The following is a 115,343-nucleotide window of genomic DNA, read 5'->3' on the forward strand; positions in this document are numbered from 1 at the left end:
GAGCTGGACCAGGACTTTCAAGATACGGAGGAGGGAGAAGAAGGGCCTTCCGGGATACCCTCGGGAATACCTAATGTCTCGCCGCCGGTTCCGGTGTTGCCCAATGGAATATCTCCTAACGTACCGGGAGGAATTCCCTATCCTGTGCCGACACCTATTGTCATTCCTCCAAGATATCATCAATAAAAGAACCCATGACCTGTTGTTCATGGCCCATCAGGTATGAAGAGATACACTGGGGACAAAGGACAACGGGAGATGGAGAAGGACGAAATGCGATGGATCCTGGTGTGGTGTCTGTTGTTGGAGATGCTCTCCGGGTGTAATTCAGAAACAACTTCTTCAGATCCTATAGGACCTACTCGAATTTTAAATGTTCCTTCAGAGTTTGCCACCATTCAGCAGGCTATTAATGAAAGCCGGAGTGGAGATACGATTCGGGTTGCCCCTGGATTCTATCCAGAAAATCTCACCATCGATTCCAAAGCTATAACCCTCCTGGGAGCCGGACGTGGCTCGAGTATCATTCAAGGATTCGTTATCTTTAAAACCAGTCAGGGATCTATCAAAGGATTTACCGTTACGGGAGGAACCTCTTCAGGGATTTATTTGGTGAACTCCAACATGACCATTACAGGTAATGAAATAGACCAGAATACCCTCTCAGGAATTAAAGTAGAGAACTCTACCGGGTTAATCAGTGACAATCAGATTACGAATAATGGAGAAGAGGGGGTTCTGGTCGAGGATACTTCGGGATTGGTGATAGGAGGAAATAACATTTTAAACAATAAAACGGATGGAATTACCCTTGACAACTCCTCCCCGACGATATTAGACAATATCATACAAAACAACGGAGCAGACGGGATTTCTATTCGGGGGTTTGATCGTTTTTCAGCCCCTTTGCTCACAGGAAATAAAATTCAGGCCAATGGAAGTGTGGGCAATTTTGATATTGTTTGTTTAGGGCCTCATACCAATCCGACAGGAAATGGGAATCAGTTCGGAAGTTGTTTTAATTGCTCGGAATGTGCACAACTGGCGGCTCCAGGTGGAGGGCTTTAACTGCCTCGTTAACCCCCTTCATAAGGGAGGACTGACCGTATCCTTGTGATCCATTATGGAGGTCTCAAACCGTTGGAAACGAATATAAATCGGAATCGTTTTATTTTCAGAACCACGATTTGGTTTCTGTTGGTCCTGGCCGTACTGGCGAAGGGATGTGGGGAAAAAGAATTAAATCCCACTCAGCCGGGTGGGGCTGCTGCCGGAAGTGCAAGTTTAGGAGGGGAGGGGGCTGCGTCTATTCAACTTTTTGCAAGCCCCCCCAGTATCACGGCCACCGAGGGAAGTTCTCCCAGCTTTTCGATTACGGCACTGGTTCTCAATCAATTAGGTAATCCCGTTATCGATGGAACCGTAGTTATCTTTACAACAACCTTTGGCACTCTCAGTAGCAATGTGGTAACCACTCAAGGGGGGACGGCTACGGTTACTCTCTCCGGTTTTACAGAAAGTGGGACGGCTACGGTCACCGCTCAATCGGGTAAGGCTACAGCTTCTATTAAATTACGGATCCAATTTGTTGAACCAACCCCCGGTGAGCCTACACCAGTGCCTACCGAAACTCCCACACCCACCAGAACTCCTACAGCCATTCCTACCTCAACACCCATTATTACACCAACTCCCATACCAACCAGAACCCCTACGCCTACGCCCACTCCTACGCCTACACCTACGCCCACCCCTACACGAACTCCTTAGCCTTCTTTTCAGAGGGAGCTTTCCTAAACCTGGAGAACTGTTCAAACCTTCAAACTCCGGAGATAAAACTTTTTTCGCTCCTCAATTTCTACTCTCCCGGTTATAAGCCTTTGCTTCGTCGTTTTTCTTAAATTTTAGTCCTTCCAGCTTACAATATCCTGGTTATAGCCCTCTCCACCCGGTTGTTTATCCGCACCATAGGACAGAATATCAAAATCTCCATGTTCGCCGGGATATCTATAAATATAATCCTGTCCCCAGGGGTCCTTCCCCAACTCTTTTTCCAGGTAGGGCCCTCTCCAATTATCGGCGTCGGAAGGTTTCTCCCTGAGGGCTTTTAACCCCTCTTCGGTCGTGGGATAACGGCCTGTATCCAGTTTAAATAGCTTGACTGCCGTAACCAACTGGTTGATATCATTTTTAGCTCGCAGTTGCCTGGCCTGATCGGTTCTACCGAGAATTCTGGGAAGTACCGTGGCCGCAATAATCCCCATAATGGTGATGACCACAATGATCTCCACCAAACTGAACCCCTTTTGAGATTTGAGGTTTAAGGTTTGGAACTTGAAATTTTTTAATCTATAAAAAATCTGTAGAGTAAACACTTTTATCGGCCATGTCATCATATATCCTCCTGGGTAACACGTAGAACTTCCTCAATACTGGTCACGCCTTGTTTTACCTTCTCCCAGCCATCCTCTCGAAGGGGAACCAGGCCTAAAGCCCGTGCCTTTTCTTTAATAACCGTACTGGGAGCTTTTTCCACGATGAGTTCACGGATAGGTTCTTCGATGACCATGAGTTCAAAGATTCCAATACGCCCTTTATAACCCGTAAACCCACACTCTTCACAACCTTTACCTCGATAAGTGGCGTAACCGGTGGTTTTACCTCGGGTTAATTGGGTTAATTCCATTTTTTTTAAAACCTCCTCGGTCGGCAGATAGGCCTGTTTACAATTCTCGCAATTTACCCGAACCAGTCTTTGAGCCAGCACCCCGATGACCGAAGAGGCTATTAAGAAGCCTTCAATATTCATGTCCAAAAGTCGGGTAATCGCTCCAGGAGCATCATTGGTGTGAAGGGTACTGAAGACCAGATGTCCGGTTAAAGCAGCATGTATAGCAATCTCTGCCGTTTCCCGGTCTCGGATTTCGCCAACCATGATCACATCGGGATCCTGCCTTACAATAGAACGTAATCCGTTGGCAAAAGTTAAATCAATTTTAGGATTGACCTGCATTTGGTTAACCCCTTCCAACTGATATTCAATGGGATCTTCAATGGTAATAATTTTACGATCCCGGCTGTTAATCTGGCTTAGAGCTGCATACAAGGTGGTTGTCTTCCCACTTCCGGTAGGTCCTGTTACCAGAATCATTCCATAAGGTTTTTCAATGAGACTTTTAAAGGCAAGTAAGGACTTCGGCGAGAAACCTAACTGTTCCAAATCTAATCGGATGCTCTCCCGGTCCAGGATTCGAATGACCACGCTTTCTCCATGCAGAGTAGGAAGAGTCGAAACCCGAAGATCTATGGGTCTCCCCATATAATTGTATTTGATACGTCCATCTTGTGGAAGCCTCTTCTCGTCGATTTTCATGTTAGCCAGAATCTTAATCCGTGAGATCACAGCCGCTTTATGTCGTTTCGGGATATTTTCCCGATCATAGAGTAACCCATCGATACGATATCTGACCCGAAGCGCCCGCTCAAAGGATTCGATATGAATGTCACTGGCCCTGCTCTCGATGGCCTGATCAATTAAGAGATTAACCAGTCTTACGATAGGAGCTTCCCGAGCCAGATCTTTTAAATGATCGACATCGGTATCATCCTCACTCCCCGGTGCCGTACCCTCTTCAGTCTCTCCAATCCCTTCTATAAATTTTCCAACCCTGGAAGCATTGTCTCCATAGCACCGTTCCAGGGCGGATAAAATTGCCTCTTCCTCACAGATGTAAACCTCTGGATCATATTTCGAAGAAAACCGGATAGCCTCTAAGGTCGAATAATCAAAAGGATCCGCCATCACAACCTTTAGACTGTCTCCCACGACCTCGAGTGGAAAGAATTTATACTGCTTCATAAACTTAGGACTCAGCGGAAGTTTAACAGGAGAAAGTATTTTATACTGATTAAGATCCAGGTAAGGAATTCCGAGTTGTGAGCTTTTAGCTCGGATTAAAGCCGCAGGAGAGAGAAAATCCATACTTACCAGGATTTCCTCTAAAGGCTTTCCGCTTCTATCGCGTTCTGCTAAGGCCTCTCGAAGTTCCCTTTCTTCAAGAAAGCCTTCCGATAATAAAACCTGTTCTAAGGATTTCCTAGAAGATCCAGCTATCATAAAAAATTTTTGCCTTTGATCGGAGATACGGTCTACCGTTCAAAAACGCCCTGACAAAAAATGATCCTTGAGAAAACATCCTCACCCTGATCCCTTTCTGTAGCAGGTTTAAGGTCATGGCCCTCACCGAATTACCTCTGCTTTAATTTTTCCTCACTTCCCAGGGAAGGAGATTTTAGAGTAAGATTTCTCCTCCCCTGGGATATCCCAGAGAAACAGGAGGGAGAATCTCTCCCAATTACTAAAAAACCTTACCCTCTAAAGCACCCAGACTTTCCCCTTTATTAAGTTTGAGGGTAGAGCCACAACAGCTATGCCCTCTACGGTTTGTGCGGAGTCTTAATGTGGAAAGGGTATCAGACCGATTAATACCAACTATTATATGAACAGTTCTATAGATTTCAAGTATTTTTTTGATTCGATGATATTCCCTTCAAAACATTTGCCATTTACCTCTAATCGGTAACTTCTACATTTTCTTCCTTGACAACTCTATAAAATCCGTCTAACATAAGGTTTTTATAAAGTAAGAACTGAATCATCCCGAAAAGGACTTAGAGTATAGATTCTTATGCCAACATTGGAAATGAACGTGAAAAAACTAATCCTTTTAACACTGCTCCTTTCCTTAAGTACTTCTTGTACTACAAAATCTCAAAAAGTACCCCAAACTTCCTTACCTGCCAGGGAAAAAACTTCTGCCTCTTCTCCGCAAGTTTCTTCATCAACTCCTTCAAAATCAAATCCCGAAACTCCCCATGGAATTCCGGCGGCTCTTTCTCAATTGGATCCGGAACAACTTTCAGCAACTCTAAAGAACCCTACAGAAAATAAAGAACCCTCCCTCCTATTGTCTGAAGCTTCCCAATCTCCCCGACCTTCTCCGGCAGATCGGATGAAACCTAAAATAAAACAGTTAGAGACCCCTGAAGTTCCTCCTCCAGTTGAACCCTTTCCTTCTCCCCAACCGGCTCAACCCCAACCGGCTCAACTCCAACCGGCCCAACCCCAACCGGCTTCCCCATCCGAAGCAGCTAAAAAAGAAGCAGGTACTGTAGAGGATCGGGGGGTAGCTTTTAATTTTGACAATGTAGACATTAAAGACTTTATCGATACGGTCAGTGAACTTACTGGTCAGAATTTTATCTTATCTCCTGGTGTGAGTGGAAAAGTCAGTATTATAACTACGGGACGTATTCCCAGGGAAGATGTTTTTAATGTTTTGGAGTCTGTGTTGGAGGTAAATAATCTTACGGTAGTTAAATCGGGACAGTTTTATAAAGTTGTACCTATTGCCATAGCCCGGCAGAAAACAATCCCGGTAGAGACAGGGAAAGAGGTCAAGGACGGAGATCGGGTCGTTACCCATATCGTTCGTTTAAAGTACATCTCACCTGCCGAAGCTATGAACGTCTTGGGACCTTTTATCTCCCAGACCTCTGGTAATCTTCATCCCTATCCCAAAGCTAACATCCTTATCATTACAGACTTAGCCTCTAATGTTCGGAGATTACTGGATATTCTGGAACAGATCGATGTAAATATTTACGAGAGACTTCAAATTGAGATTTTCTATATCCGGAATGTGACGCTAGAAGATTTGGTTAAAGAGTTGGAACAAATTTTATCGGCTATTCCAGATGGAGCCGCTGCAGCCGGACAGGGGGGAATGGTCACCAAATTTGTTCCTATAGCTCGATATAATGCGCTCATGCTTATTACTTCTTCTCCAAAAGTAACCCAGTTGGTGAGGGAATGGATTAAAATTCTGGATCAACCGGCTAAAGAAGTGGCTCGTCGTAATTATATCTATTACGTAAAACATTCGAAGGCTGCTGATCTGGCCAAAGTTCTGGAAGAGCTTTATCGAGGGAAAGCCGGAGAGCGGGCCACCGTTACGACAGCGCCCACGACCACCCAGAGAAGGGAGGAACGGCCTACCCCGCGATCGGCGGTACAACCTCCGGGTACCCAACCCGGTCAGCCCGGGCAACCTCCCCGTACACCCCAACCGGGGCAACCTTCGGTTCCTACCGAGGGCCAGCCTTCCGCTGTACGAGAGGGAGAGGTCTTGATTGTAGCAGATGAGCTAACGAATTCTTTAATCATTCGTACCTCTCCGGCCCAATACCAGGCGATTAAAGAACTTCTCGATGAACTGGACCTCAGGCCGCCTCAGGTTTTAATAGAAACCCTCATTGTCGAAGTTAGCCTGGATAAAAGTACCCTCTTCGGCATTCAAGGAACTCTTCTGGGCCAGAACCAACTGACCATAGGGGGAGAAACCAATTCTTTTCAATCCCAGAGTCGAACGGTATTCCCGGATGTAACTTCCTCCAATACAGGTTTTACCTATGTTCTCGAAGCCGCCGGAAGGCTTGCAGCCCAATTACGGACCCTGGCTACAGAGAACAGGGTTAAAGTTTTATCGAATCCCCATATCCTGGTACGGAATAATGAGAAGGCCACGATTCAGGTGGGTGAGGAAATACCTATTTTGTCGGGAGTTTCTACCGTTCCTACCACGGGGGCTGAAGGGACTGTGACCAATCAATTCATTAATTCGGTTCAGTATCGAGACATAGGGATTATTTTACGGGTAACTCCCCGTATCAATAAAGAAGGTGCCGTGGTATTGGATATCGAGCAGGAGGTCAGTAATGTGCAATCTGCTTCTTTTGGAGATACACGATCCCCTTCCTTCGGAAAACGTAATTCATCGACTTCTGTAGTGGCTCAGAATGGACAAACTCTTATTATCGGAGGGCTCATCCGGGAGAATCGAAATCGTAACGAGCAGGGGGTTCCCGGAGTGTCCCGAATCCCTCTATTGGGAAGATTATTCAAAAGTGAAAATGCTTCTTTTAGTAAAACCGAATTGCTTATTTTGGTTACTCCTCAAGTACTCGACACCGTCCGGGATGGAGATAAAATGACCTATGAATTTTCACAAAAGATCCAGGCCCTTCAGAAGTTTTTTGATAAAAGCAACGAGAATGATTTAGCTAAAATCCTTAATTTCTTAAAATTGAAAAACGAAACTTCACAGACTCCTGTACAATGATATTTTATATCCAACGGTATTTCATAACATAACCTGTCATTGTAAGGTATCCGTATCAATTTAGTAGGTTAAACGTCTCGTTTGACTTTAGGTAGAAAAAGAAACACCCCCCTGACCCCCCTCCAGGGGGGACTGACATAGGGTTGCTGCTGATGAAGTCCTCCCTGGAGGGGGGTCAGGGGGGTAGTCAGACAGAAAAAGTAACCCCTACTAAATTGTTACAGTTACCATTGGCGTTCCCTTGAGGGATCCAGGAGCCTGCATATTTTATACGTTTAATTACAAATCTGTGTTAGAAGATGTTTAGAAAATTACTCCTTTACCTTTGTTTATTGGTTCTTGCTTCCAAACTCCTGATGGGTTGTGGAAAACCGGGTGGGAAAAATAACTTTACCTCTTCCCAGGTAACCGTGGTTTCCATTACCGATACATCCGGCAAGGTTCCTCTTCAATCCGATGTAGTGACCAATGGCTTTCTAACCGATGACGTAGCCACCGTCACCGTCCGAAGTCAGTCCGTGGATCAGAATGGTCCCACAACGCCCTTTGAACCGGGTCCTTTGGACAATATCGTTCTCAACCAGTATCGGGTTGATTATTTTCGTACCGATGGGGGTGCGGTTCCGGCTTCGTTTAATGGAACCATGAATCTCTTTCTGGCTCCCAACACCGAAGCCTCCACCAATATCGTTATTGTAAGGGCTTTTGATAAGAACCGCTCTCCACTGGTAGAATTGAGAGAGGGAGGGGAAATTTTTGCGACGGTAACCATTACTTTATTTGGAGAAGACGGATTTGGCAATGATATATCTACCAGCGGTTCAATTAATGTTTCCTTTGGTAATTTCCCAGATCAAGGAGGGGTAGGACCTGCACCGGTTCCCACTCCAAATCCCCTTCCAACAGCCTCACCGACGGCGACTCCGACCCCTTAAAAATTTATGAAAGATAAAGGAGTAAAGTCCCGCAGGGATGGCCTGTTTATAGCTCACAACACAAACCATAGGACCCCATGCCAGAGAAACATCCAAGCTCCATAGGAGCGCTCGGTAAAGATTCCATACGCCATCGTCCTATTGGAGCTTGATGGGATGGTTATTTACACTTCCTCTGGTTGCTGTCAGGGCTTACAAACAGGTTACCTGCCTGGGCTTCTGAAGGTTAGCCGGGTACTGAATGCTTCTCCGGGATTTTTGAGAGGGCCAGGCCCTTTAGACGGTCAAGACCTGAACTGAATTCCCTGACTTTATTGTCTTTCCTCTTTAAGAGTTTGCCAGGACTTCCTCAATGGCCTGTTTAATACGTTTTTTGGGATGTGCTCCGATAAGCTGTTCAGCCACCTCGCCATTTTTAAAGATCATCAGAGTCGGGATACTGACAATTCCATAACTTTGGGCCGTGATGGGATTATCATCCACGTTTAACTTCCCAAATTTAACCCGGCCACTGTATTCCTCACCCAATTCTTCTACAATGGGGGCCACCATTCTACAAGGTCCACACCAGGGTGCCCAGAAATCTACAAATACAGGAAGTTTCGATTCGAGAACTTCTTCCTTAAATCGGGCATCGGTCAAGGTTACAATTTTATCACTCATATCCTCCTCCTTTTAAATTAACAACGAATAACTCCCTATGGACAATTGCCGGTTACTTTCTTTTATATTCTGCAGTGACAATAGATTTAATTCCACCTCGAACATTAAAGTCCCCCACAACTGTCATACGAATAGGTTGACAGGCTTCGACGAGATCATCTAAAATTTTATTGATAACATGCTCATAGAAAATCCCTTGATTTCGATAAGAAAAAAGATAAAGCTTCAGGGATTTGAGTTCAATGCATTTCTGGTCAGGGACATATTCAATTTTGATGGTCCCAAAGTCCGGTTGTCCGGTTTTTGGACATACCGAAGTAAATTCAGGACAGATCATGGAGACCGTATATTCTCGTCCTTTGTATTGATTTTCAAAGGTTTCTAGCATGGATCAATCTCCTTATTTTTTTTACCACGTATTGAACTCCTCCGGTACGATAATAATATAACAACTTTTTGGCATAATAGCCAAGGGGTCTGGAAAGGGTGGGATAAGCCGGAAGTTGACCCCTGAGAATTTTATCCGGCGCTTTTTCCGGCCTTTCACAAAAATGTTCCAGGGGGGCTATAATTTTTTCCCATCTGAGTTGAGGAGCTATCTGGGACAATTGGGCTTTACAGTGCTCCCGCAGCGAGGGTTCGTCTACCATTCGAAGAATGGCCTGTTTCAACTCCTCAATATCTCCAGGACTTACCAGAAGACCCAACCGGTTATTTTCTATCCAACTGCCTAACAGATCTCCTCGGGTGGCAATAATGGGTAAACCTGCCCAAATGTAATCTAAAATTCGGGTTCTAAAAGAGAACTCGGTTTCAATAGTATGGGTATGGATACTGATCCCGATATCTGCTTCTAAAAGGTAATTCTCCCTTTCCTGGTAGGGAACCCAATCATTAAAGAAAACAAACCGGTCATATAAATTTAAACTTTTGGCCAGTTCTATAGCCTCTCGAGCCTTTTTCATCTCGGAAACTTCCAGGGAGGGATATTTAACCCCCATAAAGAAAAGTTTAATATTCTTTCGTTGTTCACAAATGCGTTTCATGGCGTAAATCAAGGTAATCGGATCAAACCAATTCCAGAGACCGCCACCCCAGAGAACTACAAAGTCGTCTTTTCCAATGGTTTTATAAACTCCCTTAAGCACCCTCCTGGAGAGTCGTGGAGGAGATGAAGGAATACCGAAAGGAACCACATCAATCAGCCGACGAAACGTTTTATCCTGCTGATAAGTTACCGGATTTAGTCGATTAAAAGCCCCTAACATCCCGAGCCAGAAATCCCTTTGTTTTTCACTGGCACAAAGGAAAAAATCCCCATGCTGCAATTGCTGAATTTGGGTTGCTAAGCTGAAATTGTGGAGAGCCAAAGTCTCTCCTTCCTTCAGATTCGTATAAATTTCCAGGTTTTCCAGGAATACCGGATCATACAAATCGATAATGAGCGGAGCTTTTTGTTTAAGGAGGAAAGGATAGTGATAGCTCACCAGGCCTTGAAGGAGGATGGCATCTGCTTCTCTTGCAAGAAATTCCAGGGTTTTTTTTTCAGATGGGTATAATTGGACGGTAAGAGGTAATTGAGGGAGAAGGGAGGATATTTCCAGAGTTGGGGCAGCCAGGAAGATGGAATGTTTCAAGGCAAGCTGTTTGGTAAATTCCCAATAGCGAATGGCCGGCCCGGTCATATTCGCACCGATAGAAATAGGAGAAATAATGAGGATTTTGGCCATTTCAGGTTTTTTAAACAAAAAAGCCTGAAGGGTTATAAACAATCCTTCAGGCATCCCTTAAAAAGGGTTAGTACCTCGGCGGGGGATCTTTACCCTCCTCTTATCTCACGCGTAAAGTCTCTGGAGTGAAAATCGTAGGGCCAGACCTCTGACCGGTAATGGTAATATCATCGGTACGTTCAATTTTAAGCTTCTCCAATTCGGCTGCCATAAGGGGAGAGTCTTGCAGGAGGATAATTTTGCCTTCTGTGGTCCTGACAACATGGAAACGGTTCTTGGCCTCTTTTTGACAGACCCCCGGCTCGAGTTTTAACTCGGTTCCTTCCAAATGTGCGCAATAGAGTTTCCCTCTGATGGTTTCTTTTTCTTCTGCTGCCATAGTTTTTCCCGCCGCAATGACTAACATGACAACTACCAGCATCGATATAATCTGCTTAGACCTGAACACCATACGTCACCTCCTGTATTTCCTTAAATAAAGTTAAATGAACCCTTTCACCTTATACCTTAACTCTTCTTAAACACCTACAAATAGAAAAGCCCAAAAGCACCCCTCTTCTCGGCTACTTTCAGGCTTCCTCAGGCTTTAAAAGAAAACTCCTTATCTTACCCGAAGAGTCTCCGGGGTAAAAACCGTAGGACCTTCTCTTTTACCCGTAATGGTTACATTTTTCTTCTGTTCTGCAGTAAGTTTCGGTAAATCTTTCAGAGCCTCGGTTTCTTGCAAGAGGATAAGCTGACCATCCGGGGTTTTGACCACATGGGCTCCATGGTCCTTACCTCCCGGGCAGACACCTGGTTCGAGTTTTACCCCATCCGCCGTCGGTAATACACAATAAACATGTCCTTGAACCACTTCTTCTTTCTTCTCCTCCGCAGCTCCGACAAGACCTGCTGTCAGCACGAGCAAAATGACTGCAAAAGCAATAATGTAGGAATTACGATAAAACATAATTAACCCTCCCTAATTCTGTAGCAGATCCTAAAATCTTCTTATCTTCAGGATCTGTTAGGTCTTTATAAGATGATAAACCAAAAAGCCTATCAGAAATTCTCTTCCATCCTCTCCAGGCTTTTAAGTTTATCCATTTCAAACTACCTGTTGAGCCATGGCCATTTAACGGCCTCTGGGGTAAAAGTGGTATTACCGGTCATTTTACCCTCAATGGTTACATTTTTCTTTTCTTCCGCTGTAAGCTTGGGGATATCTTTCAGGAGAGAAGACTCTTGCAAAAGAACCAACTTACCATCCTTTGTTTTAAGAACATGGGGATGGTCCCCTCCAGGGCAAACCCCCGGTTCGAGTTTTACTCCTTCAGCCGTCGGCAGGACACAATAGATATGCCCCGTAATGGACTGTTTCTCCTCCGCTGCTCGGGCGACCGTAGCTGTAAGTATCAGAAGAACCACAACTCCTACCGCTAAAGTCTGTTTAAAACCAAACATCATGATTTATACCTCCGATTTAGACCCAGATAAGTCATGATAGGGTGAAGGATTTACCTTCTATAACATCTTTATTTACTTACTTTACAAGTACTAGACTACGCTGAAGATTTCTACCTGTCAAGTCAAAATTTTTTACGGTAACTATACCAATTTAGTAGGTGTCACTTTTTCTGTCTGAACACCCTCCCATCCTCCCCCTCCAGGGGGGGGGGGACTAACAGAGGGTTGCTGCTACTGAATCCCCCTCCCAAGTTGGGAGAGAAGGATGGGGCGTGAGGGAGGTGTTTCTTCTTCTACCTACTAAACGGTCATGACCTGTTAGGTCGCCACAAAGCGTGAAAATCGTATGGGTACAGATTTTTTTATCACCGGGATGAGCCTTTGTAACCCAAGGATATGGGCAGTACCTGGGGGACAAAACCAGGCATCTGCCCATTTTACGCTTTAGAGATAATTTTTAGAAGGTATAGTAAATGGATAGACCACCCTTAATAGCCGTGTCATCACCGGCAGCACTGTTATCGACAAATTGACCGGTCAGAGGATCTAAGAACACACCGCTTTTTCCGGTTACATACTCACCCGGGACCATGAAATCAAATTCACCATTGAGTACGGTGTTGTCGTTAATGCGATAGGTGAAGTAGAAATCGACTTCATTGCCAATGGATTTATCTTCAGTTCCATCAAAGAATCGAGGACCTCCAAAGATACTCTGGGTCCCAAAGAAGTGATCTTCTACCGCTCGAATGTTCAGATATTCTACTCCAAGTCGAAGGGGCGTTCCTGCAAAGGGTTCCGCCGAGGCAAAGAGCTTAAATACAATGGAGTTAGCCGGGTTGCCGTGGCCGGTGAAGCCGTTTACGCTGTTATCAAAGAAGAGTCGAGAATAAATATAATCGGAGTTGATGACCTGGTGCTCTTCATTCTTATCCCGGGTCTTGGGATCATCTCCACTGGCATAGGTAAACTTTGCACCTATATTAGCTTTGGCAGCAGTGAGATTATAGGAAACAGTACCATCCAGGGCGAATCCCCTCAGATCCACATCCCCGCGGAATTGATCTTTTATCTTACCGGTAGAGACTACACCTTCTGCAATATAATTCAGACCACCCGACTTACCTACGACATTGAGGTCAAACCAAGTGGTGGTAACCTTATCCCCTCCGTAGAAACCGAAGAAATTAGGATCTTGAACCGTACCGGGGAGACCGTTGGGGAAGGTCGTAAATCTGGGATCCCCTGTAGGACTGGGGCCAAAACCACCATCGGCTGCTGGCGGACCACCCACATGGGTATCACCACTTTTCCCGAGTGCCGTAGCGAAACCATCAAAGGTTGCACTCCCATTGATCCCGCTCTTGTTAAGCTCGTAGATCACATACCCTCCAATGGTCAGGTTGGGATTAACCGGAATGCTGGCGTTAAAACCATAAGCATCGGCATCAAAATCGGTCCCGAGACCTCCTTCCTGAAGTTTCATGGTAAAGAAATAGCCATCAAATTTATCCGGTACGTCAATTCGGATCTTGGTACCCGGAGCATCCACAAAACCTACAACCAGGTGATTGGGTCCCAGATCAAACCCGGGAACTCCGGCAATAACGGACAGGTGTGGAGAAATCTGTGGGATTCTTACATCCACATAAGCTTCCTGGGTGATAATATTGACACTATCCCCACCAAAACCACGACCTTTCCAGTTACCACCGATTACAGGATGCCCGTTTGAATCGATAATGTTTCCACCGGCACCAACTTCCTGGGCCCCCAGGTTTCCAAAACCGGGGAATTCGCCAAAGTCTCCACTGCTACCTGCAACACCGTTATCATTGGTTCGTAAGAATAATACCGCCTTTACATTGTCACTGGCCTTGGCGGTCATAATGGATTGAAACCTCAAGTCAAAAACGGTTAAGGTATTATCATTATTCCTGTTGAAATCCAGATCGAGAAACCACCATCTGGTTCTAAAATCTCCACTAAACGTCACTTCCACACCAAAGGATTTAGAAGGAAAGAATATGGCTATATTTATGACTATCAGGGCTAAAGCTAGATACAGTTTTAAAGCTTTCATAATGACCTCTCCTTTTTTCCTTAGAAATTTAAGTTAACTATTATTACGAACTACCCAGAGTTGGTCAAACAACTACTATGAAACTTCAACAACCTAAAAACTGATAAATCTAACTGGCTCTAAGCTTATCCTTACGTTACTTATCCCGTTTTTTAATCACCTCCTCTTTCTAAGAAACTTTGAGTTTAAAAAACATAATCAAAGACTGCTGATTGGGAAGGAAAAAGCCTTCATCTTGATTAAGTCCTACGACCAGCAGATCAGATCCGGCTATTTCTCCGGGTACTAACTGATAATCTGAAATATAACTATCCAGGACCGGGGTTGCATATTGTTCTTGAAAAGAGATACCATTCCATTTTAAAACCGCCATCTGTCCTTTTTGATAGGACACAGCCCCTCGGAGTGGGCGAAACGGAGCGATGTTTTTCCGTAGAATTACCTCAGGAATCCCATCCCGATCCAGATCTTCGGTCAAAATTTTTTCTTTAACCGTCAGACGCCAAACTCCCTGAAAACCTTCCCTTGTTTCATTAACCTGCAAGATGGTATCTGCCGTTTCCTGGTCCCGGGTCTGGAGGAATTCGAGCCGAGATCCTCCATAGAATTCCTTACTTCTCCAGATAAGCTTTCCTCCCGTTCCATAGAACTTTAGATGATCCTCCTCATCTAAAAAGAGAACTTCAGGGTCCTTCCCATCCTTCAGGTTAAACCATATAGATCCATAAATATCTGCCTTGCCCGGCAGAGAGAGATCACGGGTCATCTGGTAACGATTATCCCGCCATTCATAGATCATCAGGTTTCCAAAAAAAGGTCGGTCGGTTCCCAGATGTTGGGCCAAAAGCTGAGGAGGTTCCTTTGGGTTTTTCAAAACTCGGAAATAGAGATTTTGGTCCTGGGCAATCCGTTTAAATTCTCCCTGTTGATATTCTAAAACAAAAGAAGTTAATCGCCCTTTCCTCAAATCGGTTACGAAGATTTCATCCTTTCCATTTTTATTAATGTCGCCAACCCCCACAGAGATATAATTGGCTTCCCCAGGTCCCCGGTCTATATAAAGTTCTTCCAATTCAATCTGATTTCCATTAAAGGACTCGGGCAATCGATAAATCTGGACCGAATTACGTCCGATAATAACGATTTCCTTACGACCATCTCCGTACAAATCTCCCACATCCAATCCACGGATTCCAAAGGGGAAGGCCTGACTGCGACCAACTTCCTCTATCTCCCCTCCTTTGCGGGAATCTTGTTTAGAGGGTCCAGGCGTTTGAGGCTTTACCGAAGAACCAGACAGCTCAGATTTTCTCTCAGGGGCTTTCTGAGTCTGGGAAGGCCCAGAAGCAGGAGAAAGGTCCTCGCCTTTCTGGGTTTCTGCTTCTCCGTGTCCTTCTGTAGCAATCTGTTCAGTAAGAACCAAGGGTACAGAAGCCTCCAGTATCGTAGTCCCATCCTGAGCAGAAAGAAGCCGGCTCATTAAAATCCACTTTTCCCCTTCCTGCTGAATTACCCCATCCAACAGATAAGCCGATTTTAGCTGTTCAGCCAGTTCCTTAATACCCTTTTGATCCAGAATCTGGTCAGGACGAATCCCTTTTTCCTTCAAAGCCTTTTCAACCTCTGCTCCCTGGATGACCTCAACCACTCCGGCCATCTGCAATTTCGCGGCTATCTCTCTTTGCAGAGGTGTAAAATCAACCGAAGATAACCTGATGGAATGAGAAAAGAAGGGAAGAAGGGCCAGGGTCATTTTACCCGCAAGGAGTTCAACCCGGTCTTTAGGCTCGATTGTCTGACCTTTTTCGATGGATAAAATGGCAGCTACCGAATAGTTCTGTTCTATCTGGGTTACCTGAAGAGTCCCAATGTTCCGTTTGGGCGTCCCTAGAGTTTGCCCTGTAACGGGATGTTTCAACTCCTCTTCTTCGCGATATACCTTTAATTTCGAACCTATCTGAACTCCATCTTTAGCGGTTAAATCTATGTAAACTTCCTGATTCCTAACAGAAACAACAAACCCTGTTGCCGTAGATTCCCGACTCGGAAGTCTTGAGCGAATTTGAGACACCAGGGTATCTGTAATTTCCTGGAGGTTTCCTAGGGAAGGAGTTATAGAGGTACTTTGGACGGGTTGTTCCTCTGGAGAGGAAGTCCGTTTTTGGGAAGAAGAGAGAGGTGATGGATATTGTGCCTTGCTGGATTCTTTACCTTCCAGTGTACTCCTTGAGCAAGAGGCAACTCCCAAGATACCTGTTAAGAGAAATAAAATAAACTTCTTGTTCATAAAAGCCAACTCAATTTATTAATTATTCACCCTAGAGACACAGGGATACCGGCCTCTGGAACCCCAGTTCTTGTTGAGTAAATTTACTTATAATAAATTGATTCCAACAATCCTGAGCCAGACCGATAACCCGTTTTCCTACAAGAACCCATCATTTTCTTCCTTTACCTGTTGTCTATTCAAATCCTTATCTGTATTTTTGTGTATGCCTCTAAGGTTCAATAATTGTCGCCCGAGTAAGGGGTATCCTGTTTTTCTTTTTAAGTCAAGTACAAAATTAAAAATTTACACAAAAATTTATCTTTGAATACTGCTACTCCCTCCTGCCAGAACCTGTTCTAATTCTTCCCTGGTGATAAACGCCATATCGCCTGGAATGGAGTATTTTAAGGCAGCCAAAGCATTCCCATACCTCAAAGCTTCTGGGACCCCACCCCGGGAATATCCATACAAGAACCCGGCATTGAAAGCATCTCCACCTCCCAACCGTTCGATGGGTTTTGCTTTGAAAGGTTCTCCCCGAAAGAATTTTCCTTCCTGGAGGGCTACTGCTCCTTCTGCCCCTACGGTCATGGCAATGACCTCGCATTTAAATCGCTCCATAAGACGTTCCAGGATTTCTTCATAGGAGCCTGCAAGCTTGAAAACGGTTCGGACATCGTTATAAGTTATAAAGAGGATTTGGGCCCTGGCACAAAAGCCGGATAAGACCCTTTCGGCTGCTTCGGGTGACCATAATCGGGAACGGTAGTTAAGATCAAAGGAAGTTTTGATCCCGGCGTCTCTGGCAAAGTCCATCATTCGAGACGTAATGATATAACAATTCTCACTGAGGGCCGGGGTAATACCCGAGAGGTGAAGGAGCTCACCCTGGGTCAGAAGGTTATAATCGATTTCATCGGGACTCATCAGGGCAATGGCCGAATGATTTCGATCATAGATAATTTGGGAAGGTCTGGGTTCTTCACTGACTTCCAAATAAAAGACCCCTACTCTTCCCTGGGAAGTCCAGCGGACCTGAGACACATCCACTCCATGAAACCGAAGCTCATGGGCAATCCTTCGTCCCCAAGGATTATCGACCAGCTTAGAAAGCCAGAGCACCTTCCACCCCAGGCGGGCCAGGGCTACTGCTACATTGGATTCAGAACCCCCCACATACACATTTAGCGAGGTGCACTGCTCTAATCTCTGCCCTGGATGGGTAGAGAGTCGGATCATGGTTTCGCCAAAAGAAATAAAGTTGTATAATTTCATAGCCAATAGTATATCTATCCTATTTTGAGCTTTGTCAAGTATTAAGAAAAAAATCTTGACGGTCTTGGAGAGTAATGTTAGAAACAATAAAAAAGGGAGATAAAACTTAACAAGAAATTTACTTCTCCAGAAGAAGAAGGAAGAAGGAGGATAACTCAATGAGCTATGAAGCTGCAAATATCCGAAATGTCGGATTGGTCGGTCATGGGCATTCTGGGAAGACCTCTCTGACAGAAGCAATGCTATTTGATGCCAAGGCGATTGACCGATTAGGGAAAGTAGAAGAGGGGACGACAACGACCGATTATGACGAGGACGAGAAAAAGCGTCAGGTCAGTATTAGTTCGGCCCTTGCCTATTGTGAATGGAATAAACATAAGATCAATATTTTAGATACCCCAGGATTTGGAACTTTTATTGCAGACACCCGGGCCTCTTTAAGAGCCGTGGATAGTGCTGTTGTCGTGGTCAATGCAGTAGCCGGGGTAGAGGTCATGACCGAAAAAGTCTGGGGGTTTATCAACGAATATGACCTTCCCAGGTTAGCGTTTATAAACAGGCTGGATCGGGAACGGGCCAGTTTCGAAAGAACTTTAACCAGCATGAGGGATCTGCTTTCAAAGGATATCCTGCCGGTACAAGTTCCTTTAGGTGAAGAAGAAGCTTTTAGAGGGGTCATAGATCTCATCCGGAACAAAGCCCTGGTTTATCAGAAGGATTTATCTGGAAGTTATAAAGTAGAGGAGATTCCGCCCGATTTAAAGAATCAGGTTGAAAAATACCGGGGTGAGCTCATGGAGAAAGTTGCCGAACTGGATGACGGGCTCCTGGAGAAGTACCTGGAGAGTGGAGAACTCTCAGAAGAGGAACTTACAACCGGGTTACGTAAAGCTATCTTGGCCAGACAAATCGTCCCGGTCTTTTGTGGTTCTGCAACCAACAATATAGGAGTTCAACCTCTCTTAGAGGCTATTATTAAGTGGTTACCTTCGCCTTCAGAGAGACCTCCCATGGTAGGGGTTAAACCGGGAACCGAAGAAAAAATTGTTCGACAGGTAGATCCCAACGAGCCATTTTCGGCTCTGGTTTTTAAAACAATTGTAGATCCTTTTGCAGGACGTATTTCCCTGCTTAAAATGTGTTCCGGTAAACTCCAGGTAGACTCTCAGGTATATAATTCTTCTAAACGAGAACGGGAGCGGGTTGGGGCCATTGTTTGGTTGCAAGGAAAGAAGCAAAAACCTGTAGAATCGGCAATCGCTGGAGACCTGGTGGCGGTTCTCAAACTGGTTCATACGCTGACCGGAGATACGTTATGTGATGAAAAGAACCCTATTGTATATCCGCCCATTGAGTTTCCACAACCGGTTATTTCCTTTGCCATTGAACCTAAGTCCAGAGGAGATGAGGAAAAAATCAGTGCAGCCCTTGCCCGAATTAATCAGGAAGATCCGGCCCTGAGATACCATCGGGATCCCCAAACCAAGGAACTTCTCGTATCCGGGATGGGACAACTCCATGTGGAGGTTGCCATCGATAAGCTCAAAAACCGTTATGGTGTGGAAGTAGATCTTAAAACCCCCAAGGTCCCTTATAAGGAAACCATCAAATCGAAAACCGAAGTCCAGGGTAAATATAAAAAGCAATCGGGAGGTCGGGGACAATACGGAGATACCTGGTTAAGATTGGAACCGCTACCCCGTGGAAAAGGGTTCGAATTTGCCGAAGAAATCGTCGGCGGTGTTGTTCCCAAGCAATATATTCCGGCTGTTGAAAAGGGGCTTCTGGAAGCTATCCAATCCGGGGTCTTGGCAGGTTATCCGGTCACGGACATCAAAATTACCCTTTTTGACGGTTCCTATCATGAAGTGGACTCTTCGGAAATGGCCTTTAAAATCGCAGCTTCCATTGGATTTAAGGAAGGCATGAAAAAATGCAATCCAACCCTCCTGGAGCCTATCATGCTGGTGGAAGTAACCGCTCCAGAAGAATACATGGGGGATATCATCGGAGACCTCAACAGCCGAAGAGGTCGCGTTCTGGGCATGGATTCTCAAGGTGGAATCCAACGAATCCGGGCTCATGTACCCTTGGCTGAGATGTTAAAATACTCTCCCGCCTTACGCTCCATCACTGGTGGACGTGGAGACTACACCATGGAGTTCTCCCATTACGAGGAAGTCCCCAGTCACCTCCAGGCGAAAATCATCGAAGAAGCGAAACGAGAGAAGGGTGAGGAATAGCGTGTAGGACTGGGGAGTATGGGAGTATGGGGGTGTGGGGGTGTGGAAGTGTGGGAGTGTGGAAGTATGAAGATATATACTTCCACACCCCCACACCCCCATACTCCCATACTCCCATACTTCTTTTTTAATGCGATACGGTTTTGTCATAGATCATCGTAAATGTATCGGTTGTCATGCCTGTACAGTTGCCTGCAAAGAAGAAAATCGGGTTCCTTTAGGAGTGAATCGGACCTGGGTAAAGTATATCGAAAAAGGAGAATTTCCGAACACCCGCAGACATTTTGCGGTTCTTCGCTGTAATCACTGTGATAATCCTCCTTGCGTTTTTATCTGCCCTACCGCCGCCCTTTTCAAAAGATCGGATGGGATCGTCGATTTTAATCAGGAGCGTTGTATTGGCTGCAAATCCTGCATGCAAGCCTGCCCCTATGACGCGCTTTATCTGGATCCGGAAACCCAAACAGCGGCAAAATGTCATTTCTGTGCCCATCGTGTAGAAGTTAACCTTAAACCGGCCTGTGAAATCGTTTGCCCGGAAGAAGCCATAATTTCAGGAGATTTAGATGACCCCACCAGCAAAGTCTCTCAAATTATAGCCCGAGAAGTCGTGCAGGTAAGGAAGCCGGAACAGGGAACCTATCCTAAACTTTACTACCTCAATGCCGATAGTACCCTCCTTACTCCAGGTACAGCTCCGATCTCCAATACTTACCTGTGGGCAGAGATACCTGATAAAAAGGACCTGGAGAATTCAAGACCTTCTGGGATCCGGAAACCCGAAGATAAGGAACTGCAGGGACTTTCTGAGGGACAAGGGCAAAGGGCACCTGCCGTGGAAGAATCGGATCTGGCCCGAAAAAAGTTTCTGGCTAAGTTATTAGGAGAAGATGGGGTGAGTTCAGAATTAAGTTGGAAATCCGACGGGTTGGATTATAAGACCCCGTTAACGGCCCGGACCGTTTACGATGTGAACCATCCTAAACCCTGGGGTGGAAAAATTTCCCTTTACATCTGGACTAAATCCATTGCGTCAGGTACCTTCCTTTTATCGGCGTTCCTTCCCTACCTGTACGGGCGGATGGAAGGATCGGCTTTATCCGAAAGTACTCTGTTTAAATGGGGAGGACCCTTGCTGGCCCTTATTTTTTTGGCCTTCACTACAGTCCTTCTCATTGCAGACTTAAAACGACCTGAGCGATTCTTCTTCGTTCTTACGAAACCCCAATGGCGGTCCTGGCTGACCCGAGGTGCCTATATCCTGGTTATTTACGGACTCATTCTGTCCCTCTGGTTTTTGGCAACTCTGATGGGGGGAGAAGAAACCCGACAATTCCCCTGGACGGGACTTAGAGCGACGCTTTTCTGGCCCGGGATCATCTTCGCGGCTTTCAGTGCTATTTATACCGGATTTTTATTCGGTCAGGCAGAAGGGAGAGATTTCTGGCAAAGTCCTTTGATGCCGGTCCACCTCCTGATCCAGGCCATGTTAGCAGGAGCTGCAACGCTCCTGTTACTGTCCGTGATCCTTTCAACCTTTTCTATGGACTCTCCGAGGGTTTTGGGATTGACCGTTCAAACTTTGAACACCCTTCTGATAGGAAGTCTGCTGCTAAACGCTTTTATAATCCTGGCAGGTGAATTGTTGATGCCCCACCCCAACCGGGATATCCAGAGGGTGGTTCGCCTCATTATAAAAGGCCCTTATAAATTTCTTTTCTGGGGAGGGGTCCTCTTTATGGGACATATGTTGCCTCTATCCCTCCTTTTAGCACCTACAGAAGCCTGGACCTTGCTTGGCTTGCTTCTCTCTATCTTTGGAATCTTGGGTGCCTTATCAGAATGGACGAGAACCCCCCGTCAACTTTCTTTAAAACCTTATAAAGGGATATATTGGATAGTTTTGACTCTCCTGGGTTTTATACCCCTTGTTTTACTCCTTTCAGGAAACATCTCTATATTTACCTCCCCGGCCAACTTTCTTGCACCCCTGTTGAGTTTAGGGGGACTTCTGGCCTTTGAGCACGTTCGCGTTATGGCAGGTCAATCGATACCTTTGAGTTAGTATAGGAGTATGGGCGTATGGGGGTGTGGGGGTATGGGAGTATGGGAGTATGGGGATATGGAAGTATGGGCGTATGGGAGTATGGGAGTAAATTCCCCCTCACACTTCCATACATCCATACCATACTTCCCTGCGCCCACACCCCCATACGCCCATACTTCCATATCCCCATACCTGTTTTATGAATCAATTATGGAATGCACCACCGCCGGAGAAGTGGGATAATTGGATAGAGTATGATGCTACCCGGTGGCCAAAGAAAGTTCAAAAGAATTACATGCTTATTCCAACGGCTTGTTTTAATTGTGAAGCGGCGTGTGGTCTTTTAGCTTATGTCGATAAAGAAACCCTGCAGATCACCAAATTGGAAGGGAATCCTCTCCATCCTGCCAGCCGGGGTCGAACCTGTGCCAAGGGACCGGCTACCATCGATCAAATCCGTGATCCTGAAAGAATTCTCTATCCCCTTAAACGGGTGGGTAAGCGTGGAGAAGGAAAGTGGGAGCGGACAACCTGGCATGAGGTTTTAGAGGTTTTTGCCACGCGAATTCGAAGGGCTCTTCAGGAAGGTCGTCGCCATGAAATCATGTACCATGTGGGGCGTCCAGGCCATGATGGGTATATGGATCGTATTTTGCAAGCCTGGGGAATAGATGGGCATAACAGCCATACCAATGTTTGTTCGGCCAGTGCCCGGACCGGCTATGCCCTCTGGCATGGCATGGATCGACCGTCTCCCGACCACGCCCATGCCAAATTTATCCTGCTCCTCAGTTCCCATCTGGAAACAGGCCACTATTTCAACCCCCATGCCCAACGGATCATCGAGGGAAAAATGCGAGGAGCCAAACTGGCCGTCATCGATACCCGCCTTTCCAATACGGCTTCCATGGCCGACTATTGGCTGGCTCCCTGGCCCGGAACGGAAGCAGTCATCCTGCTGGCCATGGCTAACATCCTTTTACAAGAAGAACTTTATGACCGGGAATTTTTACGTCGTTGGACAAATTGGCAGGAATATATGCTGGACCTGGAGAATGACAGTATGGAAGTACAGGAGTATGGGAGTCGGAGAGCATCTCCTACCTCTTCACCCTCCCATCCTCCCACCTCTCGGACTACAAACAAAGAGGTAACCTTCGAGAATTTCTTGAATAAGCTCAAAGAAATTTATGCTGTTTACACCCCTGAGTTTGCCGAACAAGAAAGCAAGGTTTCTGCTCAATTGATCGTCCAGGTCGCCCGAGAGATAGGAAAAGCCGGATCGGCTTTCTCTACCCATATATGGCGCAATGCGGCAGCAGGCAATCTGGGTGGCTGGCAGGTTGCCAGGGCTTTAGAATTCCTCAACGTTTTAACCGGAAGCGTGGGAACCCCAGGAGGAACCTCCCCTAACACGTGGGATAAATTTGTCCCAACACCCTTTATCAAACCTCCACCCCAGAAAATCTGGAACGAGCTTCTCTGGCCCAAAGAATATCCCCTGGCCCATCATGAGTTGAGCTTCCTGCTTCCCCACTTTTTAAAGGAAGGGCGTGGGAAGTTAAGTGTTTACTTTACCCGGGTCTACAATCCAGTCTGGACCAATCCCGATGGATTTAGCTGGATAGAGGTTCTGTGCGATGAGAGTAAGATCGAACTCCATGCTGCTTTAACTCCCGTTTGGAATGAAACGGCTTGGTTTGCAGACTATATACTTCCCATGGGAGTTGGGGCAGAGCGACACGATATCCAAAGCCAGGAGACCCATGCAGCTAAATGGATCAGTTTTCGGCAGCCTGTTCTTCGAGTCGCCCGGGAAAAACTGGGCCAAAGAATAGAATATACCTATCAGGCCAACCCAGGTGAGGTATGGGAAGAAGACGAGTTCTGGATCGAGCTTTCCTGGCGTATAGACCCGGACGGAAGTCTGGGAATCCGGCCCTACTTTGAATCTCCCTATCGACCCGGGCAAAAAGTAACCGTGGAAGAATACTACCGCTGGATTTTTGAAAATAGCGTACCCGGTTTACCGGAAAAAGCCCGAACCGAAGGACTTACGCCCCTGGAATATATGCGGAAGTACGGCACGTTCCTCGTTGAAGATAAGGTCTATAAAGCCCATGAAAAGGAATTGAAACCCCGGGAATTAGGGGTGGTTTCCATAGATACTAAAACCGGAGTTATCACCCGAGCCGGACAACCTATCGGAGTTGAAATTGATGGGAAAGCCTACGTAGGCTTTCCCACACCTTCCCGAAAATTGGAGTTTTATTCCAAAACCCTAAAACAGTGGAAATGGCCGGAATATGCGATCCCCGGTTATATTAGAAGCCATGTACACTGGAGCCACATAGACCCCAGTAAAGGGGAATACGTTCTAATCCCTACCTTTCGATTACCGACTTTGATCCATACCCGATCGGGCAATGCCAAATCCCTTTACGAAATCTCCCATACCAACCCTGTTTGGATTCATCCTGAAGATGCACAACGGTTAGGGGTAAAAACAGGTGACCTGATTAAAGTGATTACCGAGATTGGATATTTCGTTAATAAAGTCTGGATCACCGAAGGCATTCGCCCCGGAGTGATTGCCTGTTCCCATCACCTGGGACGATGGCGATTGAAGCCCGATCTGGGAGGCGAGCGCTGGTCTACAGCCCTGGTTAGCTTGGAAAGCGAACCCGGTGGAAAGTGGCGTATGCGGCAATTGGAGGGAATTCGCCCCTTTAAAAGTGATGATCCAGACTCTGAACGGATCTGGTGGAACGATGCCGGAGTCCATCAAAACCTGACCTTTCCCGTTCATCCTGATCCTGTCAGTGGACAACACTGCTGGCATCAGAAGGTTAAAGTAGAAAAAGCCGGACCTGACGACCGCTACGGAGATATCTTTGTAGATACTCAAAAAGCCTTCCAGGTTTACCAGGAATGGCTCAAGCAGACACGTCCGGCTCCAGGACCCAATGGCCTGCGAAGACCTCTCTGGCTGACCCGAGCAGTTAAGCCAGATCCCGAAGCGTATAAGTTTTAGATAGGAATGACAGAATTAGCAGGATTTAGAAAACAAAAAACCTTACCAATCCTGTTAGATGTTGAAGAAAAAGTCTTTCAATGGCTCAGCTCCGGAATTCAGATGGTTATTGTAATCAATCCACGCAAACGTACCGTAGTTGTTTATTACTCCGATAGCCGTGTCATATATTTGACTGAACAAAATATACTGGAGGGTGGAAAGGTAGTGCCGGGATGGAGGATCCCGGTTAGGGATTTATTCGTATGAAGGTTTATGAAACTTCTCTTTGATAAAGGTACCCTGATTTTAAAGGAGGTACCGGCTTCTCTGCCTATTCCTCCAGAGTTTATCTTCGATAACCGCGTTGACAAATACCGCACCCAGGGTTATCGGTACCGTTGGGTTGTAGAATATTTTAAGAAAAACCGAATATCTTTTGAAGACTGGGTCCCGGCCTATCAAAAACTTCAACTCACCCGTCGACTCCAGTTTGATCCCCATCCTTTTCAGCGAGAAGCTATCGAGGCCTGGAAGGCAAACAAATTTTTAGGTATTATTGAACTTCCTACGGGAGCCGGGAAGAGTTATGTGGCACAAATGGCTATCGAACTGACGCAACGAAGTACCTTAGTCGTAGTACCGACCCTGGATTTAATGAACCAATGGTACGATCTCCTGGGTGCTGCTTTTGGAGGTAATCAGGTTGGTCTTCTGGGAGGAGGATACTACGAACTGAATTCTTTAACAGTTACCACCTATGACAGTGCCACCAATCATATGGAACGCATGGGTCACCGCTGGGGGCTTATCATCTTCGACGAGTGCCATCACCTTCCTGGACCCATGTATGCCCATGCAGCAGAGATGTGTATAGCCCCCTACCGATTGGCCCTGACGGCAACCCTGGAACGGGCAGACGGCCGGCATGTCCTCCTGGAGGATCTGGTAGGACCGGTCGTTTACAGAAAGGGAATTAAAGATCTGGCCGGAGCATATCTGTCCGATTACGAGGTAAAAAAGATCACGGTACACCTTTCCTCAGAAGAACAGGTCGAGTACACTACGGCCCGAAAGGAAATTGACAGTTTCGTTCGGGAACACGGTTTGTCCTTATCCAGTATCGAAGGATGGAAACAATTTATCATTCACAGCTCTCGGACTCCGGAGGGCCGTCGCGCCATGCTGGCCTATCAAACCTCCAGGAAAATTTCCATGGGGACCTCTTCCAAGCTCAGGGCTCTGGAATCTCTTTTAAAACAACACGCCAGGGATCGGGTGATTATTTTCACGGCAGATAACGAAACGGTTTATACCATCAGTCAGACTTTTCTTATCCCGGCCATTACCCATCAAACGGATACGAAGGAGCGAAAAGCCATCCTGGAAGCTTTCAACCGGGGAGATTACTCCGTTCTGGTTACTTCTAAAGTACTCAACGAGGGAGTTAATGTGCCAGAAGCTAATGTAGCCATCATCCTTTCTGGATCTGGAAGTGTTCGGGAACACGTACAGCGGCTGGGTCGGATTTTAAGGCGCCGAGAAGGAAAACATGCAACCCTTTACGAAGTGGTCACGAAGGGAACCGTGGAAGAACGTATCAGTCAACGCCGGAGTAAACATGATGCCTATCAATAAAGTATAGGGGTGTGGAAGTGTGGGGGTGTGGAGGTATAGGGGTGTGGGGGTATGGGAGTATGGGAGTATGGGGGTAGGGAAGTATATCCTCCCGCACTTCTACACCCCTATACTTTATACACTCTTCGTGAATAAACCAAATCAATAACTTACGAAAAATGCAAGGGGGAAATTCCACATCTTACATCGGGTCTTCACCCTCTCGGCCCATACATCATTACCAATACCCCCACGAGGGCTATGCAACCTCCCATAATATCGAACTTGTCTGGAACTATCCGATCCACCCGCCATCCCCAAAGAATAGAAAGAACAATAAAAACACCTCCATAAGCCGCATACACGCGACCAAAGTTTGCAGGTTGCAAGGTTGGGATGATACCGTAAAGAAATAAAACCAAGGCCCCTATACCCGCAAACCAGGGACTCTTACCCTCTCGCAACCAAAGCCAGACCAGATAGCCCCCTCCTATTTCACACAAGCCCGCAATTACAAAGTATAGCAGAGATTTAATGATGTGCATGGGTCATTTTGAAAGAACTCCCTTTCTCCCCAAGCTGACTTATACCCAACAGTGGGACGCGGGGACACGGGAGACACGAGGACGCGGAGACAAGATTCCCCGTGTCCCCACGTCCCACTGTCTGGATCGAATGGGTATTCCAACGCTACCTTCTGTTCTAAGATGAGATCTCCCGCCTGTTTTCTTCTATCTCGGAATCCAATGAAAAGACAGGTGGAAACTGAAGGGGGAAGAAATTTTCATCTATAAATGAAGTGGCCCAGTGATGAATTCGAAGGGCTCCCAGTTCCCATCCATAATCCTTGTATTGAGTTTGAAGAAGGAGATCTCTTTCAGCCTTTTCTAAGTAGAAGATCGAGGGTGGAATGGCTTTATAATCCGTCCATATTTTAGACGGTAGAAATTCGTAGGTTTTCTCTTGTTTATTGATAAGAAGTCGTCCAATTTGTTCCCATTCTCCCAGGGGATTAAAGTCGAAGGATTGGACAATATATTCTACCAGGATATCCTCATTTCTCACTTGAGTCAGCTTAACATGACTAATACCCATCCACTTGGCTCCTACAAGGTTATAAAGATTTAAAGGTTTTTACCACTACGTACTATCTAAGATAGCTGCAATTTTCATACTCATCCTCCTATTTTTTATTTTTCATAGCGAAGGGTTTGATCGGTGGGAACCGTACCTATTTCTCTCCGACTATCAGGACTGACTGCCTGGGGATCGGTTTTTACGTTGATACAAGAGGGAAGTCCGGAGGAAAAGGCTTTTTCTAAGGCAGGTCTTAGCTCTTCCGGTTTTTCCACATAAATTCCGAAACCTCCCAGCGCTTTGACCATTTCTTCGTAGCGAGAATATCGTAAATCAGTTGCAATGGTCCTTTTAAACTCTACCTGCTGATTATACTTTTCGATGGCCCAGGAGGCATTGTTGCTGATTACCACAACAATGGGAAGATTATGTCGTATTGCCGTATCCATCTCCATGGCATGAAATCCAAAGGAACCATCTCCAACCAAAAGGAGGACTTGTTGATGGGGTCGGGCCAGCTTAGCAGCCAGGGCAAAGGGTAGCCCTTGACCCAAACAACCAAATGTTCCAGCATCCAGCCAGTGTCTGGGTTCATAACTTTCCAAACTGATGCGGGCAAAGGAAAGGATATCTCCCCCATCTACCACAAGGGTAGCGTCTCGACTCACAAAATCTCGGATCTCTTTACATAATCGAAGGGGATGAATAGGAACTGCAGAACTATTCAGTGTGGCTTCTAGACTTTGTCGAGCGACCCGATCTTTTTCCCGAAGAGCTTCAATCCAGGTGGTAAAGGCCTCTCGGGAAGTTAACGACTTTCCCTCCAGGGCTTGAAGGAGTTGTTTAAGTACTGCCCGAGCGTCTCCCACGATCCCTACGTCTATATCCCGGTTATAGCCTATTTGTTGAGGATCAATATCTACCTGGATAACTTTGGCTTTTTCATTAAAACGGGGCGGACGCCCGTAAGCCAGAACATAGTTAAATCGGGCTCCGATTACCAAAATAACGTCAGCATTTTTCAGTGCGAAGGATCGTGCTGCCGGAAAGTACAGCGGATGACCTGCTGGTATGAGACCCCGCCCATTATGGGTGAGCCACACGGGAATTCGGAGTGCTTCCACAAAATCCCGGAGTTCCTGGGTGGCCTGGGACCTCCAGACTCCCTGGCCTGCCACCAGAAGCGGTTGTTGAGCTTCGAATAAAAGTTTTACGGCTTTTTCTATGGCTGAGGGGTCTCCTTGAACCCTCGCTTCCGGCCTGTAGTGGGCAGGAAACCAGACGTTTCCCGGTTTGACCCGATTTCGTAAGATGTCTGCCGGGATATCTAGAAAAACCGGACCAGGTCTTCCGGTAACGGCAATGCGAATCGCCCGGGTTATAAATTCAGGAATACGTTCTGTCTCCAGGATCGATTCAGACCACTTGGTAATGGGCCTCATGAAAGCTACTTGATCCATTTCATGGAACCCTCCCATCCCGAATTGCTTCAGGGGCGGGCGCCCTGCCAAGAGAACAACCGGATTACCCGAAGACCAGGCATTGGCTATCCCGGTCGCTGCATTGGTAACCCCCGGACCCGCCGTAACCGTTGCAAAACCTATTTCACCTGTAGCCCAGGACCAGCCATGGGCCATATGGATGGCGGCCTCTTCGTGCCGGGTATCGATCACTCTGACCCCTTCGTCGATACAGGCATCCAGAATAGGACCAATGTGCCCACCATTTAAGGTAAAAAGATATCGAACCCCTTCTTTCTTGAGGGTTTTGGCCACTAAAACACCACCATGGATCTCACTCATCTTGAAAAAGGATCATCTAGCCACTCAGGCATTCTAATACACACAGGGCCTAATGAAAAAATTACCCTTTCCTACTCCCCTGTTTCTTAGAATGCCCGGGTAGCTAAACTGTTAAAAAGCGTTTTGAATATGGTCTATGCGAGGCTTCTTGCTTTTTGAATCGGGCAGGTAAATCCCGATCACATCGAATCGAAACTGGGTATTTACCAGGTTATTCTGACTGATATAGTATAAAGCTACCTTTTTAACTTGCTGCTGTTTAGGATAGGTCACCGAATTGTAAGCTGGACCCAAAGCTTCGGATTTTCGTGTTCTTACCTCTATAAAGACAATGACCTTTCGGTCCTCTGCAATGATATCGATCTCTCCGAGTTTACATCGGAAATTGATGGCTCGAATCTGATACCCCAACCCTTCAAGATATTGGAGGGCCATCCCTTCTCCTATTTTTCCCAAACTTTTTGGGTTATCCATGTTTTATTCCTGCTCCCTTCACCCTCTAGCGCCAGGATAAGAAGGTTAGCCCCGGTGGGGCGACCGGTTGATAGCTTTTAGAAATTCTTGATGTTCATTACGATAATCTTTTCATCTTGTAGTATACCTTCGGGGTTTTTGTCAAATAGAATCGTAAGGGTTCTTCTTGACATGTTGTTTAAGTATTCTTAGTATTTTATAGATATGGAAAACAGGATTCAAAAACCGGAACAAGCGGAGATTCCCTTTTTCGGAGGGAAGAAAAGATATCGGGCTTTCAGTGATCATCTGAAGGAACTGTTTGGGGAGAAGGTTTATCGGGTGACCCTGGATGCCGGATTTACCTGTCCGAACCGGGATGGATTATTGACCTATGGCGGTTGTACTTTTTGCGATGAACGTGGTTCTGGGCCTCGAGCTTATGATGCAGCCGTAGCTATCCGTGAACAACTTCGACAGGGAATGGAAGCCATGCGGCGCAGGTACAAAGCTCAAAAATTCATTGCTTATTTCCAGGCCTTTACCAATACTTACGCACCGCCCGAGGTTCTAGATAAGATTTACAGCCAGGTCATCGATCATGAAGATGTGGTAGGGCTTTCCGTGGGTACCCGACCGGATTGTGTTCCAGAGCCGGTTCTGGATGTCCTGGAGAAATATGCTGAACGACTGTACTTCTGGGTAGAGTATGGGATTCAATCGGCCCATTTTAAAACCTTAAAACTCATTAACCGGGCCCACGGTCTTTCGCACTTTATCGATGCTGTATTGAGAACCAAGAAACGTAAAGGCATTCGGATCTGTACCCATGTTATTTTGGGACTTCCCGGAGAGAACCGGGAGGAGATGATGGAAACGGCCAAAATTATTGCAGCCCTGGGTCTCGATGGCATCAAGATTCACCTCCTTCACATCCTCAAAGGAACGGCCATGGCCAAACAATACGCACGAGGTGAGCTACGGGTCCTGGAGTTAGAGGAGTATGTGGATCTTGTTTGTGAGTTTTTAGAGTATCTTCCGCCGCAAATGCTTATTCATCGCCTAACCGGCGAAGGCCCCCGGGATATTCATATAGCCCCCGATTGGGCCCTTGACAAAGCCAAGGTCCTTGCCCATATCAATCAGGAACTGGAACGTCGTCAGACGTACCAGGGAGCAAAATACGGCTTTTCGATTGATCTGCAACGGGTCCCTCCACCCTCCCCTTATCCTGCTACTTCCCCTGATAAATTCATTGACAGGGAACCGGGTTTATGATTAGGGTTTAGGGAGATAGAGAAGCAAAATCCAGAAGGTGAATTTTTAATCATTATCCAGAGGAACTTCAGACAGGATTAACAAGATCGGCAAGATACAAAGAACAGAAAAATCTTGTAAATTTTCGTTACTCCTGTTTCTATTTCAAGAAATGCCTATCTTTAAACCTGAAGAACTCAAACAGGCGAGCTCCGATGTTTTTCAAGCCGCCGGAGCTCCTAAAGCAGAAGCTGATTTAGTAGCCGATTTTCTGGTTAGAGCCAATCTGGCCGGTCATGACTCCCATGGGGTAATTCGGGTTCCCCAGTATGTTGGGGAGATCAAAGCCGGTCATCTGGTTCCCGGAGCACCCATTAAAATAGTTCAGGAAACCCCTTCTACCGCTCTTATTGACGGAAACTGGGGATTTGGTCAGGTCATAGCTAAAAGAGCTACGGAGATTGCCATTGAGAAGGCCCGCACTCAGAAAATTAGTATTGTAAATGTTTACAACTCCAACCATATTGGAAGACTTGGGGATTATCCCCATATGGCCGCCCAGCAAAACATGATTGGGATCATTATGGTAAATGCAGGAGGCGCGGGTCAAAGCGTAGCTCCTTTTGGAGGAACGGCCAAAAGATTGGCCACCAACCCTATTTCTATCGCCGTTCCAACGGCCGGAGAGGCTCCCCTTATTTTGGATATGGCAACCAGTGTGGTTGCAGAAGGAAAGGTACGCGTTAAAAGAAATCGTAAACAGAAGACACCGGATGGCTGGCTTATTGGGATTGATGGAAATCCTATCAATGATCCGGAGGCTCTCTACGCAAATCCCCCTCGTGCCGCCATTTTACCCCTGGGAGGACTTACGGCAGGACATAAAGGTTATGGATTAGCCTTTATGATAGAAATTCTTACCGGAATTCTGGCCAGGAACGGTTATAGTAATGAAAAAGCATCCCGGATCAGTAACGGAACCGTCATCATTGCCATCGATGTGGCCGCCTTTATCCCGGTTGAAGAATTTAAACGTCAAGTCCTGGACCTGATCCGATACATCAAAACTTCTCCGTGTATGCCGGGAGTTGATGAAATTCTGGTACCCGGAGAACCGGAATATAAGGAAGAAAAAAAACGACTCAAAGAAGGAATTTTTGTAGAAGATGAAACCTGGAACCAGATTAAAAGGTTAGCCAAGGAATTGGGCCTCAAATCTTTTATTTCTAAGTAATTTACACAGGTCAATTGTAACGACTTTAGTCGTTACCTGTACAGACCTCCCGGAACGACTAAAGTCGTTATTATTTTCAGTAAACGAGAATACGTCCACAGTATTCGCAGAAAGTGAGTTCTCCTCGATTTTTAAGCGCATTGAGAGAAAGACTGGATATTCCTATGTTACAGGAAGAACATGAATTATCGACGACCTTAGAGAGAACACTTCCTTTATAGCGGGTTTGAAGCCTTTCAAAAGCTCTTCGGAACTTCTCATCGATTTGGCCTACAATATCTTCCCGATTTCTCATGAGTTCAGATAAAAGCTTAGGCGTTTCCCCATTCCTCGAAGGATTCTCCTGCAAAGATCCAATTTGCTCGTCGATTCGATTCAATTCAGATAATAAAGCTAATTGATGCATGGCTTGTTTCTCCTTATGATTATTTAAAATCTAATAAATCTTGGATTTCACTTTCTCAAATTTTATCGCGCAGCCGGCTTTTATCTGCTTTCTAGCTTTTCCCACCCTCGCCGCCTTTCACCCTTCCCCGGCATATTGCGTTTGAAAATAATCCGAATAAAAATTCCTCCTCCTCAATAGATCCTCTTTCTAATCTGAAGGGAGGTAATGATTCTTTTTAGATCTCCTTTCCTTCAATCTCCTCAGGCTACTTAGGACCTCTCCGTAGCACTTTTTATATCTCACGTCTGGCTGCAATTCTTAAGTATAGCAAGGTTAATACCAGGATTTTTGTTTCAGATTGGTATAAGATTCAAAGCCTGAAAAGCAAATCTGACAGGGTAGGACTGCAATTAGCGATTCCAGAGTGGATATTTTTTTCTTTTCGGAAGGGATATGTCATACTGACATATCCCTTGGGGGATTTCCAGAAGATCGTGTCATTTTGACAAAGTTTGGGAAAGAAATTTCAGGGTAAACGGGGAGTTATGTCTTTTTGACATAGTTTTAAGCCGGCAAAGGTCTTAGAAAAAACTATTGACTTTTGAGCAAATTTATTATGGAATAAATACAAAAGTTATTAAAAAATTCAAATAAGGAAATCACTAAAAGCAGCTTAATAACTTTCCGTTGCGTCGATAGCGGTTGAGTCGATGGAGGGATGGGGGAGAGCAAGTTATGTTAGACCTTATTTTGGAGAAAGGAACTATTATAGATGGCTCCGGGCGTAGTCGATATGCGGCCGATGTAGGGATTGACAGCAATGAAATTGTCGAAATTGGAGATCTGTTTGAAGTAGAAGCGTATCAACGCATTAATTGTACGGGATTGGTTATTTGTCCAGGATTCCTGGATATGCACAGCCATTCGGAGCTCATGCTCCTTAAAAAGCCTTCTGCCTCACCAAAAATTAGACAAGGAATCACCACAGAACTTCTTGGGCAGGATGGAATCTCGGTAGCCCCTGTGAGCGAGAAGACCATTCCCCAATGGAAAACTCAGCTTGCGGGGATTCTCGGCGATGGGGAGGTGGAATGGACATGGCGAAGTATTGACGATTATTTGAACCGATTAAACCGGAGAACCGCCGTAAATGTGGCGATGCTGGTACCCCATGGTAATTTAAGGGCCGAAGTGATGGGCATGGAAAATCGAGAACCGACCGATCAGGAACTGACCACCATGACCCGACTGCTGGAGGAGTCTCTCCAGCAGGGAGCTTTTGGTATGTCTACGGGGCTCATTTATCCCCCTTGCTGTTATGCCAAGACTCCGGAATTAATCAAGCTCTGTGAAGTAGTAGCCCGACACGAAGGGATATTCGTTGTTCACCTCCGAAGTGAATTCGATTTTATTGTGGAGGCCGTTAAAGAAATCCTGGAAGTTGGGATAGCCACCCAGGTTCCCATTCACTTCTCCCATATGAAGGTAGCCGGTTCAGCCAACCGACCCAAGCTTGGGGAGGTCCTTCAGTTGATCAACGCCCATATCGATAAGGGAATGGATATTACCTGCGATCAATACCCTTATACAGCCGGAAGTACAACTCTGGGAGCTGTTTTACCCCCCTGGGTTTATGAGGGAGGAGTTCAGAAAGCCATTGAACGACTTAAAGATCCAAAGTCCCGGGCAGAGATTCGGGCGAGTATCGATCAGAAAGGTCCTTTTCCTTGGGATAATTTTATCCAGGCAGTAGGATTTGAAAACATCTTTATCACCGACGTCCCGTCTGAAAAAAATAAAAATCTGATAGGAAAAAATCTTATCACCGCAGCCCGTATGCTTGAGAAAGATCCCTATGATTTTATTTTTGACCTCCTGGTCGAAGAGAATCTGGGAGTTTCGATGGTTGTCTTTAGTATCCATGAAGAAGACATTACAACGATCATGAAACTTCCTTATCAAATGGTCGGAACAGATGGACTGTTAGGGGGAAGACCCCACCCAAGAGCTTATGGTACCTATCCTCGAATCCTGGGGAGATACTGCCGGGAGAAGGAAGTTTTAACCTTGGAGGAAGCGATTCGTAAAATGACTTACCTGCCCGCTAAACGCCTGGGGTTAAAACATGAAGGGTTGATAGAGGAAGGAATGCGGGCTAATATTACTGTTTTTAATCCGGAAACGGTTATAGATCGGGCAACTTATGAAGATCCTACTCAATATCCACGGGGTATTGAATATGTGATTGTGAATGGAACTTTGGTGGTAGATGAAGGGGAGCAGCGAGAGGTTCTACCGGGTCGTGCCTTTCGAAAAGGCTCCGTATAGTGGAACTTGCATCCAGGAGTCCCTTGCGGACGATTTGTGAAGTTCTGGAGTATGAAGGGCGGCTCCCGGAAATAAGATCCCATTTGAGATAGACCTAAGGGATTAAGCCTTGGTCCTTCTTCAGATACCGGATGGATAAATGCCCAGGTTCTAGGAGCCTGCCCAGAGCTAATCGAAGGTAGGGAAGGGAAAAGAGGCCATTTTAAATGGAAGATTTTGAAAACTCTAAATTTACTGATTCATCCCAACTACCGGAAAGTCTTCCCATGTTTCCTCTTCCCAATGTGGTTTTATTTCCCAACATGCTTTTGCCCCTCTATATCTTTGAACCCAGATACAAGAAAATGATTCATGATTGTCTAAGGGGTAACAGGCTTCTCGGGATTATTCTACTCAGAAAGGATTGGGAAAAAGAGGAGGGAGATCCTACCCCTTATGAAGTAGGGGGAATGGGGCAAATTATTAAATCCACGAAACTCCCCAATGGAAACATGAATATCCTGGTTCGAGGGGTGAGTAAAATTAGAATTTTGGAGTATTTGGAGGCAGATGAGCCGTATCGGGTAGCCAGAATTGAAGGCATAAGGGATCGGTTTGAGCCCTCAGAAGACTTGACGAATCTTACCCAACAACTGGTTAAAATGTTTAAACAAGTCATTTCTTTCCGGTATAAGCAGGCCGATCGTATCCTTTCCTCTTTAGATCTCCTGGTAGACCCACAAGATATTGCTTATTTCGTTGTATCCATCCTGGCTTTGGATGTTCATGAAAAACAAATCCTTCTGGAAACCTTTTCCGGAGAAGAGCAAATTCGCAAGTTGATTCGATTTTTGATGCGGGATCTGGCAATTTGGAACTGAAAGACAGGGGAGTCGCAGGTGGAAGACAGGGAAACAGCAAGAAAAACTGTTTCCTTTCCCCTACCTGCTATTCCCTGTCCTCTGGTATTGACCATGCAATTCAAAAACGACACAGAGATGTTCAATAAAATGACGGAAAAACTTTACTCCTCGGTTATTTCTGATATTTTAGATGGACTGGGAATTCGGCAACACACATTGAGCCGTCAAATTCGTCCCCTTTATGACGGAATCGTTCTCACCGGAAGAGCCATGCCGATTTTGATGGCAGATGTTTTTGAAATCTATCCAGAACCCTATAAACTGATGATTGAAGCCATGGATAGCTTAAAAGAAGGACAAATTGCTCTGGTCTGCGCCAACGGATCTACCCGGGCTGCCCTCTGGGGGGAATTATTTTCAACAGCTACCCGAGCCCGAGGTGCACGGGGTGTGATTATCGATGGTCTTTGCCGGGACGTTCGCGTAATTCGGGAAATGCGTTTCCCGGTCTTTGCCATCGGGGTAAGTCCCTTAGATTCTATGGGCCGAAGCGTCGCCATCGCTTACAATTGCCCTGTGGAGTCCGGAGATGCCACCATTCACCCAGGGGATATTCTCTTTGCCGATCCAGATGGAATCGTTGTAATTCCAAGGGCCGTTGAAAAGGAAGTGATCACCCGGGCTTTTGAGAAGGTGGAAAAAGAAAACCTCGTACGGGAAGAACTCCAACGAGGCATGTTACTGGGAGAAGCCTGGAGAAAATATAAGGTTTTATAAAAGCCTCCTACGGCTTGCTTAAGAGGGGCCGAAGTTTTTAAGCGCCTAAAATACCTGGAGGGTCTTTTCACTTTAGTTTACTTTAACTACACAAAAATAATCTGATCCCCTAATCCGAACTCCTGTTCCAGATTATAAAGTTTTCCATGGACCTCCCCTTCTCCCCTTGCAATGGTCAACTTGCGAGATCGAACATCCTCAACCCACCTGGGATTTGCAGCTTCGGCTCGTTTATGGGCAATGATTTCCAGGAACTCCCGTTCGATGAGTTCTCTTTGTAGGGAAGCCTCTTTTTTTTTACGGGCTTCCAGAATCTGAAATTTGGTTTCTTCAGCGATACTTCCATTCTGAACCACAATATCAAACATTAAAGATAATCCCCGCTCGGTTTTAAGGTTGTATTCCTTAAAAAAACTTTTGGCTTTGTTGAGGAGGGTTTTGGCGAACTCGATCTGGACATCTTGAAATTCGGGTTCTTTTCCCAGGGCCTTAAAGCGGCTGCGCCACGGTTCCAGGATTCGACTTTTGGAGTCATTCAGGGACCTGGCAAACTGGACTTGGGCACTCAGGTTGTTGGAGTTGAGAACGGCTAAAAGGAGATCGGTTCCATCCTTAAAAATCCCTCTAAATTTCCCGGGGTTTTTGGTAAACATGCTCTTCAAGAGAGGTTGTAGACTTCTTTTACCGAAATTCCACTGGAGAAAACCAAAAGAGAGGCCCTGACCGTCAAAATTTCCGGCTAAATTAGAAAATCCATCCCCTCCCTCAAAGGCTCCGGTGATATTAAAGATCTTTCTTGTCATAACAGCCATGGCGTCTGTATCCGGTAGAAGTATGGGGGGGTCCGGTGATAAACCGAATCCCAGGATCCATCCCTTACGGTCATCATCAAGTTGTACCTGATACCAAGGCCCTTTAACCGTGGTAAATCTAACATGGGTCCCGTAAGGTAAGACGGAAATGAGGGACCTATCGACAAGATCCGACCAGAGCTCCACGCTTTCTTTGGTTACGTAAAGGTCGGCGGGAACCTCCGTTTGGGATAATACCAGCCCAGAGATCCAACCTTCCTGATGATCGGTAAGCCTTGTTTTATACCAGATTCCTTCCCGTTCACCTAAAGAGGTAACCTGGGTTCCGTAGAATAAGATTCCTAAGATATTATCCGGGCCGGTCCTTGGCGTCGAACGGAAATTCACGACCCTGGCTTTTACATAGAGAGATTGAATCTGGGTATCCGGCATATCTTCTAAGGTAAGGGTGAGGGTATAGTCTCCGACTTCAAATCGAATCGGTTGTTTTGCAAGGATTTCCAAAATGGTTTGTAAAACAGAGCCGGTATATCCCAGAGTCGGAAGGATTTTTTCGGGTCCTGGAATTTCTACATCGATGGAACTCAACATAGAACCATCGGAGGCCAAAATGGGGATTGTATAATGTCCTGGAGTGAGTTTTTTTAGATCTCCGTATTTCTGTTCGGCCGATAGAAGAAGCTTTTTTACGGCGCCAGCTCCATAACCCTCCTGTTTTAAGACTTCTTCCAGGGAAGGAATTCTAAACCGGATAAAGACTTTATTTTCAGAGGGCATAGGCTTTATCCTTTCTGCTCTGCCATCAAACCTTCAATGGGATTTTTACTGACGGTTACGACCTCCTTAACCTGGTAGATACTTCGGATAACCCGATCTAAATGCTGACGATTTTTAATGCTAAGAACAAATTGAAAGTTGGCCTGTTTGATATCCTCGATGGTTTCACTTTTCACGCTTATAATATTAGTATTTGTTTTAGCAATGGCAGTGGTGATCTCGGCCAGTAAACCGGGTTTATCTCGAGAGGTGATATAGATTTGAGTTGGATAGGTGATTTCTGTTTCCTCCAGATCCCACTCCACATCGATTTTTCGCTCCAAATCAAGTTGAATAGCCTGAGCATTGGGACACTCCATGGTATGAATGGTAATTCCTCGTCCTCGGGTAATATAGCCGATGATCTGGTCTCCTGGAAGGGGATTACAACACTGAGCAAATCGGGTTAAAATATTTCCAACCCCTTTGACTTTGATGGCCCGGTCTTCCTTTGCAGCCTCAATCTTGGGTTTATCGGAAGAAGGGGTTTTCAGAGGTTTTTCAACTTTGCTGACTGCTTTATCTTCTTCTTGCTTTTTCTTGAGTTCTTCTTCCGGGAAAAGCTTTTGGACTACCTGATGCGCCGTGGTTTTACCAAACCCGATGCTAGCAATAAGATCCTCCTCGGTATGAAACCCTAATTCTATTGCGACATCCTTCAGCTTTTCCAGCTTATCAACCCGAGAGATTTTATATCCGGCCTTCTGAAGTTCTTTAACCAGCAGTTCCCGACCTATGACGATGCTTTCTTCTTTTTGTTTTAAACGCAACCATTGCTTGATCCGATTTTTTGCCCTGGAGGTTTTAACAAAGGATAACCAGTCTGCACTGGGGAAGTGATTCTTTTGGGTTAAGATCTCCACTGTATCTCCGGTTTGAAGTTCATATCTTAAAGGGACGATCCGACCGTTGACCTTTGCACCCACACACTGGTGGCCCACCTCGGAGTGAATCGCATAGGCAAAGTCTACCGGCGTAGACCCCTTGGGAAGTTCTTTAACTTCTCCCTTGGGAGTAAAAACATAAACCTCATCTGGAAAGAGGTCTATTTTAAGGGTTTCTATGAATTCCCTGGAATCGCTGGACTCGGTTAGAGATTCTTGAAGCTGCTGGGTTAAGCGCTGCCGTAATTCAGCAACTTTCTTATCGTACTCTTCGTCGGGTTTTTTTCCTTCTTTATAACGCCAGTGAGCGGCGATTCCCTCTTCAGCCGTTCGGTTCATCTCCCAGGTCCGAATCTGAAACTCAACCGGTTTACCTTGAGGTCCTATAACGGCCGTATGTAGGGATTGATAACCGTTGGGTTTAGGAAGAGCAATGTAATCGTCAAAACTACCCGGAATGGGCCGCCAGATGGAGTGAACGATACCTAAAATACTATAACAATCACTCACCGTTTCAGTGATGATCCTCAAACCAACAATATCCAGGATCTCATCGAAACCGACCTTTAATCGGGTCATCTTTTTGTAGATACTGTACAGATGTTTAGGCCGTCCCGTTATTTGGGCTTTAATTCCCACCCTGGCCAGTTTTCCTTCGATGATTTGTTTACACTTTTCGATGGTATCATAACGATACTGTCGTTTTTCTTGAATCTGCCGTTCCAGATTATTATAAACTTCCGGTTGAAGATATTTGAGGCAAAGATCCTCTAATTCCATCTTGATCCGGCCTAACCCCAGTCGATTCGCCAGGGGAGCATAGATATCCAAAGTTTCCTGGGCAATCCGAATTTGACTGGCTTCCGGGGCATATCCCAGAGTCCTCATGTTATGAAGTCGATCCGCCAGCTTGATGATGATGACCCGGATATCCTTGGTCATGGCCAGCATCATTTTGCGAAGGTTCTCGGCCTGATATTCCTCCCGACTGGTAAACTGAATCTTACTAAATTTAGTTACCCCATCGACCAGCAAGGCTATTTCCGGACCGAAGATATCTTCGATCTGCTGAATGGTGGTATCGGTATCCTCGACGACATCATGAAGCAGTCCGGCCACTACCGAGGGGATATCCATTTTCATTTCGGCTAAGATGTAGGCCACTTCTAAGGGATGCGAGAGATAAGGTTCACCGGATAAACGAACCTGTCCTTTATGGACCTTTGCAGCAAAGACATAGGCCGTATCCAGCATGCGGGTATCTGCCTGGGGATAGTAAGATTGGACAAGCTCGATAATATCCGTAATACGACGCATAGGAAATGATAAATGATCGGTAAGGGAATGTATAATGGTTTTTGTTACAAGACTTTTGCAGTTTTGTATAGTACTTCTTTATCTTACTTTAAGGTTCCATTTTGCAAAAATCCAGTTGTTAGTCCTCATTATAAATTACCAGCTTGGTGGATTAATAGTTACTTATGAAAAGTTTTAAATTTCTCTTGCAGCTTCTTCTCCACAATCTCCGGTACAAGTCCCTTGACACTCCCCCCAAGGCTGATAACCTCTTTGACAATCCGGGAACTTAGAAAAGAGTATTCATCATTGGGCATCATAAAAACCGTTTCTACCGATGGATTGAGCCTTCGATTCATAAGAGCCATTTGGAATTCATATTCAAAGTCGGATACGGCCCGGATGCCTCGAATAATTGTTGTAGCCTTACGTTGGATGGCGTAATTAACCAGGAGTCCCTGAAAAGAATCGACTTCAAAGCGTTCCCAGTTTCCGATTGCCTCCTTGATCATTTCAATGCGTTCTTCAAGGGTAAAGAGTGGCTTTTTCTCCGGGTTATTAGATACTGCCATGATGACTTTATCAAAGATATTTAAACTTCTCTGTACCACATCGATATGACCATTGGTAATAGGGTCAAAGGTTCCTGGGTAAATGGCTATGCGCTCCATGCTTCGGCCTCCTCCTGTAGTTTTTCTCTATAAAAAGAAATTACCGTATCTCCGAAATACTTTTGACGAAACAAAGCCATCCTCGATAAAACTTCAGGTAAAGCCACCCTTTTAGAGTGCTCTATAATGACCAGACCATCCTTGGCCAGCAAATCCAAGGAATCTAATCTCCTGAGGGTATCTTGTGCTAACCCAGGATTTCCATACGGGGGATCCGCAAAAATAAAATCGAAACTTTTTATCCGGGCCTCCGAACGGGTAGAATCCTCACCCGGGTAGAGACGACCGACTCTACGAAGGAATTTTAAGACATCTTCACAATAAACATCAGCATTTTGGGAGAACTTACAACGTTCCAGGTTTTTGCGAAGAATCTCCACATGGTATGGGTTTTTTTCTACAAACACCCCATGTCGGGCCCCACGACTCAGGGCTTCTAATCCTATACTCCCTACCCCGGCAAATAAATCCAGAAACTCGGCCCCTACTATATGTTCTCCGATTATATTAAAAAGAGACTCCTTAACCCTATCCTGAGTAGGGCGTATGGCCAGGCCCTTAGCAGTCAACAAACGCCGACCTTTAGCGGTCCCACCGATAATACGCATAGCCATCCGCGGATACCAGGTAAAGGATAGTAAATTTTTTGATTACTATCTCCTTCCTGAGGCCTGATCCTTACTATTTGTATCGAACCACCCGGAAAGTTACAGTGGCTTCTGCTTTGCGGTCCCGGGGAACAACCGCTAAATTTTTTGTTACCACTTTATTGAACTCTGAACGGGTACCTTTAATCCTTGGAAAGTCTCCGCCTCGATCAATCAAATTATCGGGTAAAAGACTCACATTATCTATGGTACAAATAGCCCAAATCTTTTCAGTACCCGGAGGTCCCGTAACCAGGAGATCAAAAGTATCCTTGGGATCTGGAATTTGATAGGTCAAATTAGCCTGAATTAAATTATCTGAAGCAAACCGATTCGGAAAAATCTGCGTAATACTATCGACGGGATTAATATCGTAAAGGCTGAGATAGCAATCCTTTGTACTCTGGACATACACTTTTGCCTTTTCATTAATCGCATAAACAGGTTGATCTACCTGGAGACTCAAGAAAAAATTATTGTACGGAGGTGGCGGAATCGGTGAAGGCGAGGTCGTTGCACAGGCTGTTAACAAGCCAGCCCACAGAAAGGGCAGAATCTTATAAAGTTTCCTCTGAAGTTTCATCGGGACACCCCCCTTAGGTCAAATCAGGTCAAGTCTTAAAGGCATTCCTGTGTTAATATCTATCTAACAAGAAATAAGAGTTCTGTCAAGGCATTTATCTGAATTCCATCTTGAATTAAGAAGTCTCCACAAAAAATGCTTGCACCGGAAGAAAGGTTGTGATACATAATAACCTATAAAAAATAGGAGAACCCTATGAAATTAGCTCTTACCCTTCTCATACTACTAAGTTTGACCTTTATCACCATCGCGGGGTTTCAGGTTTATCAGTTTTTACATACTCGCCCGGATCCGTCTGGAAGTGCACGTACGGTCCATATTCCCCATGGAGCTTCCTTATCCAAAATAGCCCAGATCCTGGAATCTGAAGGCATTATCACCGACAGGCATAAATTTCTCATTGTAGCGAAATTCTCTACCCCCGGTCGTTCCATCAAAGCGGGGGAATATAGTCTGAACACTTCCTTATTACCGTTGGAGGTATTAAATATCCTTAAGGAAGGTAAGACGTTATTTTATACGGTGACAATTCCGGAGGGTTATACGATTAAACAAATAGCCGAATTACTGGCTCAGTTACACCTGGTTAATGAAGATAGATTTCTAAAACTCACTTCCGATGCAGAGCTGATCAAAGCGGTGGGCGTTGAGGCAAAAAGTTTAGAGGGTTATCTGTTCCCGGATACTTATTATCTCGATAAAACCATGTCAGAAGAAGCGATTATAAAAAAAATGGTTTCGAGATTCTGGGAAATCTTTAATGCAGACCTGCAAAATCGGGCTAAAGAAATGGGTTTTTCTTATCATCAAATCGTAACCCTGGCTTCCATCATTGAAAAAGAAACAGGGGTAGAAGAAGAGAGAAAGCTGATATCTGCCGTTTGCCATAATCGTTTAAAAAGAAAGGAACTCCTCCAGAGTGATCCTACGGTAATCTATGCCATTAAGGATTTTAACGGCAATCTAACTCGAGAAGATCTTAAAATAGACTCACCTTATAATACCTATCGTTATCCCGGATTACCACCTGGTCCCATTGCCAATCCTGGTAAAGCTTCTCTTCTGGCTGCCTTATATCCGGCCGATGTGGATTATCTTTATTTTGTTTCTAAAAATGATGGCACTCATCAGTTTTCTTCAGATTTAAAACAACACAATGCAGCAGTTAAAAAATATCAATTGAATGGAAGAATTAAAAATGATAAGCCGTCCGATGTCAGCAATTAAAGCTTATCCAAAAATCTGGGTATCCCTTCGGGAGAGATCTTCGTGGGGTTGACTCTGCAGGGGGTATGGGGGCTATCTACTCTGGAGTTTAATTCTTCCTTCAGAGATTTTTGTTTGTATCCTTGATAGAAGGGGGTTGTATGATAAAGAAAGTATCTAATTTTAGACTCATGGGTCTTGGAATGATGTTAGCCTATCTTGCCCTGTCGGGAGGGACACTTTCAGCACAGGAGGAATCTTCATTTTTAGAAGTGAAGGTTCGGGGGGTTGCTGCGCCGGAGTCTTCCGAAAGTCCGGTGGTAGTTTTAGAAACAAGGGAGCACGATAAAGCTCTCTTTATCTGGGTCGGAGTTCCAGAAGCCACTGCCATCGAATTGGAGCTTAACCATATCACCCCACCTCGACCCATGACCCATGATTTGTTGAAAAACATTTTGGAGAAGCTCGAGGCCAAGGTGAAAAAAGTCCGGATTACGGAGCTAAGGGGAAATACCTATTATGCCAGTATTGATCTGGTAGTCAGAGGGGTAGAGGTTGTTATGGACTCCCGACCCAGTGATGCAATTGCTCTGGCTTTACGAACCAATTCCCCTATCTATGTGGCTAAAAAGATTATGGAGGAGAGAAGCATAGATCTTTCCGAAGAAACAGAAGCCGATACAGAAAGTTTTTCTAAGTACGGAATAACGGTTCAAACCCTTACTCCAGCTCTGGCCAAATTGCTTCAGGTTCCTGAAGGGGAAGGGGTTTTGATTGCTCAGGTCCAATCCGATACCGTGGCTGCTAAGGCCGGGTTGCTCCGAGGGGATGTAATTACCCAACTGGCTGGAACTTCGATTAAAACGCTCCAGGAGTTCAAGCAGAAAATGGAAAATTTAACCGAAAAGGAGGTTCCTATTAAAATCCTGCGAGATGGAAAGCCTTTGGATCTGATTTTAAAAATAGAGTAAAACCGGATATGTCTGAATCGGATCAGGTAGATAAAAAAAGTTGACAAAAAAAGTTTTCATGGTAACGTTAAAATAGTAGGAGTTTAGGCCGTTATTTTAACAGATTAAGGTTAAAAAAGGAGGTAGAGAGGATATGTTCGGTTTGGGCATGCCAGAACTTATTGTTATTCTATTTCTTGTATTAATTGTTTTTGGGGCCGGGAAACTACCGGAAATAGGAGGTGGTTTGGGAAAAGCCATCCAAAATTTTAAAAAAGCCACCCGTGAGGCTGAATTGGAAGAACGGATAGAGGAAAAAAAGATTGAGGAAAAAGCTTCCTAAAATTAAGGGTTTAAGTTTTTAAATTTAAAGCAGATCATAAAGTCCCTGAAAGAGGATGGAGATCTGCTTTTTTAGTTGTAGTAGTTAAATGGATTCTCTTTTAAAATTTCTTGGCCTACAAACCCAAGATTATAATGCTTACGAAATTCAATTTTTGCAACCGATCCCCGGATGGATTCTGGCTGCTTTAGCCGTTGTCATTGGGGTTTTAATCTTCTTCTCCGCCAGAAATGTGAAGGGTAAAATCTCTGGTGGATTACGGACCTTCCTGTTTGCCCTTCGTGTGCTGGTTTTCCTTCTTCTTTTTACGGCTCTCCTTCAACCCAATTTGGGTTTAATGAAAAGGCGGTTCATCAAACCTATTATCGCCGTGCTGGTAGATACTTCGTCCAGTATGAATATTAAAGATATGGCCAACGATCAATCCAGGATCGAAGCGGTCAAACATCTATTTAAATCCCTGAAAGAAGAAGGAAAACTGGAAGAACTGGCTAAAGACCAGGAAGTACATTTTTTTCAATTCTCAGAGACACTTTCTCCCATAGAGTTAGCCCAACTGGAGAATCTCGAAGCCCGGGGTTCTAAAACACAACTGGTCCATGCCCTGAATCAGCTCGGTAAGGATTTTTCTAATCAGCCACTGGAAGCTATTTTTGTTTTTTCCGATGGAATGGATAACGTGGTCACTTCACCCCAGACTTTAGAAACCCGTAAGATTCCCATTTATACTTTTGGAGTGGGGGATCCCCAGAGGTTGATCGATGTTCAAATTGCCGATTTAGTCGCAGATGAGTTTGCTTTTTTAGATAAGGAAGTAGAAGTCGATGTAACGGTTCGTGGAACCGGATTAAAGGGCAAAGTTATTCCGGTTACGCTGACTCAAGATGGGGCTCCTGTGGCAATGCAAAGGGTTGAATTTCCCAAAGATAGCTATGAGACCACGCTTAAACTCAATTTTACCCCTCGGGAAACAGGAACCTTTGATTACCTGGTATCGGTTCCAGTCCAGGCCGGAGAAATCGTAACCGATAATAATCGGAAGCATTTCACCATGCAGGTGGTACGGAATAAACTGCGGGTTTTGCTTATTTCTGGAAACCCCCGGTGGGAATATCGGTTTTTAAGAAGAGCCCTTAAGAAAGACCCCAATATTGAGTTGGTTTCATTCATGATCCTCCGAAGTGCTTACGATATCGTAGATGTACCCAATGATCAACTCAGTTTGATTCCTTTTCCTGTGCATCGGCTGTTTACAGAGGATCTCCCCAAATTTGACCTGCTCATCTTTGACAATTTTGATTATCGACCTTATTTTTCTCCCATTTATCTGGAAAATATCCGTCAATTTGTAGAACAGCAGGGCAAGGCCTTCATTATGATCGGAGGAGAACACTCCTTCAATGCAGCCAGTTATCACTTTACTCCCATCGAGAGGATCATACCTGTGGATATCAATAACACCCCCCTGCAGCAGTCTACTGGAACAGTCTATAAAGAACCTTTCCGAATGAAATTAACCGAGGAAGGATATACCCACCCTATTACCCGATTGCTGGAAGATATAGAACAGAATAAAAAACTCTGGTCTGAAATGCCCAAATTATGGGGTTATAACTATGTAACCCGACCCAAACCCGGAGCCATTACCCTGGGGGTTCATAGTAATCGAAAAACCGAGTACGGAAACATGCCGGTTCTTGTGGTCCAGCAGGTTGGGGAGGGTAGAGTCATGGCCATAACCTCCGGTTCAACCTGGCGATGGAGTTTTGAAAGCGTAGCTAAAGGGGGATCAGATCAATACTACCTTCAATTTTGGAGACAAGTCATCCGTTGGCTGACAAAAGCTCCAGAGCTTCGACTGGTCAAACTTAAAACGAACAAAAAAAATTATGACCGTGGGGAGGAAGTCAATATCGAAGTAACCGTACTGAATGAGAGCTATCAGCCTCTGAACGAGGTAGAGCTTAAATTGACTTTACAAAAAGCCGATGGCAACTCCCAAGAACTCAATCTTTTTAAATCCGAAAATACTGATGGTCTTTTTCAAACGGTAACCCGAATCGAAGAGCCGGGAATTTATAAACTTAAAGTATCTGCAAAGTATAATGGGAAACTGTTGGGAGAGGATCAACAAACCATCGAAGTCTCTCTATCCGATCTGGAGCTGGAAAACCCCGAGTTAAACAGCAACTTCTTGAAGGAACTTTCCAGCCTGACCGGCGGTGCTTATACCCATATCTCGGCAGAAAATGAAGTTAAATCCAGGTTCAGTATGAAGTTGCCCATGAAGGTAGAAACCACCGAGGTTAACAATGTGGACCTTTGGGACAATCCTTTAAGTTTTGCTTTGATCTTTACTCTGCTCTGTGTAGAATGGGTAGTAAGAAAACGAGCCGGAATGAAATAACTCTCCCTCTAAGAAGGACCCTGTTTGAAACACAGGGACTAAGGGGACACGGGGACATAGCGACTGAGAAACACGGGGCTTAGGGGACGCGAAGACCTGTCTCCGCGTCCCAGATATGGCCCTTTTTTACTCTGGCCATTGACTTCCGACCTCGGATTCCGATTTTTAAATACTCCTTCGGATCTGTTCAATTTCCTCTCTGAGCTGTCGGACCTTGAATTGATATTCTTCCAGTTTACCGTTTAAAGAACTTTCCGCAAGAAGCCGATGTTTATACGTTCGGTAGGCATCGAAGAGATTTAATAATTCATCGATTCTTTTGGCAACTTTGGCGGCCGTTTCTGTCCAGGTTCGAGGGTTAAAAAAGGTTTCTTCATAGGGTTTACCGGCTTCGATACTTTTTATGATATCTTGAAATTCAAAATAAATCTCGCCGGTATCGTAATCCAGTTGTAAATCGATATTCTCCGGATCCTCTGCAGTTATTTCTCGTAGGGCCTGCAGAGCTTCTTGAGAGCTATAACCTAATCCTGTTACCAAATCCAGGGGTCTTACCTTTCCCCGATTTTGAAAGGCTATCTTTCGGATCGCATTTCTTAAAAGTTTTCTTTTGAAAGCCGTTTTCCGTGTATGACCTCTCTTGAGTAAACCTATTCCGATTCCTAAGGGAGTAAGGCCAAATAGAAGATAACCTGCTACGAAGGGGGCCTGGAGACCAAAGATACCCCAGACTAGTAAAAAGAAGAAGGTAACCAAAAGACCTATGAGAACCGATACCCCCCCGGCTGCGAAGTCAAAGGTGATACTTACCCCTTCTGAAATTTTATCAATACTTTTCATTTTTAAAAGTTTAAAAAATCTTGTTGCTTATACTCTGCTGGATACCTACAGTATCTAAGATATGAGCTTTCCCAGGTCCTGTCAATGTTAATCCCAATTCTGGTATCCATATCAATTTCTTACGAAAATCGTCTTACGATTTTCATGCTTCGTGGCGACCCAATGGGTCATGACCGTTCAGTAAGTAGAAAAAGAAACACCCCCCCTGGGAGGGGGAGCCAGGGGGGTGTTCAGATATCCCTTGACAAAAAGAAATCTCGTTCCTTACTTATTAAAGGGGTATGGGTGTTCTGGATCGTTTAAGAAGCCTTTTTTCAAAGAAGGAAGGTAAATCAAAGGAATCCAGACTATCCTCTATTTCCTGGTCTAAACCTAAACATTCCTGTTACTATTGTAAAAACTTTCTACTCAACACGCGGCAATGCCACCTCAAGAAATTTATAGGCTCCATTGAGTTATCTGAAGCCCAAAAGATTAACCAGTGTGATGCCTGGGTCGAGGTCAGTAAATAAACGATCCCCTTTACCGGGGCGTTCTCTGCGGACCACGCTTCTGAAAACCTTTTGGAACTTCAAATAAGGCGGGATCCAGTTTGTTGGTCAAGATTTTTTTTACCTCGGTAACTTCCACACTATAGGGAGATTTACTGATTACCTTTATAGGGAGCCCCTCGATAATCTGTAACTTTTCAAGCTCACGTTGTATTTCAGGATTTTCTCGCACTATGAGTTCACTGTATTTTTTCATAAGGGCACTGTATTCTTTGAACTCTACATCCTTAGTAACCCAGACTTCTTCACTACCCAACTGATCCGTAATGATATACTGTTCACAGTTAAGACCATTCACAATCTGCTTATTTCCCGTACGGGTAACCTTAATATTCCTGGGTAGTAAGTCTTTTTGCTTGTCAGCAGGCAATCTGGCTGCAGCTTCATCGGCACGCTTTTGCAATCTTTCCCACTCTTCAAAGGAAAGTTCATAATAGATCTTACCCTGGGGAACCAGATTTAACAGTCTTCTCTTGTCCATATCCACAATGGATACGATCCCACCTGACTCAAACCTGAGCTTGTTACCCGAAATATAAAGAGTAATCTCTTCTTTTGCCTGTGCAACTTCCCCTTCCTGGGATTTAGATCTTTCTATCGCTTGTTTACGCTCCGTGATAAGTTGTTCAAGTTCTTGGATATCCCGTTTCATACGACTTTTTTGGGCTTCGTTTTTAGCCGTAGCCAGCTTTTGTTTTAAATCTTTAAGCTCTTCTTCCAGGTCTTGAAGGGTTCCAGTTCCTTCATCTACCTGTTCCTCCAGTTCCGGTTTTTTAAAGTTTTCTCCCGGAGAAGAGGTAAGTTCTTGAACCACCGTAATGTCGGCGAAGATCCAAGAGGGAGATAAAAATACCAGGCTTAAGGTTAAAGAAATAAAGAGAATTTTAATTTTCATCATTTTTTCCCTTTAGCCACAAAGGCGCTCAGATATCAGGAAGGAAATGTAAAACTTAAGGAGCAAAACAAAGATTAAAGGCAACCCAGGGGAAATTCTTTATGCTACCCTTCGCCTTCCCAAGTACGGGCACGGCGCACCGTGCCCGTACTGTGCCTTTGCAACTCCAGGTTATTCAGATTTTAACAGGAGACCAGGTTAAAAAAATCCACGAATGGCATTAAAACCCATGACGACAATAACTCCAAAAATAAAGATGCTCAGGATCTCAGATACGCGCTGGGATTTAGGCCCAAGGGTTATCCCCCAGGTAATCCCGGCACTCCAGATACCATTTGCTAAATGAAAGGCCACAGCTAAAATTCCCAGAATATAAACCGTCAGGGTAATAGACTCATGCATTCCCTTCGACATGTGGTGATAGTCCATCTGGAAACCGTAAAGGGCCGGAGCAATTTTAGTTTTATAAACATGGGCCGGGATAAAGAGAATCAAACCGAGGCCGCTTAAGCGTTGAAGTACATATTTCAAGTTACGAAACCAGGCATACTGGGGATAATTGATCTTCCCACGACGGGTTAGAATAAGCCCGTATATCCCATGGAAGATAAGGGGAAGATAGATAAATATAAGGACCAGGAGGAAGTAATAAGGGACCTGTCGACCGCTTTGGAGATAAAGGTTGTAGGCCTCAGGTCCCTGGATAGAATAAGCATTGTTATACAGATGAAGGATCACATAGATCCCCAGGGGGACGATACCCAAAAGAGAGAACAATCTTTTTAAAAGAAAAGCACGTAGGGAATGTGACATAGAATTATTTAAAAAGAATTTTCATCTATCAGTTCTTTAAATTTGTTAATCCGAATAATGACACTTTGAAAATCTTCCTGGATATGTCCATCTACCGCTTCATGGCGCTTAATATAGAATCCTTCTGTTAATCCGATAATATACGGAGTCAATATGGATCGAGAAATAACGAAACCGAGACTTCCAGAAAAGCCTGGCATAACCGGAATATCGGTCAGGAAGGTATTTTGTGGGGTTCCCAGCTCCAGATCCTGGATAGGATCTTCTCCATGAAGGGCTGTAACAGCACCGATTCGAACATCACGAGGGGCTATAACAACGATCATATCTCCCAATTCCAGCTTATCGGCATCCCCGAACTCATAGGCAAGGGGTTTAATAGGTAAGGACTCGGGAATTTTAAAAATAGCAATCTCTTCGGTCTGATCCAGAATCCGTTGGTCTAACACCACGCTGTTGTTTCCAACATAAATTTCTGTTCTTACCTCGTCGTTAAGTTGGATTTTCTCTTTATTAAGATCTCTGGCCGTTGGCATAACCAGATGGGAAACCGACAAGGCGTAAAGCTTTTCCTTATATTTTACAGCCGTCACCTGACCAACCCGGCTTCCATGGATCCAAACCGGAACATCTTCCCTATCTGCCTTTGGATAAGGCCGCCAGGTATAAGTGGTTTTGATGGGATAGATACTTTTTCGAACGGTATATTTCAGGTCTGCAATGAGCTTATGGAACTCGGCCGGGGCGTTGGATAAAAAACGTTCATCATAGGGGGTGTAGACCTGACCTGCAAAAGCCACCTGAGAGTTTGAAGAGAACGATCGAACAGGATTTTTCAATACTTGGGATCCCAGAAGAACTAAGCCACTTGCAATAAATTGTCTCCGAGTTAACTTCACGGTTGTAGAGTTAAGTTAATTCTAGGGAGTTCTCTGCCCTCACCCTCTGCACCCCTCTCCCCCTCCCTCACCCTCTCCGTGGACGGGGAGGGAAGGGGTGGGGCGGAGAGGGGTACCGGCGGATCTCCAGGCCAACTTCCCATGTACCCTTCTCCCGAAGGGGTTAGGGGGGAGGGATTATTTAAATTTAACTTTACAAGGTAGCAGACCTACCTCAGGAGAACTTCTACTCTGAATAGAAATTAATTTCCATCCTTTATAAGTAAAACGTAAAGGGTCAGGTGACTCCATCCAATACCCCTTCACCAAGGTTTCTCACTCCGGAAACAGAATCCTTTTACCTGAACTATGGGCAATATATAGCATATCTTAGAATTTACGTCAACAGGAATTCACCGCCAGATCAGGAAAAAATTCTTTTTACAAAAAGCCGGTGAAGCCGGCATGGTTAACTTCTGTAAATTATTAACAAGGAGGGGAAGATTTATGGGGAAGTGAAAGAGCATGGCGATTAGATGGAATCGTTCAGGCTATGTGGAGTCCGGTACTTGACAACGCATTGTTGGATTGCTATTAGTAATATCATAGTTAGCTAGTATAACTTATGTGTTCTTTATGGCTCGAGGTAAATTTCGGGAAATCACAGGGATGAAGGCCTTTTATCCGACCGGTATCCTTATGATGAGCAGAGCAGAGCTAGAACTGTAGCAGGTAGGGAACCGGAAGTCAAACCCGAACTATCCAAGAGCAATACCTATGAGAATTTTAGCTATTAATGAATTACTTGAAGAGTTTCGTTTTGTCGATCGCCTCCTGGAGGTCGTCAAGGAAACTCCTATCGATGCCGTCGTTTTCACCGGGAACATCTTACGAGCTGAAGCACGGAATGCCGAGTGGCAGCGGGCGTTAGCCGAGCATCGGACGCCCTCTTTGAATCAACCTGAAGTAGTGCGGGAGCGCGAGAACGATGCGCAGTCTTTGAATCGATTTTTTAAATTGCTGAGTTCCCTAGGAGTTCCGGCTTATCTGGTACCAGGACGTAACGATGCGCCGGAGTGGTTCTTCCTCCAGGCTGCATTTAACAGTGAGATTGTGGCCGCCAAAGTGTACAACGTCCATCGCAGTTTTGCACCACTAAGCGGGAGTTGGATTGTGGCCGGTTACGGCGGTGAAATCACAAAGGGTGAGCGGGATCACGAATTCTTCTTGCGCTACCCGGGTTGGGAAGCAGAATTTTCGTTGGATTTCCTACGTCACCTGGATCAAAATAAGGTCTTGTTGTTCTATACACCGCCTGTTGAACCCTATGAAGGGCAGGTACAATCTGGTGGTCATGAAATGGTCAGCCATATTATCAAGACGTATACACCACATTTTGTGTTCTGCACACCACCTGGCGGACATCGAGGTAAGCTGGTACTGGCCAACACCCTGATTGTCTTTCCCGGCCGCCTTAGCGAGGGGGAATACGCTGTGCTGGACACAAAAGAACGCGATGTGGCCTTTGGGAATCTCAGATAAGTACTACGCTCCGGATCTCGGCACCAGAACCACGTAGAACGCAGGAGATAAAACATATGACGTAGTACGTAAAGCGTACTATGGTATATGTTTTACTTTGAAGAAGTGATTATTAAAGAGCTGCCGTCCTGGCTGATTATTCAAACGTTAAAAACTCATATGGGAAGTATTAAGAAGGAGATTCCCTGGCTGGCTTTTAAAGCGGCTCTAAGTCGATTGGCCTATGACGTGGATCAGATAAACAATCAGGCCGAGTTTGACAGGATTGCCTATAGAGTCGGGGTCATCGGACTTCGTTATGAGTATACCACCAACCTGTTTAAAGAAGCCCTCAAGCAATACCAAGAAACAGGCGCTAAACCGGAAAATGGAGAGGATTTCAGAAAGTGGCTTCAAGATTTACAAGATCTTATTAAAGAACCCGAGAAAGTTGCTGCCTATTCTATGCAATAAGTTGCTTGGGTAAAGGAAGCCGGAGATCGAATTCTTTGAAACTTCGCTCCTGCTGAACCAAAAGCGCTTTCTACTTTTCCTTTGGAGGTGTTTTCTTAGAAGCTTCTATGATCTTTTGAGGAATGGTGGTCGATTTTTGTTCAAGCTTATTTTTTTCCAATGTTTCCAGGTTGAGGAGAGCTGGTCGATTGGAGGGATCTCGCTTAAGAATTTCCATCCAGGTTTCCTGGGCTTTATCAGATTGGCCGGTAAGGGCATAAACAACTCCCAGCATATTATAGGCTTCTAGATTGGATGGGTTAAGCTCAATGGCTTTCAAAAGAGCCTCTTTCGCTTTAGAATAATTACCAAGATTCAGATAACTTAACCCTAAATTAAAATAAGCCTCGGCATGTCGAGGGTTTCGTTGAAGGACTTTATTAAAAGCTTTAACGGCCTCCGCGTAATTAGTTTCCGAGTCTATATAAGCCAGGCCCAGACGATAAAACACTTCTTCCTCTTTATATCCCATCTTAATGGCCTTTTTATATTCGGCTATTTCCTCATCATATAAATTTTTTAATCCATAGGCATACCCTAAACGGTAGTGAATACGGCCTGATGAAGGATTTTTCAAAAGAAGTTTTCTATACAGAGTAATGGCCTCATCGAGCTTACCTTCCTCTACATATTGATCCGCAATCAGTTCGTCTACTCTGAAATCCGAATTCCTGGCAGAACTATCCGGCTTTGATTGAGCAATGGCATACTCATCAGAGAAGGAATAAAGATACAGGACCACTACATACACTATATAGAAAATCATCATAAAATCAGGAATGAATCTAAATGAAGGAACCTTTACTACTAATATAAGTAAGTTATTGCAGGTAAGGTAGTTTTTTTAATAAAAATTTCAGCAATCTTTATACCAGGTTGATAAAAAAGCCCTCTCGGGAGGAGAGGGCTTTTTCATAAATTCATAAAGCTTTCAAGGGTCGGGCTTTGAAGCCCCATCTGTTATAAAAATTCCGAAGAATCCACTCCTACAAGCCCGGCTTACTGTTCCACAGAGACTTCCTGTCCGGCTTCAACAACCATATTTTCTACAAAGTGATTACCGAACTTGAGTTTATAAGTACCCGGCGGTACTTCCAGGGTTTTCTCCTTGGGAGAGATATTTCCTACCCAGCTATTAGACTGCTGCTCATAGACCTCAACGGTACGTCCACTCAGGTTGGGCATACTAATGGATCCCAATTGAATTTCTGTGGATTTACCGTCCCCCACTTCAATACCCTCCACATAGTAACTGGCAAATTTAAGTTTATAAGTCCCGGCCGGGATCCACAGAGTTTTTTCCTTAGGAGTAATATTTCCGGCCCAATTGTTAGATTGTTGGTCGTAGACTTCAACAATCCGTTTACTTAAACCGGGCAAGCCGACGGCACCCAGCAGGATTTCTGCAGGTTTATTGGCTTCTACCTTAATCCCTTCCAGAAAGTGATTGGAGAATTTAACTTTATAGGTCCCGGCCGGTACTTGCAGGGTTTTTTTCTCAGGCGAAATATTCCCCAGCCAATCGTTGGACTGTTGTTCGTGTACCTCGATGATACGATCGCTTAAATTAGGTATCTGGATGGAACCTAACCATATCTCGATGGGTTCTGTTTTAACTTCGATCCCTTCCAGATAATAATTACCAAATTTGAGTTTGTAGGTACCCGGAGGGACTTCGAGCATCTTTTCCTTCGATGAGATATTTCCCAGCCATTTATTTGATTCCTGACTGTAAACTTCCACCGTTTGGCTTTCTAAATTGGGTAGTTTGATAACCCCAACAGAAAGCTTGATGACCTTTTTTTCTTTAGGTTTCTCTTTAGGCTCGGTTTTGATCTCTGCTTTTTCTATAACCTGGTTTTTAACCTCGGTCAAAGCTCCCTTCAACTGGTTCGCATTCTGTGCGGTAAAATATTTTCCACCTCCGGCTTCTGCAATACATGTCAACTGCTGCTTTTCCTGCTCGGTTACACCAAAGCCAACCACGTGGATTTGAACCTTAATTCCCTTTTCCTTCAAAGCCTTGACCAGGGCACAGGGATCTCCTTTACAGGTTTCCTGACCATCACTCACCAGAACTACGGTTGTTTCTCCTTCGGTACTTTTAAGCAGCTCTCCGGCCATTTCCAGGGATCTGGTAATAGGGGTCTCCCCTTTAGGTTGAATGGATTGAATCTGCTTAATTAAAGCGTTTTTGTCTCCTTTTCCTACAGGGACCAGTATTTCAATATCGTTACAATCCCCTCTCTTCCGGTGTCCATACACTTCCAGCCCCACGTTCACGCCCTCCGGAAGTTCCCGAATCAAATTGGTCATAACTTCCTTGGCAATGGTTATTTTCTCCTTATTCTCGACCTTGGCCCACATACTCCCTGAAGCATCCAGAATAAACAAAACATTAGCCCCCGAGGATTCCGCGGCCAAAGCTTGAGTGGGACTCTGGAAAAGTAGAAATCCTGCCAGGAACGTAAAAAATAAAGGAAAAGAAAGGACCTTGGGGGAACCTTTAACTGGGAGTTTCATAGAAGACCTCCTTTTGTTGGGTTTTAAAAAGGGTTTAGGGTTTATGAGAGGCAAATATAAAATAAAAGTCAACGATTCCTTCTTCGTTCCTGTTCCGTGAGATATTTCTTTCGTAATCGGATACTCTTAGGAGTCACTTCCACCAGTTCATCCTGCTCGATGAATTCCAAAGCCTGTTCCAGGGTTAAAGTTCGGTGTGGGATAAGTCGAATGGCCTCATCGGCGGTAGAAGATCGCATATTGGTCAGGCGTTTTTCTTTGCAGGGATTGACGGTCATATCCTGTTCCCTGGAGTTCTGCCCGATGATCATTCCTTCGTACACCGGTACCCCGGGTCCCAGGAACAGGACGCCGCGTTCCTGGAGGTTCCAGAGAGCATAGGCAACCGTTATACCGGTCTCACCCGAGATAAGGACGCCGTTGGGTCGTCTGACCAGTTTTCCTTTAAACGGTTCATAGTGAGAGAAAGAGTGATCCAGCAATCCTTCTCCTTTGGTATCCATCATGAACTCGGTGTAATATCCCAGGAGACCTCGGGTTGGAATCAAATATTCCAGGACTGTTACCCCATGCTCCGAGCGCATCCCTTGCATCTCCCCTTTACGGAGTCCCAACTTTTCGATAACGGTTCCGGCATAAGGATCAGGAACGGTAATCACAAGCTGTTCAATGGGTTCCATAACGACCCCACCGACTTCTTTAGTAATTACTTCCGGCCGGGAGACCTGAACTTCATATCCTTCTCGTCGCATTGTCTCCAACAAGATAGAAAGATGGAGTTCCCCGCGTCCGGAGACCTTGTATCCTTCCACACCTCCTAAGGATTCGACCCTAAGACCCACATTGGTCTGTATCTCCCGTTCCAGCCGTTCCTTAAGCTGACGGTTGGTTACGAATCTCCCCTCTTTTCCGGCAAAAGGTGAGTCATTGACCAGGAAGTTCATAGTCAGGGTAGGTTCCCCGATCTTTAAAGGGGGCATGGGCCGTGGAGCTTCTGGCAGGCAGATGGTATCTCCGATGGTAATTCCTTCGATTCCTGCAATGGCTACAATATCTCCGCAGGGAGCTTCTTCCACTTCTTTTCGCTTGAGCCCTTCAAAGACAAAAAGCCTGTTTATCTTCGCAGGTTCTATCCTTCCATCCCGTTTACAAACCACCACAGGGGTCTGTCTTTTGATTTTTCCCTGATAGACGCGTCCGATTCCAATCCGTCCTATATAATCATCGTAATCCAGGCTGGTAACTTGAATCTGTAAAGGAAGATCTGCCTTGTCAGCAGAAGAGGGAACATGGGCCAAAATCGTTTCAAAGAGGGGACCTAAATCTTTACCTTCTTCTTCCAGACTTCGTTTTGCAATGCCCTGTCGGGCAATGGTGTAGAGGATTGGAAAATCCAGTTGTTCATCGGTGGCCCCCAGTTCCATAAAAAGTTCAAACACCAGATCCACCACATGATGGGCCCGCTGATCTTTCCGATCAATTTTATTGATCACGACGATGGGCCTTAATCCCAACTCCAAAGATTTTTTCAAAACGAACTTCGTTTGAGGCATGGGACCCTCTGCGGCATCCACAAGGAGTAAAACCGAATCGACTGTTTTCAGAATCCGCTCCACTTCCGAACCAAAATCTGCATGACCCGGGGTATCTACAATATTAATCTTGACCCCCTTGTAGGAAATCGCAGCATTTTTAGAGAAAATCGTAATACCCCGCTCCCGTTCCAGTTCGTTGGAATCCATGATACATTCAACAACCGGTTCATTGGCCCGGAAAGCTCCACTCTGTCTCAAAAGATGATCTACCAGGGTCGTCTTACCATGATCTACGTGGGCAATAATTCCAATATTGATAATCCGTTGCATAATAGTTTTAAAATGCCTCCTACTTTTCTACCGATCTGTATATCCGTTATCCGAATAAATGTAAGGGTTTATTAATATACGGTCAAGGAAATTAAATTTCAACGGCTGGAATTCAAAACGAATGATGAACGGCGAAGGGTTAACGGGAAGGATAAAAATTTATTTTCCTATGATAAGGTCCGGGGAAAAATATAGACACCTTCCTATTTACAGAAAAGGATGGAAAGTGATACTTTACTTTCAGTACCTGATTCGGCAAGGTTAAATTAGGTTTTAACCTTAAAAGCTCGGTAGGAGCAATCTGTTGGTAGCAATCAAGAGTCCTGGAGTGGGACCCTATGGTCTACCAACAGATCGCCTCGTTGAGGCTTTTTAGGTAATTTAACAGAGTCGAGCTCAGGAACCAGAAATCTATTTGAATATTCTGTAATCAGGAGGACAGAGGTATGAGTCTTTCTACTTCCAGTATTTTTGAACCCATTACCGAACCAGAGATCCTTGAAAGTATTAAAGCCCTCCCCACCGAAGATGATTTGCCATATGACGATGGAGAGCCTATGGAAAGTGAACGTCATTTAATGCAGATGATCGTTTTGATTCAATCCCTTAGAGAAGGCTGGTCCACGCCCCGGAGCTATTATGTAGGTGGAAATATGTTTTTGTATTATGAATTGAATAGCGAAAAGAAATTTCGAGGGCCGGACTTTTTCCTGGTATTGGATGTAAATAATCGGGAGCGGAAGAGTTGGGTAGTCTGGCAGGAAGGAATGCGATTCCCGGATTTAATTATAGAAATTTTATCTGATAAAACGCGGGAAATCGATAAAGGGGAAAAAAAAGAATTGTACGAGCGGATTTTTCGGACTCCGGAATATTACCTGTTTGATCCATTTACCCAGGAATTTATAGGCTTAAAGTTACGAGATGGTTCTTATGAGGAGGAAATGCCCGATGAAGAGAGAAAAATCTATTCAAAAGTGACAGGACTCTATTTAGTTATAAAAGACGGGTGGTTGCGTTGGATGACTCCAGAGGGAATTATTTTGCCTACCCCCTCTGAACGGGCAGATCAGGAAAAACAACGGGCAGACCAGGAAAAACAACGGGCAGATCAGGCGGAACAACGACTAAAACAGGTAGAACAACTGCTTGAAGAATATAAACGTCGTTTTGGGAGTTTGGAGGAATAACCCGGAGAGGAGAATATCCCTTTTCGAGGAGATAAGATAAAAGCACTAGAGAAGATAGAGGGTAACGTTTAAAGATCTGAAAAAGCATTCATAGAAAGAGGGATCAGAAACGAATGATGCCGTGTGTTTTCTGTCGAATTGTTGCAAAAGAGACCCCGGCCCATATCGTTTATGAGGATGATAAGACGCTGGGGTTTTTAGATCATCTCCCGATTCATCGGGGTCATACGTTGGTGATTCTTAAGGATCATCATGAAAGCTTGTTAGATATCCCGGCGGAGGGTTTAAAAGATTTAATTTTGGCCACTCAGAAGGTCGGAGCAGGAGTTATAAAGGCTATGGGAGCAGAGGGATTTAATCTGGTTATGAATAACGGTCGTAGTGCCGGACAAGAAGTTCCCCATGCTCATTTTCACATCCTTCCCAGGTTTCGAGGAGATGGACTCCGGATAGGATTTCCAAGGAATCGCTATCCAGAGGAGGAGATGAGAAGGATTCAGGAAGCTATTAAAAAAGAGCTATCTTAGCGAATCAGATCCGGGAAGTGCTTCATCATCCATTCGTCGAGGTACTGTTGAATTTCGTTGGAGGTGGTAAAGGATAGAACCTCCTTAGCGACCTTTTCGGCCTGGGAAAGGGTAACGGAGCGGATGACCCTTTTAACCTTTAAAAGGGAGTCTGCATTCATACTGAAGCTATCCAATCCCAATCCCAATAAGATGACAGTATATTTAGGATCTCCGGCCATTTCTCCACACATACCTACCGGGATATTTTCTTCGTGACCTGCCTTAATAATATGAGCCAGGAGCCTTAAAATGGAAGGATGATAAGGTTCATAGAGGTAGGCTACTTTCTCATTTTCTCGATCTATGGCCAGGCAATACTGAATGAGGTCATTGGTTCCAATACTAAAGAAATCTACTTCTTTGGCCAGGAAGTCTGCAATAATGGCGGCCGAGGGAACTTCTACCATGATTCCTACCGGGATATTCTTATCGTAAGGAATCCCTTCTTGATCCAACTCTTCTTTAACTTCGTCAAGAATCGCATTGGCTTTTTTGAGTTCATCTACACCAGAAATCATGGGATACATAATCTGAAGTTTACCGTATTGACTGGCCCTCAGAATAGCACGGAGTTGAGTTTTAAAAAGATCCTTATGGGTCAGACAGAGTCGAATAGCCCGTAGCCCGAGTACGGGATTCTTTTCTCCGGCAATATCTAGCGGAGATAAAACTTTTTCCCCACCCAGATCAATGGTACGGATAATAGCCGAATTAGGAGCTATACGTTCTGCCAGGGTTTTATAAACCTGGAAGTGCTCTTCTTCCGAGGGGAGGTCGTGGCGGTTCAGGTAGAGAAACTCCGTGCGATATAATCCTATTCCCTCGGCACCATATTTAAGGGCCAGATCAACTTCTTTTAACAATTCTACATTGGCCAGAAGAGAAACCTTTTGAAAATCCAGGGTTAAAGCCGGGAGGTCTTTTAATCTTAAAAGTTCGTTAATTTCATAATCATACTGTCGCTGTTTTTCCAGGTAAACTTCGAGAACATCCGAAGAAGGATTGACAATCACGATCCCCTCCGTCCCATCCACAATGAGCAGATCTCCGGTATCCACGGAAGCATACAAACCAGCTACCCCTACTACAGCCGGAATTCCCAAAGAATGGGCCATGATTGCACTATGGGAGGTTTTGCTTCCGGCATCGGTTACAAAGCCAATAACCCGTTCTTTAGACATTTGCACGGTATCCGAAGGAGAGAGGTCATAGGCAACTACAATGACATCTTCTTTCAGGTTATCCAGAGGATTTTCTTCATAACCGATAAGGTTTCTTAGAATGCTGTTTCCTGCATGGGTTATATCCATTTGACGTTCTCGCAGATACTCTGTTTCCGCATGAGCAAGATTTGCCTTGAATCGATCAATTACTTGTTTTAATGCCCACTCGGCAGACACCTTATATTTTTTGATATAATTGACAGTCTCCTCCACCAAGGTACTGTCTTCCAGAAGCATCAGGTGGACTTCAATAATTTTAGCCTGTTCATTATCCTGACCTTCCAGTTTCTTTTTAACTTCCTCTAAATCAGCTTTTGCCCGTTCTACTGCCTTTCGAAAACGATCCGTTTCCTCCTCTACTTCAGAGTTTCTAATCCAGGATGGATTAATCTCCAACTCTGGATGATCTAAACGGAAAGCTCTTCCTATAACGATTCCTGGCGCTACGCCGATACCCTTGAACATGGTTTATTTCTCCCCAAATCCATTTTCTATGAGTTGGGTCAGTTCCTCTAACATTTCAGAGGCATCTTCCCCTTCTGCCTCTAAAGTGATCCGCGAACCTTTTGCTGCAGCTAAGGTAAGAACTCCCATAATACTCTTCCCATTCACCTGTTGATCATCTTTCGTCAGAATAAGTTTTGCTTTATATTTATTAGAAGTTTTTACAAGCATTGCTGCAGCCCTCGCATGTAGACCCAGTTCATTTTTAATTTCAGCCGTACGCTTTTGCTTCATAAGCCATATGCAAGGATTATACTGGCCAGACCTACGATAGCTACTTGCCAGTATATGGACCATCCCTGGCGGCTCAATCTACTAAAGAGTAGAATCAAAATAAGGGAACAGAGCTTAAGGATCAGCCGATGATCTTCCAGAAAAACGTCTTTAGTGTTCAATTGTAAGGCAGTTATACCTCCTAAGATGGGCAGGGCTATTTGTTTGAAAATCTTGGCCAGACCTGTTAAATTCAGTTGCTCAATTTTCTTTGCGGCTAAGTCTTCCTGGGAATATCCCCACATAACTCCCATGACGCGAACCTGCAGGTGAAACAGATTATAAACGATAAAAAATACCACAGGGCCCAGGAACGCGATACGACCTCCCAGGACCATACAGGTCAGGCCTAAAGCTGCTACAAAGGGCCTTAAGGCTCCCCAGAAGAAAGCATCTCCAATGGCTGCATAAGGTCCAGAGGTCATTGTTTTAAAGGAGATGATTTCTTCTTCTGTGGGACGCCCGGTTTGAGCACGCTTTTCTTCCATTTGTGCTACGGCCCCCAGGATAAAAGATGCAAAATAAGGATGGGTATTAAAAAACCTTAAATGGCGTAAAAAACTTCGCACCCTTTCTTCCGGGGAGGTATAAAGTTTTTGAAGGATAGGGGCCAATGCAAAAACAAACCCTAAGCTTTGCATACGCTGAAAACTCCAGGACGCCTGGAGAAAAAAAGATCTCAAAATAATTTTAAATAAATCCCATCGGTTTATCCGTTCTTGCATAGGTTTAACCCGGTCAGGAGAAATAAGGAATAAGAATGGTTACTACGGTTTTCCCTTCCAGGTTCTCCGGATTTTAAGTAAAGGAACTCCTATGGCTATCACTAGACCCATCTCTGGAGGTAACTTTAGACCCTCGACCAAGAACAAACAGAGAAAAAATGCGATGAAAAAACTACTTAATCCACCGGGTACCTTTAGTAGGTGAAGGGCTGATCCCACACCTAGGGTAAGAAATAAACTATTAAACACCCCGGCGAATCTGACAAAGCCAGGAGAGGTAAAAAAAGAAATCTGGGTACTCAAGTATAAGAGGCCTTTTTCCAGTAAAAGAATCAAAGTCGTTCCAATCAGGATCAAGGTAAAACCTTTAAGGAAGAAGATGAGAATGCCACTGAGGTGTTTGAGATTAACCGCGCTGAGATGGCCTTGCAGAACACTGATATCAGCAGATAAAGCCAGTTGATTATTCAGTTGTCTGACCCAGATATCCGCCCAGACGGTAGCCGGCGCAAATATTATCACCAGGACCAGGCTAAATAGAACAGCAACGGCCGGGCTCCAGAAATGGAGGCCAAGAATAGCCGTACCTGAACAAATACAGGCTAAAATGGAATTATCGGGGGGTACCACAGCTCCCGCCGGAACATAGGAGGTCCATAGAAGTTGAAGTAAAGCCCCCGTGATAAGGCCAAGCTGGGGATTATCCAATAACAGGCCTATCAAAGTGGCTGCTATAAGGGGTTGAGAAAGCATAACCTGAAGAACGGCAACGTTATCTAAAGATAACAGGCCTCCTACCACACTGATCGCTAAAATGTCCGTAATATTAGGGAGTAACATTTTTTACCTTCGCCAATACTTTTTGAAAACTTGCCGGGTGATCTACTGGCACCATTCTTAAATCGATATCAACGCCACAATCGGTCAATTGCTCAAGAAACTCCAACTCTTCTGGTGTTACAGAGACGGTCTTGGTAAGGGGGACACCTTGAGGTACCTGCTCGGTAATGCCGATGTTGAGGGATTTAATAGCCAGTCCAGCCTGTACGGCACTCTGTAGATCACGGATGCTGCTAAAAAGCAAAAGGATTTTTTCTTGTTTAAACTCTTTTTGGTTAAGTAAGTTAACTATTTCAGAAACCGGAGCAGCACGAAAACAGACCCCTTCCGGTAAGCTTAAACGCATAATAGTCTGGATCGATGGGTTCTGAGATACGGAATCATTGGCGATAATAATCGAAGTTCCCTTCACATAAGGTAGCCAACTACAGATTACCTGTCCGTGAATTAATCGGGCATCGACACGTACCAGCTCCAAAGACATTTTTTAAAGGATAAATAAAAAGCGAAGGACGAAGGATAAAAACCGCCTTTCCTGTATTTCTGTGTTGGCTTCATCCTTCATCCTTTATCCTTCCTCCGGTTGCGTTAGCGGTGGAGAAATTCACTGGCGACATGGATACTATTCTGACCCGTCTTTTTTACAGCACTTGCAAGTTCTTTAAGGGAAATTGTGCCGTTGTTTGTTGTAGCGAGTTTCAACAGCATGGGCAGATTAACTCCGGTAATCACTTCAACATGCAACTCATCGAGGAAGGACAGACTGATATTAGAGGGGGTCCCTCCGAACATATCTGTAAAAACCAAAACGCCAGATCCATCATCGACTTCCTTAATAGCTTTCCGAATTCTCTCCCTTGCCGAATTAACCCCATCATTTACATCAATGGAGACCGATCTAACACGGGTTAATGGACCCACAATCATCTCGGCAGCGTGAACAAGTTCTTGAGCAAATTGGCCGTGTGCTACAACGACAGCACCAATCATTATTGATTACAGTCCGCGGTCCGTTGTTACCCTAAAGGCCCTCTGATAGGCCTGAGTTACTGCAAACAAGCAGGCGAAATTAAGGTCGCTACTCCAAACTTGCAACAGACAACGGACAACGGATAATTCATGAAAGATCATTGATTTTTAAGTTTTTTATTAAGTTTGTCATTAAGATCTTTGGCCGAATCAAAACCCATTTCCTTTAAAAGCTGGTTCCTTGCTGCAACTTCTACAATCATGGCCATATTTCGTCCGGGACCTACCGGCATTTCAATATAAGGTAAATTTACATTTAAAATACTTAATTTTTTTTCTGTAAGACCTAATCGTTCATATTCCAGGGAGGATTTCCACTCAACAAACTTAATAACCAAATTTATCTCCTTTTGGTGTGCTACAGAGGCAATTCCGAAGAGATCCTTAATATTAATAATACCTAATCCTCGGACTTCCATCAAGTCCTGAAGCAATTCCGAGGCCATTCCGATGAGTTTATTGGGGAAGATCCGCTTGATAAAAACCACGTCATCTGCAACCAAACGATGTCCTCTTACAACCAGGTCTAAGGCACACTCACTTTTACCGATCCCACTATCTCCCAACATGAGCACCCCAGCCCCATAAACATCCACCAAGACCCCGTGCATACTGATAGAAGAAGCCAGACGGTATTCTAGAAAAGCATTGATTTCATTAATGCAGGCTGCACTGGTCATAGAGGTACGCAGAGTGGGAATATGGGCTCTATTGGCCTCTTCTAGAAGCTCTTTAGGTACTTCCTGGCCTTTTGTAACGACAATGCAAGAAATGGTCATGTTCATGAAGTCGCGAATCCTTTTCTTTCGTTCCTCACTGGGTAGCTCAAAGAGGTAGGTAATTTCCGTTTCTCCTAAGACTTGAACCCTATTGGGATGTACGTGCTTAAGAAAACCGGCAAATGCAAGCCCGGGTTTTTGGATTCGATAGTGACCGATTCTATTTTCAAGACCCTCCTCCCCGGCCAGAATCTCGAACTGAAGAAGCTTTAATCCTTCTTTTAACTCCCGAACGGTTATACTACTTTCGGTACTCACTTTAGGAAATAAGGAAGTATGGGAGTATGGGAGTATGGGAGTGTGGAAGTGTGGAGGTATAGGGGTGTAGAAGTAGAGACTCCCATACTCCCATACTCCCATACCCCAACACTCCCAACTCCTAGCTCCTTAGTACTTTGCATCTTCTTTAGCAATAATATCATAGATCTCTTTTTTTGTTTTAGCCTGAATAAGAGCCGATCGAACTTCAGAATTTTTAAAAAGGCGGGAAATTCGCGCCAGAATTTTTAAATGAACCCCTGCAGAATTATCCGGAACTAACAATAAAAAGAATAAATAGACGGGTTGTCCATCTAAGGCCTCAAAATCAACCCCTTTTAAACAACGCCCGAAAGCAGCCCGGGTTTCTTTAAGTCCTCTGGATTTTCCATGGGGAATAGCGATACCCTCTCCAATACCTGTACTTCCCAGCTTTTCTCTTTCTATCAAGCTATTTAAAACACTCTGCTTATCTACATGGGGTACTCGCTGTAGAGCTGCTTCTGTTAATACCTCCAAAACCTCAAGCTTATTCGTAGCCTGAACATCCGGTAGAATAGCTTCTTCATCGAGAATATCCGTTAATTTCATTCTACAACGTAAAACGCAAAGCATAAAACGTAAGGAACTATCTTCCCGCGGCTCAACGTTTTACATTTTACGTTTTACGTTTTATGCTTTACTGGAAAGTGGGTTCAATCAGGCCATAATTGCCGTCATTTCTTCTATAAAGGACGTTAATTTGGTTTGTTTCATGGTTAAGAAAGACCAGAAAACCATCCTGAGAAAGTCCCATTTGGAGGGTTGCTTCTTCCAGAGACATGGGTTTCACGGCGAACTTTTCCGTTCGAATGACCCGAGGAGAAAAAGTAGCTCCTTCTTCCGATTCAAATTGAACAGATTCAGAAATAGATTGAGCCACCTTACCCAGGTTTTTAGGAAGCTTTTTTGACTTACGAGAGGTGATTTTCCCTTTCCGTTTCTTGATTTGTTTTTCAATTTTATCTATAACGCTGTCGATGGCCTGATACATATCTCCGGTTTCTTCTTGACCATGGATTTTTGTTCTCTTGGCCTGTAAGGTTACCTCTGCCATATGCCGATATTTTTCTACGGAAAGTATGATGTGGGCTTCAACGATATGGAGATACTTCCCCAGTTTTTCGATCTTGGTTGTTACATACTCTCGAAGTGCATTTGTAATTTCCAGGTGTCGGCCCGTAATGTTAATTTGCATAGATTTCCCTCCTCCGATGGGTAACTGGTCCTTATGTAATGAGTGGCGAGTGAGGAGGAATAAGCGATGAATAAAGTGGCGAGGGGTGAATAGAAAAAGCTTTACCCATCACTCATTACTTAGGAGGTTTTACGTTTTCGTTTAACTGAAGAGGGAATATTTAGATCTTCCCGGTACTTAGCGATGGTTCTTCGGGCTATTTCAATACCATCTTTCTTTAAAAGATCCAGAATTTCCTTATCACTATAAGGATTCGCCGTATCCTCATTTAAAATAATGTTCTTTATTTTTTCTTTCACTGCAATAGAGGAAATATCATTACCGGAAGTACGGCTTAGCCCACTGTGGAAAAAGAATTTAAGTTCAAAGATTCCCCTCGGCGTATGCATGTATTTATTGGTTGTCACCCGACTGACGGTGGATTCGTGCATAGAAATATCTTCGGCCACATCGCGTAATACAAGGGGTTTTAAATGGCTGATTCCGTGATCCAGGAACTCGCTTTGAAATTTAATGATACTTTTACCCACTTTATAGATGGTTCGTTTACGCTGTTCAATGCTTCGAATGAGCCAGATAGCAGACCGCAGCTTTTGTTCCACATATTGTCGGGTGGATTCGGAGACCTCCGCATTGTTGTGTCGAAGGATGCTTTTATAAAGGCTATTGATTCGCAAGCGGGGAATATCTTCTTCATTCAAAACGACTTCGTATTCTGATCCCATTTTATAGACGTACAAATCGGGAATAATGTATCGGGTTTTTTCATCAGAATATTCCAACCCGGGCTTGGGATTTAGCTTTTTAAGAATTTTATGAGCCAGTTTAATATCTTCGACCGTGGTATTAAATTTACTGGCCAGTTCTTGATATTTTCCTCTTACCAGAGGTTCCAGCAAGTTTTCCTGGATAATTTTTTCGATAACGGTATTTTGCAGCTTGAGGTGTTGGATCTGAATCAGAAAACACTCCCGATAGTCCCTGGCTCCGACCCCGGCCGGATCAAAATTCTGAATTTTTCTTAAAACCCTCTCCACATCTTCTACCCGACACAGGGCCTCCTGGGCAATGTCTTCCAAAGGCGTTCGTAAATATCCATCTTCTTCTATATTACCGATAATAAGCGTACCGATTCGCAGTTCTTCTTCACTGGAGGTAGTCAGTTGAAGTTGCCATATCAGATGGTCGATGAGGGAGGAGGATTTGGTCAGGATATTTTCATAAGAAGGTCCTTCGCTATCGGGATCCCACTCGGTAAATTCTCCTAACCCACTGGGATTATCTTCAAAATAATCTTCCCAATTAACCAAATCCGATGATTTTTTTTCCTCGGGTTCTGTTTCCAGGGGCTCTTCCCAGGTGGGAGGGGGACTCTCAATCTGAATAGATGACTCACCGTCTAGTTCTCGCTCGATTTCCTCGATCCCTATCTTTTCTTGATCCGGTTCATCCTCTAAAGAAACTTCCAACAAAGGATTCTCGATAACTTCTTGCTCAATCATCTCCTTCAGTTCCAATGCAGACATTTGCAGCAGTTTAATAGCCTGCTGTAACATGGGCGTCATGACAAGACGCTGAGTCATTTTGAGATTGAGTCTGGTATCCATGATCATAGTACTAAACCACTCCAACTTCCATATTCAAAGCTCAAGGTAAAGAATCTTTTACCTTGGGCCTCAAATGATGAAATCTCAAAACTACAATACAAAATCCTCTCCCAAATAAAGTTCTTTGGCCTTTTTATTAAAAGCCAGTTCTAAAGGAGTTCCTGAAAAACGTATTTCCCCATCAGTGAGAATATAAGCCCGGTCTGTAGTCTTCAAAGTCTCACGGACATTATGGTCGGTAATTAAAACCCCGATTCCCCGATAAGCTAGTTGGGCGATGATATCTTGGATATCTGCTACCGCCTTGGGATCAATGCCGGCAAAAGGCTCATCTAACAGAATAAAAGAGGGAGAGGTAACCAACGCTCTGGTAATCTCAACCCGTCGCCGCTCCCCGCCGGAGAGCGTATACGCTTTGTTATATCGAACCCTTGCAATATCGAGTTCGTTTAACAAAACGTCCAGCCGTTCTTTACGCTCGGTAGCTGTAAGATTGAGGGTTTCCAAAATGGCTAAAATGTTTTCTTCAACGGTTAATTTCCGAAACACAGAAGCTTCCTGGGGTAAATAACCTAATCCCTTGCGTGCCCGCATATACATGGGATACTCGGTAATATCTTCCTCCCCTAAGTACACCCGTCCCTCTTCAGGTCGTATGAGCCCGATGAGCATATAAAAGGTAGTCGTTTTACCCGCCCCATTAGGTCCCAACAGTCCAACGACTTCCCCTTGCCGAACGCTCAAACTGACTCCATTTACCACCTTCCGGCCTTTGTAACTTTTCTGAAGATTCTCCGCACGTAACTCAATCACAACCAACTAGGGAAGTAAGGGTATGGGAGTATGGGGGTAGGAGAGTAGGGAAGTAAGAGGGAAAGAGAAGATATGTTTATCACATTTCCACACTCCAATACTCCCACACATCCGTACTCCCATACCTTCTACTTTTCTACTCTACGGCTTCCGTCCCCCAGGATAAAGGGTTGCCTTAATGGGGGACTCTACCTCAGTTTTTTCGCTTTTTTTTTCCTCCGATTTAGCTTTGTTATCAGCTCCTACATTTTGATCTCCTGGGAGAACCGTTTTAACACGACTTTTCTTAGCAGCCGTGGTGGTGGTAGCCGGACCACCCTTCGCAACATATTTATCCACGGCCAGAAAAGCTTCTATAATCGGGGCTTCTAAGGTATTTTTCTTGACCTTGTCTTCTGCACGGGCTTTGTTTCCGTCTAAACCCTCCAGAACGGCTCGTTGGGTATCATCATAGTACGTACCGCGATCCCCGGTAAAGAGCATATTATCCTTTGTAATGTGAACATTATCAAACACTTCTATTTTCAAAAGCTCATCCTTTTCGGCCTGCGCATAGGCAATCATTTTCTCAGCCTTTAACTCGGTTGTTGCCTTCACGGCCACTACATTTCCAATGTAAGTTGCGGTACGGTTTACATTATCTAAAATAACCTTATCAGCTGTAATCACAATGGGAACATCTCCCTTAAAACTTTCCTTCAAAGAACTCGGTTTGGAACCTGAAGTTTTCTCAACCTTCCCGGATGTAAATCCCTTGTTTGGCTCACCATCTGAAGTTTTCTCAGCCGATTTAGATTCGGATTCTTTCTTCGGATGAAGCGTCATAACCACACGTTCAGGTCTGTTATCCGCAAAAGCTTCCACCACATCTTTATCCAGATAAGCAATCAAACGGTTACCGGTTAGCGTATTATCCACCTGCCAGGCCTTGGCATTTCCCTCCACCTCCAGCTTTTGCTCCGCATCATAATAAGTACATGTGTTTCCCGTTGCCGTGATGGTCTCCCGAACTAGCCGACAATCTCCAACGGCCACAGCCTTCTCTAGTTTTTCCTGGTCGTTGGCATAAACGATGAGTTTATCGGTAAAAATATTGGTCTGATCCTGACTGACAACCACATTACCGGTATAAATGGCAATCTTTTTGGTATTATCAATTTCAAGCTCATCTGCCGTAATTTCGGTAGGCCCACGACTTTTTTTCATCTTGTCTTGTAATTTTTCATCTTTTTTCTCGGTTTTGGTGGGCTCTTGAGATTGGTCTTGAGATTGAACGGATGGTGATAGGACTAAACAGGCTCCCAGCATCACGAATCCTATAAACCATCTCTCCAGCTTTTTCATAACTCCCCCCTTTAAGGTTCTGAATTAATCTGCCTTAAATAAAGGCAGTTGATCGGTTATCTCCACAAAACGCCCATCCCCGGTTGACCCATGCGTATTAAAACTCGAGCTATTTTCATCCTGGGATAAAATGATCGTTTTGACATTACGGCCAAATTTAAAGGTCTTGACATCTACTTTAGCCTCAAAGGCTTCTCCGGTTGTAATCGTGCGTCCCTTTTCAAGGGTTACCGGATCTTTAGAAGAAATAAGTCCCGTGGTGGTATCATAGACCAACTGATGGGCCTGTAATTTAACCCCGTCTTCATTTACAGCGACCACATTTCCGGTAATCGTAACGGTTTTGGTGATATCCGATTTTAATCCTTCCTTCCCCGTAAGGCTTAAGGCCTTACCCTGGTCATCAAAGAATCGTGCATGGACATCACTCAGTCGGGTTTCCTTTTGATCATTGAAAATTTCTGCAGTCTTGGCGGTCAGGCTCCATAAAAGCTGGTTTCCCGAGGACTCCGTCAACTCTACATCGTTAATAACCACATCTGCATGGGTATCCAACGAGTTATTTTTAACCGGCGGCACGGGAACCCTCTGATATGAGAAAACATAGAAACTACTGATGGCTATTATAGCCAGTAAGATAAATAAAAATAATCCTCTTAATACCTTAAACTTGATCATGATGGAAATAAGGGAGCAAAGTCCTATAGGTAGATTTGATATGCTCTGGGATGACCCGTACCTCCGCGATTACGGTCATATAGTTGGTGTCTCCTCCCCATCGGGGAACGATATGAACGTGGATATGATCTTTGACTCCAGCCCCCGCAACGGCTCCTATGTTGATCCCCATATTAAACCCTTCCGGGTGAAAAGCTTTCCTGAGAATGGTTTCACACCGTTGTACCTCCGAGAAAACATCCAAGATTTCCTCTTGAGTCAAATCGGCAAGATAAGGCACATGCCGATAAGGAATGATCATCAAATGCCCGTTATTATAAGGATAAAGATTCATCATGATAAACGAATGCTTACCTCGATACAATACGTAATGGACCTCATCTTCTTTTTCTGCCAACGCAGTGCAAAATAGACAACCCTTTTTTTTATCAGATAAAATATACTCGATTCTCCAAGGTGCCCAGAGGGTTTCCACAAAGTCTAAACTGATAGTTCACAGGAGGTAGGATCTAAAAAATTTTCTACTCCTTACTCCTTATGACCCAGTATTACCAATTCTTAGGCATATGTTATGCATACGCAACTTTAGTTTTATTAGATTTTTTTTCTTTGTCAAGTTCTTATATTGGAAATTTTTTACTTCTCCAATTGATAGGCTCTCCCGCCTCTAGAAACGATCTTACCAGGGAACTTTATCCACTTCTTATCTCCTTACTGGATAACTCCAAAAATCGCCCTATGCCCACTCTAAAGCCTGGCGTAAATCTTCCAGGATATCTTCCAGATCTTCAATTCCTACTGATAATCGGATAAGTCCTTCGGTAATACCTAATTTCTCTCGCTCCTCCTTAGGCATCCGGCGATGAGAAGTGGCTGCAGGAATAGTGACCAGCCCCTCAACCCCTCCCAAACTACCGGCTAAGTGAAAGAGTTTTAAGTGGCGTACAACCTTTTCTGCTTCTGCACCCCCGGACACCTCAAAACTGAGCATTCCCCCAAATCCTCGCATCTGCTTCCTGGCGATTTCATGTTGGGGATGATCTTCGAGTCCCGGGTAAAAAACTTTTCGTACCTTAGGATGGTTTTGAAGAAATCGAGCAACCTGTAAGCCATTGTGATTATGACGTTCCATTCTGGCTCCTAAGGTTTTAATCCCTCGATTCAATAACCAGGCGGTATGAGGATCCGGAATTCCACCGTATACATATCGGATATACTGAATTCGGCTCATCAGTTCCTGGCTTCCTATCACAACACCGGCCAAAATATCGCTATGACCTCCTAAATACTTCGAACCACTATGAATTTCAATATCCACTCCCAGGTTTAACGGCTTCTGATTAAAAGGTGAAGCAAACGTATTATCGATGACGGTAAGGATCTTATGCTTCTTTCCAATCTCAACGATTTTTTCGATATCCAACACCTTCAACATGGGATTCGTAGGGGTTTCAAAGTAAATGATTCGGGTGGAAGGGCGAAGGGCTGTTTCCAAGGCCCTTAAATCCCCGGTTTCAATAAAAGTAGTCTCTACCTGAAATCGGGGAAGCTCATTTTTAAGAAAGTTAAAGCTTCCTCCATAAATATCTTGAAAAGCTACAATATGATCTCCGGAACTGACCAAAGCCAGGAAGGTAGAAGTAATGGCGGCCATTCCAGAAGCAAAAACTAAAGCCCTTTCTCCTTGGGCAAGGGTCGCAATTTTAGCTTCGACGGCCTGGAAGGTAGGATTGCTGGCACGGGTATAGAAAAAGCCCTTTTTCTTACCGCTAATGACCTCTTTGAAGGTCTCCATATCCGGTTGAGCATACATCACCGTGGGATAAATAGGGAGACCAATGGATCCGGTTGCCGGGTCTGGAGGGTCTCCGGCAGATACTGCCTGAGTATGAAATCCTTTCATCCGATTCATCTGATCCTGCCGCTCCTGTTCCATATTTCTACGCTCCTTCAATCTTGAACAATTTCCCGTAAATCCTCTTGATTCTGTTTTTATAATACAGTACAGTATCCTTACTTCGATTTCAAGGAACTTTATCAATTTAGTAGATGGAAAAAGAAACACTCCCCATCCCCCCTCCAGGGGGGACTGACATGGGGTTGCTGCTGCTGAATCCCCCCTGGAGGGGGGATGGGGAGTGTTCAGACAGAAAAAGGGACACCTACTAAATTGTTATAGTGACATAAGACTTCGTTTTCCTTGACAAACCAGCCTTTATGGGTTATCAACCTGAATAGTTTGACCCGAGAACAAAGCTTTTACTTTAACTGAAAAGGAGATTTTATTTATGACTTCAAAACCATCCGGAACTCTTCTTGCTTCCTTACAATCTGTAGATGCCGAAAGAATTCGGGAGATCAGTCGAAAGCATCTTTGGCAACCCCTCCTCCAACATAGCCTGTTAGAAACCCAAAAACCCCTGATTATCACAGAAGGAAAGGGCTGCTATTTGATAGATTCCGAGGGTCATGAATATTTAGATGCCTTCTCTGGGCTCTGGGCCGTTAACATAGGGTACGGTCGGCAGGAGATAGCCGATGCGGTTTATCGACAGATGAACCAGCTTAATTACTATCCACTCAGCCAGCTCAACGTTCCGGCAGCGCTTTTAGCCGAAAAGCTTGCTTCGATCCTTCCTGGAGATCTGGAGCGAATTTTCTTCGTTAATAGTGGATCGGAAGCGGTGGAAACGGCCCTCAAAATCGCCCGGCAATACGGACGGCAGAAATATCCTGGGGAAAATCGCTATAAAATCATCTCGCGATATCGAAGTTACCACGGATTCACCATGGGTGCCCTCTCCGCCACAGGACAGAAAATGCGGAAGAGAAAATTTGAGCCCCTGGTTCCCGGTTTTCTCCATGCCCATCCTCCCTACTGTTACCGTTGTCCCCTTAACCTCAAGTACCCGGAATGCAATATTCAATGTGCTGAGGAGATTGGAAATATCATTCAACACGAAGGGAAAGAATCCGTTGCAGCGGTTATTGCAGAACCGATTATCGGAGGAGGTGGCGTGATTGTTCCCCCACCCGAATACTTTCCCAAACTCAGGAAGATCTGTGATGATCATGGAGTATTGCTGATTGCCGATGAGGTGATTACCGGATTTGGGCGAACGGGTACCCTTTTTGCTTCAGAAGCCTTTAATATTAGACCGGATATGATCACTCTGGCCAAGGGAATTAGCAGTGCTTATCTGCCTTTAGCAGCCTGTGCCACAACTCCCCAAGTGTTCGATGCATTTCTGGGGAGTCCAGGAGCCGAACTGGAGTTCGGTCAGGTCAGTACCTTTGGGGGCCACCCGGTAGCCTGTGCAGCCGGTCTGGCCAATTTAGATATCCTCCTTCGAGAACGACTCTGGGAGAATTCTGCAGAAGTAGGCTCGTATCTTCTAAAGGGATTGGAACAGCTCAAGGAATTTCCCATTGTAGGTGATGTACGCGGCAAGGGGCTCCTGGCCGGAATCGAGATTGTGATAGATGAAAACAAAACCCCCGCAGACGATAAAACTATCGGGACGATCTTGAAAGAAGCCCGGGAGGAAGGGGTTATCGTAGGCCGTATGGCCATGGCAGTTACAGATTACAATAATGTCGTGGCCCTTTCTCCTCCCTTATCCCTCAAAAAAGAGGAGGCCGACCGAATTGTGAACGCGTTACAAAAATCCATCGGGAAAGTAGCAAGAAGTTTGTGAGGATTTTAATCTATTACCCACCAGCCTGGAAAGTGGTAAGGGAGAGGGGTATCTGTATCCATTTAGCAGGTGGAAGGAAAAAAGTGACCTTTCCTAAACAGTCATGACCCGTTGGATCGTCGCAAGGTATGAAAATCGTAGGGCGTTTTCGTAAGACAATTATATGGGAGTGCGGGCGGGGACGCTTGCCATATCCCTAAGTTCTGTGCCAAACGTATCCAGTTTAAAACTCCCGAAGATGTGGCGGAGAGCTTTGAGGATTGTTAGAATTTTACAGTTATTAACAGACCGCTCCTCCAGGGTTTAAACCCTTAACTTAACCCCTTACCCTGTAAGGGTAGCCCAGGAGCCAGAAGGTAGGTGTATCATTAAAAAGGAGATATATGGAGTTTAAAACCAGTGACCTGAAAATGTTAAGCCAGAGATTAGAAGAATTGGCCAGTAATGGGAATAGAACGGCCATTCGGATACAAAAGACCTTACATAGAACCATTGAGGAAGTCAGGGAAGTATGGCACGAATTAGATGATTTACCCTTGTCTGAATGGAACGAAGAGGCCAGGGAACTTTTTGAAGTAGTCGATAGCCTTCTAAAGGTTCTTTGTATCTTCTCGGTAGATGAAGGGAATATCTCTTTATCGCAATCCTGCTAAAGGTAACCATCGGATCGAGCTCTTCTATTCTTTGGGATGGATGTCTTCTTTTGTGAGCGGGGTTGTCAGTTTACAGGGTTTACCGTTCACATAGGAAGAACGAAGAAAGATCCATGAGTGATTGGATAGATCGATTAGAGAGAATTGATCCGAAACTCGTCCTGCATATTCGGGTTGACGAACTTACCATTACGGAGATTAACGAATTGCTGGATTTGTGGGAAGAACACTCCAATGACGAGTTCACCGAGGCCATTAAGGAGATGCTTTTTCACCGGGAAGGTTTTATAGGGAAAACTCTTTTGAAGGATTTGAAACAAAAGCTCCAGGTAAAGGAGGTAGATTCCCCGGACCGGAAGAAGATTCAGATTTTTGGGGAGGAGCATGTCATTACCCGGCACGGTAATTTTTTCTTACTGGACGGGAAATATCCCTTTGTTCATTATAGGCGCATAAACCGCGGCTTTTGGGTAGATCCCGACAGTGGTTATATCCTTTACCGTTTTGGAAGGTGGATGGTAAAGGATAACTGGCCGGTGTGTTTAAACGAATAGAGATAAGACTTTGGATCAATTCCTCAATAAGGTTCGTCTCCGATTACCGTACAGCGTCGCATGACCCGGCGCTCCCGGGTCGTATCATAGGCTGTTGCCCGGTGTAACAGACAGCGATTATCCCAAACGAGAACCTGTCTGGGCTCCCATTTATGGCAATAGATGAGATGATCAGGCGTGGCAAGCCGATTGACTTCTTCAATGAGGGCCCGACCTTCCTCGTAGTCCATACCCTGAATAGATTCTGCATGGTCTCCCAAAAAAATACATTTACGCTTCGTCTCCGGGTGGGTACGAATAATGGGATGGTCTACGGGGGGGACCTGGGCCTTTTGTTCCTCGGTTAACCGATCTTCCCCATGGCGACGGGTACGCGAGAAGTCCAAATTATGGATGGCCCGAAGTCCGCTGAGTCGTTCCTTCATTTCCTCACTTAATTCTTCATAAGCTCTGTACATGTCGCAAAAATAGGTTTCTCCACCCCTGGAGGGTACGATTTCTGCGTACATAATCGTGGCATGGCCAGTGCGGCGTCGCCAGGACCCGTCGGTATGCCAGTACAGGGTACCCTTGTCCGGGTGTTTCCCATTGGGATTGCCGGCCTCGTCCAGGTTGGAAAGAAAATAGATCTCGGGATAGTCCTTGTAACCATGATATTGATCCATCACATGGACCTGCACTTCACCAAAATTCCGGGCAAACTGAACCTGCAACGCCGGAAGCAGGTCTACATCCCGGAACAAGATAACCTGGTAGGTGAGAAAGGCCTCGTAGATGGCAGGGAATATCTCTTCCCTGACCCCTTCGCTGAGAGTAATCCCGACGATTTCAGCTCCAAGGACTGGAGATAAAGGTCTGACTTCAAACGGCCAGTTATAAGATCGGTTCGCTTTATGAAAAGCTTGAAGGTTCATTATTTCCTCCTCTTCTATTTATTCTATTCCTTTATCAGGAGCCTACGAACTGCCGGCATAGGTATATAAAATATCCACATAGGATTTCTCTGCCTCAACAATCCCTGCGACCTTCCCATCTCCCTCGATAACCAGATATTCATCTGGACTATGGGCATTACCACCATGTCCCAAACCCCCACTACAATAGGGGAGGTTGATAGGATTTCCACAGTAAAGGTACATAGGCCAGCTCCCGCCGGAGATAGGCCATATTTGGGGTTCTATTCCGTTCTTTCGATAGGTTTGAATAACGGCCTGGGCAATAGCCGTTTTATGACTGACCTTAGCAGGAGGATAACCGGCCAGGGGCTTTATAAGGATATCCTTATAACCTCGCCGATCCAAATGGGCTCTGAGCTTGCTCATGACCTCACTAACGGTCATTTTAGGGACCAGGCGAATATCTGCGGTACAGGCAACTTTATGGGGAAGGACGGTTTTGGAACCTGCACCGATATGACCTCCATAAATGCCTTGAATATTCAGGGTAGGACTGTAAAGAAACCTGATGAGCAAATCCCGTCCCTGGAGGTCGTCGATCCAATGATCGATTTTAAACATGCGCTGCCAGACTTCCGGATTGAAGGTTTTTTCCAATTGATCGATGAGTTCCAGATCTTCCTCCGAGGGAGGAAGAACATTATCATAGAAGCCTTCTATTTGTACGGTATTTCCATCTTCGGAAGTCAAGGAAGCCAGGGCATGAATAAAGCGCCAGATAGGACTATCCGCGGCAGCTTTCATGCTACTATGTACATCAAACTCCTTGGGACCCCGGCCCCAGAGACTGCCCGAGCATTCCAACTCAAATTCGAAAATTCCCTTGGCGCCCATTGCCATTCGAATACTCCCGTCAATTTGCTGGGAAGGGCCTGTATTGAGGACCGCATCGGCCCGACGCAATCGATCCTGATATTGACGGATAAACTGCTCTAAATGAGGACTTCCCAGTTCTTCCTCTCCTTCCGCCGTAAACATGATATTCACCGGTAGTTTTCCCTCAACGGCGATGATGGATTCCAGGGCATTGAGCCACATCCGATACCCTCCTTTACTGTTAAAAGCTCCTCGGGCTATGACCACCTTTTTAAAAGGTGGTTTTTCCACCAACGTCGCATCAAAGGGCGGGAAAGTCCAAACCTCTCCGGCTACCGGCTGAACATCGTACATACAATAGTTGATCAGTGTTTTAGGAGCTCCCACATCATAGTGGGCCCAAATACAGGGATGACCCTCTGTTTCCACCAGCTCAACTTCTCGACATCCCAGCTTGCGATAATACTCCATAAGGAGATCTGCACACTCTCGAATTCCCTTGTTTTCCGTACTAATACTGGGCTGACGCAGATATTCCTGCACCTTAGCAATGTGCTCCGATTTATGATCTTCTATATACCGATAGATTTTTTCAAGATCTGGCATCGCACAAAGACCCATGAACCAATAACCATTAATCCATAGCCATGAACAACTAATTAATCAGCCTCTACAGCCATACCCCATCTACTCAGGGTTCATGACTCGACTAATTTCCTTACGTAAACTTTATACTCCCCTTCGACCTCCTCTTCGATTCCTAAAAATTCATGACCGGTACTCTTACACCAATTGGGCATATCTACTTTAATCCCTTCATCATCGGAAAGAACTTCCAGAATCTGTCCCACCTGCATACTCTTAAATTTTTTTGCCGTTTTGATGATGGGAATAGGACACAGGAGGCCTAACGTATCCAGCGTAGCATCTGCCTGCATAACTCTGTCTGTTGTTCGTAATCTGTCGTCCGTTGACGAAGATCCAGGTCTGTAAAACGTTTCCCATAGACCGGACCCCTATTCCCCTGCACAGCCAACCGTGCTCCTACAAACCCAGGGACAACGGACGGATCAGATACGAAACTCCTCCAGTTCTTGTCCGATAATCGGGTGAACCTCTACGATTCCCTCTGTAGCGTTTCTGCGGTATTGAACCCGAACGGTTTCGGCGGTTTTTCCATCACTATGTCCGGCTGTAATTCCGGCGATGAGTTCTATATCTTCCGGTAATACTTCCCCGTCTGTAACGGTTAAAGGACCTTTATAGTCCAAAGTTTCAAAAAACCAGTGGTCACCTTTTTTACAGAAGTTCGCAAGGAATTTATTTTCGGCTTCATCACGACCTACAATCACCTTCAGATCTTCGGATAATCGAAAATGCCGTCCTACCTTTGCCAAAATAAAGTCGTCCATGACGATCCGCTCTTTTCCCTTGTAGGTAATCAAATCCCGCAACTTCCTGGCATAATTCTGATCGGTTAGAAAACAACATCCTCCCGACGGTTGTGGATATTCTTCAATACCAAACTCGGCAGCAAGTTGCATCTGAACCTGGCGGGACCGTCCCTGAATGTCATAGAGCTTGTTTCGATCGACCCATCCTTTGATTTCCGGAACGGTGGGAGGCAGTAACTTAGCGGAGAGTGGTCGCAACAGGAGACCCTCCAGGCCACTTTCCCTGGCGATTAGCAGAAGCTCACGCATGTGTTGGGATTTAGGACGCTGACCCAGAACTTCACCGGTAAAGACAAATTGAGCTCCAACCTCCTCCATATATTCTTTGGCTTTTTGAAACATATAGATCCGGCAATCTACACAGGGGTTCATGGCAGATCCATATCCGTACTTAGGCTCGAACAAAACCGTTTTATAATAATCTTCTGAGATATCCATCAACTCCACTTTAATGCCCAGGTCTGCACCGGCTCTTAAAGCTTCATTTTGAATGATTTTGTTTTTATCTTTATTTCGCCGAATCTTTCTCCGATGTTCTGTTACACAAAACCCGGTGTAAAAGTTAATCCCCTGAACCTCAATACCCATGTTGCTGATTATTTTGACGGCCAGGGTACTATCTAGCCCACCGGAGAGGAGCGCGATAGCTTTTATTTTTTCGGTCATAATTAATCCCTGAATCCTTCATCCTGAACCATTAACCTCTTATACTCATTTATAAACAGGTGGCTCCTTGGAAGTTAAAAGCCTGAGGGCCAGGTTTTTTAACCTGATCCCCCTCTCTCATACGCGCCAGGGTAAGCGTGAGATCCCTGAGGAGGGCCCTTAATGCCAAATATCAAACGAGACGTTGTACGGGCGCAAGGCCTTGCGCCCCTACCTTAGGTTTGCAGGAGAAGGAACTTTGAAGCGAGGTTCCTTTCCCCCTCCCCTTCCTCCCGTTCACGGGGGGAAGGGACCTGCTGGGGACGCCTTAACCCGGCGCGTATGCCCCCTTCCCCCCCATAAGGGCCAGTCTAAAAAAGATCCCCTTGAAAGCAATCCCCCGCCAGAACTTTTTCGATAATTTAACAGGTTCGGGTTAATTATTCAGGATGAAGGATTCATTACAGAGATACTTCTTAGCTTTTCCACCAGAGGTGGAAAGGTTTCTATCACAACGTCTATATCTTCTTCTCTGGTGTAAATTCCGGTTGAGAAAAGCAGTGAACCCTCTGCCAGTTCCAAAGGAATCCCCATGGCTTTCAGAACATGGGAGGGTTTCCTGGCCGTAAAGGTACAGGTGGAACCTGGAGAAACCGCAATTCCCTTCCTGTCGAGAAGCAAAGTCAGGGCATCCCCCTTCACACATTCAACACAAAAACTCAGATAATGGGGAAGTCTTTGGGTAGGATGCCCGTTTAAGTAAAGACCCGATACTTTCTTTAAGAGGGCATCCCCCAGCCGATTTCGTAAAAACAAAATGTGATCTATTCGTTGGGTCATTTCTTTTCTGGCCAGCTCTGCCGCTTTTCCAAGCCCTACAATGCCTGAAATATTTTCGGTACCTGCCCGCCGTCCTTCTTCCTGCGTACCCCCATGGATCAACGGATAAATCCTTACACCTTCTCGAATGTATAAGGCCCCGACCCCTTTCGGACCGTAGAATTTATGCCCCGAAAGACTCAGTAAATCAACTCCCAGCATGTCTACATCTACCGGTAAAATACCCACGACCTGTGTGGCATCGGTATGAAAATAAACTCCCTTCTCCCGGGTAATCCGACCGATTTCTGCTATGGGCTCTAAGGTTCCCACCTCATGGTTCCCATACATAATGGATACCAAAATCGTTCTCTCTGTGATTGCTTCGGCAATTTCTTCGGGATCAACCATTCCATATTTGTTTACAGGTACATAGGTCACCGTAAATCCCAGTTTTTCCAGAAATTTAAGGGCATAAAGTACCGATTGATGTTCAATCTGAGAGGTAACGATATGGGTTCCTTTCTTCTGATTCGCAAAGGCTACTCCTTTAATAGCAAAATTATTAGCTTCTGTACCACCCGAAGTAAAAACAATCTCCTCCGACTTAGCACCCATGAGCAGGGCAACCTGTTGTCTGGCTTCTTCTAGAGCTTCCCGAGGTTTTTTACTTTCTTCATAAAGACTTCCAGGATTCCCGAAAAATTCCCCCAAATAAGGGAGCATCGCCTCCCTCACTTCAGGATGCACAGGGGTCGTTGTGGCATAATCCAAATAAATTTTCTTCATCATAGGGATTCATAAAGAATATAATCGAAATACCTCTCATCTTCAACCTTCTAACAAGCTTTCTTGTCCGAAGTTAACAAAATATCCTCCATAGAGGGACTTTCAAGGGTCAACTTATCCTTCCAACCCCTCCCCATCCCCCCGCATGCGAGGAGAGGAAAGGGAGAGCGGCAAGATAAGGTAAGATAAAAATCGTATTACTTAAATTTGATCCCATAGAGCTGCTTTCACTTCCCGACTCCCTTCTCCCCTTGTGTGGGAGAGGGACCTGGCATAGGTGCCAGGATAAGAAGGTTAGCCCCGGCGGGGTGACCTGTTTCACAGGCCGCTCCTCCGGAGCTTGAAAAAATCTGAATGACTGGATCCCCCAACTTGCGTCGGAGGCTACCCACAGTTCGCCCCTGACGGGGCCTTTCAACTTATCCTGGCGCCTCTAGAGCCGGGGGTGAGGGCCGCTCAAAAGTCAAGCAAAACTAACTAAATAGTGTAATAGATGAAAAGTCCTGTTTCTAAGGGGTTTGATAGGATAACCTTAAAAGAAGTACAAACTTTATTGAAAGACTTAGAAAGACAGATTAAAATAGTTGAAACATAAAAATATTGCAGTTTGTAGAAATCAGGATAAGAATCCAACAGGAAGGTAGAGTCTATGAAACGTAAAACGACGGTGAGTATTGAGGGGCCTTCTTTTTTCATTAACGGTCAACCGACTTATCCAGGTCGTTGGTACCAGGGGCTCAAAGTAGAAGGTTTGCTTTTTAATGCCCGGATGGTTCAGGGGATTTTTGACGATCTTAATCCGGAAACACGAAGTCGGTGGAATTATCCCGATGGACCCTGGGATGCAACACGCAATACGGAGGAATTTGTTGCCGCCATGCCTGTTTGGCGGTCTTATGGACTGTTGAGCTTTACCATCAACCTTCAGGGTGGGAGTCCGGAAGGTTACAGTAGCTCTCAACCCTGGCACAATTCTGCTTTTGAGGCCGACGGACGACTACGCAGCGATTATCTGGCACGACTGGAAAGGATTCTGGATACTGCCGATGAATTGGGTATGGCTCCTATTTTAGGATTCTTCTACTTTGGACAGGATTGGCGGTTGAACAACGAGCAAGCTGTAATACGCGCAACAGAGAATGCTACAGACTGGTTGCTGGAAAAAAGTTATACCCACGTACTTGTGGAAATCGGTAATGAAGTGGATTTACCTTACTACCGGCATGAGATCATTCGAGCACCGCGCTGCCATGAACTGATAGAAATTGTGAAAACCCGGTCGACCGGGAAGGTTAAATCACCTGCCGGGCGATTGTTGGTGAGCACCAGTATGCAAGGCGGGGCCATTCCCCCGAATAATATAGTTGCTGCGGCGGATTTTATACTCTTGCATGGGAATCATGTTTCTGAAACGGCCCGGATTCGGGAGATGGTAGACCAATGTCGCCAGCTATCCGGCTACCGAGATCAGCCTATTTTGTTTAATGAGGACGATCATTTTGATTTCGACCGGGAGGACAATCATATACTTGCAGCCCTCAGCCGGTATGCAAGCTGGGGATATTTTGATTATCGCATGCCGGGGGAAGGCTATCCGGAAGGGTTTCAAAGTGTTCCGGTGGATTGGACTATCAGTTCCCATCGTAAACGTGGGTTTTTTAATTTACTGGCCAAAGTAACAGGTAGCAATCCGCAGATCCTTTCAAGGTAAAACCAGATAGGCTTACCTTGTTCTCACCCCTTCTCCCATAAAAAGGAGTGGAGGACCTTATAGGGGTCGCTTCAATGGGGTCGCTCTTTGATCTATAGATAGTAGCCGCATAATTTAACAATTTAAAATCCCCTAACCTAAGGAGGAAGAAATTATGCAAAATTTCTGTTGGTTTTTCCCTTTTCCTATCACCCGAATAACTCTTATCGGATTACTTTTACTCAGTCTGGCTTCAGGGGCCGAACCTGCAGAGCCAAAGATGGGTGGGACCTTGAAATTTGTTCCACAGGCCGATTTGAAGATTCTGGATCCGATCTGGACTTCGGCTTACATAACCCGCAACCATGGTTATATGATCTACGATACCCTTTTTTCCCTGGATGAAAATTTGAAACCACAGCCCCAGATGGTAAAAACCTGGCAGGTCAGTGAGGATGGTTTACAATATACCTTTACCTTACGAGAGGGTCTTAAGTTCCATGATGGTAAACCTGTCGTTGCAGAAGATGTCGTGGCTTCTCTTAAGAGATGGGGCCAGCGGGATGTTTTAGGTAAACTATTGATGGATTTTACCGCCAGACTGGAGGCCATAGATGAAAAAACTTTTCGATTGGTACTTAAAGAACCCTTTAACCTGGTTTTAGAGGCTCTGGCCAAGCCGAGCGGGAGTGTTCCTTTCATTATGCCGGCCCGGATTGCGGCAACTCCCGCGGATGAGCAGATTAAAGAGACCATTGGCTCAGGACCCTTCAAATTTGTGAAAGAGGAATGGGAACCCGGGCATCGGGTTGTTTACATACGTAACCCGGAATACATCCCTCGAGCCGAACCGGCCCACTCGGGTACCGGGGGTAAACGGGTATATGTGGATCGGGTAGAATGGATCTACATTCCCGACCCGGCCACGGCCAGTGCGGCACTGGAGGCAGGAGAAGTGGACTTTTGGGAAAACCCACCAATTGATTTTGTAGTTCGATTAAAACAGAATCCGCAAATTACAGTCTCTATCGTTGATCCGTTGGGTACCCAGGGAGTGCTACGACCCAATCATTTACACCCTCCCTTCAACAATGTAAAAGCCCGTCAAGCTTTACTTTGGATGGTCAGTCAGGAAATTTACATGCAAGCAGCCATCGGAGATAAAAATTTCTGGCGAACCTGTCCGGGGTTTTTTATATGCGGGGGGCCCTGGGAAACTGATGTGGGTTCGGAGCCTCTGAAGCAGCAAAATCTGGAGAAGGCCCGACAGTTAATGAAAGAAGCCGGCTATGATGGACGACCGGTAGTCTTGATGGATCCGACCGATATGCCCATTTTGCATGTAGCCACCCTGGTAACCCAACAACTGTTAACCCAAATCGGGGTCAAGGTAGACCTTCAGGCCATGGACTGGAGTACCCTGGTCTCTCGCCGGGCTGAGAAGAAACCACCGGAGGAAGGGGGATGGAATCTGTTTCATACCTGGTCGGTAGGATCCGATGTCATGAACCCGGCGGTCAGTTCCGCCAGTTCTGGGGCTTGTGACAAGGCCTGGTTTGGCTGGTATTGTAGTCCACGAATGGAAGAGCTACGAGCCGAATGGGTTCGCACCCAGGACCCGGTCCGACAAAAACAATTGGTGGAAGAAATCCAAAAACTGGCTTTCGAAGAAGTACCTTATGTGCCCTTTGGACAATGGTTCTTGCCCACAGCTTATCGCAAGGATGTAAAAGGTGTACTTCAGTTCCCGGCCCCTATCTTGTGGAATATCTGGCTGGATCGATAGAAGACCTATCTCGTCCAGCCTGAAAGGGCAGGTCGAACGTCCCCGTTTGACAGGGTTAGAGGACTATGTCCACCAGACTCTCAGGGCCCCGAGAGCTTCCCTCCTTACAGATTGGATTCCATCGAACCGGGTTATAAATCCGTAAACTTGACTTTCTCAATGACTTTTCTTATATTCGGCCTATGCCAGGTGTTGTTTGAACCAGTCCACGGCCACACCCGCCGTTTTAGATACCCACGGCTCTGTATAAGCATCAAAATGTTTGCAGGGTTGAATGGAAATGGCCTTGGGTTGTAATGCCCGTTCGTAAGCGGCTACTGCAAGATCGGTGGGAGTTAGGGTATCATAGCCGGCAACTACCATCAGTAGGGGGGTCGGTGAGATAAGATGGATAGAACCGGCCGGATCGTACTCCAGGAATTTCTCCAGAGATTCCACAGTGACTTGATTGCGCCAGTTGGGCGCAAGGGTATTGCCTGCATGGGTGAACCATTGGTAAGACTCAGGCGTAGGAAGGACCGAAGGCTCTCCTTCGGGGGCTACAACCTTGAGATAGTTAACCTGACCGGTTTTATAGCGCTGGATTCGATCCTGGATCAGAAAATTAAGGAACTGAACAAAATGATCCGGTCGGTTGAGACGTAACGCATTGTTCCAGCCGTTGACCAAAGGGACCTGTGAAACCACCGCTTTGATCCGTTTATCAAAGGCAGCCAAATGCAAAACATGAGCCCCGCTGTAGGACGTTCCCCACACCCCAATCCGATCCGGGTCTACTTGAGGGTGATCGGAAATCCAGGTGATGGCATTGCGGTAGTCTTCAATCTGCTCCATGGGAAATATCTGACTGCGAGGTTCACCTTCACTGTCACCAAGATAGCGATAATCGAAAACAAGGGTTATAAAACCGGCTTCGGTAAACCGTTCGGCAAAGTTGGGTAAGTACATCTCTTTCACAGCCGAAAAACCATGGGCCATCACAATGGCAGGGGCTTTTTTACCCGCAGGAAGATTTTCAGGTAGGTAAAGCCAGCCTGCACAACGTAACCCCTGACTCATAAAAGTAATGTTCTGACGCATAGATCCTCCTTTTTTCAGAATCCAGAAATTCAAAGTCAGAAAAAAAGGAAAGTAGAGATCTAAAGTAGAGATCTTTTGATTTCTGACTTCGAATTTCTAAGACCATCTCCGTATTGAAACACTAGATAAGTCCTAAGAACAACTCCGATAACTGCCTGCTGAAGAGCGCCTGCTTCAAGTTACACGATATCTCTGGGTAGATTGGGCATAAGTAGATAGTATTCCACTCTTATAAGATTTGCCCAGGAAGGTCAACTTTATTTTTTAATAGGTAACTGTAACCATTTCCACCTACTAAATTGATACGGATACTTTTAATAGGTAGGAGAGAAACACTCCCCCTAACCCCATACACGCCAGGATAAGTAGGTTAACCATCCCAGGTTGGCAATTAGGTTAGCCCAGGCGGGACGATCTGTTTAACAGGTCGCTCCTCCGGAACTTGAAAAAATTCTGAATGACTGGATCCTCCGACTTGCGTTGGGGGCTACCAAACTGTTCGCCCCTGACGGAGCTTTTCAGTTTAAGCCGGTGCGTAGGGGAGCAGGGTAGAAAAAATCTACCCCCTGAAAGGAATATAGAATGATGTCATGGTATGGGTTTCAAGAAAAAAATCTCGCAGGAGGCAGTTTAAGTTTCCTGATTCCCCTGGGAACTTTTCTTGTAGAGTAAAGTCTTTATTGACAAATTATCAAAGGTTTCTCTTCCGGGGATATAAAAAGTAAAGCATTTGCCGATTAATGAAGAGGTCCTTGGTTTGTACGGTCAATGCTTTGCTCCTCTTTCCTTACGACTATGTGGATATTTTTATTACTTACTTTGTTGTTATCTCCCTTTTCTGCTATGGGAGCGGATTCAAAATCGATTCCTATGGGTTACGAGGAAGCCCGACATTTGCTCAATCGAACTTCCTTCGCCGCCGATGAGGGTCAGGTTCAAGAATTTGCTGGATTGACCCGGGAACAGGCTGTAGACAGGCTGTTGAGTTCTATTCAAACCCAGGCTCAAACGCCACCTCCGGAATGGGTCAATGAAGTCATATCTCTCCGAAAAATTCGAAGTATGAGTGAAGAAGAGCGAGAAAATTTCCGCAAGCGATATCGTGAATACGGAATTGAACTGCGGGCGTGGTGGTATCAGGAAATGTTGTCAACCCCTTCACCCTTCACCGAAAAGATGACGTTGTTCTGGCATAACCACTTTACCTCCAGCCTGCAAAAAGTTAAAGCACCCCAGTTCATGTATCATCAAAATGTACTCCTGCGGCAATATGCCTTAGGGAACTTTGGCGAGATGCTCCACGCGGTTTCTAAAGATCCTGCCATGATCGTCTATCTGGACAATGTCTCCAATCGTAAAGGTCAACCCAATGAAAACTTTGCCCGAGAAGTTATGGAACTGTTTACCCTGGGAGAAGGTCACTACACCGAACAAGACGTCAAAGAAGCCGCGCGGGCTTTTTCCGGCTGGAGTCTGGACCGTGAAACCGGACAGTTCCGTTTTTATCCCCATCTGCACGATGAAGGGTTAAAAACTATTCTCGGTCAGACGGGTAATTTCGATGGAGACGCCGTGTTGGATATTCTTTTGTCTAAACCTCAAACCGCGGAGTTTATTACCACTAAACTCTGGCGTGAGTTTATTTCCCCGACCCCTAACCCTAGGGAAGTTAAACGCATGGCCGCGTTATTCCGGGACAGTCATTACGACATCAAGACTTTAATGCGAGCCTTATTAACCTCTGAGGATTTCTATGCTAAAGAGAATCGGGGGGTTTTGATCAAGTCGCCCGTGGAGTTTATTGTGGGGACACTCCGTCAATTTAATATTCAACCTCCGGATATGCGGCCACTTGCGTTTGCTGCCCGTCAACTGGGACAGGATATTTTTATGCCACCCAATGTAAAAGGATGGCCGGGGGGCGAAAGCTGGATCAACAGCAACACCCTGTTGATCCGTAAACAATTACTGGAACATTTATTCCGGGCCAGGGAAATGCCGGATGGATCCGGTCCTATCCTTGAAAGATCGGCCATGGGAAGTTCTCAGGCCCTTCAATCTGATCTGGATTCAAAACCGAATTCCCCCTCTGACCGGGAGCCGAGGAAGATGACACGACTCCAACGGGCTCTAAACTTTCAGTTTGATAGTGACACCTGGTGTGCTCAATTCAAAGGGAACCTCATAGAAAAACAGAATCAGATGACCAGACTCCTCCTGGCGATAGAACCCTTACAAAAACCCCAACCCACAACCGATTGTATTGAATTTATCCGTCAATTGGTTTTAGATCCGGTTTATCAACTCAAGTAATCCGGAAAAAGAGGGAGTAGAAGAAAGAAACCGGGTTGATCTTAATCCCAGGTTTTTGACTCCTGACTCCTGAAACCCAAGGTATGAATCGCCGTGATTTTCTTAAAGTTTTAAGCCTGACTCCCTTCATTTCTTATATTCCTGACTTATCCTTTGCCGCCACATCCCAGACCAACTGGAATAATTTATTCATTTTATTGGAACTGAAGGGAGGAAATGATGGGTTAAATACGGTTATCCCCTATACCGATCCGACCTATTATGACCTGCGGCCTCGGCTCGGAATCACCCGGGATAAGGTCCTACAACTGGATGAGAAAGTAGGTTTCCATCCGGCCCTGGAAGCTTTAATGCCGGTGTGGAAAAATGGCGAGTTAGCCGTAATTCAGAGTGTGGGTTATCCAGAACCGAATCTTTCTCATTTTCGTTCTATTGAGATCTGGGAAACAGCTTCCAATAGCAATCAATACTTATCAGAAGGTTGGTTATCACGGGTTTTTACTGCCTATCCTCCCCCCAAAACTTTTGCTGCCGACGCCATCGTGGTGGGAAGTTCTGATCTGGGACCTCTGGGTGGGGGTACCGCCCGAGTGGTTGTACTTTCCAATATCCAAAGATTCCTGGCCCAGGCTAAACAAAATGGTATCCCCAACGGCAGGCCTGCCAATCCGGCATTGGCACATATTCTCAAGGTCGAGGAAGATATTCGTCAGGCGGCTGAGGGTTTGAAAACCTCCGACGTGCTTAAAACTGAGTTCCCGGACTCTCCTTTTGGAAATGCTTTAAAAACCGCATCTCGAATTATTGCAGGTAATTCAGGTGTCGCCGTTATCAAGGTTTCTTTAGATGGATTCGATACCCACAGCAATCAATCCAACCGGCAAGAACGTTTACTCCGTGAGATGGCTGAAGGCCTAAGCGCTTTCAGGGAAGCATTGATGGAAATCAACCGTTGGAATTCGACCCTCATCATGAGTTACTCGGAATTTGGCCGCAGACCCAGGGAAAACTTAAGTACCGGCACAGATCATGGTACGGCCAATGTTCATTTCATGTTGGGTGGACGTGTGAAAGGAGGTCTATACGGTCAGATCCCTCAGCTTAAATCACTGGAGGGGGACAATCTCCGCTTTGCCCTAGATTTCCGTAGTCTGTATGCAACTGTTATAGAAAAGTGGTGGGGCCTCAACGCAAGCCCCGTACTAGGCAGGAAATTTGAGGTGTTGGATATATTAAAAGTTTAAACTTCATCAGCCTTTAGTATTTTTTATAAGTTGTTGATTTTGTTTATCTCGAAGAATATAGAAGTAAGGGAGTATCGGAGTAAATACTCCCACACTTCCATACCCCCATACTTCCACACTCCCACACCAGTAAAGGCAAGACTTGTCTTGCCCCTTCAAGGTAGGATAAAACGCCATTTGCCTTACTTTTAACGCTTAGAATAAAAATGGAGGGTAATATGGGGAAAAGACCAGAGGGCAATATAATCCACATCAAATAACACATTCAGGGATTGGAAAGGGTGTAGATGGGATAATCCATAAAGGGCCAGAAAAAACAGATTAGCTAAGAGGAGTAGACCCAGAAAATGGGACGGGGAATGTTTGAACTTCCAGAAAGGGTCTCCCTGGTAATTGGCCGGAGGTCGGATACCAGTTAGGGGATTCGAGCCCTGGGACCTCAGCTCCGAAACCTGGGATTGGGAGTAAAGAACCCTTTCGATACCAAACAGATACCAGGTTATATAATGATAAAAAATCACAATTTTATTAAAACGGCCGGCAGATACACTGCTTACGATAAATTGATGGTAAAGAAGGACCAGCCCAATGATTCCTAAAGTATAAGCGGTACTTCGTAGAAAGGGATGCTCTTCTCCCTGGTGGGTTCGATAAAAGGAACTGATTCCCCAAATCAAAGCCACTCCCAGCAAAGCATAAAATCCCCAGGAGGACAGGCCCCGGTAAAAAGCAGCCAGATCATACTCTGAAGGCGGGACCAGGCCGTTGGTATAATTGGTATACAACAGGGCAATAAAAACCAGAATCATAAAAATCCCATGAGCCTGAACTTTTTTATCCAATTTAGTATGCCTGAAATCAGAACTTCGCTGGACATAGAAAACATGTTCATCGCGAATCATGTGGATAATAAAATAAACCATGAAAGGGAAGCCCCGGTACTGAATAGGAACCCAACCATAATAGATAACAGGAAAAATAAGGATCAAAGGGAAGAAAGTTAAGAAGAAAAAAAGCTTTTTCTTGCGGGTTGTCAGCGTTCTCCTTAAGACATTGTAGTGAAACAAGTAAGAAACACCAAAATGAACTTGACTGGTAATCATAAAGAAGACTTCCAGGCTATCAAACCCAAAAAACTTGGCTGTAAGCGACAGGGAAACAAACGTGATCCCCAGACTCAGGAGGACATTATCTACAAAGTATTTCTGGGGGTTCCAGGAAAAGGTTTTCTCCTTGAGGATGGGAGAAATCGAGGTTTTTAAAGTCATTTGTTCCATACGCTTAGTCGGTTAAGAGCTTTTGATAAAAGCCCCCATCGCCCGATTGAAATTTATCAAAAGTTCTTTTAACCGATTTCCCTTAACTCTCTTTTTTTAATCTTACCTGTTTCCGTTCTGGGGAGTTTATCACAGATAATAATATATTTGGGTCTTTTGATCGGACTTAAGCGGCCGACACAGAATCTCAGGATTTGATCAGAATCTAAATAGAAACCTTCTTTAGGAACTATATAAGCCTGAATGGCTTCTCCTAACCACTCATCCGGTACCCCGACTACGGCACAATCTGCAACCCCCTCATGACCGATCAAAACAGCCTCAATCTCAGAGGGGTGGATATTTTCGCTGCCACTCTTAATCAGGTCTTTCTGACGTCCTGCCAGGTATAAATACCCTTCTTCATCCATCCATCCCAGATCTCCGGTATGAATTCCATCTTCTTTAAAAACCTGCCGGGTTGCTTCTTCATTTTTATAATACCCTATGGCACTATGATCACACCGAATAACAATCTCCTTTTCGGACCCTTCCTCTCCCTTTGCAAGGTGAACCTGCACCTCCGGAATAATGCGCCCACAAGATCCCGCTTTTTCTTGAAGTTTTTCCGGAGGTAAAACTGTGACCAAACCCACTTCGGTCAGGCCATAGGTCAGATAAATATCTACCCGGGGAAAAGCCTCACGAAGGTTCCGGATCAGTTGGGGCGTAACCTGGCCTGCTCCGATTCGGAAGTATCTTAAAGAAGTTAAGGTATAGCGCCGAATATCGCCCCGGGATAATAAGGTGTGGTAAACTGTTGGTACCGCCGAGAGTCCCGTAACTTGCTCTGCTTCCATGGAGGCCAGAACCGAGTTCGGGGAAAGAAAATTCCGCTCCAGAATTACGGTTGCCCCAACCATGAGATGGGCCAGAAGAAAAATTTTATTCATCCCGAAAAACAAAGGAAGCACAAGGGAAGTTCGATCTCTGGCCGAGATTTGGAAGTATTTAATATTCAGCTCCGCATTCCGGATAAGATTCTTGTGGGGAAGAAGTACACCTTTAGGAATTCCTGTAGTTCCGGAAGTGTAATTGATACAGGCAATAGAAGGCGAATCCCCTCCTCTACTTCGATTCTCCAGTTCTTCCCTTCTTCCCTTCTCCCCTTCTCTGATTTTCCCTTTCTCCCCCTCATCGGTTAACAAAATGGTAAGAGATTCAAACTGACTTGAAATCTGCTCCCATAAATTCCTTTGAATCTTCTCGGTAATAAGCATTTTAATCTCGCATTGCCGGACAATACGGATGATTTCCTCGGGTTTAAAGGACGGATTTATGTCTACAACGATCCCTCCCACCTTCCAGATGGCAAAAAGGGCCAGAACCAGCTCCGGGGAGTTCCAGCAACAAATTCCGATTCTTTCCCCCGGCGTTACTCCTCTTCGAATAAGATCATGAGCCAGCCGATTTGTTTGTTCTTCAAGTTCTCGATAGGTGTAACGTATTCCTTGTGAAACCAGTGCTGTTGCTTCTGGAAACCGATTTGCGCTCTGACTCAGTAAGTCTGCTAAGGTTTTTATAGACATAGAGTTCATAACAGACTATCTCTCTCAACCCGGTGGGGAAGGAGAATAAGGTAAAGAAATTCTGATCTTACCCATTAAAAACTTTGTGCCACCGTTCCAGAAAATAAAGACGGATCAAAGCATAATGTTTCTGGGTAAAAAGACCCGATGAACCTTCCTGGAAAGATGCCAGGAAAGCGTCTAACTTTTCTCTATTGAAATAAGCCTCGATGGCGAGGTGGGGTTGTTTCAAAGAAGTCAGCATGGCGTTTATTAATTCCTGGACCTCGAAGGGAGGAGGCATGGGACTTTTCTTGCGCATAAGAATGGTTTCCGGAAAATCCGGGAGATATTTCCGAATCATGCGTTTTAAAAAATGTTTTTCATCGGATTTTTGAGTTTTGATCTCACCGGGAAGATTTAGTATCCACTCTACCAACCGATGGTCCAGAAAGGGAACGCGAACTTCTACCGAGGAGGCCATACTATGACGGTCTTCAATCTCCAGCATTTCGTGAAGATGCAATTTAACGAATAAATAACTTAGTTTGTTAAAGAAATCCGATGTTTTAGCCCTGGCCAGGTACTCTTCAAACCGGTCCTGATGGACTTCCCAGTAGAAGGTTTCCCATCGAAATTCATCTGTAACCAGGGTCTCTAAGAAGTCCACAGCACTGATGGGATAATCCGGTTTTCTGGGATCTGTACGCCAGATCCAGGGAAAGAACGTGGTATTCTGACGATCCTTCCGTTGTAACCAGTAGTAATAACCCCCAAAAAGTTCGTCGGCCCCCTGTCCGGATAAAAGAACCCGAACCTTTTGAGAAGCTTCCTGATTTAACAGAAAGTGACCATATTCCGAGAGGGTAACCAGAGGTTTTTCCCGATGCCAGATCATTCGATCAATGGCTTCACAAAGTGAGTCTGTAGGGAGAATGTAGAGATGATGATCCGTCTTAAGCTTTTGGGCGAAAAGCGATGCATAATACGTATCATCCCCCCGGACTTCCCCTACGATACGATGAGGGTTCTGTTTAAAAACTTCGGTATTTCGGGTATATCCAATGTTAAAGGTCTTTAAAAAAGGATGATACTTCAGGGCGAGTGCCGTTACAAGGCTTGAATCCAGACCTCCACTTAAACAGGCACCCAATGGGACATGGGAAAATAACTCCTGGTGGACAGACTCATCCAAAAAATTGTAGAGGTTCTCCAGGTCATCCTCGTCCTGATTTCGGGTTCTCGACGTCCAATATCCCATTTCTGAAAAAGGCACATCCCAGTACTCTCGAATTTTTAAACCCTTTCTGGAAACTTCCAGAAAATGGCCCGGACTCAAGGCCTGAATACCCCGAAATAGGGTGTTAGGAACCAAAGGAAACCCGCAGAACAGATACTCTGCTATGGCTTCGGGGTTTACTTCTACCGGGTGATCGGATTGGGCTAAGATAGCCTTGATTTCTGAGGCAAAGACAAATTTACCGGATTTCATCCCATAGAACAAAGGCTTTATTCCCAGACGATCCCGTGCCAGAAAAAGTTTCTCCTGCTTCTCATCCCATATGGCAAAGGCAAACATTCCATTTAAAAGATGGAGGCAATCGATTCCATAGACTTCATACGCCCGAAGAATAACTTCCGTATCGCTTCCGGTTACAAAACAATATCCACGTTTTTCTAAATTTTCTCGGATCTCTCGATGATTGTAAATTTCTCCATTAAATACAATCCACAGGGACTGTTCCCGGTTCGATAGAGGCTGAGCCCCTGATTCTAAATCGATAATGGAAAGTCGCTGACTGCCCAGTCCTATAAACTCTCGAAAGTAAATTCCATTCTGATCCGGTCCTCGATGAGCCAGGGCACGATTCATAGCTCGAAGGGTCTCAGGATCGACCTTTTCTGAGTGATCGGTGATAAAAATTCCAGAAATTCCACACATAACTGAAAGTCTAAAGTTTAAAATTCGAAGCCTTTTAGACTTTCCTCAATTTGAGGCTTCAAACTTTGGACTTTGGACTGAATAGGCGACGCAGGTGTTTCGAACCGAAAGTTGATGTTGCTCCAGGAAAGCTATTTTCTCTTCAGGGGGATACGGCTGTTGGGGATTACCCATCTCCATACACTTTTTGGCTAAAAGTCCTTGAATCGAGATATGACAGGCATCCAATATAAGGTTGGTGAGATGAGTACATCCTTCCTTTCCACCGATTTGCCGCTCCAGAAGAAAGGTCAGACCTGGCCTGATCTGGAGTCCCACGCATTTAGATATCTGAGTCAAAGCTGCGGGACAGATAGGATAGGGAGTTTGATTTATCCGGGGTTTAATCGAAACGATCACCAGATCCGGATACTGGAAGATCACTTCAACCCCCATATCATGGAAAGAATCTTTCATACTTACCGTTACAACCAACCGGTTTTCTAGGTCATCCCAGAGAACTTTATAATCTTTTTTTCGATGAAAAAGCTCCATATTCTCCCATTCTCCCGTTCACTTCAATAAAGACCTTTGGGTTTTACCCAACACGGTCTTGGGAAGGGAATCTGAGAATTCAATCACTTTAGGTACTTTAAAAGATTCCAGGTAACGGGCGCAGTACCCCATCAGTTCATGGGGATCGGGTGTAAATTTGGGGTCACAAACGACCCAGGCTTTTACCACTTCCCCTAAGATTCCGGCTGGATCTGGGATGCCTGTCACCGCAGCTTCTCTAACCGCCGGATGCTTACGCAAGACGGCCTCTATTTCCTCTGGACTGATCTTCTCTCCCCCACTGTTAATCAATTCATCGGTACGACCCAGTAAGAAGAGATAGTTTTCTGAGTCTAAGTAGCCATAATCCGGGGTCAACAGAGTTCCATCGGACCACAAGCATTGTTGCGTAAGATCTGGTCGATTCCAATAACCTTTCATAATCATGGAACTTTTAACCGCCACACGACCCGGTTTGTTAACTCCTAGGGGTTGACCCTGCTCATCTAAAATCGAAAGTGTTACCCCTGGATAAGGCTGTCCTACGGAACCCGCCTTCCGATCCGGTTCTGTAACTTCCCGGAAACACACCCGACTGACCTCTGTAAGACCATAGGTTACAAATAACCGCGTGGTCGGTAAGGCTGTTTTGAGTTGGGTGAGGAGAGAAGGAGGAGCCGGTGAAGTACCCAGGGTAATATAGCGCAGATGCCTTTGGCATCTTTTCAACAGGGATTCATAGCGATCCATAAAAAGCGTTAATCCACCTGGAACTCCGGAGAATCCCGTGACCTGTTCCCCATGAAATTGCTTTAAAACCTGGGCCGGGTAGGTCAAATTCTTTGCCAGAATTAAAGTTCCCCCTGCTCGCAAACAACCGTCTATCTCCCGGAGTCCGTATAGATGGAAAAGAGGGACCAGAATCCCCATTCGATCCCGAGAAGTTAATTTCAGAAACTCTTTTCCGGTTTCCGCAATAACCTCTAAATTTCCGTGGGTCAGCATAACCCCCTTCGGTTGTCCGGTTGTTCCACTGGTATAAATAATAGCGGCCAGATCGTCTTCGATGTCCTTCTCCCGCCCTTCTATATTCCTTTGCATGCCGGAGGAATTGAGGGCATAGGCGCCAGGATAAAGCTTGGCTGAAGGCGTAACCGGAGGATGAGGATGCGAGACCCCAAAGGGGCGGGAATATGAAGAGAGAAAGAAAATTTCCACCTCACCTTCTCCCAGAGTTATGGGATCCCCAAAACCCAAAGAAATCAGATCTCCGGCATAGGAATGGATTCGCTTTTCCAGGAACAACGCTTTGGGTGAGCAATCTTCAAGGGTATGGGTTAAGGCCTCTAAGGTCGTGGAGGGATTTAAAGGAACGACCACTCCCCCAACTTGAAGGATAGCAAGATAAGCGATCACAAAGTCTGGAGAATTATCCAGGAGCAGACAAATGCGATCTCCTGGAGCTATTCCGTTCTGTTGTAAAATACCGGCAAGTCGATCCACCAAAGTATCTAACTGCGCATAGGTAAGACGATACTCTTCCTGGACTACTGCCTCTTTTCCTGGAGAAAGAGCCCTGTATTGTTTTAAAAACTCGTGTAATCTGGCCATGTTTATTGAATCCCAAACTTTTCTCCAAGGTACTTCATTACGGCTTCTAAAGAGCCAAAGTTTTCGGGCATGATATCTTCCCCTGGAATTTTGATCTTGCAGAGTTTTTCAATAAACACAACAAAATCCAGAAGAGAAAGGGAATCAAAGATCCCTTGATCGATAAAAGAATCTGTACTTTGAAGGGTAGTAATCCCCTTCCCCTGTAAAGCCGGCAAACTCAGAATATAATTTTCGAGCGCCTGTGTTACGTTTGTGGGTTGTCTGTTGACGATCTTCGGTTGTTCCCGGTCCAATTTTTATCGTCCGTTATCTGTTATCTGCCGTTTTCGGCTATAGAAGAAAAACAACCGACAACAGGTAACGGGTCCATCAACCAAAAAATAGACGCTGATAAGCCTGGAGGGTTACTTCCAACGGCTTACCGGTGATTCCATCCCAAAAACTTCGATGAATAAGGGCTATAAACGAAAAGGTAAGGGCAGTTTTTAGAGCTAAAAGGAGGATTCTTATCCCAGGACTCTTCACTTTAAGAGAAAATTCTTTTATCCATGGAGTCTGGGAAATCTTTGAAATAACGGCAATGGCTAAACCAAAGGATCCAAAGGCCAGGGTTAGTTGAATGACAGCATCCCACGTTATGGCCGGTGTTACCAGAAGATGCCAGAGACCGCTGACTAAAAAGGTCGTTAGGATTTTAGCAGTTATCTGCTTATGCCCCCAGAAGGGATAAAAAACATGGGTCATGAGCCATCGATAAGTCGAAATGTTGGAAGTTTTCCAATATTGAACAGGGCTGGAGGACAGAAGTGGATTTGCAAAATTTTCATAAAGATTAAATCCCAGAAGTCGAGACAGGGCAATCGCCATATCTGTAAAACCGGAAAAAGCCCAATAAAAGCGAATTAAAAGCAGGCAAAAAGTACCCCATAGGAAAAGTCTCGGGTCCAGGTGTTGAAGAAAAGGATGGGGGACAGAACCCTCCGCCCATTGTTGCAGTTTATTGTAGAGATTCTGAGAGTAAGGAGTCAAAACAAAAAACTTAATCCCTCCCCAGGTCATTTTAAGGAGGTTATAAGGAACCAGTTGGGACCAATTAGAAATCTGAGGTTGATAACTCTTATAAAAATCATTGAACGAAACCACAGGTCCGGCGAATAGGGTAGGAAGAAAAAATATATAAAGGAGAAACTGATTGAATCGATCCCAACCGGTTAAAGAGGTTTTAGGACGTTTACTGAGGACAAAATCTATACTTCGAAGCAGGAAAAAGGCCTCTATTCCCTGACGACCCCAGAAGACATACTTGATGGCTGGTCGGGGGAATTGGTATTTAAGGAAAACAAAAGCGACTAAAACCCCCAAAACCAAAATGAACTTCTGATTTCGGGTTCGGTTTGTTTCCCCAATGAGATAGATGGTCAGGGCCGTCAGGGTAAATATTAGAAAATTTAACGGGGGAAACAGCCATAAAAGGGCTCCCAGGCTAATAAAGAGCATGGAGTATTCACGAACCTGGAATTTTCCCGTCCATTCCGAGGAAGGCTTTGCCGGAGTTACGTAAAAAATCGGAGTCGTTGTCAGGAGACCGGTAAGATTTTTCATACCTTAAAAACCCGATGCAAAAGTTCCAGGGTTAAAAGATACATGGAAATCTGCCACTGGGTCAGCAGATCCACCCCTTCAAACTCATTTTTTCTTTCCAAGAAATCCTCTAATCGAGAAGGGTCGAAATAGGAAATAGCCCTTGAGTGGGGGCTTAAAAGGAGATCCCGGGTGAGCCGGAGTTGGTTGAACACCGAGGGTGGATCCCGGGGTATGGGCATGTGGGTTTTTTTTCGGTAAAGGATGGAATCTGGGAGAAAGCCCCGGAGCATTTTTTTGAAGATATATTTACTCTGACCGTTTTTAACTTTTAATTCTGAGGGCATAGGCGCCAGGAGTTCAACCAATCGGTGGTCCAGAAAGGGAGGTCGTGTTTCCACCCCAAAAGCCAGGGAGGTCCGATCATGGAACTCCAAAAGCTCCAGAAGGAAGAACTTTAAATACAGATAAAGGGCCTGGTATAAGATATCCTGGTTAGAAACCCGGATCAGATGATCCGACAACTTTTGACCGAAGAGCTCTTCGGGTCTGATCGTCTTGCGAAACTCCTGGGAAAAGAGCTTGAGCATAACTTTCCAGGAAGGGGCCCAGGGAAAGTAAGTAATTTGTCGGGTTTTTAAAATATCATCAAGACCCAGACCTCGCGATCCCAGATATCCGGCCAGGAGTTCATCGGCCCCTTCTCCACAGAGAACTACGGTGGCATAATCTTTAAGCTTTTCATAGAGGAGGTACATGGTGGCAGCCCCTTTATTAAAGGGTCTTTCTAAATGCCAGGTCAATCGTTCCAGGGTGGAAAAATAGGCTTCAGGGGAAATTAAAAATTCATGATGTTTCGTTCCCAACGTTTGGGCGACGATTCTGGCATAGGTAGCATCATGGTCTTCCCCTTTCCAGGGATTTGGAAAGTCAATGGTAAAAGTTTGCAAAGAACCCGATAGCATCTGGCCGGCCCAGGTTGCGATGCTGCTGGAATCTGTACCTCCACTGAGTAAAACACCTAAAGGAACCTCTCCGACCAACCGAAGCCGGACGGCATCTTTAAGGAGTTCCATGAGGTGCTGCCCGTAATACTTTTCCATCTCTTCCCCTTTAAGAGGGATGGGTTGGGTTGTCTCCGGAGAAGGAATTTCCCAATATTTTTTCAAACGATAATGAAAACCGGGTCTACCGGTGTGAGCCATGGCGGTTAAGGTACAACCAGGAGGAAGGGTCCATATCCCTTTAAACAGGGTATGGGCTTCTAAAAGGGCTCCACAAAGGAGTACCTCAGCAACAGCTTCCAGATTAATATCCGGGGAAATGGCAGGATGTTGTAAAATAGCTTTAGCTTCCGATGCAAAAATAAATTGCCCATCGGCTATGGTATAGTGAAGAGGAACAATTCCCATCCGATCCCGGGCCAGAAAAAGTTTTTTTCCGGGATGATCCCAAATGGCAAAGGCAAACTGGCCGTTAAATTGTTCTACACAATCCTCTCCGAAAGCTTCATAAGCATGTAAAACGACTTCCGTATCTGAGTCTGTTTTAAAACGATATCCCCGGCTTTTCAGAAGACGTTGAAGCTGTCGATAATTAAAAATTTCCCCATTATAGGTGATCCAGATCGAGCCATCTTCATTGGACATGGGTTGACGCCCGTATTCACGATCGATAATGGACAATCGCCGGTTTCCCAAACCTACCCGGTTGTTAAGATAGACGCCTACATCGTCAGGACCTCGATGACGCTGGATTTCATTCATTTTTTCCAGGGTTTCTACCTCAACAGGCTTATCTAAAGCAAAATTAAAGATTCCACTAATACCACACATTTTTTAACCTCTTATCCTCTTACGTTGGATATAATCACAAATGGTATGGATACTCTGAAAATTTTCAGGTTGAAACTCTGCAGGAGATACAGTCAGATCAAATTGCCCTTCCAGAAAGTCGATCAAGTGGATCAAAGTCAAGGAGTTAAGAATACCGGTTTGCAAAAGCGGAGTATTTTTATCTAATTTTTCAACCTCAGCTTCCGGTAAAATCTGTTCGGCCAGGAATTTTCTAATTATTTTCTCCACTTCATCCATAGGTTTAATCCGTTAAATTTAATAATACCCCTTCTTCAGGAGGAATGGCCCTCTGATCGGCCAACTTCCTTAAAGCAGCCACCGTGGTAGCTGCTGTATAACCGCAGTCTATTTTTTCTAACTGAAACAGCAGCGCTTTGGCCTCTTTAATCTCCGTTTCTGTAACGCTGATAAAGGTACCCTTTGTTTCTTGAACCAATCGATAAATATAAGGATAGCTGGTTACAGGATTGCCTCTTAGAATGGCTTTGGCGATTCCCTTAGGGTTTTTAACGATATGATGTTCCCGAATCACCGGGGATCCCTCTTCGAAGGCCTTAACCATAGGACAACAACCCTCTTGCTGGACACAAACCATTCGGGGAATATATCGGATTCTCCCCAAAGTCTGAAATTCTTTAGCCCCCTTGTAGGTTCCATAAACCCCCATGGCACTGCTGACGGCTTGAAAATACCATCGGATCTCCACAGGAACCTGATCAACGGCTTCCAGGAAGGCCAATTTGAGTCCTTCCCGTCGAGCCGGATTAAAAAAACCCGCCTCGAAGGGTAAATGATGGTGGAAAGCATATTCTCGTGCCTGATTAAAAGCTTCTGCAAAAGTCCTTCCTGTCAAAACATGGAGTAGAACACCGGGATTAAAATCCGAAAACCGAACCCGCTCCTGGAATTCTCCCCCAATGAAAAGATGCATTTTAAAATAGGGATATTTGAGAATTCCATATGCCAGGGCATTGGAGCTATTCCCGGTCGAAGAACTTACAAACTCTGTAATCTGAAGCTCTTTAAAAAAAGATAAAACCACAGCAGCCATTCGATCTTTTGTTGTACCGGTCGGATTTCGAGATTCGACTTTTAAGAAAACCTGTTTCAGCCCCAAGGCTTCTCCAAGAGCTTTCGCATGTACACAGGGGGTATTACCTTCTCCTAAAGGAAGGAGGTTTTGAGAATCCTGGATAGGAAGCAAATCAAAATATTTTTCCAGGGAGTGCGGCGAATCGTAGATCTTGACCCGAGATAAATCGTAATAAATATCCACAAGACCCCCACAATAGGTACACTTAGGAGTATACGCATGGGGAAAGGTTTTTTGGCATTGGTTACAGCGATGAGTTAGTTTCAACTTTGTATTTTTACTCTACCCTTGCAAGGGTTGATAAATCCTTAGCAGGTAAAGGAAATTCAGCACTTAAAATTTTTGCAAACGTAGAGTACTTTTATCTAACTCCTCCCCCAATCCTTCTCCCATATCAAGGGTGGGGGGGAAATCCACAGATTACCCCTATCTCCTCAAGAGAAAGGACTGGGGGTTAAGGAATTATACCTGTTCTACAACCGTGACATTTCCAAAGGGAATCCCATAAGTTGAAGGATTGGATTTTCCAAGCTTTTCCAATGCGAGTTTTTTTGCTTCTTCCAAATGAGTAGCCGGAATAAAGCCCAGGAGTTCTACCTGATCTTTCGGACATCGGGAGATCAAGATCACCTGAATTCGCTGCAAAATCTCTTTAAGCAGGTAAGAATTATGCCCGGTGAGATCGTATTGGGTCTTTACAGCTTTGGCTAATTCCGGGAGAGAGGAAAATTTTGCCCAACGCAAGAAGCCTTCCTTAATACCCTGGGGACAGGCCGCCAGGAGGATGAAGACCCCGCCATCGACCACACACGTATGGGTATTCATAAGGGTTTTGAGTGCTTGCATGAAGGAAATATCATAAGGATGACCTCCACAACTGGCCATGGCCAGTTCTGCCTTTTCTTTAAAGGAAACCTTAAAAAGGTTATCTACCACCTGACACCCCATGACGTGGGCAGAAACGGGATGACCCGCATAGACGTGGGTTAATTCATGGTTTAAATTCACGAGGGTATTTACCAGGAAACTAGGTCGAAATAAAGCGGCTGCTTCCAGCATGTCCAGATGGACAGGATTTCCTTCCAGACAACCATTCCTGGCCAGGATATTTCGCGGTTGAACTTCATTACCGGACATAACCAGTTTGTGATTATGTAAAATCGTTTCATATCCCGATACCCCAGGTAAGACAGCTTTACGACCGCCCGTGAATCCGGCAAAATAATGATGGGTAATCCGGCCTGTCAAAATCTTAATATCCGCTTCATAAGCCAGTCGATTGACCTCGATGGCATTCCCAAAGGAGGTTTTTCCCAAATAAACATGGTTTTCTTTGTTCATGCAGTCGTGCCCTATCACTCGGATTTCTTTATCAAAGTGAGGCCCCAAGATGATATTCATATCTTCGGTTGTAAACCGCTCATGAGTCCCCGTTGCAATAATAACCGTGATATCCTGCTTACGGATTCCGGCCCGGAGCAGTTCCCGGATCAAAAGCGGCATAAAAATATCGCCCCGGGTTACACGGTCCTTACCGGATACCAGAATTACAGCCGTTCGCCCAGATTTAGCCAATTCATATAGGGGTTCCCTTTCAATGGGTTTTTGAAGGGCTTTTTCTACTAAAAAGTCGGGGGGATGGGCAGGGGAAACGGAACGCGGCGTGAGAATGCCCAGAAAATTTCTTTGGGGAACCTCTGTTTGTACAACTTCAGAGCCATAACCTAACCGGATAATCTCAAACATAACGGATCCTCCCGCTCATTTGAGCTTTTAAGATAACCGTCGAAAGTAACGAAAGTAAAAAATTGCATGGAATGTGCCAACTTCATAGTTTTGGGACCCGGAGTTCAAGGACACGGAGACCTTGGGACTGAGAGACGCGGGGAAATGTCTCCATGTTCCCAAGTCCCAGTTATCTTGGTGATGAATAAGGGCAAATCTTCATGTAAAAGCAAAATAAACTTCGCACCTTTCATTTTCCCCTTGACTTAAAAGTTCAGGCTGAATAAGATCATATTTGCTCCAAGTTATGGGATTTTCATACCTTAAACCTTCATGATTTCCCAGGGTTCATGATAAAGATTTCATCTGCGCAGGGTTTTACGCTCTTAGAGACCCTCATGGTGACGGTTTTGTTTACAACGGTTCTGATTTTATCTTTGGAATTTTTTCAACAACACCAGAAAATCTACTTCCGGTATCGGAGCGACGCGGAGATTATTCAAAATGCCCGAATGGCTTTAGATGCCATTTGTTCAGATTTGAGGGTTGCCGGTTATCATTTAGACCGGCAACAAAATCAGCCTGTTTTTATCGAAGCGGCTCCGTTTCAAATTATCTTGAATGCAGATAAGGACCCCGGTGAGCCGGTTTTGATTAAAAACGGTTTTGTCATGCTATCCAGTGGTACCCCCTATATTAACTCCCAGGATTACTCTACAGGGGCTGAAACTATTCGATGGACTTTAGATTCGAATGATGATGGTCTCATCGATAACCGGGATATCGATGATAATCCAGAGGAGCGGGCCTCCCGATTTAACGACAATGATTTCGTTTTAATTCGAGAACTGAACGGAGGGCCGGATCAGCAGGTGGCTCTCTATCTCAGAGGGCCAATAGATGCTAAAAACAATCGTACCTATGTGTCTCCTTTGTTTCAATATTGGATTTTGTCTTCCAATGGCTCTTTAATTTTATGGGGGGATACCGATGGGAATGGATTTTTAGAGGGGAATGAAATCTATTTCCCACCCCTGACTTCTCAAAGTGTTTTGGAGAAAATCAGGCGGATTACCGTGATGGTTTCGGTAGAGTCCGATGAGTGGGATCCTTTTCGTAATCCACCCGGCCATCGACAGGTCATCTTGAGTTCCGAGGTTGCAGTAAGGAACAACTTTTAACATTCATAAAAAAGTCTAAACTCCGGAGTTGCCCTATTTTTCCACTGTGGAACGATCTCAAGGAACCCTGACGGCGTATGAAACGATCCTTACTTCTCTCCTCAAGAGGTTTTAGTCTCATAGAAGTTCTCATGGCTTCGGCCATCCTGGGTTTTGCATTGCTCAGTTTATCTCAATTGTTTTTACAAAGCTCCCTGGAAATTTATCGGGCGAAGAACAGATCTCGGGCAACCCACCTGGTGGATGAGATGATGGAAATTATGGCGGCTTCTCCCTATCCCATTGAAAATTATCAGGGTTTCTCTACCAACTCCTCTCCTGCAAATACGAACCCGGTAAAAGAAGACCTGCTCCGTTGGAAACGAAACGTAAAAGCTTTCCAGGATACCGCTTTAGGAACAATTTCCGTTGTTCAAGATAACTATCGAAAAACGGTTATTATCGATCTGGATTATCCAAATTTTGGGAAGAGAGATCAGGTAGAAATCAAACGCATTTTTTCAAGTCCGTTTCCTATTTCCCCTTGATAGGGAGACCTGATTATATTTCAATTTGTAAGGCGGCTTTCCCTATGAAGTTTTTCTATCCCTGGAATGCAACTTCTTTAAAAGGAATTGATAGGATGTGATCTATTCAACCAGAGTGGATACTAACCCGATGCCTGTATGGTAAAAAAATCAAAGAGGGGATATTTTAGAGGGTAAGGAGGAGAGATAAATTTATGGAAGATATCCCCATCCAGGACCTGTTGGAGGGGGCATCCAGGGCAAATCCCTTTTCTCTCTGGTTTCCTTTACCGGAGGTCCTTCTATTGGGAAATGACGAAGTCCATGTCTGGCGTGCGACCCTGAATGTAGAGATTTCGTATCTACACAACCTGCAGCAACTTCTCTCGGCGGATGAGCAGGTCCGGGCCGGGCGTTTTTACTTTCAGAAGGATCGTGAACGCTTTATCATCACACGGGGATTGTTAAGGAGGATCCTGGGACGTTATCTGGAGAGGGAACCGGGCCAATTGCAATTTGGCTATGGACCCTATGGAAAGCCTTATCTCACAGGAGAATTTAGCTACAGTAGATTGCGTTTCAACTTAGCTTATTCCCAGGAGCTTGCCCTCTACGCCATTACACAAGGTCGTGAAGTTGGGATAGATATTGAATATATCCGACCTCATCCGGCCAATATGCAGATAGCGCATCGGTTCTTTTCACCCTGCGAAGTTATGGCTTTAAAGGCCCTTCCTTTCCATCTGCAGCAAGAAGCATTCTTTAATTGCTGGACTCGCAAAGAAGCTTATATAAAGGCCAGAGGAAAGGGTCTTTCGTTTCCTTTGAATCAATTCTCTGTATCCCTGGCACCCGGCGAGCCTGCCGCTCTACTCAATGTCCTGGAAGATCCCCAAGAAACCTCCCGTTGGTCACTTCAGACGCTGGAACCGGGTTCCGGCTACGTGGCAGCTCTTGCCGTAGAAGGACAGGATTGGCGGCTTAAATGTTGGCAGGTACAGGGGTAGAGGGAAAGGCTTCCAGAACCCATCCTATTTCCCTACCCTTTTAACCTCTCTTATTTATTACTCTACACTTATTACTCTACACTCCGGACAGGACTATCTAAATACTCCCGACACCAGAGTTCAAAAATCAAAAGGGCCCAGAGGTGTTGGCTGTAATCTTTAAGGCCTTTTTGGTGTTCCTCGATAAGCAATCGGATATAATCCACGTTGAAAAGGCCGCGTTCCCGTAAGCGCTCTCCTAACAAGATATCTTCAAGTAAAGGTTTGAGATCTGTTCGAAACCACTCCAGGAGAGGTACTCCAAATCCATGTTTTCTTCTATGAATAATTTGAGAGGGAAGGATGCCGTGCAAGGCATGTTTGAAGATGTATTTGGTCGTAAGACCTTTCACTTTAAGATCTGAAGGGATCTGAGCCGCAAATTCTACCAGTTCATGGTCCAGAAAAGGAACCCGTCCTTCCAGTGAAACTGCCATGGTCATTCGATCCTCCTTGACCAAAAGATCATCCGGAAGGAGCGTATGAAAATCGGCATATAGAGCTTTATCCAGATCCGACAGGCTGGAGGCCTTTCGATAATATTGAGTAATAATTTCGTCTGAAGGACGTAATCCTTTAAAATGGGGAGAGGAAGGATTATAGAGGGCTTGCTTCATATCCTCGGTGAAGAAGGAAATGGTGGTGATATGTCGCAAATTAGGGGGTAAGTTACGGCATTCCAGAAATCTTTTAAAAAACAGAAAATATTCCCCAAGACTGGAAGTTCGAGAAACGGGCAGATGCTTTGAAATTTTCTCAAAGTAGTGTTGAAGCATGATGGGAATTCGGCTGTAGTATCGAATCAAATTATCGATTAAATAACGTCGGTAGCCTCCGAAAATTTCATCGCCTCCCGTTCCTGAAAGGGCTACAATTACCTGTTCTCGAGCTAATCTGGCCAGATAATAGGTGGGAATGGCAGAAGGATCCGCAAAGGGTTCATCAAAATGCTTTATAAGCAAAGGAATAATATCAATGGCCCGGGGCTCTACCTCGAATTCGTAGTGTTCTGTGGCAAATCGTTCGGATACTTGTTTGGCATAGCGTCGTTCGTCATAATATCCGGCATTTTTAAATCCAATGGAGAAAGTCTTAATGGGTTGAATTTTACTGGCAAAGGCCACAATAGCACTGGAGTCGATTCCACCGCTCAGGAGGATTCCCACGGGGACATCGCTTACAAGATGGCGTTTAACAGATTTTTGTAAGAGTTCTATCAACCCTTCCGAGTAAAACTTTTCATCCTTTGGACTTACAGGCAGTCTTTTAACCTCTGGGACCCTATCGGATCGATCTTCTTCACTTGGCCCTGAGGTAGGAGGAGTCGATCTATCCACTCGACTCCCAACGGGCAAACTCCAATATCTCTGGAGGAAGATTTCACCGTCTTTGTACTCCAGAACATGACCCGGCTGGAGTTTTTTGATTCCTTTAAATATGGTATCCGGGCCGGGAATGTAGAGATAGCTCAGATAATTGTGCAAAGCCTGAAAGTTAAGTTCTCTTTTAAAGGAAGGATCTTGAAGCAGGGACTTAATCTCAGAAGCAAAACAAAGTTTTTCCCGATCGATACGGTAAAACAGAGGTTTTATACCTATTCGGTCTCGGGCTAAAAAGAAAGCATGTTCCCGACTATCCCACAAGGCAAAAGCAAACATTCCGTAAAGTTCACGGATACACTCTTTGCCCAGGTCTTCATAGAGGTGGACGATGACTTCTGTATCACTGAGGGTTTTAAACTTATGATTGCGTTTTTCTAACTGTTCCCGAAGCTCCTTATAGTTATAAATCTCCCCGTTGAATACGACCCATACCGACCGATTTTCATTGCTGATGGGTTGATGACCTCCCGTTACATCAATGACACTTAATCTCCGGACCCCCAGACCAACCTGACCGGACATGTAATAACCTTCTTCATCAGGTCCACGGTGTTTAAGAACCGAAGTCATCCGGCGTACAAGGTTTTTATCGATTTCTTTTTTTTCATTGAAATTAAGGACACCACATATACCGCACATAATTCACTTATATATTAGACAACTCCTTCCTGGCCTTCTCCGCATAACCATTATTCGGATAATTTTGAATCAATCTCTTTAAATATAACTCTGCTTCTTCTTTCTGACCCAACTTGAGATAATTCATACCCAGGTAGAAGAGGGTTTTATCAATGACCTCGGTATCTGCATATTCTTGTAAAATGACCCGGAGACGATCAATAGAAGCTTTGTAAGCCTGTTCACGCAGGTAAAATTCGGCAATCAAAAACTCGTGCTCGGCCAATCTATTCCGGCATTTATGGATTTTTTCTTGGGCTTTTTGAGCATACTCGCTATTCGGATACTTTGTTTTAACCTTATCGAATTCTTCCAAAGCCCTACGGGTGTTAGTCTGATCTCGATCTGCAGAAAGTATCTGTTTATAGTAACACATACCCAACTTATACTGGGCCTTTGGCACTTCAGGATGGGTTGGATAGAGATTTATAAAACTCTGATAAGCGGCAATGGCTTCTTCATATTGCTTTTGAGCATAGTAGCTTTCGGCGATATAAAATTGGGTTTTACTCAGGTATTTGCTCTTAGGATACTGCTCCTTTAAAGTTTTAAACTCTTCAAGGGCTCGAGCATACTTCTTTTTATTAAATAACGTCTCTCCTTTTTTAAAGAGCATTTCATCGGCTGCCTGGGAGGGGTGATGCTTAGTTGCTTTAGAACATCCTGGACTGGTTATTAAAACAAACCCAATCAACAAAATAACACTTAAAACTTTTTGAGAGTTGAAGATTATTTTATTCATAATTTTGGGTTGTAAGGGACTAGTTGAGGGTATCACCACCTTTCTCCTTTTCTAGCTGGGCATCGACACGGGTAGATCTACCATCACTAACTTGAATATCGATTACAAAATGTTTATAACCCGGTTTAATCACTCGAAGTTTATAGATACCTGGAGGTTTATTCAGAGATATAGGAGTATAGCCTATATCCTCCCCTTCTAGAAAAACTTTAGCCGAAGGAGGATTGGACTCGATTTTAACCTCGCCTATTTCCGGAGTCAGTTCTCTCTGGATTTTCCTGGTAACCAGGTCCTCTACCACAACGGTTTCCGTCAGGGTCCGATATTTACTTTTCTTCAAAGTAAGTTCATAAGGACCCGGTTTCAACTCCTTTTTCAAAGGAGTCTCACCGTAATACACATCGTTGATATGAACTTCAACGCCAGGTGGGTTGGTTACAATATCTAAAATTCCGGTCCTCTCTTTAAGGGTTACGTTAATTTCCAGGACCTCATCGGCTACAAGGACTGCCTCACCCACATGATCCCGAAATCCTTCTTTTTTAAGAACCAACTTGTATTTACCAACCGGTTTATCATGGGTTAAGGGGGTCGTTCCAATAAATTTATCATCGATATAGACTTTGGCTTCTGAAGGCTCTGAGGTAATAACTAATCTTCCCACCTGGGGAATTAAATTTACTTCCACCTCTGACGTAGTATCATCCTGAATAATCACAGGTCTTTGGTCGACATAGTATTGGTCTTTAACAATTTTTAACTCATACTCTCCAGGAGGTTTCTCGATCACTAAAGGAGTTACCTTATCCAGTTTGACCCCGTCGATATATACCGCGGCCTTTGGTGGGGCCGTTTTGATTTCTACTTTTCCTCGCTGCTCTGAAAGTTCTGCATCTAGAAAAGCCGTCTGTTTTTTATTTACCCAAACTTTTCTTGCATAGGTCCGATAACCTTTTAACAGGAGTTTTACATCATACTCCCCTTCTGCTAATTTCTCCATGAAAGGAGTTTTTCCTACATAGGTATTATTCAAGTAAACCGATGCGTTGGAAGGGGAAGAAGTAATTCTTAAAGTGCCTTTCTTATCAAAGTAGCCGTAGAAAACCTGCAGATAGGAAAAAATTCCACCAAAATCAGCAAAACGATTTAGCAGTGCCGTAATACAAACAAGGACAAATCCCACAGAAATAACAGCTAGAAATCGCCTCATAGCGCCATCCTCGACGAGAAATCCTTGCTGTTTACAGGATTACTTTATGTAAAGCCTCTAACCTCAGGAGAACCCTCATACCTCATGGATTTTTGTAGGTAATCTTATCTAGAGCGGCAGCCATATCATCAATTGCTTCACTGAGCTGGATAACTGTGCTGAATACCCCATTTAAATCCAAAGAACCTGTGTGAATATCGGAAAATTTAAGCCTGATGATCGAGAGATGCACTTCCCTGAGTGAAGTTATAAAGTTCGTTAATTTAGATGTGACATATTCTATCCCTTTTTCAATTTCTTGATGGCTTTTAAGCTGTTTAAGCAAAGAATTTCGAGTTCGAATCCACTCTAATTTGATAAATTCGTCGGAACGGGCATTCTGGATCTTCTTCTCTAAATGCTTCAGAACAGCCCGGGTACGTGCCATGTCATGGCAACGTAAATCTTCATGAATCCCGTGAATCTTCTTTACAATACTGAAAATTTTAAGGATTAAATGTTGAACAGCGGGAAAGATTTCTTTAAAAGATTCTGTAAGATAAATCTCCTTATCTTTATCCTTGATCGCTTTTTTAATCTCTCTGTAAAGGGTTACACTTTGGTGGATGAAATCCATATAGGGATCTTCCAGCTCGGACTTGAGTTGACGGTAGTTTTCTTCGATTTCATCATACCCCAAGTCCATATAGCGCAGGAGCCCCGTTTTTAGGGAAGCCCAGGTTTTCTTATCGCTTAACCAGATAGCCAGGCATAAAAAAATCCCTACATAGGTAAACCCCATATTAACCGCCAGGCCCGTCCATATTGAAATGCCTGATACAATGCCAAGCCATATGGGATGAGCAAAGAAACTAAAGATATCTCGTTTCTCTTCCTTTGTAGTTGGAAAGGAAGACGGTGTGCCTTGAGCTTCCAGACGTTCCATGATCTAAAATAATGTAAATATTATTGGGAACATGTCAAGAAAAAACGAAAAGATACGGTCATCTACCTTCCCATGTATCCTTCACAACTTGCAATTGAAAGCGTTTTCACTTGACAATTCCGCCCAAATCCATGATAAAGTCACATTATGATACGGTGGAAGATGAAACTTTTTAAATATTTCCAACTCTGGGTGTATTTAAGCTTCCTGGTAGGTTGTAGCTATGAAACAGCATCTCGTCCCTTATCTCGGGAAGAATCTTATGGCTATCGATTAAAATTCATTCAAGAACCCCCCGCCAGGTTACTCAAATCTTTAGCTCTCCAGAATAAGGGGTATGTGATTGCTATCCAGGATAAAAAGGTATTTATAGACTTAACCGCTCAGGATGGAATTCAACGGGGGATGCCTTTGGGAGTTTACCGGGAAGGAACCGAAACCGAGCTTAAACATCCGGTAACCGGAGAAACTCTGGCCATATTAAGAAAGGAGCTGGGAACTATCCGGGTTTGGGAAGTCTCCGATAAATTTTCAGTTGCCTATCTGGAATCCCTGGTTAAAGGTGAGGAAATCCGTTTGGGAGACCGTGTGTGGCCAATTCAGTATTAAAGAGATTAAAAAATCATGTCCATGATCCAGATGTATAACGTCTATAAGGTCTATGAAGGTGGCGTACGAGCGCTGGAGGATATCACTTTAAGCATTGAAAAAGGTGAGTTTGTTTTTTTAACAGGCCCCAGTGGAGCCGGAAAAACCACGTTATTGAAAATCATATTTCGCGAAGAACTCCCCACATCCGGTAATGTCCTGGTCAATAATTTTAATATCGCCCGACTTCAAAGATCCAGTGTCCCTTATCTGAGAAGAAACATCGGGGTCGTTTTCCAGGATTTTAAGCTTTTAAAAAAGAAAACGGTTTTTGAAAACGTTGCTTTCGCCCTTAAAGTCATAGGCGCGCCCCGACGCGAGATTGACCAGCGGGTTTTACAAATACTTCGCCTCCTGGATTTAAAAGATAAAATGGATATGCTCCCCCATCTTCTCTCCGGAGGCGAACAACAGCGGGTCGCCATCGCAAGAGCTCTGGTTAACCACCCCACCATCGTGTTGGCAGACGAACCCACGGGAAATCTCGATCAGGAACTATCCCTGGAAATTATGAGTCTCTTCGAGGATATTAATGCCCGAGGTACAACGGTGGTGGTGGCCACCCATAACCGCATGATCATCCGGGAAATGAGGAAAAAAGTCTTTTGTCTGGATAAGGGTCGATTGGTCCGTATCGTAGACAATGGGAAAGATCTTTAGAAGTATGGGAGTGTGGGGGAGTATGGAAGTATGGGAGTTCTATCTTCTACACCTACACCCCCACACTTCTACACCCCCACACCCCCATACTTCCATACTCCCATACTTTACCGCTTTCCTTCCAGGACCAGGGTAATTTCTCCTTTGATGGGGGTATTTTCAAATTTCTCGATAAGGGTACTCAGAGGGCCCCGTAAAACCTCTTCGAATTTTTTGGTAAGTTCCCGGGCTACGGCGGCCTTTCGATCTCCCAAAATTTCTTTCAGATCCTTCAAGGTTTCTAGAAAACGATGGGGGGACACATACATAATTAAAGTTCTCGGTTCCTCTCGAAGAGATTCTATCTTTTTAAGCCGCTTACTTCTCTTATGGGGTAAAAATCCGATAAATACAAAACTATCAATGGGAAGACCGGAGACCACAGCAGCACTTACAAAAGCCGTAGGTCCGGGGATACAGACCACCGGAATATTATTTTCTATAGCCTGTTGAAGCAATCGATAGGCAGGATCCGATATGCCCGGGGTTCCGGCTTCGGAAACAAGGGCGATGTTGAGTCCGGATTTTAATTTATTTATTAACTCAATGGCTTTAAATTCTTCATTGGCATCAAAATAACTGGTAATCGGAACATGAATATCATAGAAGGATAGAAGTTTTCGCGTTGTTCGCGTATCCTCAGCAGCAATAAGATCGACTTCCCTGAGAATGCGGAGAGCGCGTAGGGTAATATCTTCTAAGTTGCCAATGGGGGTACTGACAATATAAAGAGTCCCGGTTTTGGACATAATCCTTCATCCAGGATGATAGATGATTCATCCTGGAACTTTTGGTCAGGTTGTGAAAAATAGAATTAAGATTTTTTCTCTAGACAACTCGCCAGGAGTATATTACCAATTTAAGGAGTCAGGGGTTAAAAAACAAAAATCAGAAGTCAGAAAAGTAAAGTTTCTACTCACGTGGTGAGGGAATTGTTTTTATTCAATCCCCTGACTCTTGGATTCTGACTTCTGATCTTAAAAAGATGTATGATGCGATTATCTCAACGTGCCAGTGCCATAAAGCCGTCTTCAACCTTGGAAATTACCACCTTAGCTAAGAAAATGCGAGCCGAAGGGATTGATGTCATCGGATTTGGTGCGGGTGAGCCGGATTTTGATACCCCTTCCAATGTAAAAGAAGCAGCCATTCGAGCTATTCAAGAGGGTTTTACAAAATACACCCCGGTTCCGGGTATTGACGAACTGAGGGCCGCCATTGCTAAGAAACTTGAAAAGGACAATAACCTGATTTATCGACCTTCTGAAGTAATTGTTTCTTGTGGAGCTAAACATGTTCTTTTCAATGCCATCATGGCCCTGTTTGAGGAAGGGGATGAAGTGATCGTGGCTTCTCCTTATTGGGAAACCTTCTTAGAGCAAATACAGCTCATGGGAGCTACACCGGTGATTGTTTACACAGATGAGTCGACCGATTTTCAAGTCACCCGGGAACTTCTAGAAACAGCCATAACAAAAAAAACCAAAGGTCTGATTCTCAATACGCCCTGCAATCCCACGGGAGCAGTTATAGACCGTGAGCATTTAAAGGCCATAGCCGCTCTGGCCGTAGAAAAAAATATCTATGTAATTTCTGATGAGACGTATGAAAAACTGGTTTATGAGGATGCCGAACACGTAAGCATTGCATCCTTAAATCCAGAAATTAAAGAACTGACCCTTACCGTCGGAGCCTTATCTAAGTCCTATTCCATGACAGGATGGAGAATCGGCTATGCAGCGGGTCCTGCCGAAGTGATCAAAGCCATGGTTAATCTTCAGAGTCAGAGTACCTCTAATCCTACTTCCATTGCCCAAAAAGCAGCCTTGGAAGCCCTTACAGGACCTCAGGAGGCTCTCAGCGAGATGCGCCTGGAGTTTTTGAGAAGGAGGAATTATATCGTTCAGGAATTAAACACGATCCCTGGAATTTCTTGCTTAAAACCCAAGGGAGCTTTCTATGTGTTTCCCAAGGTATCCAGCCTTTATGGAAGGACCTACCAGGGACGTACCATCTCCAACTCTAAGGATCTGGCATCTTATTTGCTAGCTGAAGCCAGGGTAGCAGTGGTTCCCGGTTCGGCCTTTGGTTCCGATCAGCACGTGAGATTATCCTATGCTTTATCCATGGAACACATCCGGGAAGGATTACATCGGATAAAAGAAGCTATTGGGAAACTCCTCTAAAACTTAAAGTAAAGTCCTTTTTCTGTCACCAGATCCCAATAAATTCCCTTGACTTATAGCCAGGAAGGTGCTAAATATGGGTTCTTTAAAAGAACCAGGTTTTTGAGGAAATTCTATGACTCTGCAAGAAAATATATTGACTTCCCAAACCCGAGGGGTAAGGTGTAAGGAGTGTGGAGACACGGGATGGCGGGTAAAAAATCAAGGTTCTGTGGAAACTGTGGAGAGATGTACATGCTACCGCATGAAGAGGAAAGAACATCTTCTTCTAAAAGCCTGTATTCCGGAGAGATATATGCAATGCTCTCTGGAAAATTATAACCCACAGCCCTACCCGGATTGTGATGCCTCCATAGGTCGTGCCAAAGTTCTGGTTGAGCAATTTGTAAAAGAATATCCGGCCCGGAAAATAGGATTGTTATTCATGGGAGGTTGTGGAGTCGGCAAAACCCATCTGGCGGTAGCCGCCATTAAATATCTCATTCTTGAAAAAGGCATCCCTTGTCTGTTCTACGATTTCAGAAACCTCATAAAGGAGCTGCAGAATTCTTATTCCCGAGACTCTGAGTATTCGGAGTCAGACATTCTAGAGCCTGTACTATCCAGAGAAGTCCTTGTGTTAGATGAATTGGGGGCCAAAGTTATGAGTCCCTGGATACGGGATATCTTTACGCATATTCTCATTCAAAGGTACAATAACAATCTGGTTACTCTGATCACCTCTAACTGGATGGACGAAGAGGATAGAGGAATCCAGGAAGAAACCTTAGAGGATCGTATTGGCTATCGGCTACGGTCCAGACTCTATGAAATGTGCAAAACCATCGTGATAAAAGGGAAGGATTATAGAAAGTTTCGTGAGATTCGGAATTGAAACGCAAGGATCCTCGCCGAGGATAAGAACCAGATAAAGGGGTCAGAAGGAGAACCTGGGGTATTGGGAATATGCTCCTGGATAAGGCTTATCAGAGATATTTTTTATCTTGACAGGATTTCTAGCGTTTGTTACCTTTTCTCTACATCTGCAGAGGGGGTTTTAAAGTTATTTCAGAGCATAACTTACATCTTTATGAAGTCCGAAGGAGGGCTTAATGATCATTCCGAGAGGTAAAGTTATCCACGAAGCCCTGAGTACATCCTTTACGGATATTAACGAGCTTCTCAGAGATCTTGCAGAAAATAGTTTTACTGGTTGTTGCCAGGTTAGTTTTTGGGAATACGAGGGGATCTTATTCATGGATACAGGCAAGATTGTCAGTGCCTTAGAAGAAATTCAAAAAGATCCCCCGGTCTGTACAAGTGGTGAAAAAGCAGTAAGAAGCATTCTGGCCAAATCCAGAGAAAAGGATGGAACGGTAACCGTTTTTCGGTTATCCAACGAACTGGTAGCCACCCTGGCCGCATCCTTAAAAAGTACCATTGTTTTAAAAGATTTGACCACAGAACTAACCAGTCTTGAAAAGCTCATTCAAAAACTCCGAAAGGAAGAACACACTGGATATATTGAGGTCATTTTAAATAACCAGGAAGGAAAAGGTTATATTTATTTCCAAGACGGTCGGGTGATGGAGAGTGTTTATAAATCCGACGAGGGAGAACTTATCTCAGGAGCTCAGGGGCTTAAGAAATTATTAGGGCTGAGTGCAGAGGTTGGAGCCGTTTTCAATGTGTATAAGGCAGATGTTGCTGCTGTCATAGAAGATACCACCAAGATAATGGAAGGGGAGG

Annotated in this window: 105 protein-coding genes (2 of these 105 cut by a window edge); 40 read left to right on the forward strand and 65 right to left on the reverse strand. The window is 44.8% G+C overall.

The window, feature by feature from the left end; translation table 11 throughout:
* The 3 genes from VNM22_07040 to VNM22_07050 all read left to right on the forward strand — a co-directional run.
* Window positions 1-186: the final stretch of a hypothetical protein gene (locus VNM22_07040; protein ID HWP46902.1), read on the forward strand. It extends 792 nt beyond the left edge of the window; the window shows 186 of its 978 coding nt (coding positions 793-978); the start codon falls outside the window, past its left edge; the stop codon is at window positions 184-186.
* A 36-nt stretch (window positions 187-222) separates the two neighbouring features.
* Window positions 223-1,068 carry a right-handed parallel beta-helix repeat-containing protein gene (locus VNM22_07045; GenBank protein HWP46903.1) on the forward strand — a complete coding sequence of 282 codons (846 nt, stop codon included), beginning with the start codon at window positions 223-225 and terminating at the stop codon, window positions 1,066-1,068.
* Window positions 1,069-1,140: 72 nt separating this feature from the next.
* Window positions 1,141-1,770, forward strand: coding sequence for an Ig-like domain-containing protein (locus VNM22_07050; protein HWP46904.1), 630 nt, complete (start codon window positions 1,141-1,143; stop codon window positions 1,768-1,770).
* 134 nt (window positions 1,771-1,904) lie between these two features.
* Here VNM22_07050 and gspG read toward each other — a convergent pair whose 3' ends face one another.
* Window positions 1,905-2,396, reverse strand: coding sequence for a type II secretion system major pseudopilin GspG (gspG, locus tag VNM22_07055; GenBank protein HWP46905.1), 492 nt, complete (start codon window positions 2,394-2,396; stop codon window positions 1,905-1,907).
* Entirely contained in the window at window positions 2,393-4,117 is a 1,725-nt protein-coding gene (gspE, locus tag VNM22_07060) for a type II secretion system ATPase GspE (GenBank protein HWP46906.1), read from the reverse strand. The genes gspG and gspE overlap by 4 nt, the downstream gene beginning before the upstream one ends.
* Window positions 4,118-4,688: 571 nt before the next feature.
* Between gspE and gspD the strand changes: the two genes are divergently transcribed.
* On the forward strand, window positions 4,689-7,181 hold the full coding sequence (gspD, locus tag VNM22_07065; protein ID HWP46907.1) for a type II secretion system secretin GspD: 2,493 nt from the start codon (window positions 4,689-4,691) through the stop codon (window positions 7,179-7,181).
* A 299-nt stretch (window positions 7,182-7,480) separates the two neighbouring features.
* Window positions 7,481-8,116 carry a hypothetical protein gene (locus VNM22_07070; GenBank protein ID HWP46908.1) on the forward strand — a complete coding sequence of 212 codons (636 nt, stop codon included), beginning with the start codon at window positions 7,481-7,483 and terminating at the stop codon, window positions 8,114-8,116.
* A 327-nt stretch (window positions 8,117-8,443) separates the two neighbouring features.
* On the opposite strand, the gene trxA is transcribed toward VNM22_07070, so the two are convergent.
* The 9 genes from trxA to VNM22_07115 all read right to left on the reverse strand — a co-directional run bounded on the left by trxA (window position 8,444) and on the right by VNM22_07115 (window position 17,585).
* Window positions 8,444-8,779 carry a thioredoxin gene (gene trxA, locus VNM22_07075; GenBank protein ID HWP46909.1) on the reverse strand — a complete coding sequence of 112 codons (336 nt, stop codon included), beginning with the start codon at window positions 8,777-8,779 and terminating at the stop codon, window positions 8,444-8,446.
* A gap of 52 nt (window positions 8,780-8,831) precedes the next feature.
* Window positions 8,832-9,167 (reverse strand): preQ(1) synthase, encoded by a 336-nt coding sequence (queF, locus tag VNM22_07080; protein ID HWP46910.1) that lies wholly within the window; start codon window positions 9,165-9,167, stop codon window positions 8,832-8,834.
* Window positions 9,151-10,563, reverse strand: coding sequence for a glycosyltransferase family 4 protein (locus VNM22_07085; protein ID HWP46911.1), 1,413 nt, complete (start codon window positions 10,561-10,563; stop codon window positions 9,151-9,153). The genes queF and VNM22_07085 overlap by 17 nt, the downstream gene beginning before the upstream one ends.
* Window positions 10,564-10,609: 46 nt before the next feature.
* Complete coding sequence (locus VNM22_07090) at window positions 10,610-10,960, reverse strand: hypothetical protein (protein HWP46912.1); 351 nt, start codon at window positions 10,958-10,960, stop codon at window positions 10,610-10,612.
* A 150-nt stretch (window positions 10,961-11,110) separates the two neighbouring features.
* A complete protein-coding gene (locus VNM22_07095; GenBank protein ID HWP46913.1) occupies window positions 11,111-11,461 on the reverse strand; it encodes a hypothetical protein in 351 nt (116 codons plus the stop codon).
* 143 nt (window positions 11,462-11,604) lie between these two features.
* A complete protein-coding gene (locus VNM22_07100) occupies window positions 11,605-11,958 on the reverse strand; it encodes a hypothetical protein (GenBank protein HWP46914.1) in 354 nt (117 codons plus the stop codon).
* 457 nt (window positions 11,959-12,415) lie between these two features.
* Complete coding sequence (locus VNM22_07105) at window positions 12,416-14,041, reverse strand: hypothetical protein (protein HWP46915.1); 1,626 nt, start codon at window positions 14,039-14,041, stop codon at window positions 12,416-12,418.
* Between the two features lie 169 nt (window positions 14,042-14,210).
* Entirely contained in the window at window positions 14,211-16,328 is a 2,118-nt protein-coding gene (locus VNM22_07110; protein HWP46916.1) for an FG-GAP-like repeat-containing protein, read from the reverse strand.
* 297 nt (window positions 16,329-16,625) lie between these two features.
* Entirely contained in the window at window positions 16,626-17,585 is a 960-nt protein-coding gene (locus VNM22_07115) for a sugar kinase (GenBank protein ID HWP46917.1), read from the reverse strand.
* Between the two features lie 158 nt (window positions 17,586-17,743).
* On the opposite strand from VNM22_07115, the gene fusA reads away from it, so the two are divergent.
* From fusA to VNM22_07145, 6 genes are all read left to right on the forward strand, one after another.
* Window positions 17,744-19,828 carry an elongation factor G gene (fusA, locus tag VNM22_07120; protein HWP46918.1) on the forward strand — a complete coding sequence of 695 codons (2,085 nt, stop codon included), beginning with the start codon at window positions 17,744-17,746 and terminating at the stop codon, window positions 19,826-19,828.
* Window positions 19,829-19,958: 130 nt separating this feature from the next.
* Window positions 19,959-21,893, forward strand: a complete 1,935-nt coding sequence (nrfD, locus tag VNM22_07125) for an NrfD/PsrC family molybdoenzyme membrane anchor subunit (protein ID HWP46919.1) — start codon at window positions 19,959-19,961, stop codon at window positions 21,891-21,893.
* Between the two features lie 17 nt (window positions 21,894-21,910).
* Window positions 21,911-22,078, forward strand: coding sequence for a hypothetical protein (locus tag VNM22_07130; GenBank protein HWP46920.1), 168 nt, complete (start codon window positions 21,911-21,913; stop codon window positions 22,076-22,078).
* Window positions 22,075-24,909: a molybdopterin-dependent oxidoreductase gene (locus tag VNM22_07135; protein ID HWP46921.1), complete on the forward strand. Its 2,835-nt coding sequence runs from the start codon at window positions 22,075-22,077 to the stop codon at window positions 24,907-24,909. Before VNM22_07130 ends, VNM22_07135 begins: the two co-directional genes overlap by 4 nt.
* 6 nt (window positions 24,910-24,915) lie before the next feature.
* Window positions 24,916-25,158, forward strand: coding sequence for a hypothetical protein (locus tag VNM22_07140; protein HWP46922.1), 243 nt, complete (start codon window positions 24,916-24,918; stop codon window positions 25,156-25,158).
* A gap of 6 nt (window positions 25,159-25,164) precedes the next feature.
* Entirely contained in the window at window positions 25,165-26,526 is a 1,362-nt protein-coding gene (locus tag VNM22_07145) for a DEAD/DEAH box helicase family protein (GenBank protein HWP46923.1), read from the forward strand.
* Window positions 26,527-26,720: 194 nt separating this feature from the next.
* Here the strand turns inward: VNM22_07145 and VNM22_07150 are convergent, their stop codons facing one another.
* From VNM22_07150 to VNM22_07165, 4 genes are all read right to left on the reverse strand, one after another.
* A complete protein-coding gene (locus tag VNM22_07150; GenBank protein HWP46924.1) occupies window positions 26,721-27,050 on the reverse strand; it encodes a YnfA family protein in 330 nt (109 codons plus the stop codon).
* 157 nt (window positions 27,051-27,207) lie between these two features.
* Complete coding sequence (locus tag VNM22_07155; GenBank protein HWP46925.1) at window positions 27,208-27,600, reverse strand: hypothetical protein; 393 nt, start codon at window positions 27,598-27,600, stop codon at window positions 27,208-27,210.
* 95 nt (window positions 27,601-27,695) lie between these two features.
* Entirely contained in the window at window positions 27,696-29,384 is a 1,689-nt protein-coding gene (locus tag VNM22_07160) for a thiamine pyrophosphate-binding protein (GenBank protein ID HWP46926.1), read from the reverse strand.
* Between the two features lie 111 nt (window positions 29,385-29,495).
* Window positions 29,496-29,858 carry a YraN family protein gene (locus tag VNM22_07165; GenBank protein ID HWP46927.1) on the reverse strand — a complete coding sequence of 121 codons (363 nt, stop codon included), beginning with the start codon at window positions 29,856-29,858 and terminating at the stop codon, window positions 29,496-29,498.
* A gap of 204 nt (window positions 29,859-30,062) precedes the next feature.
* On the opposite strand from VNM22_07165, the gene VNM22_07170 reads away from it, so the two are divergent.
* Both VNM22_07170 and VNM22_07175 read left to right on the forward strand, forming a co-directional pair.
* Complete coding sequence (locus tag VNM22_07170; protein HWP46928.1) at window positions 30,063-31,115, forward strand: TIGR01212 family radical SAM protein; 1,053 nt, start codon at window positions 30,063-30,065, stop codon at window positions 31,113-31,115.
* A 151-nt stretch (window positions 31,116-31,266) separates the two neighbouring features.
* Window positions 31,267-32,328 carry an Ldh family oxidoreductase gene (locus VNM22_07175; GenBank protein ID HWP46929.1) on the forward strand — a complete coding sequence of 354 codons (1,062 nt, stop codon included), beginning with the start codon at window positions 31,267-31,269 and terminating at the stop codon, window positions 32,326-32,328.
* 76 nt (window positions 32,329-32,404) lie between these two features.
* Here the strand turns inward: VNM22_07175 and VNM22_07180 are convergent, their stop codons facing one another.
* Window positions 32,405-32,734 (reverse strand): C4-type zinc ribbon domain-containing protein, encoded by a 330-nt coding sequence (locus VNM22_07180; protein ID HWP46930.1) that lies wholly within the window; start codon window positions 32,732-32,734, stop codon window positions 32,405-32,407.
* 717 nt (window positions 32,735-33,451) lie between these two features.
* On the opposite strand from VNM22_07180, the gene VNM22_07185 reads away from it, so the two are divergent.
* The 3 genes from VNM22_07185 (at window position 33,452) to VNM22_07195 (ending at window position 36,663) form a co-directional block, all read left to right on the forward strand.
* Entirely contained in the window at window positions 33,452-35,044 is a 1,593-nt protein-coding gene (locus VNM22_07185) for a D-aminoacylase (protein HWP46931.1), read from the forward strand.
* 206 nt (window positions 35,045-35,250) lie between these two features.
* A complete protein-coding gene (locus tag VNM22_07190) occupies window positions 35,251-35,904 on the forward strand; it encodes an LON peptidase substrate-binding domain-containing protein (protein HWP46932.1) in 654 nt (217 codons plus the stop codon).
* An 18-nt stretch (window positions 35,905-35,922) separates the two neighbouring features.
* Entirely contained in the window at window positions 35,923-36,663 is a 741-nt protein-coding gene (locus tag VNM22_07195) for an RraA family protein (protein HWP46933.1), read from the forward strand.
* Between the two features lie 86 nt (window positions 36,664-36,749).
* Here the strand turns inward: VNM22_07195 and VNM22_07200 are convergent, their stop codons facing one another.
* From VNM22_07200 to VNM22_07220, 5 genes are all read right to left on the reverse strand, one after another.
* Window positions 36,750-38,252, reverse strand: coding sequence for an SH3 domain-containing protein (locus VNM22_07200; protein HWP46934.1), 1,503 nt, complete (start codon window positions 38,250-38,252; stop codon window positions 36,750-36,752).
* A 5-nt stretch (window positions 38,253-38,257) separates the two neighbouring features.
* Window positions 38,258-40,492: a bifunctional (p)ppGpp synthetase/guanosine-3',5'-bis(diphosphate) 3'-pyrophosphohydrolase gene (locus VNM22_07205; protein ID HWP46935.1), complete on the reverse strand. Its 2,235-nt coding sequence runs from the start codon at window positions 40,490-40,492 to the stop codon at window positions 38,258-38,260.
* Window positions 40,493-40,650: 158 nt separating this feature from the next.
* Window positions 40,651-41,142 (reverse strand): pantetheine-phosphate adenylyltransferase, encoded by a 492-nt coding sequence (gene coaD, locus VNM22_07210; GenBank protein ID HWP46936.1) that lies wholly within the window; start codon window positions 41,140-41,142, stop codon window positions 40,651-40,653.
* Window positions 41,130-41,756, reverse strand: coding sequence for a 16S rRNA (guanine(966)-N(2))-methyltransferase RsmD (gene rsmD / locus VNM22_07215; GenBank protein HWP46937.1), 627 nt, complete (start codon window positions 41,754-41,756; stop codon window positions 41,130-41,132). Before rsmD ends, coaD begins: the two co-directional genes overlap by 13 nt.
* 67 nt (window positions 41,757-41,823) lie before the next feature.
* Window positions 41,824-42,372, reverse strand: a complete 549-nt coding sequence (locus VNM22_07220; GenBank protein ID HWP46938.1) for a DUF4384 domain-containing protein — start codon at window positions 42,370-42,372, stop codon at window positions 41,824-41,826.
* A gap of 195 nt (window positions 42,373-42,567) precedes the next feature.
* Between VNM22_07220 and mltG the strand changes: the two genes are divergently transcribed.
* From mltG to VNM22_07240, 4 genes are all read left to right on the forward strand, one after another.
* The gene (mltG, locus tag VNM22_07225; protein HWP46939.1) at window positions 42,568-43,599 is read left to right on the forward strand and encodes an endolytic transglycosylase MltG; all 1,032 of its coding nucleotides are present in this window, start codon (window positions 42,568-42,570) and stop codon (window positions 43,597-43,599) included.
* Window positions 43,600-43,739: 140 nt separating this feature from the next.
* Window positions 43,740-44,549 carry a bifunctional nuclease domain-containing protein gene (locus VNM22_07230; protein ID HWP46940.1) on the forward strand — a complete coding sequence of 270 codons (810 nt, stop codon included), beginning with the start codon at window positions 43,740-43,742 and terminating at the stop codon, window positions 44,547-44,549.
* A 133-nt stretch (window positions 44,550-44,682) separates the two neighbouring features.
* Window positions 44,683-44,871: a twin-arginine translocase TatA/TatE family subunit gene (locus VNM22_07235; protein ID HWP46941.1), complete on the forward strand. Its 189-nt coding sequence runs from the start codon at window positions 44,683-44,685 to the stop codon at window positions 44,869-44,871.
* An 88-nt stretch (window positions 44,872-44,959) separates the two neighbouring features.
* On the forward strand, window positions 44,960-47,278 hold the full coding sequence (locus VNM22_07240) for a glutamine amidotransferase (GenBank protein HWP46942.1): 2,319 nt from the start codon (window positions 44,960-44,962) through the stop codon (window positions 47,276-47,278).
* A gap of 165 nt (window positions 47,279-47,443) precedes the next feature.
* Here the strand turns inward: VNM22_07240 and VNM22_07245 are convergent, their stop codons facing one another.
* Complete coding sequence (locus VNM22_07245; protein HWP46943.1) at window positions 47,444-48,118, reverse strand: hypothetical protein; 675 nt, start codon at window positions 48,116-48,118, stop codon at window positions 47,444-47,446.
* Window positions 48,119-48,399: 281 nt separating this feature from the next.
* On the opposite strand from VNM22_07245, the gene VNM22_07250 reads away from it, so the two are divergent.
* Window positions 48,400-48,630 carry a hypothetical protein gene (locus VNM22_07250; GenBank protein ID HWP46944.1) on the forward strand — a complete coding sequence of 77 codons (231 nt, stop codon included), beginning with the start codon at window positions 48,400-48,402 and terminating at the stop codon, window positions 48,628-48,630.
* 10 nt (window positions 48,631-48,640) lie between these two features.
* On the opposite strand, the gene VNM22_07255 is transcribed toward VNM22_07250, so the two are convergent.
* The 3 genes from VNM22_07255 to VNM22_07265 form a co-directional block, all read right to left on the reverse strand.
* Window positions 48,641-49,567: a DUF4412 domain-containing protein gene (locus VNM22_07255; GenBank protein ID HWP46945.1), complete on the reverse strand. Its 927-nt coding sequence runs from the start codon at window positions 49,565-49,567 to the stop codon at window positions 48,641-48,643.
* 195 nt (window positions 49,568-49,762) lie between these two features.
* On the reverse strand, window positions 49,763-50,377 hold the full coding sequence (locus tag VNM22_07260; protein HWP46946.1) for a hypothetical protein: 615 nt from the start codon (window positions 50,375-50,377) through the stop codon (window positions 49,763-49,765).
* Window positions 50,378-50,385: 8 nt separating this feature from the next.
* Complete coding sequence (locus VNM22_07265) at window positions 50,386-51,216, reverse strand: S1C family serine protease (protein ID HWP46947.1); 831 nt, start codon at window positions 51,214-51,216, stop codon at window positions 50,386-50,388.
* An 816-nt stretch (window positions 51,217-52,032) separates the two neighbouring features.
* Here VNM22_07265 and VNM22_07270 point away from each other — a divergent pair.
* Together VNM22_07270 and VNM22_07275 are read left to right on the forward strand one after the other, a co-directional pair.
* Window positions 52,033-52,797, forward strand: coding sequence for a hypothetical protein (locus VNM22_07270; protein HWP46948.1), 765 nt, complete (start codon window positions 52,033-52,035; stop codon window positions 52,795-52,797).
* 87 nt (window positions 52,798-52,884) lie between these two features.
* Entirely contained in the window at window positions 52,885-53,250 is a 366-nt protein-coding gene (locus tag VNM22_07275) for a hypothetical protein (GenBank protein HWP46949.1), read from the forward strand.
* 70 nt (window positions 53,251-53,320) lie between these two features.
* Here VNM22_07275 and VNM22_07280 read toward each other — a convergent pair whose 3' ends face one another.
* The 3 genes from VNM22_07280 to typA form a co-directional block, all read right to left on the reverse strand.
* Window positions 53,321-54,058 (reverse strand): tetratricopeptide repeat protein, encoded by a 738-nt coding sequence (locus VNM22_07280; protein ID HWP46950.1) that lies wholly within the window; start codon window positions 54,056-54,058, stop codon window positions 53,321-53,323.
* 230 nt (window positions 54,059-54,288) lie between these two features.
* Window positions 54,289-55,812, reverse strand: a complete 1,524-nt coding sequence (locus tag VNM22_07285) for a VWA domain-containing protein (GenBank protein ID HWP46951.1) — start codon at window positions 55,810-55,812, stop codon at window positions 54,289-54,291.
* A gap of 68 nt (window positions 55,813-55,880) precedes the next feature.
* Window positions 55,881-57,677, reverse strand: coding sequence for a translational GTPase TypA (gene typA, locus VNM22_07290; protein ID HWP46952.1), 1,797 nt, complete (start codon window positions 57,675-57,677; stop codon window positions 55,881-55,883).
* Between the two features lie 446 nt (window positions 57,678-58,123).
* Here typA and VNM22_07295 point away from each other — a divergent pair, with 446 nt between their 5' ends.
* Both VNM22_07295 and VNM22_07300 read left to right on the forward strand, forming a co-directional pair.
* Window positions 58,124-58,867, forward strand: a complete 744-nt coding sequence (locus VNM22_07295; protein ID HWP46953.1) for a Uma2 family endonuclease — start codon at window positions 58,124-58,126, stop codon at window positions 58,865-58,867.
* A gap of 113 nt (window positions 58,868-58,980) precedes the next feature.
* Window positions 58,981-59,394, forward strand: a complete 414-nt coding sequence (locus VNM22_07300) for an HIT family protein (GenBank protein HWP46954.1) — start codon at window positions 58,981-58,983, stop codon at window positions 59,392-59,394.
* Here the strand turns inward: VNM22_07300 and ptsP are convergent.
* The 15 genes from ptsP to VNM22_07375 all read right to left on the reverse strand — a co-directional run bounded on the left by ptsP (window position 59,391) and on the right by VNM22_07375 (window position 72,682).
* A complete protein-coding gene (gene ptsP, locus VNM22_07305) occupies window positions 59,391-61,124 on the reverse strand; it encodes a phosphoenolpyruvate--protein phosphotransferase (GenBank protein HWP46955.1) in 1,734 nt (577 codons plus the stop codon). The genes VNM22_07300 and ptsP overlap by 4 nt on opposite strands.
* A gap of 3 nt (window positions 61,125-61,127) precedes the next feature.
* The gene (locus tag VNM22_07310; protein HWP46956.1) at window positions 61,128-61,397 is read right to left on the reverse strand and encodes an HPr family phosphocarrier protein; all 270 of its coding nucleotides are present in this window, start codon (window positions 61,395-61,397) and stop codon (window positions 61,128-61,130) included.
* Window positions 61,394-62,161 (reverse strand): PTS system mannose/fructose/sorbose family transporter subunit IID, encoded by a 768-nt coding sequence (locus tag VNM22_07315; GenBank protein ID HWP46957.1) that lies wholly within the window; start codon window positions 62,159-62,161, stop codon window positions 61,394-61,396. The genes VNM22_07310 and VNM22_07315 overlap by 4 nt, the downstream gene beginning before the upstream one ends.
* Window positions 62,162-62,203: 42 nt before the next feature.
* Complete coding sequence (locus VNM22_07320; GenBank protein HWP46958.1) at window positions 62,204-63,001, reverse strand: PTS sugar transporter subunit IIC; 798 nt, start codon at window positions 62,999-63,001, stop codon at window positions 62,204-62,206.
* Window positions 62,988-63,479, reverse strand: coding sequence for a PTS sugar transporter subunit IIB (locus tag VNM22_07325; GenBank protein HWP46959.1), 492 nt, complete (start codon window positions 63,477-63,479; stop codon window positions 62,988-62,990). The genes VNM22_07320 and VNM22_07325 overlap by 14 nt, the downstream gene beginning before the upstream one ends.
* 110 nt (window positions 63,480-63,589) lie before the next feature.
* The gene (locus tag VNM22_07330; GenBank protein ID HWP46960.1) at window positions 63,590-63,991 is read right to left on the reverse strand and encodes a PTS sugar transporter subunit IIA; all 402 of its coding nucleotides are present in this window, start codon (window positions 63,989-63,991) and stop codon (window positions 63,590-63,592) included.
* Window positions 63,992-64,128: 137 nt separating this feature from the next.
* Window positions 64,129-65,169 carry an HPr(Ser) kinase/phosphatase gene (hprK, locus tag VNM22_07335; protein HWP46961.1) on the reverse strand — a complete coding sequence of 347 codons (1,041 nt, stop codon included), beginning with the start codon at window positions 65,167-65,169 and terminating at the stop codon, window positions 64,129-64,131.
* A 27-nt stretch (window positions 65,170-65,196) separates the two neighbouring features.
* Complete coding sequence (locus VNM22_07340) at window positions 65,197-65,658, reverse strand: PTS sugar transporter subunit IIA (GenBank protein ID HWP46962.1); 462 nt, start codon at window positions 65,656-65,658, stop codon at window positions 65,197-65,199.
* A gap of 88 nt (window positions 65,659-65,746) precedes the next feature.
* Window positions 65,747-66,304: a ribosome-associated translation inhibitor RaiA gene (gene raiA / locus VNM22_07345; protein HWP46963.1), complete on the reverse strand. Its 558-nt coding sequence runs from the start codon at window positions 66,302-66,304 to the stop codon at window positions 65,747-65,749.
* 119 nt (window positions 66,305-66,423) lie between these two features.
* Window positions 66,424-67,917 (reverse strand): RNA polymerase factor sigma-54, encoded by a 1,494-nt coding sequence (gene rpoN, locus VNM22_07350; GenBank protein ID HWP46964.1) that lies wholly within the window; start codon window positions 67,915-67,917, stop codon window positions 66,424-66,426.
* 84 nt (window positions 67,918-68,001) lie between these two features.
* Window positions 68,002-68,724 (reverse strand): LPS export ABC transporter ATP-binding protein, encoded by a 723-nt coding sequence (gene lptB, locus VNM22_07355; GenBank protein HWP46965.1) that lies wholly within the window; start codon window positions 68,722-68,724, stop codon window positions 68,002-68,004.
* 141 nt (window positions 68,725-68,865) lie between these two features.
* Complete coding sequence (lptA, locus tag VNM22_07360; protein ID HWP46966.1) at window positions 68,866-70,068, reverse strand: lipopolysaccharide transport periplasmic protein LptA; 1,203 nt, start codon at window positions 70,066-70,068, stop codon at window positions 68,866-68,868.
* A gap of 24 nt (window positions 70,069-70,092) precedes the next feature.
* Window positions 70,093-70,746 (reverse strand): LPS export ABC transporter periplasmic protein LptC, encoded by a 654-nt coding sequence (gene lptC / locus VNM22_07365; GenBank protein HWP46967.1) that lies wholly within the window; start codon window positions 70,744-70,746, stop codon window positions 70,093-70,095.
* The gene (locus tag VNM22_07370) at window positions 70,733-71,221 is read right to left on the reverse strand and encodes an HIT domain-containing protein (protein ID HWP46968.1); all 489 of its coding nucleotides are present in this window, start codon (window positions 71,219-71,221) and stop codon (window positions 70,733-70,735) included. The genes lptC and VNM22_07370 overlap by 14 nt, the downstream gene beginning before the upstream one ends.
* 261 nt (window positions 71,222-71,482) lie before the next feature.
* Entirely contained in the window at window positions 71,483-72,682 is a 1,200-nt protein-coding gene (locus VNM22_07375) for a PLP-dependent aspartate aminotransferase family protein (protein ID HWP46969.1), read from the reverse strand.
* A gap of 352 nt (window positions 72,683-73,034) precedes the next feature.
* Here VNM22_07375 and VNM22_07380 point away from each other — a divergent pair, with 352 nt between their 5' ends.
* From VNM22_07380 to VNM22_07390, 3 genes are all read left to right on the forward strand, one after another.
* Window positions 73,035-74,444, forward strand: coding sequence for an aminotransferase (locus tag VNM22_07380; GenBank protein HWP46970.1), 1,410 nt, complete (start codon window positions 73,035-73,037; stop codon window positions 74,442-74,444).
* Between the two features lie 383 nt (window positions 74,445-74,827).
* Window positions 74,828-75,097 carry a hypothetical protein gene (locus VNM22_07385; GenBank protein HWP46971.1) on the forward strand — a complete coding sequence of 90 codons (270 nt, stop codon included), beginning with the start codon at window positions 74,828-74,830 and terminating at the stop codon, window positions 75,095-75,097.
* Between the two features lie 113 nt (window positions 75,098-75,210).
* The gene (locus tag VNM22_07390) at window positions 75,211-75,651 is read left to right on the forward strand and encodes a hypothetical protein (GenBank protein HWP46972.1); all 441 of its coding nucleotides are present in this window, start codon (window positions 75,211-75,213) and stop codon (window positions 75,649-75,651) included.
* Window positions 75,652-75,674: 23 nt separating this feature from the next.
* Here the strand turns inward: VNM22_07390 and VNM22_07395 are convergent, their stop codons facing one another.
* From VNM22_07395 to VNM22_07415, 5 genes are all read right to left on the reverse strand, one after another.
* Window positions 75,675-76,565: a TauD/TfdA family dioxygenase gene (locus VNM22_07395; protein ID HWP46973.1), complete on the reverse strand. Its 891-nt coding sequence runs from the start codon at window positions 76,563-76,565 to the stop codon at window positions 75,675-75,677.
* 42 nt (window positions 76,566-76,607) lie between these two features.
* Window positions 76,608-78,029, reverse strand: coding sequence for a M20/M25/M40 family metallo-hydrolase (locus tag VNM22_07400; GenBank protein HWP46974.1), 1,422 nt, complete (start codon window positions 78,027-78,029; stop codon window positions 76,608-76,610).
* Window positions 78,030-78,121: 92 nt separating this feature from the next.
* Window positions 78,122-78,361 carry a sulfurtransferase TusA family protein gene (locus VNM22_07405; GenBank protein ID HWP46975.1) on the reverse strand — a complete coding sequence of 80 codons (240 nt, stop codon included), beginning with the start codon at window positions 78,359-78,361 and terminating at the stop codon, window positions 78,122-78,124.
* A gap of 132 nt (window positions 78,362-78,493) precedes the next feature.
* The gene (locus tag VNM22_07410; GenBank protein ID HWP46976.1) at window positions 78,494-79,543 is read right to left on the reverse strand and encodes a hypothetical protein; all 1,050 of its coding nucleotides are present in this window, start codon (window positions 79,541-79,543) and stop codon (window positions 78,494-78,496) included.
* Window positions 79,544-79,966: 423 nt separating this feature from the next.
* Complete coding sequence (locus tag VNM22_07415) at window positions 79,967-81,133, reverse strand: cysteine desulfurase family protein (protein HWP46977.1); 1,167 nt, start codon at window positions 81,131-81,133, stop codon at window positions 79,967-79,969.
* Between the two features lie 646 nt (window positions 81,134-81,779).
* Here VNM22_07415 and VNM22_07420 point away from each other — a divergent pair.
* Window positions 81,780-82,841: a hypothetical protein gene (locus tag VNM22_07420; GenBank protein ID HWP46978.1), complete on the forward strand. Its 1,062-nt coding sequence runs from the start codon at window positions 81,780-81,782 to the stop codon at window positions 82,839-82,841.
* A 154-nt stretch (window positions 82,842-82,995) separates the two neighbouring features.
* Window positions 82,996-84,606: an ABC transporter substrate-binding protein gene (locus VNM22_07425; protein ID HWP46979.1), complete on the forward strand. Its 1,611-nt coding sequence runs from the start codon at window positions 82,996-82,998 to the stop codon at window positions 84,604-84,606.
* A 180-nt stretch (window positions 84,607-84,786) separates the two neighbouring features.
* Here VNM22_07425 and VNM22_07430 read toward each other — a convergent pair whose 3' ends face one another.
* The gene (locus VNM22_07430) at window positions 84,787-85,686 is read right to left on the reverse strand and encodes an alpha/beta hydrolase (protein HWP46980.1); all 900 of its coding nucleotides are present in this window, start codon (window positions 85,684-85,686) and stop codon (window positions 84,787-84,789) included.
* Window positions 85,687-86,556: 870 nt separating this feature from the next.
* Between VNM22_07430 and VNM22_07435 the strand changes: the two genes are divergently transcribed.
* Both VNM22_07435 and VNM22_07440 read left to right on the forward strand, forming a co-directional pair.
* Complete coding sequence (locus VNM22_07435; GenBank protein HWP46981.1) at window positions 86,557-87,999, forward strand: DUF1800 domain-containing protein; 1,443 nt, start codon at window positions 86,557-86,559, stop codon at window positions 87,997-87,999.
* 83 nt (window positions 88,000-88,082) lie between these two features.
* Complete coding sequence (locus VNM22_07440; GenBank protein ID HWP46982.1) at window positions 88,083-89,243, forward strand: DUF1501 domain-containing protein; 1,161 nt, start codon at window positions 88,083-88,085, stop codon at window positions 89,241-89,243.
* A gap of 188 nt (window positions 89,244-89,431) precedes the next feature.
* Here the strand turns inward: VNM22_07440 and VNM22_07445 are convergent, their stop codons facing one another.
* The 11 genes from VNM22_07445 to larA all read right to left on the reverse strand — a co-directional run bounded on the left by VNM22_07445 (window position 89,432) and on the right by larA (window position 102,433).
* Window positions 89,432-90,520: a hypothetical protein gene (locus tag VNM22_07445; protein ID HWP46983.1), complete on the reverse strand. Its 1,089-nt coding sequence runs from the start codon at window positions 90,518-90,520 to the stop codon at window positions 89,432-89,434.
* A gap of 68 nt (window positions 90,521-90,588) precedes the next feature.
* Complete coding sequence (locus VNM22_07450) at window positions 90,589-92,097, reverse strand: class I adenylate-forming enzyme family protein (protein ID HWP46984.1); 1,509 nt, start codon at window positions 92,095-92,097, stop codon at window positions 90,589-90,591.
* Between the two features lie 58 nt (window positions 92,098-92,155).
* The gene (gene asnB, locus VNM22_07455) at window positions 92,156-94,009 is read right to left on the reverse strand and encodes an asparagine synthase (glutamine-hydrolyzing) (GenBank protein HWP46985.1); all 1,854 of its coding nucleotides are present in this window, start codon (window positions 94,007-94,009) and stop codon (window positions 92,156-92,158) included.
* 45 nt (window positions 94,010-94,054) lie between these two features.
* Entirely contained in the window at window positions 94,055-94,543 is a 489-nt protein-coding gene (locus VNM22_07460; protein ID HWP46986.1) for a DUF2889 domain-containing protein, read from the reverse strand.
* An 18-nt stretch (window positions 94,544-94,561) separates the two neighbouring features.
* Window positions 94,562-96,154, reverse strand: a complete 1,593-nt coding sequence (locus VNM22_07465; protein ID HWP46987.1) for a class I adenylate-forming enzyme family protein — start codon at window positions 96,152-96,154, stop codon at window positions 94,562-94,564.
* A gap of 2 nt (window positions 96,155-96,156) precedes the next feature.
* Entirely contained in the window at window positions 96,157-96,450 is a 294-nt protein-coding gene (locus VNM22_07470) for an acyl carrier protein (protein HWP46988.1), read from the reverse strand.
* Between the two features lie 76 nt (window positions 96,451-96,526).
* Entirely contained in the window at window positions 96,527-97,759 is a 1,233-nt protein-coding gene (locus tag VNM22_07475) for an MBOAT family O-acyltransferase (protein HWP46989.1), read from the reverse strand.
* A complete protein-coding gene (asnB, locus tag VNM22_07480; protein HWP46990.1) occupies window positions 97,756-99,573 on the reverse strand; it encodes an asparagine synthase (glutamine-hydrolyzing) in 1,818 nt (605 codons plus the stop codon). Before asnB (VNM22_07480) ends, VNM22_07475 begins: the two co-directional genes overlap by 4 nt.
* A gap of 3 nt (window positions 99,574-99,576) precedes the next feature.
* The gene (locus VNM22_07485; GenBank protein HWP46991.1) at window positions 99,577-99,831 is read right to left on the reverse strand and encodes an acyl carrier protein; all 255 of its coding nucleotides are present in this window, start codon (window positions 99,829-99,831) and stop codon (window positions 99,577-99,579) included.
* A gap of 4 nt (window positions 99,832-99,835) precedes the next feature.
* Complete coding sequence (locus VNM22_07490) at window positions 99,836-100,954, reverse strand: pyridoxal-phosphate dependent enzyme (protein ID HWP46992.1); 1,119 nt, start codon at window positions 100,952-100,954, stop codon at window positions 99,836-99,838.
* Window positions 100,955-101,149: 195 nt separating this feature from the next.
* The gene (gene larA / locus VNM22_07495) at window positions 101,150-102,433 is read right to left on the reverse strand and encodes a nickel-dependent lactate racemase (GenBank protein HWP46993.1); all 1,284 of its coding nucleotides are present in this window, start codon (window positions 102,431-102,433) and stop codon (window positions 101,150-101,152) included.
* A gap of 329 nt (window positions 102,434-102,762) precedes the next feature.
* Here larA and VNM22_07500 point away from each other — a divergent pair, with 329 nt between their 5' ends.
* The 3 genes from VNM22_07500 (at window position 102,763) to VNM22_07510 (ending at window position 105,106) form a co-directional block, all read left to right on the forward strand.
* Window positions 102,763-103,593 carry a hypothetical protein gene (locus tag VNM22_07500; GenBank protein ID HWP46994.1) on the forward strand — a complete coding sequence of 277 codons (831 nt, stop codon included), beginning with the start codon at window positions 102,763-102,765 and terminating at the stop codon, window positions 103,591-103,593.
* Window positions 103,594-103,670: 77 nt separating this feature from the next.
* Window positions 103,671-104,120 (forward strand): prepilin-type N-terminal cleavage/methylation domain-containing protein, encoded by a 450-nt coding sequence (locus tag VNM22_07505; GenBank protein ID HWP46995.1) that lies wholly within the window; start codon window positions 103,671-103,673, stop codon window positions 104,118-104,120.
* 194 nt (window positions 104,121-104,314) lie between these two features.
* Entirely contained in the window at window positions 104,315-105,106 is a 792-nt protein-coding gene (locus VNM22_07510; GenBank protein ID HWP46996.1) for a 4'-phosphopantetheinyl transferase superfamily protein, read from the forward strand.
* 71 nt (window positions 105,107-105,177) lie between these two features.
* Here VNM22_07510 and asnB (VNM22_07515) read toward each other — a convergent pair whose 3' ends face one another.
* The 4 genes from asnB (VNM22_07515) to VNM22_07530 all read right to left on the reverse strand — a co-directional run bounded on the left by asnB (VNM22_07515) (window position 105,178) and on the right by VNM22_07530 (window position 110,082).
* Window positions 105,178-107,166 carry an asparagine synthase (glutamine-hydrolyzing) gene (asnB, locus tag VNM22_07515; GenBank protein ID HWP46997.1) on the reverse strand — a complete coding sequence of 663 codons (1,989 nt, stop codon included), beginning with the start codon at window positions 107,164-107,166 and terminating at the stop codon, window positions 105,178-105,180.
* Between the two features lie 7 nt (window positions 107,167-107,173).
* Window positions 107,174-107,947, reverse strand: a complete 774-nt coding sequence (locus tag VNM22_07520; GenBank protein HWP46998.1) for an outer membrane protein assembly factor BamD — start codon at window positions 107,945-107,947, stop codon at window positions 107,174-107,176.
* 19 nt (window positions 107,948-107,966) lie between these two features.
* Window positions 107,967-109,157, reverse strand: coding sequence for a PEGA domain-containing protein (locus tag VNM22_07525; protein HWP46999.1), 1,191 nt, complete (start codon window positions 109,155-109,157; stop codon window positions 107,967-107,969).
* 82 nt (window positions 109,158-109,239) lie between these two features.
* Complete coding sequence (locus tag VNM22_07530; protein ID HWP47000.1) at window positions 109,240-110,082, reverse strand: hypothetical protein; 843 nt, start codon at window positions 110,080-110,082, stop codon at window positions 109,240-109,242.
* Window positions 110,083-110,244: 162 nt separating this feature from the next.
* Here VNM22_07530 and VNM22_07535 point away from each other — a divergent pair, with 162 nt between their 5' ends.
* Together VNM22_07535 and ftsE are read left to right on the forward strand one after the other, a co-directional pair.
* Window positions 110,245-110,691: a hypothetical protein gene (locus VNM22_07535; protein ID HWP47001.1), complete on the forward strand. Its 447-nt coding sequence runs from the start codon at window positions 110,245-110,247 to the stop codon at window positions 110,689-110,691.
* Window positions 110,692-110,706: 15 nt separating this feature from the next.
* On the forward strand, window positions 110,707-111,390 hold the full coding sequence (ftsE, locus tag VNM22_07540; protein ID HWP47002.1) for a cell division ATP-binding protein FtsE: 684 nt from the start codon (window positions 110,707-110,709) through the stop codon (window positions 111,388-111,390).
* Window positions 111,391-111,497: 107 nt separating this feature from the next.
* Here ftsE and rsmI read toward each other — a convergent pair whose 3' ends face one another.
* Complete coding sequence (gene rsmI, locus VNM22_07545; GenBank protein ID HWP47003.1) at window positions 111,498-112,178, reverse strand: 16S rRNA (cytidine(1402)-2'-O)-methyltransferase; 681 nt, start codon at window positions 112,176-112,178, stop codon at window positions 111,498-111,500.
* Window positions 112,179-112,418: 240 nt separating this feature from the next.
* Between rsmI and VNM22_07550 the strand changes: the two genes are divergently transcribed.
* From VNM22_07550 to VNM22_07560, 3 genes are all read left to right on the forward strand, one after another.
* Complete coding sequence (locus tag VNM22_07550; protein HWP47004.1) at window positions 112,419-113,615, forward strand: pyridoxal phosphate-dependent aminotransferase; 1,197 nt, start codon at window positions 112,419-112,421, stop codon at window positions 113,613-113,615.
* A gap of 244 nt (window positions 113,616-113,859) precedes the next feature.
* Window positions 113,860-114,489 carry an ATP-binding protein gene (locus VNM22_07555; protein HWP47005.1) on the forward strand — a complete coding sequence of 210 codons (630 nt, stop codon included), beginning with the start codon at window positions 113,860-113,862 and terminating at the stop codon, window positions 114,487-114,489.
* A gap of 217 nt (window positions 114,490-114,706) precedes the next feature.
* Window positions 114,707-115,343 carry the 5' portion of a hypothetical protein gene (locus VNM22_07560; GenBank protein ID HWP47006.1) on the forward strand. The gene runs 488 nt beyond the window's last position, so 637 of the gene's 1,125 nt are visible here — the first part of the coding sequence; its start codon is at window positions 114,707-114,709; the stop codon falls past the right edge of the window.

The sequence above is a fragment of the Candidatus Limnocylindrales bacterium genome (genome assembly GCA_035559535.1).
Taxonomy (GTDB): domain Bacteria; phylum Moduliflexota; class Moduliflexia; order Moduliflexales; family JAUQPW01; genus JAUQPW01.

Bases quoted from the DNA above. Each gene is read 5' to 3' on its own strand.
- VNM22_07395 (HWP46973.1), bottom strand. From the start codon at position 76,565: ATGAACCTTCAAGCTTTTCATAAAGCGAACCGATCTTATAACTGGCCG.
- VNM22_07385 (HWP46971.1), top strand. From the start codon at position 74,828: ATGGAGTTTAAAACCAGTGACCTGAAAATGTTAAGCCAGAGATTAGAA.
- VNM22_07230 (HWP46940.1), top strand. From the start codon at position 43,740: ATGATAAAGAAAGTATCTAATTTTAGACTCATGGGTCTTGGAATGATG.
- VNM22_07130 (HWP46920.1), top strand. From the start codon at position 21,911: ATGGGGGTGTGGGGGTATGGGAGTATGGGAGTATGGGGATATGGAAGT.
- VNM22_07155 (HWP46925.1), bottom strand. From the start codon at position 27,600: ATGGGTATTAGTCATGTTAAGCTGACTCAAGTGAGAAATGAGGATATC.
- VNM22_07405 (HWP46975.1), bottom strand. From the start codon at position 78,361: ATGCAGGCAGATGCTACGCTGGATACGTTAGGCCTCCTGTGTCCTATT.
- VNM22_07380 (HWP46970.1), top strand. From the start codon at position 73,035: ATGACTTCAAAACCATCCGGAACTCTTCTTGCTTCCTTACAATCTGTA.
- VNM22_07285 (HWP46951.1), bottom strand. From the start codon at position 55,812: ATGAAACTCCCAGTTAAAGGTTCCCCCAAGGTCCTTTCTTTTCCTTTA.
- VNM22_07535 (HWP47001.1), top strand. From the start codon at position 110,245: ATGAAACTTTTTAAATATTTCCAACTCTGGGTGTATTTAAGCTTCCTG.
- VNM22_07115 (HWP46917.1), bottom strand. From the start codon at position 17,585: ATGAAATTATACAACTTTATTTCTTTTGGCGAAACCATGATCCGACTC.
- VNM22_07295 (HWP46953.1), top strand. From the start codon at position 58,124: ATGAGTCTTTCTACTTCCAGTATTTTTGAACCCATTACCGAACCAGAG.
- VNM22_07140 (HWP46922.1), top strand. From the start codon at position 24,916: ATGACAGAATTAGCAGGATTTAGAAAACAAAAAACCTTACCAATCCTG.
- VNM22_07235 (HWP46941.1), top strand. From the start codon at position 44,683: ATGTTCGGTTTGGGCATGCCAGAACTTATTGTTATTCTATTTCTTGTA.
- VNM22_07435 (HWP46981.1), top strand. From the start codon at position 86,557: ATGGGTTACGAGGAAGCCCGACATTTGCTCAATCGAACTTCCTTCGCC.
- asnB (HWP46990.1), bottom strand. From the start codon at position 99,573: ATGTGTGGTATTAGTGGAATCTTTAATTTTGCTTTAGATAAGCCTGTT.
- VNM22_07085 (HWP46911.1), bottom strand. From the start codon at position 10,563: ATGCCTGAAGGATTGTTTATAACCCTTCAGGCTTTTTTGTTTAAAAAA.
- VNM22_07505 (HWP46995.1), top strand. From the start codon at position 103,671: ATGAAACGATCCTTACTTCTCTCCTCAAGAGGTTTTAGTCTCATAGAA.
- VNM22_07400 (HWP46974.1), bottom strand. From the start codon at position 78,029: ATGCCAGATCTTGAAAAAATCTATCGGTATATAGAAGATCATAAATCG.
- VNM22_07425 (HWP46979.1), top strand. From the start codon at position 82,996: ATGCAAAATTTCTGTTGGTTTTTCCCTTTTCCTATCACCCGAATAACT.
- VNM22_07070 (HWP46908.1), top strand. From the start codon at position 7,481: ATGTTTAGAAAATTACTCCTTTACCTTTGTTTATTGGTTCTTGCTTCC.
- VNM22_07105 (HWP46915.1), bottom strand. From the start codon at position 14,041: ATGAAAGCTTTAAAACTGTATCTAGCTTTAGCCCTGATAGTCATAAAT.
- VNM22_07270 (HWP46948.1), top strand. From the start codon at position 52,033: ATGAGAATTTTAGCTATTAATGAATTACTTGAAGAGTTTCGTTTTGTC.
- VNM22_07200 (HWP46934.1), bottom strand. From the start codon at position 38,252: ATGCCCTCTGAAAATAAAGTCTTTATCCGGTTTAGAATTCCTTCCCTG.
- VNM22_07205 (HWP46935.1), bottom strand. From the start codon at position 40,492: ATGCGTCGTATTACGGATATTATCGAGCTTGTCCAATCTTACTATCCC.
- VNM22_07430 (HWP46980.1), bottom strand. From the start codon at position 85,686: ATGCGTCAGAACATTACTTTTATGAGTCAGGGGTTACGTTGTGCAGGC.
- ftsE (HWP47002.1), top strand. From the start codon at position 110,707: ATGTCCATGATCCAGATGTATAACGTCTATAAGGTCTATGAAGGTGGC.
- trxA (HWP46909.1), bottom strand. From the start codon at position 8,779: ATGAGTGATAAAATTGTAACCTTGACCGATGCCCGATTTAAGGAAGAA.
- VNM22_07440 (HWP46982.1), top strand. From the start codon at position 88,083: ATGAATCGCCGTGATTTTCTTAAAGTTTTAAGCCTGACTCCCTTCATT.
- VNM22_07275 (HWP46949.1), top strand. From the start codon at position 52,885: ATGTTTTACTTTGAAGAAGTGATTATTAAAGAGCTGCCGTCCTGGCTG.
- VNM22_07310 (HWP46956.1), bottom strand. From the start codon at position 61,397: ATGAAGCAAAAGCGTACGGCTGAAATTAAAAATGAACTGGGTCTACAT.
- VNM22_07410 (HWP46976.1), bottom strand. From the start codon at position 79,543: ATGACCGAAAAAATAAAAGCTATCGCGCTCCTCTCCGGTGGGCTAGAT.
- larA (HWP46993.1), bottom strand. From the start codon at position 102,433: ATGTTTGAGATTATCCGGTTAGGTTATGGCTCTGAAGTTGTACAAACA.
- asnB (HWP46997.1), bottom strand. From the start codon at position 107,166: ATGTGCGGTATATGTGGTGTCCTTAATTTCAATGAAAAAAAAGAAATC.
- VNM22_07465 (HWP46987.1), bottom strand. From the start codon at position 96,154: ATGGCCAGATTACACGAGTTTTTAAAACAATACAGGGCTCTTTCTCCA.
- typA (HWP46952.1), bottom strand. From the start codon at position 57,677: ATGCAACGGATTATCAATATTGGAATTATTGCCCACGTAGATCATGGT.
- VNM22_07340 (HWP46962.1), bottom strand. From the start codon at position 65,658: ATGAAATTAACGGATATTCTCGATGAAGAAGCTATTCTACCGGATGTT.
- VNM22_07190 (HWP46932.1), top strand. From the start codon at position 35,251: ATGGAAGATTTTGAAAACTCTAAATTTACTGATTCATCCCAACTACCG.
- ptsP (HWP46955.1), bottom strand. From the start codon at position 61,124: ATGTTCAAGGGTATCGGCGTAGCGCCAGGAATCGTTATAGGAAGAGCT.
- VNM22_07150 (HWP46924.1), bottom strand. From the start codon at position 27,050: ATGCACATCATTAAATCTCTGCTATACTTTGTAATTGCGGGCTTGTGT.
- VNM22_07250 (HWP46944.1), top strand. From the start codon at position 48,400: ATGGGTGTTCTGGATCGTTTAAGAAGCCTTTTTTCAAAGAAGGAAGGT.
- nrfD (HWP46919.1), top strand. From the start codon at position 19,959: ATGCGATACGGTTTTGTCATAGATCATCGTAAATGTATCGGTTGTCAT.
- gspD (HWP46907.1), top strand. From the start codon at position 4,689: ATGCCAACATTGGAAATGAACGTGAAAAAACTAATCCTTTTAACACTG.
- VNM22_07110 (HWP46916.1), bottom strand. From the start codon at position 16,328: ATGAACAAGAAGTTTATTTTATTTCTCTTAACAGGTATCTTGGGAGTT.
- VNM22_07510 (HWP46996.1), top strand. From the start codon at position 104,315: ATGGAAGATATCCCCATCCAGGACCTGTTGGAGGGGGCATCCAGGGCA.
- VNM22_07315 (HWP46957.1), bottom strand. From the start codon at position 62,161: ATGCAAGAACGGATAAACCGATGGGATTTATTTAAAATTATTTTGAGA.
- VNM22_07170 (HWP46928.1), top strand. From the start codon at position 30,063: ATGGAAAACAGGATTCAAAAACCGGAACAAGCGGAGATTCCCTTTTTC.
- VNM22_07240 (HWP46942.1), top strand. From the start codon at position 44,960: ATGGATTCTCTTTTAAAATTTCTTGGCCTACAAACCCAAGATTATAAT.
- rsmI (HWP47003.1), bottom strand. From the start codon at position 112,178: ATGTCCAAAACCGGGACTCTTTATATTGTCAGTACCCCCATTGGCAAC.
- coaD (HWP46936.1), bottom strand. From the start codon at position 41,142: ATGGAGCGCATAGCCATTTACCCAGGAACCTTTGACCCTATTACCAAT.
- asnB (HWP46985.1), bottom strand. From the start codon at position 94,009: ATGTGTGGAATTTCTGGAATTTTTATCACCGATCACTCAGAAAAGGTC.
- queF (HWP46910.1), bottom strand. From the start codon at position 9,167: ATGCTAGAAACCTTTGAAAATCAATACAAAGGACGAGAATATACGGTC.
- VNM22_07415 (HWP46977.1), bottom strand. From the start codon at position 81,133: ATGATGAAGAAAATTTATTTGGATTATGCCACAACGACCCCTGTGCAT.
- VNM22_07095 (HWP46913.1), bottom strand. From the start codon at position 11,461: ATGTTTTATCGTAATTCCTACATTATTGCTTTTGCAGTCATTTTGCTC.
- VNM22_07500 (HWP46994.1), top strand. From the start codon at position 102,763: ATGATAAAGATTTCATCTGCGCAGGGTTTTACGCTCTTAGAGACCCTC.
- VNM22_07280 (HWP46950.1), bottom strand. From the start codon at position 54,058: ATGATGATTTTCTATATAGTGTATGTAGTGGTCCTGTATCTTTATTCC.
- gspG (HWP46905.1), bottom strand. From the start codon at position 2,396: ATGATGACATGGCCGATAAAAGTGTTTACTCTACAGATTTTTTATAGA.
- VNM22_07420 (HWP46978.1), top strand. From the start codon at position 81,780: ATGAAACGTAAAACGACGGTGAGTATTGAGGGGCCTTCTTTTTTCATT.
- VNM22_07525 (HWP46999.1), bottom strand. From the start codon at position 109,157: ATGAGGCGATTTCTAGCTGTTATTTCTGTGGGATTTGTCCTTGTTTGT.
- VNM22_07165 (HWP46927.1), bottom strand. From the start codon at position 29,858: ATGGATAACCCAAAAAGTTTGGGAAAAATAGGAGAAGGGATGGCCCTC.
- raiA (HWP46963.1), bottom strand. From the start codon at position 66,304: ATGCAAATTAACATTACGGGCCGACACCTGGAAATTACAAATGCACTT.
- VNM22_07100 (HWP46914.1), bottom strand. From the start codon at position 11,958: ATGATGTTTGGTTTTAAACAGACTTTAGCGGTAGGAGTTGTGGTTCTT.
- VNM22_07185 (HWP46931.1), top strand. From the start codon at position 33,452: ATGTTAGACCTTATTTTGGAGAAAGGAACTATTATAGATGGCTCCGGG.
- VNM22_07375 (HWP46969.1), bottom strand. From the start codon at position 72,682: ATGGAACAGGAGCGGCAGGATCAGATGAATCGGATGAAAGGATTTCAT.
- rpoN (HWP46964.1), bottom strand. From the start codon at position 67,917: ATGATCATGGATACCAGACTCAATCTCAAAATGACTCAGCGTCTTGTC.
- VNM22_07180 (HWP46930.1), bottom strand. From the start codon at position 32,734: ATGCATCAATTAGCTTTATTATCTGAATTGAATCGAATCGACGAGCAA.
- mltG (HWP46939.1), top strand. From the start codon at position 42,568: ATGAAATTAGCTCTTACCCTTCTCATACTACTAAGTTTGACCTTTATC.
- lptA (HWP46966.1), bottom strand. From the start codon at position 70,068: ATGAAAAAGCTGGAGAGATGGTTTATAGGATTCGTGATGCTGGGAGCC.
- VNM22_07460 (HWP46986.1), bottom strand. From the start codon at position 94,543: ATGGAGCTTTTTCATCGAAAAAAAGATTATAAAGTTCTCTGGGATGAC.
- VNM22_07485 (HWP46991.1), bottom strand. From the start codon at position 99,831: ATGGATGAAGTGGAGAAAATAATTAGAAAATTCCTGGCCGAACAGATT.
- VNM22_07245 (HWP46943.1), bottom strand. From the start codon at position 48,118: ATGAAAAGTATTGATAAAATTTCAGAAGGGGTAAGTATCACCTTTGAC.
- VNM22_07045 (HWP46903.1), top strand. From the start codon at position 223: ATGAAGAGATACACTGGGGACAAAGGACAACGGGAGATGGAGAAGGAC.
- VNM22_07520 (HWP46998.1), bottom strand. From the start codon at position 107,947: ATGAATAAAATAATCTTCAACTCTCAAAAAGTTTTAAGTGTTATTTTG.
- VNM22_07220 (HWP46938.1), bottom strand. From the start codon at position 42,372: ATGAAACTTCAGAGGAAACTTTATAAGATTCTGCCCTTTCTGTGGGCT.
- VNM22_07175 (HWP46929.1), top strand. From the start codon at position 31,267: ATGCCTATCTTTAAACCTGAAGAACTCAAACAGGCGAGCTCCGATGTT.
- VNM22_07145 (HWP46923.1), top strand. From the start codon at position 25,165: ATGAAACTTCTCTTTGATAAAGGTACCCTGATTTTAAAGGAGGTACCG.
- VNM22_07530 (HWP47000.1), bottom strand. From the start codon at position 110,082: ATGGAACGTCTGGAAGCTCAAGGCACACCGTCTTCCTTTCCAACTACA.
- VNM22_07450 (HWP46984.1), bottom strand. From the start codon at position 92,097: ATGAACTCTATGTCTATAAAAACCTTAGCAGACTTACTGAGTCAGAGC.
- VNM22_07320 (HWP46958.1), bottom strand. From the start codon at position 63,001: ATGTTACTCCCTAATATTACGGACATTTTAGCGATCAGTGTGGTAGGA.
- fusA (HWP46918.1), top strand. From the start codon at position 17,744: ATGAGCTATGAAGCTGCAAATATCCGAAATGTCGGATTGGTCGGTCAT.
- rsmD (HWP46937.1), bottom strand. From the start codon at position 41,756: ATGGCTATGCGTATTATCGGTGGGACCGCTAAAGGTCGGCGTTTGTTG.
- VNM22_07255 (HWP46945.1), bottom strand. From the start codon at position 49,567: ATGATGAAAATTAAAATTCTCTTTATTTCTTTAACCTTAAGCCTGGTA.
- VNM22_07330 (HWP46960.1), bottom strand. From the start codon at position 63,991: ATGATTGGTGCTGTCGTTGTAGCACACGGCCAATTTGCTCAAGAACTT.
- VNM22_07260 (HWP46946.1), bottom strand. From the start codon at position 50,377: ATGTCACATTCCCTACGTGCTTTTCTTTTAAAAAGATTGTTCTCTCTT.
- VNM22_07300 (HWP46954.1), top strand. From the start codon at position 58,981: ATGATGCCGTGTGTTTTCTGTCGAATTGTTGCAAAAGAGACCCCGGCC.
- VNM22_07090 (HWP46912.1), bottom strand. From the start codon at position 10,960: ATGGTGTTCAGGTCTAAGCAGATTATATCGATGCTGGTAGTTGTCATG.
- VNM22_07390 (HWP46972.1), top strand. From the start codon at position 75,211: ATGAGTGATTGGATAGATCGATTAGAGAGAATTGATCCGAAACTCGTC.
- hprK (HWP46961.1), bottom strand. From the start codon at position 65,169: ATGGGAGTATGGGAGTATGGGAGTCTCTACTTCTACACCCCTATACCT.
- VNM22_07160 (HWP46926.1), bottom strand. From the start codon at position 29,384: ATGAGTGAGATCCATGGTGGTGTTTTAGTGGCCAAAACCCTCAAGAAA.
- VNM22_07475 (HWP46989.1), bottom strand. From the start codon at position 97,759: ATGAAAAATCTTACCGGTCTCCTGACAACGACTCCGATTTTTTACGTA.
- VNM22_07135 (HWP46921.1), top strand. From the start codon at position 22,075: ATGAATCAATTATGGAATGCACCACCGCCGGAGAAGTGGGATAATTGG.
- gspE (HWP46906.1), bottom strand. From the start codon at position 4,117: ATGATAGCTGGATCTTCTAGGAAATCCTTAGAACAGGTTTTATTATCG.
- VNM22_07550 (HWP47004.1), top strand. From the start codon at position 112,419: ATGATGCGATTATCTCAACGTGCCAGTGCCATAAAGCCGTCTTCAACC.
- VNM22_07445 (HWP46983.1), bottom strand. From the start codon at position 90,520: ATGGAACAAATGACTTTAAAAACCTCGATTTCTCCCATCCTCAAGGAG.
- lptC (HWP46967.1), bottom strand. From the start codon at position 70,746: ATGATCAAGTTTAAGGTATTAAGAGGATTATTTTTATTTATCTTACTG.
- VNM22_07555 (HWP47005.1), top strand. From the start codon at position 113,860: ATGAAGAGGAAAGAACATCTTCTTCTAAAAGCCTGTATTCCGGAGAGA.